The organism is Acidovorax sp. CF316 (genome assembly GCF_000276605.1).
Taxonomy (GTDB): domain Bacteria; phylum Pseudomonadota; class Gammaproteobacteria; order Burkholderiales; family Burkholderiaceae_C; genus Acidovorax.
The window spans coordinates 1-105,105 of the sequence record NZ_AKJX01000164.1; the positions used below are offsets into that span (position 1 = coordinate 1).

The following is a 105,105-nucleotide window of genomic DNA, read 5'->3' on the forward strand; positions in this document are numbered from 1 at the left end:
CGCCACGGCGGCGGCCAGGCCCCAGGCCAGGCCGTTGAGGCGCTGCACGGGAATGCCCATGTAGTAGGCCGCCAGCTGGTTTTGCGACGAGGCCTGCATGGCGATGCCGAGCTTGCTGTAGCGAAACAGTGCGAACAACAGCGCACACAGCACGCCGGTGGCGCCGATCACGGCCAGCTGCTCGGCGTTGAGCACCAGCGCGCCAAGCTTGAACGACAGGTCCTTGTAGGGCACGGGCAGGGTGTGCGTCTCGGTGCCGATGGCGGGGATCATCGTCACCAGGCCGCGCAGTACGTAGCCGATGCCGATGGTCAGCATGACGATGGAGAAGGCCGGCTGGCCCAGGATGGGGCGGATCACCGCGCGCTCGAGCACGGTGCCGAACAGGCCCATGGCTGCGATGCTGGCCAGCACCGCCACCCAGAAGGGGAAGCCGAGCACCGTCATCAGCGCCAGGCCGCAGAAGGCGCCCAGCATCATGAGCTCGCCCTGGGCGAAGCTCACGGTTTCCGTGGCCTTGTAGATGAGAACGAAGCCGAGCGCGATCAGGCCGTAGATGCACCCCTGGGCGATACCGCTGATCAACAGTTGCACGAATTGCACACTGGCCCTCCGGAATATTTATACAAAGCAATTGCTTTGCATAAATAATGGTGCCTGCGTGCGGCCCCTGCCGCACTCGGGGCTAACCCTGAGTGCAGGCACTGCCAGGGCACCGCGCATGTTGTCCCTTTGCCAGGGGGCGCGCAATAAGGGTTGCGTCCTATGCGGCGCGTGGAGGAGTCCATGTCCATCGAGGTAGAAAAGCAAGGCCGTGTCACGCTGGTGACACTCCACCGGCCCGAGGTGCGCAACGCGGTCGATGCGGCGACGGCCCGTGCGCTGCACGCGGCCTTCCTGGCGTTCGAGCGCGACGACACGGCCGACGTGGCCGTGTTCCATGGCGCGGGTGGCCACTTCTGCGCGGGCTGGGACCTGCAGTCGGGGGCGCGGCTGCAGGCCGAGGGTACGTCGCCCAAGGCACTGGCGCAATCGCTCGACTATGCGGCCGGTACACCGGACCCCGCCGCCCCCATGGGCCCGAGCCGGCTGCAGCTGTCCAAGCCCGTGGTGGCCGCCGTCAGCGGTGCGGCCGTGGCCGGCGGCATGGAGCTGGCCCTGTGGTGCGACCTGCGTGTGATGGAGGAGGGCGCCTATTTCGGCGTGTACTGCCGCCGCTTCGGCGTGCCGCTGATCGACGGCGGAACGGTGCGCCTGCCGCGCCTCATCGGGCTGTCGCAGGCGCTCGATCTGATCCTCACGGGCCGCAAGGTCGAGGCCCCCGAGGCCTTGCGCATGGGCCTTTGCAACCGCGTGGTGCCGCCCGGCCAGGCCCTGGCGGCCGCGCTGGCGCTGGCGCACGAGATCACCGCCTTTCCGCAGGCCACGCTGCGGGCCGACCGCGCCAGTGCCTTCGCACAAGAGGGCCTGCCGCTGGCGCAGGCGCTGCTGCAGGAGTGGCAGGGCGGGCGGGCCTGCTTGGCCGATGCGCTGCAGGGCGCGGAGCGCTTCACCGCGGGCCAGGGGCGGCATGGAAAGTTTTGATTGAAAATGGCCTGAAATGCTTACTTGGATGGCATGGCCCGCTATCCATTGCAGAGCGCACGGAGACACCGAACAGGAACACCATGAGCAAGACCAGCACCGCACTGCCGCAGGAATTCGAGCCCGAATTCGTGGCCGGCCTGAAATCCATCTTCGAGGAAAAGATCGTCTTCAACCAGGTGCTGGGCCTGAAGATCACCGCCCTGCACCCCGACCGGGTGGAGGGGCGCATCGAGATGAAGCCCGAGCTGGTGGGCCACTATGCGTACAACCGCGTGCACGGCGGCGTGATCAGCGCCGGGCTCGATGCCATGGGCGGCCTGGCCGTGATGGCGGCCATCGGCGGGCGCCACATGGACGAAGCGCCCGAGCAGCGACTGCACCGCTTTGCCAAACTTGGCACCATCGACCTGCGCATCGACTACCTGCGTCCGGGCATCGGCAGCCACTTCACGCTGCACGCCGAGGTGCTGCGCCTGGGCTCGCGCGTGGCCACCACGCGCATGGAGTTCAAGGGGCCCAACGGGGAGATCATGTCCGCAGGGGCGGCGGCCTACATCGTTTCCTGACGCGGGCTCAAAAAAAGCAGGATATCCCGTCGAGGATGTAATGCGCCGGATGTGAGTGCCCGCAAACATTGCAAGCGCATGCTACGGATGAACCGTTTGGTTACCGTTCTTGCGCAATGCACGCATCCGTCGCGTAGGTGCACTCCTACGATGAAATCTCTTTTCAAGGAGTACCGATGGCCGTGCAAAACCCCTTCTTTGGCAAGCGTGAACCCGAGTCGTTTCAGCCCCGCCACAGTCCTTCCAACTCCACCGGCCTGAGCAGCCCGGTGGCCAGTTCGTCCGCCAGCGGTGCCGCGCCGGCATCGGCACCGGTCAGCCCGGCCCTGGCCAAGCCCTCGTCGGCCGTGGATTCCACCGGCAGCAAGCTCACGGTGGGCCCCAACATCAAGCTCAAGGGCGTGGAAATCACCGATTGCGACACCCTTGTGGTCGAAGGCACGGTAGAGGCCACCATGGACTCGCGCGTGATCCAGATCTCCGAGCACGGGGCCTTCCGCGGCTCGGCCGAGATCGACATCGCCGAAATCCATGGCGAGTTCAACGGCACGCTCACGGTGCGCCAGAAGCTCGTGATCTACAGCACCGGCAAGGTCAACGGCAAGATCCGCTATGGCAAGCTGGTGGTGGAAGAGGGCGGCCAGCTCGCTGGCGAGATCGAATCCGGCATCGGCTCGGGCAGCGCCTCGTCGGCATTGCGCAGCGCGCTGCCTGCGCAGCAGCCGGTGCGTGCCGAACCGACCGCGCTGGCGGCCTGAACGACCGCCCGCTGACGACCGGTGCCCTGCCGGGGCCCGGTCGGTCTTTCTTGTCTGCTGACTACTCGCCTTCCTTCTTCGGGCGCGGCACGGGGCGCGGACGGCCTTCGTCGTCGATGGCCACGTAGGTCAGGCGCGCTTCCGTCACCTTGACGTAGCGCCCCTGGTCGGCAAAGCGCTCGGCATATACCTCCACCTGCACGGTGACCGAGGTGTTGCCCACGCGCGTGATCGACGAGAAGAACGACAGGATGTCGCCCACGCGCACGGGCTGCTTGAAGATGAACTCGTTGACCGCCACGGTGGCCATGCGGCCCTGCATGTAGCGCGCCGGCAGCACGGAGCCGGCCAGGTCGACCTGTGCCATGACCCAGCCGCCGAATATGTCGCCATTGCCATTGGTGTCCGCCGGCATGGGGATGACCTTGAGCACCAGTTCCTTGTCGGTGGGCAATTGGGCGGCGGGTGGGCTGAAATTCTCGGACATGGGCACAATCTCGGTTGGGGCTGGCACGGATGCTGGGGGACACCACGGGTGGACTCCAGGGCACGCCCCGAGAAAACCACCCAGGCGCCAGCCGGGTCGGTAAAAACAACAACCGGAATTGTCCCCCATGCGCCCTGTCGGCGAACCCCACCCTGCCCAGGCACCGGCTTTGGCCGCTGCAACCCCTCCCTCCGACTGGGCCACCATCGGCCGCTTGCTGCCCTACCTGTGGCAGTACAAGTGGCGTGTGGTCGCGGCCATCGTCTTCATGGTGGGCGCCAAGATGGCCAACGTGGGCGTGCCCGTGCTGCTCAAGACCCTGGTGGATGCCATGGACCTGAAGCTGGGCGAGCCGGCCACCTTGCTGGTGGTGCCGGTGGGGCTGTTGCTGGCCTACGGCGCCCTGCGCCTGTCCACCTCTATCTTCAGCGAATTGCGCGAACTGGTGTTCGCCAAGGCCACGCAGGGTGCCGCGCGTTCGATTGCGCTGCAGACCTTCGAGCACCTGCATGCCTTGAGCCTGCGCTTTCACCTGGAGCGGCAGACCGGCGGCATGACGCGCGACATCGAGCGCGGCGTGCGCGGCATCGAGTCGCTGATCTCCTTCACCCTGTTCAACGTGGTGGCCACGCTGGTCGAAGTGGCCCTGGTGCTCACCGTGCTGGCCGTCAAGTTCGACGCGTGGTTTGCCTGGATCACGCTGGCGGCCTTGGCGTTCTACATCCTGTTCACCGTGTTGGTGACCGAGTGGCGCACGCAGTTCCGGCGCGAGGCCAACGAGTTCGACTCGGCCGCGCACACCAAGGCGGTGGATTCGCTGCTCAACTACGAAACCGTCAAGTACTTCAACAACGAAGGCTTCGAGGCGCGCCGCTACGACGAAAGCCTGGAGCGGCTGCGCCATGCGCGCCTGAAGAGCCAGACCACGCTGTCCATGCTCAACGCCGGGCAGCAGTTGATCATCGCCATCGGCCTGGTGGCCATGCTGTGGCGCGCGACGCAGGGTGTGGTCGACGGGCGCATGACGCTCGGTGACCTGGTCATGGTCAACGCCTTCATGATCCAGCTGTACATACCGCTCAACTTCCTCGGGGTGATCTACCGCGAGATCAAGCAGAGCCTGACCGACCTGGACAAGATGTTCGTGCTGATGGACAAGGAGCGCGAGGTGGCCGATGCTCCCGGTGCGCTGCCGCTGTCGGGCCTCGACCAGGCCACAGTGCGTTTCGAGGATGTGCATTTCGCCTACGACACGCGCAAGGGAGAGGGCCTGGCCGCCGGCCGGCCCATCCTGCAGGGCGTGAGCTTCGAAATCCCCGCCGGCAAGACGGTGGCCGTGGTCGGGCCCTCGGGCTCGGGCAAGTCGACCCTGGCGCGGCTGCTGTACCGCTTCTACGACATCCAGCAGGGGCGCATCACCATCGCCGGGCAGGAGATCCGCGCGGTGACCCAGGCCAGCGTGCGCCAGGCCATCGGCATCGTGCCGCAGGACACGGTGCTCTTCAACGACACCATCGCCTACAACATCGCCTACGGCCGCCCAGGCGCCAGCCAGGCCGAGGTGGAAGCGGCCGCCCGCTCGGCGCGCATCCACGACTTCATAGCCGGCACGCCGGCCGGCTATGGGGCCATGGTGGGCGAGCGCGGGCTCAAGCTCTCGGGCGGCGAGAAGCAGCGCGTGGCCATCGCCCGCACGCTGCTCAAGAACCCGCCCATCCTGATCTTCGACGAGGCCACCTCGGCGCTCGACTCGGCCAACGAGCGCGCCATCCAGTCCGAGCTGCAAAGCGCCGCCCAGAACAAGACCACGCTGCTGATCGCGCACCGCCTGTCCACCGTGGTCGATGCGCACGAGATCCTGGTCATGGACGCCGGCCGCATCATCGAGCGCGGCACCCACGCCGAACTGCTGGCCCAGCGCGGGCGCTACGCCAGCATGTGGGCGCTGCAGCAGAGCGACGCCGCGGCATGAACCTTGCCTCCAGCCACGACAACCATCGCTTTTGATTTCCTTTTGATTCCACTGCCATGAAACCTGTCCTGCTTGCCCTCTCATTCCTTGCCGAGGAACATTGCGCCCAGCTGTCGGAAACCTTCGAGCTGGTTTACGCACCCGACGCCGCCCAGCATGCGAAGGCCATTGCCGAGCATGGCAGCCGCGTGCGCGTGGTGCTCACCATCGGCTCCATCGGCATCACGCCGGCGCAGATCGATGCGCTGCCGGCCGCCACGCTGATCTGTGCGCTGGGTGCGGGCTACGAGAACATCGCCGTGGCCCATGCCAAGGCGCACGGCATCGTGCTAGCCAATGGTGCGGGTACCAACGACGACTGCGTGGCCGACCACGCCTTCGGCCTGTTGATCGCCGCCGTGCGCGGCATTCCCCAACTCGACGTCGCCACCCGCCAGGGCGTGTGGCGCACGGCCTTGCCGCTGCCACCCAATGTGTCGCACAAGCGCATCGGCATCGTCGGCCTGGGCACCATCGGCAAGAAGATCGCGCAGCGCGCGCTGGGCTTCGACCTGCAGGTCGGCTACCACAACCGCAGCGAGCGCAGCGATGTGCCTTACCGCTACTTCGGCGACGTGACAGCGCTGGCCGAATGGGCGGATTTCCTGGTCGTGGCCACGCCCGGCGGCCCGGGCACCAAGCACCTGGTCAACGCCTCGGTGCTCGCTGCCCTGGGACCGCGCGGCTATGTGGTCAACATCGCGCGCGGCAGCGTGATCGATACCGCGGCGCTGGCCAGCGCCTTGCGTGACGGCCGCATTGCGGGCGCGGGCCTGGATGTGTACGAGAGCGAGCCCGCGCCACCGGCCGAGCTGCTGGACCTGCCCAGCGTGGTGCTCACCCCCCATGTGGGCGGCTGGTCACCCGAAGCGGTGCAGGCCTCGGTGGACCGCTTTGTCGAGAACGCGCGCCGCCACCTCGCGGGCGAGGCACCGGTATCGCCCATCTGAGTCGGCCCCCACCAGCAATGGGCAGGTCGTCGGGGGCTCAGCCCCCGCCGAGTACCTTGTACAAGGTGATGCGGTTGGTCTGCTCGGCCAGCTGCAGGCTCAGCAAGGTCTGCTGCGCCGCGTACAGCGAGCGCTGGGCGTCGAGCACCGTGAGGTAGTTGTCGGCACCGGCCTTGAAGCGGGCTTCGGACAGGGCGTAGACGCGCTCCGTCGCGGCCAGCAGCGAGGTCTGCGCGGTGATGCGGTCCGTCAGGGTGGCGCGCTCGGCGAGTGCGTCCGCCGCTTCGCGGAAGGCGGTCTGGATGACCTTCTCGTACTGCGTGAGGGCGATGCGCTGGTTGGCCTGGGCGACGTCCAGGTTGGCCTGGTTGCGGCCGCCGTCGAAGATCGGCAGGCGGATCTGCGGCACGAAGCTCCACAGCAGGTTGCCGCTGCCGAACAGGCCCGAGAGCTCGGTGCTCGCCGTGCCCACGCTGGCCGTGAGCGAGATGCTGGGGAAGAAGGCCGCACGCGCAGCGCCGATGTTGGCATAGGTGGCCTGCAGGCTGCGCTCGGCTGCCATCACGTCGGGGCGCGTGAGCAGCACACTCGAGGGGATCTGCGCGGGCACGGCCAGCAGCTGCAAGGCGCTCTCGCGCAGCATGGGCACCGGTGCGGCCGCCTGCGTCACGCGCGCGCTGCGCCGTTCGTCCGGGACCTGTGCGGCCACGGGTACAGGAGGGGCGGGTTGTACGGCGGGCAGCAACGTGGCCGGAACGGGCGAACCCACCAGCAACTGCAGCGCATTGCGGTCGCGCGCCACCTGGCTGGTGAAGGCGGCGACGTCGGCGCGCGCACTGTCCACCGTGGTCTGGTTCTGCGCCAGCACCAGGCCCGAGGTACCGCCCAGGCGGTGCGTGCGCTCGGTCAGAGAGTACGACGCCTCGCGCGAACGCAGTGTTTCTTTCGCCAGCTCCAGGCGCGCCTGGTCGGCGGCGAGGTTGAGCCAGGCGCTGGTGACCTCGGCCACCAGGCTCAGCTGCACGCTGCGCTGGTTGTCGGTGACGCGCAGCACCTCCTGCAGGGCGGCCTCGTTGAGGTTGCGCACACGGCCGAAGAAGTCGAGCTCGTAGCTGGTGATGCCCAGTTGCGCGCTGTACTGCTCGCCGATCTGCGAGCGGCCGGCCGTGGTCAGGTCGGCGGCGGTGCGCGTGCGGTTGCCCTGGGCCGTGCCACCCACGCTGGGCAGCCGGTCGGCGCGACTCACGCCGTACTGGGCCTGGGCGCGCTCGATGGCCAGGGCCGCGGAGCGCAGGTCGCGGTTGTTCTGCAGCGCCAGGGTGATCACGTCGCGCAACTGCCCGGACTGCACCACGGCATCCCAGCCCAGCGGGGCATAGGTGGCCGCGCTGGCGTCCGCGACCGTGGCGGCGTTGTCCAGGGCGGCGGGAACCGGGGCCGCGGGGCGGTCGTAGCCGGGGGCCAGGTTGGTGCAGCCGGCCAGGAGCAGCAGGGCACACAGCGGGGTCAGCAGGGCTTTGTGCATGCCGCCGGAAATAGAAGATCCAGATCGGGTCGCGAGGGTGGTGCGCACGGTCATGCCTGCACCTCCTTCACCTCGGCGGGCAGCTGGGGTGGGACGGGTTTGCGCGAGGCGAACCACGAGCGCACCAGCAGGAAGAACACCGGCACGAAGAACAGCCCCAGGACCGTGGAGGCGACCATGCCGCCCAGCACGCCGGTGCCGATGGCCTGGCGGCCGCCCGCGCCCGCGCCCGTGCCGATGGCCAGGGGCAGCACGCCGAAGCCGAAGGCCAGCGAGGTCATGAGGATGGGGCGCAGGCGCATGCGCACGGCCTCCACCGTGGCGTCGTACAGGCTCTTGCCCTGCTCCTGCAGCTGCACCGCGAACTCCACGATCAGGATGGCGTTCTTGGACGCCAGCCCCACGGTCGTGAGCAGCCCCACCTGGAAGTACACGTCGTTGGTCATGCCGCGCGTGTAGGTGGCCAGCAGGGCGCCGATCACGCCCAGCGGCACGGCCAGCATCACCGAGAACGGCACGCTCCAGCTTTCGTACAGGGCCGCCAGGCACAGGAACACGAAGAGGATGGAGACGGCGTAGAGCAGCGGCGCTTGCGAGCCCGAGCGGCGCTCCTGCAGCGATGCGCCCGTCCACTCCATGCCGATGCCGGGCGGCAGTTTCTTCATGATTTCCTCGATGGCCACCATGGCGTCGCCCGAGCTGGCGCCTGGCGCGGTTTCGGCCTGCAGTTCCAGGGCGGGGCTGCCGTTGTAGCGCATGAGCTGGGGCGGGCCGTTGGTCCACGAGGTGCTGGCAAAGGTCGAGAAGGGCACCATTTCGCCACTGCGGTTGCGCACACTCCAGTGGCCGATGTCCTGCGGCAGCATGCGGTAGGGCGCATCGCCCTGCACATACACGCGCTTGACGCGGCCCTGGTGCACGAAGTCGTTCACATAGGTGCCGCCCATGGCGCTGGAGAGCACGCCGTTGATGTCCGCCGTGGTCAACCCCTGGGCCGCAGCCTTGCGGTCGTCGATGGTGACCTTGAGCTCCGAGGTGTTGTCGAAGTTGGTGGTCCGCACATTGGTGAGGATCGGGTTCTGCCGGGTCAGTTCGATCAACTGGTCCTTGGCAGCGACGAGGGCATCCTGCCCCAGCCCGTTGAGGTCCTTGATCATGAAATTGATGCCCGCGCTCGACCCCAGGCCGCGCACGGCGGGAGGAAGGGTCACGAAGATGCGGGCGTCGCGGATCTTGGCGAGGTCCTTGGTGGCCTGGCTCGCGATGACCTCGGCGGACTGGCTGCGCAGCGGGCGGTCCGCCCAGGGCTTGAGCCGGATGAACATGTTGCCCGAGTTCTGGTTGCCGTTGTTGCCCGCGATCGAGTTCACGCGCAGCACCTCGGGCTTGGCCAGGAAGTAGTCCTTGATCTCATCGAGCACCACACCCAGGCGCTCGTCGGTGGCGCCTGAGGGCAGCGTGATGATCGCCGAGACGAAGCCCTGGTCCTCATTGGGCAGGAAGGAGGTGGGCAGCTTCTTGAACAGGAAGGCCACGGCGAGCAGGATCACCAGGTAGATGACCACCATGCGCAGGCTGCGCTTGAGCAGCCCGCCCACGGCGCGCTGGTAGCGGTTGGCCGTGCTGTCGAAGCTGCGGTTGAACCAGGCGAAGAAGCGGTCGTTCAGGCCCAGCAGGCCGCGCCGCGGCGGGCCGTCGTGCGCTGCGTGGTGGCCTTTCTCGATGGGCTTGAGCAGGGTCGCGCACAGCGCCGGTGTCAGCGTCAGCGCCACGAACACCGACAGCGCCATGGCCGAGACGATGGTGATCGAGAACTGGCGGTAGATCACGCCGGTGGAGCCCGTGAAGAAGGCCATGGGGATGAACACCGCCGACAGCGTGAGGCCGATGCCCACCAGTGCCGGCGTGATCTCCTTCATGGACTTGCGCGTGGCCTCCTTCGGGGGCAGGCCTTCCTCGCTCATCACGCGCTCGACGTTTTCCACCACCACGATGGCATCGTCCACCAGCAGGCCGATGGCCAGCACCATGGCGAACATGGTCAGCATGTTGATCGAGTAGCCCAGCGCAGAGAGCACGCCGAAGGTGCCCAGCAGCACCACGGGCACGGCGATGGCCGGGATCATCGTGGCGCGGAAGTTCTGCAGGAAGATGAACATCACGATCACCACCAGCAGCATGGCCTCGGCCAGCGTCTTGACCACCTCCTCGATGGAGGCGCGCACGAAGGGCGTGGAGTCGGAGCTGACCACGCCGTTGATGCCATCGGGGAAGAAGGGCTCGAGCTCCTTCATCTTGCGCGCCACGGCGTCGGCCACGTCCATGGCGTTGGCGCCGTCGGCCAGCACGATGCCGATACCGGCGCCCGGTTGCCCGTTCAGGCGCGACTTCACGGTGAGGTTGTCCGCCTCCAGCGCCACCCGGGCCACGTCGGCCATGGTGACCACCGAGCCATCGGTGCCGGACTTGAGGACGATGTTCTCGAACTCGGGCACTGTCTGCAGCTTGGTGCGAGCGGTGATCGTGGCGTTGAGCATCTGCCCTGCGGGGGCAGGCTGCTGGCCGAGCTGGCCGGCCGAGACCTGGGCGTTCTGGGCATTGAGCGCATTGATCAGGTCCGACGGCATGAGCGCGAACTTCTCCATCTTGGCCGGGTCGATCCAGATGCGCATGGCATAGGAGGTGCCGAACACGGTCACGTCGCCCACGCCGTCCAGGCGGGCGATCACGTCGACTACGTTGCTGGAGATGTAGTCGCCAATGGCCACCTGGGTCACGGTGGGATCGGGCGAGGTGAACACATAGGTCACCAGGAAGTCCTGGCCGCCCTTGTTCACGAACACGCCGCGGCTCTTGACGGCCTCGGGCAGGCGGTTCATGGCCGCCTGCAGCTTGTTCTGCACCTGCACCTGGGCCACGTCGATGTTGGCGCCGGGGGCGAAGGTCAGGGTGGTGCGCGAGCGGCCTGCGGAGTCGCTGGTCGAGCCCATGTACAGCAGGCTGTCGATGCCCTTGAGCTGCTGCTCGATCACCTGGGTCACCGAGTTGTCGACCGTGCCGGCCGAGGCGCCGGTGTAGGTGGTGTTGATGGTCACGCGCGGTGGCGCGATGTCGGGGTACTGCTCCAGCGGCAGCGTGAAGATGGACATCGCCCCCGCCAGCATGATGACAATGGACAGCACCCAGGCGAAGACCGGGCGGTTGATGAAGAACTGGGCCATGGATCAGCGTCGGGGTGGGGTCGCAGGTCGGTCGGGTGGGGCGGTGCGCGCAGCGCGCGCCTCAGGAACTGGCTGCGGCCGATGAGGCCGTGGCCGCCGCGGGCGCGGCCTTGTCACGTGGCTTGACCACCGTGGGCTTGACCGTCTGGCCCACGCGGGCCTTCTGGAAACCGTCCACCATCACCTTTTCCCCGGCCTTGACGCCCGAGATCACGAGCCAGCGGTTGCCCACGGCCTGGCCGAGTTCCACCGGGCGCTTGGTGAGCTTGTTGTCCTCGCCCACCACCTGCACGCTGGGCTCGCCGGCGGGGTTGCGGATCACGGCCTCCTGGGGCAGCAGCAGCGCCTGCGGTGCCACGCTGGTGGCCAGTTGGGAGCGCACGTACATGCCGGGCATGAGGAGGTGGTCGGGGTTGGGGAAGGTCGCCCGCAGGGTGATCGCGCCGGACGTCGGGTTCACGGCGGTGCCGGTGAACTGCAACGTGCCTTCCTTTTCATAGGTGGACCCGTCTTCCAGAATGAGCTTCACCTTGGCCTGGTTGGAATCCACGCGCGTGAACTTGCCCTCTTGCCACTGTCTGCGCAACTGCAGCAGGTCCGAGCTGGACTGCGTGATGTCCACCTGGATCGGGTCGAGCTGCTGGATGGTGGCCAGGGCATTGGTCTGGTTCGCCGTGACCAGGGCACCGGCCGTCACGGACGATAGCCCGATGCGCCCGGAGATGGGCGCCAGCAGGCGTGTGTAGCGCATGTTGATGCGTGCAGCGTCCAGCGCAGCCTGCGCCACGCCCACGTCGGCCTGCGTCTGTTGCACCGCGGCCTGGCTTTCGTCGAAGACCTGGCGGCTGATGGCATCGATCTCGACCAGCTCCGCATTGCGCTTGGCATTGACCTGGGCCGTGCGCGCGGTGGCCTGCGCCTTGGCCAGGGCCGCCTGGGCACTGGCCTGGGCGGCTTCGTAGGTGGCCGGGTCCACCTGGTACAGCGGCTGGCCGGCCTTGACCAGTGCGCCTTCGGTGAACAGCCGCTTCTGGATGATGCCGTTGATCTGCGGGCGGATATCGGCGTTCTGGAACGCCGCGGTGCGGCCCGGCAGCTCCGTGCTCAGGGTCTGGCTCTCGGTGGCCAACACCACCACGCCCACCGCCGGTTCGCCTGCGGGCTTGTTGCCGGGGCCGGCCTGGGCCGGCTGGTCCTTGCCGGAGCAGGCCACCAGGCCGCCGATGCACAGGGCCACGATGCAGCTTCGCACCCAGGCCGGGTTCAGCCGGGACATGGGACGGGCGGGGCGGGCAGGGGAGGAAGCCAGCGTCAGCGAGCCCGTGGCAGCCGGGCGGACGGCATTCAGAAGGAACGGCATGGGGGACGGTGAGTCAGAGTTGAAGGCATTGTGGGGGCCATATGTGTACGCACGATAAAGTTGGCAAAGCCGGAGCCCGTCGGCGGGTTTTTTCCCAGGCAGATGCGTTCCCCCGCACTGGGGCGGCACTTGCAAGCATCGGGCCAGCAGGCGGCCGCCCACAAAAAAGCGCTCCCTTGTCACAGGGAGCGCCTTGGATTGTGCGGGCCGCCCTTATCGGCTGCCGGTATGTGCTTATGCGCTTATTGCTTGCGCGCGGCAATCGCCTTTTCGGCTTGGGTCACCAGGTCGGCGCCGATCTGGCCCTTCCACTTCTCGAACACGGGGCGCGTGGCCTTCACGAAGGCCTCGCGCTCGGCAGGGGAGAGCTGGGTCACGGTCACGCCGTTGGCGGCAATGTCCTTGAGCAGGGGCTTGTCGGCCTCGACCATGCCCTTGCGGGCGATGGCGATCTCTTCCTTGCCGGCGTCGATGGCGGCCTGCCTGACGATCTCGCGGTCGGCCGGGGTCCAGGAATTCCAGATGTCCTTGTTCACCACGAAGATCAGCGGGTCGTTGATGTAGCCCCACATGGTCACGTGCTTTTGCGCCACGGTGTGCAGCTTGGCCGCCATGTAGACGGCAATCGGGTTCTCCTGGCCGTCCACGGCGCCGCTGGCCATGGCGGGCTGGGCGTCGGCCCAGCTCATCTGCGTGGGGTTGGCGCCCAGGGCGGTGAAGGTGTCCAGGAACAGGGGCGAACCCACCACGCGGATCTTCAGGCCCTTGAGGTCCTCGGGGGTCTTGATGGCCTTCTTGGAGTTGGAGATCTCGCGGTAGCCGTTCTCGCCCCAGGCCAGCGGCACCACGCCGGCCTTGTCCAGCGTGGCGAAGATGCTCTTGCCGACTTCGCCCTGGGTGAGCGCGTCCACGGCCGCATAGTCGGGCATCAGGAAGGGCAGCGAGAACAGGTTCAGCTGCTTGACCTGGGGCGACCAGTTGATGGTCGAGCCCACGGCCATGTCGATCACGCCCTGGCGCAGCGCCGAGAACTCGCGCGTCTGGTCGCCCTGGATCAGCGAGACGCCGGGGTACAGCTTGATGTTGATGCGGCCCTGGGTGCGCTCGCGCACCTTGTTGGCCCACAGCTCGCCGCCCTTGCCCCAGGGGAAGGCGGTGCCCAGCACCAGGGACATGCGGTACTCGCTCTTGTAGGCGGTCTGCGCGATGGCGGCAGGTGCGGTGAAGGCCAGGGCGGCTGCAGCCGCGACGGCAGAGGTCAGGAAGGTGCGCAATTTCATGGTTTCAGTCTCCTTGGGATCGTTGTCGGTACTACGGTAGGGGGCAGATTCGGCCGGGCTCAGTAGCCCAGGCGGGCGGGCAGCCACAGGGCCAGGGGCGGGAAGGCGATCACAAGCACCATCACGAGGAACATGGCGAACAGCATCCAGCCGACCCAGCGCACGGTCGATTCCATGCGCACGCCCGCGATGCGGCACGAGACCATCAGGTTCACGGCCAGCGGCGGGGTGAACTGGCCCAGCGCCACCTTGAGGGTCAGGATCACGCCGAACCAGACGGGGTCCCACTGGTAGTGCTGCATGATGGGCAGCAGCAGCGGCACGAAGATCAGGAAGATGGAGATGCCGTCGAGGAACATGCCCACGGTGATGAGCAGCACGATCAGCAGCGCCAGCACGCCGTACTCGCCCAGGCCCGAGTTCACGATGGCCTTGGCCACCGGGTCGATCACGCCCAGCGTGGACAGCGAGTAGGCAAAAATGCCCGCCAGCGAGACCACGATGAGGATCACCGCCGACAGCTCTCCCGATTCGCGCAGGATGGGGAACAGATCGCGCACCTTGATCGTGCGGTGGATCACCATGCCCACGAAGAGGCCATAGAACACCGCGACCACGGCGGCTTCGGTCGGGGTGAACCAGCCTGCGCGCATGCCGCCCAGGATCAGCACCGGCGCAGCCAGGCCCCACAAGGCTTCGCGCAGGCTCTTCCAGAACGGCGGGCGGGGCATGGTGGATTCGAGCGCGCCCATCTTGTGTTTGCGCGCCATCCACACGGCGGGCACGATCAGCGCGATGCCGGCCAGGATGCCGGGAATCATGCCGGCGGCAAACAGGGCGGGAACAGAGGCGCCGGGCACCAGTACCGAGTAGATGATGAACGCCACCGACGGCGGGATCAGGATGTCGGTGGCGGCCGCGGCCCCCACCACGCTGGCCGAGAACGAGGGCGGGTAGCCCGCGCGCGACATGGCAGCGATCATCACGCCGCCCACGGCGGCGGCATTGGCCGGGCCCGAGCCCGAGATGCCGCCCAAGAACATGGCCACGGCAATCGCCACCAGCGGCAGCATGCCCGGGCCGCGCCCGACGATGGCCACGGCGAAGTTCACGAGGCGCAAGGCCACGCCCGAACGGTCGAAGATGGAGCCCACCAGCACGAACATCGGGATCGCCAGCAGCGGGTACTTGCCCAGGCCGGCATAGAAGTTCTGCGGCACGGCCAGCAGGCCGAACCACTGGCTGTCGGCATTGGCCAGGGCGATGGCGGCAGCACCGGCCAGGCCCAGGGCGGCGCCGATGGGCACGCCCACGAACATCAGGCCCAGGAAGGCCACGAACAGCAGCGTGGCGATCATGGCTGGGCGTCCCTGGCGGGGTCGTCGGACGCCGGTGTTTCGCGGCTTCGGCGCACGAGCAGGCCCACGGCCCGCGCAGCGATCAGCGCGGAGATGAGGGGCAGCCAGATGGAATACCACCACTGCGGTACGCCAATGCCTGGCGAGGTCTCGCCAAAGCGGTAGTCGTCCCAGACCACGCGCACGCTGAGCACGGCGATCAGCCCGAACAGCAGGGCCACGGCCACGGCGCCCAGCTGCGCCAGGCGCTTGCGGCGGGCGGCCGAGCCGCCTTCGGCAAAGTATTCGATGCGGATGTGCTGGTCGCGCGCCACGGCGGCGGAGCCCGCCACCAGGGCCAGCACGATCATCAGGAAGACGGAGATCTCCTCCGTCCAGGCAAAGGAAGAGCTGGTGAAGTAGCGCACCAGCACGTTGGCAAAGGTGATCAGCGCGAGCGCGGCCATCACGATGACGGTGAGCCAGTCCTCGATGCGCAGGGAGCGGGGTTCGTCGGAGTCAGGGGCGGCGACGGGCACGGAGGCGTCGGTCACCGGCCCTTGGGGAGGGGTGGAGGACATCGGAGCGGCGGTACAGGAGAACAAACAGGACGGGGCCGGTCGCTCTGCCCGCCGGTGTTGTGCACCTGGGGCCGTGACGCGGGAGCGCGCTTTGGACGCAACTTTCCCTATTATGCGGTGCGTTGCTATGTGTGCACACCAATGGTGCGCTATGGATAAACCCTTGTACAGGCTTTCCATGACAGCCCGGCACGCTGCGGGGCCGCCACCGATAATGCACCGATGGAAACCAAGTGGCTTGAAGATTTCGTCAGTCTTGCAGAAACGCGCAGCTTCAGCCGGTCTGCCCAGTTGCGGCACGTGACGCAGCCCGCTTTTTCGCGGCGCATCCAGGCCCTGGAGGCCTGGGCCGGCACCGATCTGGTGGACCGCAGCTCTTACCCCACGCGCCTGACCCCGGCCGGCAAGACCCTGTACGACCAGGCGCTGGAGATGCTGCAGGCGCTGCAGAACACCCGGGCCATGCTGCGCGCGCACACCAGTGCGGGCAAGGACATGATCGAGTTCGCCGTGCCGCACACGCTGGCGTTCACCTTCTTCCCGGCCTGGGTGTCGAGCCTGCACGACAAGTTCGGCCCGTTCAAGAGCCGGCTCATCGCGCTGAACGTGCACGACGCCGTGATGCGCCTGGTGGAAGGCGGCTGCGACCTGCTGATCGCCTACCACCATCCCTCGCAGCCGTTCCAGCTCGACTCCGATCGCTACGAGATGGTGAGCCTGGGCCAGGAGGTGCTGTCGCCTTATTCCAAGGCCGATGCCGACGGCCAGCCCCTGTTCCGGCTGCCGGGCCGCGTGGGCCAGCCACTGCCCTACCTGGGCTATGCGCCTGGCGCCTACCTGGGGCGGGTGACGGAGCTGATCCTCAAGGAGTCGGGCACCCCGATCCACCTGGACCGGGTCTATGAAACCGACATGGCCGAAGGCCTCAAGGCCATGGCGCTCGAAGGCCACGGCGTGGCCTTCCTGCCCCACAGCGCGGTCAAGAAGGAGCTGCGCACGCGCAAGCTGGTCAGTGCCGCCCCGGCGGACACGGAAGGCCTGCAGATGACCATGGACGTGCGTGCCTACCGCGAAAAGCCCTCGGGCAAGGAGGCGCCCAAGGGCACGGCCCAGGCCCTGTGGACCTATCTGCAGGCGCAGGTCGGCTGAGCAGGGCCATGCCTAGGGTAAATACGGATATAAACAGTTTGCATAGTTGTCCGCGCAAACGGCATTGGAGTTTCATGGTAACGACACGTACAGTCGCCCCCATTGCTGGATCAGCGATGGCGATGTAGTCTCTTTGGAGCCAGGGTGGCACGAAGATTGCAGATCTGATTCCACTTCCTACTTACCGAGACACCGCATGAAAGTTCAGCATTGGGGATTGGCGTGGGGCCTTGCGGCCCTGTGCTGTGCATCCGCGGCGTCTGCCCAGGGGGTGCTCGAGCGCATCAGCGGCGGTGGCAAGCTGGTGATTGCGCACCGGGAGTCTTCGGTGCCGTTTTCCTACATCGACAGCAAGACCGGCAAGCCGGTCGGCTATGCCGTGGACCTGTGCCTGCGCCTAGCCGAGGTGGTGAAGAAGAAGACCGGCAAGAAGGACATGCAGGTCGAGTTCCTGGCCGTCACGCCGGCCAACCGCATTGCCGTGATCGAGCAGGGCAAGGCCGACATGGAGTGTGGCTCCACCACCAACAATGCCGAGCGGCGCCAGAAGGTGGCCTTCACCGTGCCGCATTTCATCACCGGTGCCCGCCTGCTGGTGAAATCGGGCAGCACCATCGACAAGGTGGAAGACCTCAACGGCAAGAAGCTGGTGTCCACCAAGGGCACGACGCCGCTGAAGGCGGCCGACCAGGCCAACCGCGAGCGCCTGATGGGCATCACCATCCTGGAGGCGCCCGACCACGCCAAGGCCGTGGAGATGGTGGAGAAGGGCGAGGCCGATGCCTTCGTCATGGACGACGTGCTGCTCTACGGCCTGGCCGCAGGCCGGCCGAACCCGGGTGCCCTGAAGGTGGTGGGTCGCTTCATGACCACCGAGCCGCTGGCCATCATGCTGCCCAAGAACGATCCCGAATTCAAGAAGCTGGTGGACGAGGAGATGCGTCGCCTCATCAACAGCCGGGATATCTACCCCATATATGAGAAGTGGTTTGCCAAACCGATTCCCCCCAACAGCACCACGCTGAACCTTCCGGTCAGCTATCTGTTGCGGGACTTCTGGAAATACCCTACCGACCAGGTCCCGTTCTGACTAATATCGCTGGTCGCGTGGTTCCCTTTTTGGTTTTTTGCCCACCGGCCCTTGCGGGCCGGGTAAATCTCTAAAATCCCCCCCTTTTCGTTTCACACAAGGAGATCCCAATGAAGAAGCATTTGCTCGCGGTTGCCGTGACCGCCCTGGCTGCAGGCAGCGCATTCGCCCAAGCCACCGACACCCTGGCCAAAATCAAGGCCTCGGGCAGCGTGACGCTGGGTGTGCGCGAGTCTTCGGGTCTTTCCTACACCCTGGGCAATGGCAAGTACGTGGGTTTCCACACCGAAATGGGTGAAATCATCCTGGCCGACATCCAGAAGCAACTGGGCCTGGCCAAGCTGGAAACCAAGTACCAGCCCGTGACCTCGCAAAACCGCATTCCCCTGGTGACCAATGGCACCGTGGACCTGGAGTGCGGCTCCACCACGAACAATGCCGCGCGCCAGAAGGACGTGGCCTTTGCCGTGACCACCTACGTGGAAGAAGTTCGCACGGTCGTGAAGGCCAACTCCAACATCACCTCCATCAAGGACCTGAACGGCAAGACCGTGGCCACGACCACGGGCACCACCTCGGTGCAGACCCTGCGCAAGCACGAGCGCGCTGGCGGCATCGACTTCAAGGAAGTCTTCGGCAAGGACCACGCCGACAGCTTCCTGATGCTGGAAACCGGCCGTGCCGACGCCTTCGTGATGGACGGCTCGATCCTGGCCGCCAACGTCTCCAAGTCCAAGAACCCTGCCGACTACAAGATCGTCGGCGAAGTGCTGTCGGTGGAGCCTATCGCCTGCATGCTGCGCAAGGATGACGCCGGCTTCAAGAAGGCCGTGGACGACAGCATCAAGCGCCAGATCGCCGACGGCTCGCTGGCCAAGCTGTACGACAAGTGGTTCATGCAACCCGTGCCTCCGACCAACACCAAGATCGGCCTGCCCATGTCCGACGCCACCAAGGCGGCTTGGGCCAGCCCGAACGACAAGCCCATGGAAGACTACGCCAAGAAGTAATCTTCGGGATGCTTGCGCCCCTTCGGCCGCCATGGTTTGAAGGGGCTTTTTTGTTGGGTCCGCAAAGGATTGCGCCCAATTCAATACCAAACAATAAAGGGGTGATCCTATGAGTTGGGATTGGCAGGTGTTCTGCCAGGACACCATGGACAGGGAAGTCGTGCAAAGCTGCTTTGGCAAGGGCGGCGACATCACTTACCTGGACTGGATGCTGTCGGCCTGGGGCTGGACGGTGTCTGTTTCGTTGCTGGCCCTGGTGCTGGCGCTCGTGTTGGGCTCCGTGATCGGCACCCTGCGTACCTTGCAGGACCGGCCGATGATCGTGCGCCTGGGCAATGCCTGGGTCGAGCTGTTTCGCAATATTCCGCTGCTGGTACAGATTTTCCTGTGGTACCACGTCATCCCCAGCCTCTTTCCAGTCATGAAGGGCGTTCCCGGCTTCACGCTGGTGGTGCTGGCGCTGGGCTTCTTCACGTCGGCGCGGATTGCCGAGCAGGTGCGCTCGGGTATCAATACCCTGCCCCGTGGCCAGCGCTATGCAGGGATGGCCGTGGGCTTCACCACCTTCCAGACCTACCGCTACGTGCTGCTGCCGATGGCGTTTCGCATCATCATCCCGCCGCTGACCAGCGAGACGATGAACATCTTCAAGAACTCCTCCGTGGCGTTTGCCGTGTCGGTGGCTGAGCTCACGATGTTCGCCATGCAGGCGCAGGAAGAAACCTCGCGCGGCATCGAGGTCTATCTGGCCGTGACGGCGCTCTACGTCATCTCCGCGTTTGCGATCAACCGCATCATGGCGTTCATCGAGAAGCGTGCACGCATCCCCGGGGTGGTTGTGCCCAGCGGCGCAGGTGGAGGGCACTGACAAATGAATCTCGACTTTGGCTTTTACAACTGGGACCTGATCTCCAACTTCGTGCTCAAGGGGCTGTATTTCAGCCTGATCCTCACGTTCGTGGCCACCATCGGTGGCGTGATCTTCGGGACCGTGCTCGCGCTCATGCGGCTGTCGGGCAAGAAGTGGCTGGACGTGCCAGCCACCATCTACGTCAACGGCATGCGCAGCATTCCGCTGGTGATGGTGATCCTGTGGTTCTTCCTGCTGGTGCCGGCCATCATCGGGCGGCCCATCGGCGCGGAAGTCTCGGCGGTGGTGACCTTCATCGCCTTCGAGGCCGCCTACTTCAGCGAGATCATGCGCGCCGGCATCCAGTCCATCGCGCGTGGGCAGGTCCATGCGGGCCAGGCCCTGGGCATGACCTATGGCCAGAACATGAAGCTGGTGGTGCTGCCCCAGGCGTTCCGCAACATGCTGCCGGTGCTGCTCACGCAGACCATCATCCTGTTCCAGGACACCTCGCTGGTCTACGCCATCGGCGCCTACGACATGCTCAAGGGCTTTGAAGTGGCGGGCAAGAACTTTGGCCGCCCCATCGAGGCCTACCTGGCCGCAGCGGTTCTGTACTTTGTGATGTGCTATGCGCTGTCCTGGATGGTCAAACGCCTGCACCAGAAGATCGCGATCATTCGCTGATGCAAAAGAGATTGGATTGAGGAACAAGAAATGATCGAACTCAAGAACGTATCCAAGTGGTATGGCCCCGTGCAGGTGCTCAACGAGTGCTCGGCCGTCATCAACAAGGGTGAAGTGGTGGTGGTGTGCGGGCCCTCGGGCTCGGGCAAGTCCACGCTGATCAAGACCATCAACGCGCTCGAGCCCTTCCAGAAGGGTGAGATCACAGTGGACGGCGTGAAGCTGCACGACCCCAAGACCGACCTGCCCAAGCTGCGCAGCCGCGTGGGCATGGTGTTCCAGCACTTCGAGCTGTTTCCCCACCTGTCGGTGACGGAGAACCTGACGATTGCCCAGATCAAGGTGCTGGGCCGCACCCCGGACGATGCCAAGAAGCGCGGCTTGAAGATGCTCGAGCGCGTGGGCCTGATCGCCCACAAGGACAAGTTCCCGGGCCAGCTCTCGGGCGGCCAGCAGCAGCGCGTGGCGATTGCCCGTGCCCTGAGCATGGACCCCATCGTGATGCTGTTCGACGAACCCACCTCGGCGCTCGACCCCGAAATGGTCGGCGAAGTGCTGGACGTGATGGTGGGCCTGGCCAACGAAGGCATGACCATGATGTGCGTGACCCACGAAATGGGCTTCGCCCGCAAGGTGAGCAACCGCGTGATCTTCATGGACGTGGGCGGCAAGATCCTGGAGGACTGCTCCAAGGACGACTTCTTCAACCACCCCGAAGCCCGCCAGCCGCGCACCAAAGACTTCCTCAACAAGATCCTGCAGCACTGAGCTGCACACACTGTGCTCTGCCCGGGCGCAGTGTGCAGGAAGTCACACAAGGCGCCTTCGGGCGCCTTTTTTGTTCGTGTGGGCCATCGGCGTAGAAGGTGTGCCGTGCTACGTTCGCTGCTTGTCCATTTTTCGGTGCATTCGCCATGCGTCCCACGCACCCCTCTTCCCCCTGCCTTCCTGTGCCGACCCGCCGCGGGGGGCGCTGCATTGCAGGGAGTGCCTGGCTGCTCCTGGTGCTGGCACCGGTTGTCGCCATGGCGCAGGACAAGGCCGCACCACCACCGGGGTGCGCGCGGCTGGCCCAGGTGGCCCAGGCCCTCCACCTGGCGGGGCCTGGCACAGCCGGCCGCTACCAGTGCGATCTGCAGCAGCGCACGCCTGTGGGCCAGGTGTTTGCCCTGCGCTACCAGGGCCCCGAAGTGCGCGATGGCAGCAGCAACCTGGTGGGCTACTACGAGGTGGACCGCCGCACCCAAGCCGTGCACCCCTGGGACCTGGCCACCGGCAAGCGTGCAGCCGAGCCACTGCCCGCCGATGCCATGCCCCCGCCCACCGTGATGGCCTGCGGCCTGGCTTTCGAACTGCCCGTGCACTACCGCGTCACCAAGCCGCGCCGCACGGAGGGGGTGGACGGTATGCGCCTGTGCGCTTTCGATGTGGTGCCTGCGAAAATGCCGCCCAGAGAACTGGAATGCAAGGACAAGGACGAGGGCGGTTCGTCGCCCTACAAGGTGTGCGACTGGGCCATTGACGGTGCCAAGGCCTGGCCTACCGTGCAGGTGGCGCGCACCCGGATCGACATCGACCACAAGCAGGTGGATCCCTTTCAGTTCGAGAACGGAGCCTGGCGCTTGCCCAATGCCCAGGCCGATGCGGAGGCCGCGGAGCGCTTTCGTTTCTTTGGCAAGCGGGCCTATCGAGGTGAGACGGTGACCCGCATGTCCTGGTACCGGACCCGCATCAAATCCTCCGAGTCGATCTATGCCGGCACAGGCACCACGCAGGCCGTGCTGATGCAGCTCACGCCCCAACTGGCCGTGGTGCTGGTGGATCCCCCCGCGGACGATTCCGCTGGCGGTGTGACGGAATGCCGGATTTTCTGCAAAAGTTTGCGCGCCGCCGGGCGTTCCGGCGACGAGCCCTGATACAACGCCGGATGACTTGCCTGCGCCGGGGTATCGCGGTGATGCATGCGGGGCGGTGGACTGAGAGGAGAGCGCACGGCCATGAGCAGCACCCCAGAGAGCGACGAATTCGAATTTCCGGCGGGCCTGCCGGTACCGCAACCCCTGCGTGACCTGCTGCGCGCCTTCCCGCAGTTGCGCCAGCCCTCCGCGCCGGTGAGCGGCTCCTTTGCCTTCCATGCCCAGCCGCCCGGTGCGGTGGCGCGCTATTTCGGCGAGGCAGGCCATGCCGGTGGGCAGGCAGCTGCGCAGCACCTGGGCGTGTTCGGTGTGGAGCCCGATGGCTCGGCCATTGCCATCTGGCGTGCACCGCAGGGCGGCCTGCCGGTGGTCTATCTCGGCTCTGAAGGAGGTGGGCGAGTGCTGGCCAGCGATGCGCTGCAGTTCCTGCGTCTGCTGGGCGTGGGCTATGGCGAATTCGCGCTGTATGGCAACCTGGACGAGCCGCCCGAGGAAGACGGCGAGGTGGCCCCGGAGCTGCTGGCGTGGCTTGCGGCGCAAGGGCTGTCGGTGCCCGCAACGGGGGAAGACATCCTGGCCGAGGCTGAGCAGCGCTGGCCCGATTTCGATGGCTGGGTGGAGGATGCGATCGCCGGGCGGGTGGTGACGCCGGTGCCTGCGGGGCCATCCCCGGCCGCGGCGCCTGTGGCCGCAGCCGCCGGGGGCAATCTCTGGGACCAGATGCTGGCCTGCATCGGCCGGCGCATCGACGATCCGCTGGTGCTGCAGTGGCTGGCTGCCGTGGGGGCCAAGCCCCTCAAGCCCGCCACACCGCACAACGACAGCACCTACGTCAGCGTGCGCGCCACGGGCATCGAGGTCAGTGCCGAGATGGCACCCAAGCACCGCGGCTTCTGGCCGCCGCGCAAGGACGGGCGCATCTGGCGCACCTATGTCACGCGCATCATCGTGCCCGTGAAGGCGGCGGGGCTCATCCCCTTGCCCGATGGCCTGTCCTGGGCGCATTTCCCCGGCACCGTGGATGGCCATGGCTTCATGGACCAGGCGGTCAGCGACACGCTGGAGCTGGCCTTCCTGCGCGCGGACAAGGGCGGCAGCATCGCCCGCATCGACGCCCGGCTGCCCACGGAGCGCGACTTCATGGAGGCCAGTGCCGACTACGAGCAGACCAAGCCCCTGGTCTATGTCGAGGACGCATTCTTCGTGACCTGGTGCGCGCTGCAGGGACTGCTCGATCCGGCGCGCTACCCGGCCGACCTGCTTGCGCCCTGGCGCGCCCGCAGCGCCACGCCGCTGCAACTGCTGCACGGCCCCTGCGGGCGCATCGTCTGGACCGACGACCTGGCGCCGGGCGCCTCGGACTTCTGGGACCGCTACTACCGGGGCTTCGGCACGCCCGATGCCGAGCGCTGGGTGAGCGACGTCAAGACCGTGTTCGGGTCGTCCAACCACTTCCGCGAGCCGGAAGAGGCCATGACGCCCGACAGCTGGGAGGCCTTCGACCGCATTGCGCCGAAGATCGCACGCCGTTTCGAGGCATGGCGCCGCAAGGCGCCGCAGGGGTGACGGCATGCCGCAGCGCCGCTCCGTTCTGGCATGGGGCTCCGTGTGCGCATGCGCGGGCATGGCGGCCTTTTCTACCCCCACCCAGGCTGCTCCCATGGAAAAGACCCTGCTGTTCGAAAGCGCCGTGCACCCCTGGAAGGTCTACTACGTGCGCGAGAAGCCCACCTGGCAGACGCGAGAGCACTACTACCAGGTCACGCACCAGGGCCAGCCCTTCGTGCTGCCCAAGGAGCTGTTTCGCGGCGTGCGCGACGTGGACCGTTTCATCGCCGCCTCGGGCTTCGAGACACAGGAGACGCACGCCGACTCGGTGTTGCTGGTGTTCGAGAACCGCACGCTCAAACCCGACGGCTTCGAGGAGCGTGCCATGGTCTCCGTGATGGCTCAGTCGGTGCGCGCGGGCAAGGGCTACCAGGTGCGCATTGCCAACCTGCAGGGCCAGGTGCTGGCGGTGATCGAGCGGGAGCCGGCACGCTGAGTGGCCGGCAGCGGCTGGCTTATTTCCGGGCAGGTTTGCGCCCCGGCATGCCCTCCACGATGAGCTGCTGGTCCTCCACATCCTTCCACAGCGTGTCGCGGCGCTTGAGCGCCTCCGACACCGCTGCGTGGCGCAGTTGCGCCACGGCCGACACCAGCGCATTGCACAGGAAGAAGGCCGCCGTGTAGGAGTCGAACGGCGAGGCGTTGGAGGTGCGCACCAGGATGCGCTCGTGCGCCAGCGTGGCCAGGGGCGCCGAGGCGCTGTCGGTCAGGGCCAGCACCTGGCCACCGGCCTCGCGAAAGCGCTGCGCCACCTTCACCGGCCCGCTCGCGTAGCGGCGGATGCTGAAAGCCAGCAGCACATCGTCGGGCTGCACCCAGAGCAACTGGTCGGTGGCGGCCACGGCACCCGCGCCCAGTTCGTGCACGCCGGGGCGGCACATGTTCAGGTGCAATGCCAGCCAGGCGGCCACGGGCGCGCTGTTGATCTGCGCCAGCACGAAGACCCGGCCCTTCTCCTGGGCCAGCCGGTTGGCAATCGCCTCGAAGGCCGCCATGTCCAGGCCGTCGCGCGTGGCGCCGATGTTGTGCTGGTCGTGCAGCAAGGCGTCGTCCACGCACTGCTGCAGGCTGCGCCGGGTGCCGATGGTCACCGGCGCGCGCTGGCCGGCGGTCTGCAGCAGCGCCGTGACCTCGGCGCGGGCCTCGCGCTGGGCCTCGGCGTAGCTGCCGTAGCCGAGCTTGGCGAACAGCCGCACCACGGTGGAGGCGCTGGTGCCCGTGCGGGTGGCCAGCGAGGTGGCCGATTCGAGCAGCGCATGCGGATAGTCGCGCTCCAGTGCTTCGGCCAGCGCGCGTTCGCTGGCGGTCAGGCCCGCGCCCTGGCGGGCCAGGCGCTCAGGCAACAGGCCGTCGGCTGATTGCAATGTTGATTTCATTGATGTCCATTTTATGAAAAATGTATTGCAAACAGCGGCGGTGCGTGCAACACTTTCGTCCCATCACCCTGCCGTTTCCGGGCGGGGGCGCAAAGGACAACATGCAGGATACCCTTGAAGAGAGCCGCGCACAGGTGCGCGAACGCATCCTGGCCTGGCTGGCAGACCAGCAGCAGGCGATGCAAGACCTGTTGCAGAAAGTGGTCGACATCGACAGCGGCAGCCGCGACGAGGCCGGCGTGACGGCGGTGGCCAGTGTGCTGCGCGAGCGGCTCGTGGCCGCCGGGGTGGCGGTGGAACTCGTGCCCGTGCCTGGCTATGGCGTGCTGCTGCAGGCCCAGGTGCCCGGGCCCACCGAGGGCGCGCCCATTCTGCTCATGGGCCACATGGACACCGTCTACCCCGCGGGCACCGTGGCCCGCCGCCCCTTCCGCGTGGCGGATGGCCGGGCCTACGGCCCCGGCGTGGCCGACATGAAGTCGGGCCTGGTGATGAACGCCTTCGTGGCCGAGGCCTTTGCGCGCTGCGGCGGGCTCACGGCGCCGCTGCGGCTGTTCTTCTCGTGCGACGAGGAGATCGGTTCGCCCGCCACGCGCGAGCAGATCATGGCCGCGGCCCGTGGTGCCCGCGCCGTGCTCAATGCCGAGCCCGGCCGCGTGAGCGGCAACCTGGTCACCAGCCGCAAGGGCTCCATGGCCGTGGAGTTCGAGGTGGACGGCGTGGCCGCGCACGCGGGCATCAACCCCGCAGCGGGCGCCAGCGCCATCGGCGCCCTGGCGCACAAGATCCTGGCCCTGCACGCGCTGACCGATCCGGACGTCGGCACCACCACCAACGTGGGCGTGGTACAGGGCGGCATCGTGCCCAACATGGTGGCGCCGCTGGCCAAGGCCGAGCTCGATGTGCGCTACACCGCCGAGACCGATCCCGACGAACTCTTCGAGCGCGTTCGCGCCATCGTCGAATCCGAGAGCCTGCCGCGCACCATGGGCCGCATCACCGGCATGCGCCGCACCTTGCCCATGAAGCCCACGCCCGGCGAGTTGCTCGCGCTGTACCAGCGGGGTGCCGAATCCCTGGGCTTTTCGGTGCAGGGCGAATTCACCGGCGGTGCGGCCGACAGCGGCCTCACGGCCTCGGTGGGCGCCCCCACGCTGTGCGGCACCGGCCCCGTGGGCGGCCACCCGCACACCGAGCGCGAGTACTGCGAGCTGTCCACCCTGGTGCCGCGCGCCCAGGCCGTGGCGCTGGCCATCCTCGACCATCCCTGATGTCCGTTTCCTGCAAGACCTTGAGAGAAGACCCCGTGAACTCCTTCATGCAACCCAATCGCCGCCACATCCTCAACGCCGGCCTCGGGCTGGGCCTGGCGGGCCTTGCGCCGCTGGCGGCCCGCGCCGACGACAAGTTTCCATCGCGCCCCATCACGCTGGTCGTGCCCTTCCCGCCCGGCGGCTCGGTGGACATCATGGCGCGCCAGTATTCGGAGCCGCTGTCGCGCATCCTGGGTGTGCCCATCGTGGTCGAAAACCGCGCCGGTGCGGGCGGATCGGTCGCCTCGCTGGCCGTGGCACGCGCCAAGCCCGATGGCTACACCCTGGTCGTGTCCTCGCAGAGCAGCCACCTGGCCAACCCGCTGACACAGCCCAAGGTGGGCTACGACCCGATCAAGGATTTCGAGAACATCGCCATCCTGGGCCGCCAGCCCAATGCGCTGGTGGTGCATTCCAGCCTGCCCATCAAGTCCGTCAAGGAGTTCGTCGACTACGCCAAGAAGAACCCGGGCAAGCTCAACTACGGCAGCGGCGGCATCGGCAGCATGGGCCAGCTCAACGTGGAGATGTTCAAGGCCGTCACGGGCGTCTTCACCACGCACATCCCCTACCGCGGCGGCACGCCGCTGATCACCGCCGTGCTGGCCAACGAGGTGCAGTTCATCCTGGACAACCTGGTCATCATGCTGCCGCACGTGCAGTCGGGCAAGGTGCGCGCCCTGGCCGTGGCCTCCGACCAGCGCCTTCCGCAGCTGCCCGACGTGCCCACGATGGCCGAGGCCGGCTACCCCGAGCTCAACCTCACCTCCTGGACGGGTCTGGCCGCGCCGGGCGGTACGCCCGACGCCATCGTGCAGACCCTGTACAAGGCCGTGCGCCAGGCGGCCACGGCGCCGGCCATGGTGGCCAATCTCAAGGAGCGCGGCGTGATCGTGCCCGAGGAGATGGGCCCCGCGGCCTTCGAGAAGATGATGGCCGAGCGCATGGTGAAGTTCGGCGACGTGGTGCGCAAGGCCGGCATCACCGCCGAGTGACCTGCGCAGGGCAGGGGGCGGTGGCCGGGAATGGGACAATAGCGCCCATGACCGCAGCAGCCCCCACCAACACCCTCACCATCACCCGCCCCGACGACTGGCACCTGCACGTGCGCGACGGGGAGCCCCTGCGCACCGTGGTGCCGCACACGGCCGCCCAGTTCGGCCGCGCCATCATCATGCCCAACCTGCGCCCGCCCGTGACCACGGCCGAGCAGGCCCTGGCCTACAAGCAGCGCATCCTGGCCGCCGTGCCCGCGGGCGTGCAGTTCGAGCCGCTGATGACGCTGTACCTCACCGACAACCTGCCGCCCGAGGAAATCGTGCGCGCACGCGAAGCCGGCGTGGTCGCGGCCAAGCTCTACCCGGCCGGCGCCACCACCAACAGCGATGCCGGCGTGACCGACCTGCGCAAGACCTACAAGACCCTCGAAGCCATGCAGAAGAGCGGCATGCTGCTCTTGGTGCACGGCGAGGTGACCAGCAGCGACATCGACCTGTTCGACCGCGAAGCGGTGTTCATCGAGCAGCAACTGATCCCGCTGCGCCGCGATTTCCCTGAGCTGAAGATCGTCTTCGAGCACATCACCACCAAGGATGCGGCCGACTACGTCAATGCCTCCGACCGCTTCACGGCCGCCACCATCACGGCGCACCACCTGCTGTACAACCGCAACGCCATCTTCATCGGCGGCGTGCGCCCGCACTACTACTGCCTGCCCGTGCTCAAGCGCGAAACCCACCGCGTGGCCCTGGTGCAGGCCGCCGCCAGCGGCAGCGTCAAGTTCTTCCTGGGCACCGACAGCGCCCCGCACCCCGCGCACCTCAAGGAGCATGCCAGCGGTTGTGCCGGCTGCTACACCGCCCATGCAGCGATGGAGATGTACGCCGAGGCCTTCGACAACGCGGGTGCCCTGGACAAGCTGGAGGCTTTCGCCAGCTTCAACGGCGCCGACTTCTACGGCCTGCCGCGCAACACCGGCACCATCACGCTGCGCCGCGAATCCTGGACGCCACCGGACAGCTTCGCTTTCGGCGAGGCCGAGCTCAAGCCTTTGCGCGCGGGTGAAGCGCTGCCGTGGCGGCTGGTCTAGAAGGCATCGACTGGGCAGCCGCCTGGCTGGCCCCGTACCGCGCCACTGGAGAGGCAGTGGCGCAGCAGGTGCTGTCACAAGGTGCGCCCGTGCACCAGGCACTGCAATGCACTGCGGCGCCCGTGCAGTTCGTTCCCCAGGATGACCTGCCCGAGGGCGCGGCCTACGAGCAGCACATCTTCGACACCCGCCGCGTGCCCACGCGCGAGAACCTGCACGACTTCTTCAACGGCCTGGTGTGGCTGCATTTCCCGCGGGCCAAGCGGCGGCTGAACGGGTTGCAGGCCGGCGCCATCGCCGCGCACGGGATTGGTGCGGTGCGCGGCCCGCTGCGCGACGCGCTCACCGTGTTCGACGAGAACGGCGCCTTGCTCGATGCGCCCGCGCCGATCTGGCAGGCGCTGCAGGCGCGCGAGTGGACGCGCTTGTTCGTGGACCTGCGCCCACTGTGGCGCGAGGCGCGGTTGCTGTTGTTCGGCCATGCGCTGCTGGAAAAGCTGGTGGCGCCCCGCAAACCCATCGTGGCCCATGTCTACCGAACCCAGTGCGCTATGGATTCGACAACTGATGCCGACGCCTGGCTGGCGCAGCAGATGGAGCCGGGGCACTGGGCCGGCAAACCCTTCACCCCGCTGCCGGTGCTGGGTGTACCGGGTTGGTGGCCGGCGAATGAAGATCCGCAGTTCTACGCGGACCCGCAGGTGTTCCGCCCCCCTCGCAGCGCCTAATTCCCGTCGGCGACTGTGTGATAAGGGCCTTTTCTCGATTCGCCCTACCATACCGCGACGGGAAACTGCGGCGTGCGGTCCCTGGGAGGCTGGCGCTTGAATCGCGCCGGCCCACCCCCCATCTAGGCCGCAGTTCCTTGTCTACCCACGGAGAGAACAGAACATGAAGCGGATTATTTTGTTTGTACTGACCAACCTGGCCGTCGTCGTCGTGCTGGGGGTGGTGGCGAGCTTGCTGGGCGTGAACCGCTACCTCACGGCCAACGGGCTGAACCTGGGCGCGCTGCTCGGCTTTGCGCTCATCATGGGCTTTGGCGGCGCGATCATCTCGCTGCTGATCAGCAAGCCCATGGCCAAGTGGACCTCGGGCGTGCGCGTGATCGACGGCTCCGGTTCGGCCGATGAGCGCTGGATCGTTGAGACCGTGCGCAAGTTCGCCGACCAGGCGAAGATCGGCATGCCCGAAGTCGGCATCTTCGAAGGCGACCCGAACGCCTTCGCCACGGGTGCCTTCAAGAACTCGGCGCTGGTCGCCGTGTCCACCGGCCTGCTGCAGGGCATGACGCGCGAAGAGGTCGAGGCGGTGATCGGCCACGAGGTGGCCCACATCGCCAACGGCGACATGGTCACCATGACGCTGATCCAGGGCGTGATGAACACCTTCGTGGTGTTCCTGTCGCGTGTCATCGGCTACGCGGTCGACAGCTTCCTGCGCAAGAACGACGAGAACAGCTCGGGCCCCGGCATTGGCTACTACGTGACCACCATCGTGCTCGACATCGTGCTGGGCTTTGCCGCGGCCATCATCGTGGCCTGGTTCAGCCGCCAGCGCGAGTTCCGTGCCGACGCAGGCGCCGCCCAGCTGATGGGCCGCCGCCAGCCCATGATCAACGCCCTGGCCCGCCTGGGCGGCATGCACCCGGGTGAGCTGCCCAAGAGCGTGGCCGCCATGGGCATCGCCGGCGGTATCGGCAAGCTGTTCAGCACCCACCCGCCCATCGAGGAGCGCATTGCGGCGCTGCAGAACAAGCAGGGGTGATGCAACGCACGGCCCGGGCCGTGCTGCTTGAGCGGAACCGAAAAAAGCCGCCGGGTGCAAGCCCGGCGGCTTTTTCTTTTTCGGATCGGCCGGCTTCAGCCTGCGTAGGCGGGGGTGGCGCTGGACAGTGATTGCTTCACATGCCGCGTGGTGTCGTCCGCCAGCACTTCGGCGAGGCCTGCCTCCACGCCCTGCAGCGCCAGGCGCGCGACGTCGAGCGGTGCGGCCTTGGGGGCATCCAGGCCGCGCGCCATGTCGGTGTCCATGTAGGCCACATGCAGGCTGGTCACCTGCGTGCCCTGGTCGCGCAGTTCACTGCGCAGGCCGTTGCTCAGCGACCAGGCGGCCGCCTTGGACGCGCTGTAGGTGGCTGCGCCGGGAATCGTGAGCCAGCTCAGCACCGACAGCACGTTGAGCACCGCGCCGCCGCCGTTGGCCTGGAGCACCGGAGCAAAGGCCTGCGCCACGGCCCAGAGGCCGAAGAAGTTGGTCTCGAACTCGGCGCGTGCCGCCGCCATGGCATCGGGCGTGCCCAGGAAGCTCGATCCGCGCGAGATGCCGCTGTTGTTCACCAGCAGCGTCACATCGGGACAGGCGGTCACGGCTGCGGCGATCTGGGCGGGGTTGGTGACATCGAGCTGCACGGGGATGACGCCGGGCAAGGTCACGGTGGCGGGGTCGCGAGCGGCCGCGTAGACCTTGCGGGCACCCGCGGCGAGGGCCGCCTGGGCAAAGGCCAGGCCCAGGCCGCGGTTGGCACCGGTGATGAAGACGACGGAGTTCTGAAGGTTCATGGAAGCAGTCCTTGGAGGAAAAGGGAGGGGGAGAAGGTGGGCGCGGCGGTCACAGTGCCTGCAGCACCGTGGCAATGCCCTGGCCGCCGCCGATGCACTGCGTGGCCAGCGCGTAGCGCCCGCCCTGGCGCTGCAGCAGGGCGGCGGCCTTGCCGGTGATGCGCGCGCCCGTGGCGCCCAGCGGGTGGCCGATGGCCATGCCGCCGCCGTCGAGGTTGATGGCCTCGGGCTTGAGGCCCAGTTCGCGGATGCAGGCCAGGGCCTGGGAGGCAAAGGCCTCGTTGATCTCGACCACGTCCATGTCGGCCGCGGTCAGGCCGGCGCGGGCCAAGGCCTTGCGCGATGCGGGAATGGGGCCCAGGCCCATGAAGGCCGGGTCCACACCTGCCGTGGCCATGGCCACGATGCGGGCCAGCGGGGCGAGGCCGTGGCGCGCGGCATAGGCCTCGCTGGTCACCAGCACGGCGGCAGCGCCATCGGTCAGCGGCGACGAGGTGCCGGCCGTCACCGAGCCGGTTTCACGGAAGGCGGGCTTGAGTCCGGCCAGGGCTTCGAGCGAAGTGCCGGGGCGGATGCAGCCGTCCTCGGCCACCACCTGGCCGTCGGGCAGTGCGATGGGCACGATCTCGCTGCGCAGCAGGCCGGCCTCGCGCGCGGCGGCGGCCTTGCGGTGTGACTCGAAGGCCAGTTGTTCCTGGTCGGTGCGCGACACCGCATGGCGCTCGGCCACGTTCTCGGCCGTCTCGCCCATGGAGATATAGGCATCGGTCTCTTCGTACAGCACCGGGTGGGGCGAGAAGCTCAGGCCGCCCTGCGGCACCATGGTCATCGACTCGATGCCTAGGCACAGGTAGGCATCGCCGAGGCCGGCCTCGATCTGTGCGGCGGCGATGTGCACCGCCGACATGGACGAGCCGCAAAAGCGGTTCACCGTCATGCCGCCGACCTCGTGCGGCAGCCCGGCCAGCAGCGATGCGATGCGCGCGATGTTGTTGCCCTGCGCGCCCTCGGGGTAGGCGCAGCCGGCGATCACGTCGTCCAGCGTGGCCGGGTCGATGCCGGTGCGCTGCACCAGCTCCTTGATGAGTTCGGCGGCCAGGGTGTCGGGCCGCACTGGGGCCAATGCGCCCTTGCGGGCGAAGTGGAAGGGGGTGCGGGCGTACGCGGAGATCAAGGCTTTCATGGGCAAGTCCCGGTTGGTTAGATGTCAATCGACATGAATAAATATAAATGTCAATCAACATGTAAAATAAGTCAAGCACCAGGAGGCAACCATGAAAGTGACAAGGGCGCAGGCCGAGGCCAACCGCGAACGCATCGTCGATGTGGCAGGCGAGTTGTTCCGCGAAAAAGGTTTCGATGGCATCGGCCTGAACGAGTTGATGCAGGCCGCCGGGCTGACGCGGGGCGGCTTCTATGGGCATTTCGAGTCCAAGGACGAACTGGCCAGCCTAGCATGTGAGCGCGCACTCTCGGCCAACAACCATTACTGGGAGGAGCTGTCTGCCAAGCCGCCGGCCGAGGCGTTGCAGGCGCTGGTGGGCTTCTACCTTTCGGACCTGCACTGCCAGCGCCTGGCCAATGGCTGTGCGATGGCCGCGCTGGCCGGCGATGTGGCCCGTGCCGGTCCTTCGCTGCAGGGTCCCTTCGAGGCGGGTGTCGAGAATTTTCTGCGGGTGCTGGAGCCGCTGATGCAGGCCGATGGCCCGGAAGAGCGCAGGGAGCAGGCCCTGTCCACCTTGTCGCAGCTGGTCGGATCCCTGGTGCTGGCGCGGGCCGTCCGCAGCCCGGAACTGTCGAGGGACCTGCGTGCCGCGGCGGGTGCTGCGGTGATGAGGGAGCACGCGGCTGGATGATTTTGGGGCTTTTGCCAGCCACAGGGATGGTCGGGAGCAGATGGTGCTCAAGTCGGTGCTATGGATTGACGATATAAGGGAAAACCCGGGTCATTGGCTGTGCGCTGCCCCGGACCTCTTTGATTGAACGAACAGATGCCCACCATGTCCCTCTCCCAGACGCGTGTCGCGTTCCGCCTGGCCCTGGCCTTTGGCGTCGTCTGCCTTGTCATGTCCCTGTCGGCCGCCGTGGGCATCTGGCGCTTGGCGGAGCTGCAGGACATCGCCGATGACCTGGGCGGCAACTCCTCCGAGCGTGCCCTGCTGGCGCGCGAGCTGCATGCCATCGTGGTGCTCAGCTCGGTGCGCGCCGAGACGCTGCTGGAGATCGACAACCCGGCCTATGCGGCACGCATCGATGCCGACCGCAAAGTCACCTCCGCCCGTTCCAGTGAGGTGCGCAAGCGGCTCGACGAACTGGCCGAAGACCCGCAGTCTCAGCGCCTCTTCGATGCCATCGACAAGGCGGGCAACCAGTTCCGCAGCGTGCGCGACGACCTGGTCAAGCGCCGCAAGGCGGGCGAGGCCCTGCCCGCCGACGCCATATCCGGCAGCCTGCGCCCTGCCGCCGACGCCTATGCGAAGGCGGTGGACGAACTGGCCGAGTACCAGCGCCAGCGCGTGGCCGATGCGCGCGAGGCCGCCCTGCGCAGCGAACGGCAGGGCAAGCTGCTGCTGGCCGCGGGCTCGGCGGTGGGGCTGCTGCTGAGCCTGGTGTGTGCCTGGCTGCTGTCACGCTCTATCCTGCGGCCGCTGGCCCTGGCGTCGGGTGTGACCGACCGTATCGCCGAGGGCGACCTGACCTCGCACATCCCTGCCGTGGATGCTGGCAACCGCGATGAGCTGCAAGCCCTGATGGCCCGCCTGGGGGGCATGCAGGCGCGCCTGGCGACACTGGTCGTGGGCATGCGCGGGGCCAGCAGCTCGGTGGCCGATGCCAGCGGCGAGATTGCGGCGGGCAACAGCGACCTGTCGGCCCGCACGGAGCAGACGGCCTCCAACCTCGAGGAAATCGCGGCCAGCATGGAAGAGCTGCTGGCCACCGTGCGCCACAGCGCCGATGCCGCCGCGCAGGCCAGCAGCCTGGCGACCGGTGCCAGCGGCGTGGCCCAGCGCGGGCGCGAGGCGGTGGACCGCGTGGTGGGCACCATGGACGGCATCGCCCAGTCCTCGCGCCGCATTGCCGACATCACCAGCGTGATCGACGGCATTGCCTTCCAGACCAACATCCTGGCGCTCAATGCCGCTGTGGAGGCTGCGCGGGCCGGCGAGCAGGGCCGCGGCTTTGCCGTGGTGGCCAGCGAGGTGCGCAGCCTGGCCCAGCGCTCGGCCACGGCCGCCAAGGAGATCGGTGGTCTGATCAGCGACAGCGTGCGCCAGGTGGACGAGGGCTCGGCCCTGGTGCACGCGGCCGGCGGCACCATGGGCGAGATCGTCGATTCGGTGAAGCAGGTGGCGACCATCATTGGCGAGATCAGCACGGCGGCGCGCGAGCAGACCACGGGCCTGAGCCAGGTGGGCGAGGCCGTCTCGCAGCTGGACCAGATGACGCAGCAGAACGCAGCGCTGGTGGAGGAATCGTCCGCCGCCGCCCAGGGCCTGCGCATGCAGGCACAGCAACTGGCCGAGCTGGTGGAAGCCTTCCGCCTGCCGGCCAGCACCATCGGGCTGCGCTGAGCCGGATTGCTCCCTTAGAACCTGTTCAGCCGCCCGCCACTTCCACCCGCCAGCGCCGGCGCGGCGCGCGCAAGGCGTGGCGCTTGCGGTACTCGGCCGGCGGCGTGCCGACATGGCGTACGAAGATGCGCCGAAAGGCGGCAGGGTCTGCGTAGCCGCAGGCCACGGCGATGCTGCTCACGCTCTCCAGCGTCACCTCGAGCATCACCTTTGCGCGTGCGCAGCGCAGGGCATGCAGGTAGTCGAGCGGCGACTGGGCCAGCTCGGCCTGGAAATGCCGCAGCAGGGTGCGCGTGCTCACCGAAGCGGCCTGCGCAAGGCGTTCCAGCGAATAGGGTTCCTCCAGATGGGCTTCCATCCAGGCGATCGCGCGGGCCAGGGTGCTGTCGCGCGTGGCGGGGATGTGCTGCTGGGCATTGGCCTGCAGCGCCGCCTGCGCGCGCTGGTGGTCGGGTGCCATCACGGTGGCGAAGGCCCGGGCCAGTTCCTCGCCGAAGGCATGGCGCACCAGCGCGATGGCCAGGTCCACCAGGTTGTGGGGCAGGGCGCCGCTGAGCCAGGGGCCATCGTCGGTCCAGTCCCGGCCCGGCACCAGCGCGATGCCGGGAAAGTCGCGCGCAAAGCCGGCCATGTAGAACCAGGGCAGGCTGGCCGTGCGCCCCTGCAGGCGACCGCTGGCCGCAGCCAGCCAAGCCCCGTCCCCCATGGTCAGCAGTTTCTGCCCGGCATCCACCGCAATGCCGACCTGGCGCACCAGCGCGGGGTGGCGCGCGACCACCTGGCGGATGGCCGGGATGTCGGCCGCGAGGAACGAGGGAATGAACACCGCCTGTGCCGAGCCCGGGGGGCCTTCGGTGGAAGGCATGGCCGTGGTGTAGTGGGACCAGGGCGCGGGAGCAGTGGGCAGGGGCCGGCCATCGGCATCGAGGAGCCGCCAGTCCATGCGTGGAGCCTGGTTGCCCAAGCGCAGCCGGGCCAGCAGATTGGCGCTGCGCAGCAGGTCGATGAAGTGCAGTGCATTGCCCAGGGCGGACTCGGGTACCAGCGGAATGTCGATGCGGAAGGGAATGGTGGGCATGGCGATATTGGCTTTGCAGATGGCGATTTTCGCTTGTCATGAAACATCTGGCCACCCGTAGCATGAACGCTCGTTCTTTTTCTATCCCTCTGCACGGACCCCGCCTCATGCACAAAACCCTCTCGTCGATCGCCATCGCTGCCGGCCTCGTGGCCGGCAGCCTGACCCTGGTTTCTTCCGCCCATGCCCAGGCCCTGGATGCCGCCGGCCTGCAGGCCATCGATGCCGCCGTGAACGGCGTGGCGGGCAAGATGGTCAGCTGGCGCCGCGACATCCATGCCCACCCGGAGCTGTCGGGCCAGGAAGTGCGCACCGCCAAGCTCGTGGCCGAGCACCTCAAGCGCCTGGGCATGGAAGTGCAGACCGGCGTGGGCGGCACCGGCGTGGTGGGCACACTGCGCGGCGGCCTGCCAGGCAAGGTGGTGGCCCTGCGCGCCGACATGGATGCGCTGCCCGTGCCCGAGAACACCAAGCTGCCGTTTGCCTCCAAGGTCAAGGCCAACTACCTGGGCAAGGAAGTGCCCGTGATGCACGCCTGCGGGCACGATGCCCACGTGGCCATGCTCATGGGCGCGGCCGAGGCGCTGGCCAGCATGCGGGCCACGCTGCCGGGCACCATCAAGTTCATCTTCCAGCCGGCCGAAGAAGGCGCGCCTGTGGAACCCGATGCCAATGGCAAGGTGCCCAGTTTCGGCGCCAAGGCCATGGTGGAAGAGGGCGCATTGAAGGACGTGCAGGCCATCTATGGCCTGCACGTCACGGCCAACCTGCCGTCCGGCGTGGTGGGCTACCGCAGCGGTCCGCTGATGGCGGGCTCGGACAACATCAGCATCCAGGTCGAAGGGCGCGGCGGCCATGGCTCGTCGCCCTGGAACGCGGTGGACCCGGTGGTGGCTGCCAGCCAGGTCGTGCTGGGCCTGCAGACGGTGGTGAGCCGCCAGCTCAATATCAGCCAGGAGCCGGCCGTGATCACCATCGGCTCCATCCATGGCGGCACGCGCTACAACATCATTCCCGACAACGTGGAGCTGCTGGGTACCTTGCGCACCTTCGACGAAAGCATGCGCCAGGAGGCGATCAAGCGCATCACCACCACGGCCGAGTCGATTGCGGCGTCGAGCGGTGCCAAGGCCAAGGTGCGTTTCGGCCCCGTGGCCTATCCCGTGACGTCCAACCCCGCGGCGCTGACCGAGGCCTCGTTGCCCGCGCTCAAGCTGGCCACGGGTGGCAAGACCATGATCATTCCCAAGGTCAGCGGCTCGGAAGACTTCTCGGAGTTCCAGAAGGTGGCGCCGGGCTTCTTCTACTTCCTGGGCGCGCCGCCGAAGGGGGCGGACTTCACCAAGGCCCCGTCCAACCATTCGCCGCTGTTCGACATCGATGAAGACCAGTTGCCCGTGGGCGCACGCACCCTGGCGGCGCTGGCGGTCGACTTCCTGCAGCGCAAGTAGGTAGGCGCGTCAGCGCAGCGCTGCTGCCCGGTTGCCGATGAACAGGCGAAACGGCAGCAGCAGCGCCACGCCCAGAGTGAGCTTCACAGCCAGGTCGCCCAGGGCCCAGGTGATCCACGGGTCGCTGGTGCCCGCGAATGCGATGCTCCAGAAAACGGCCGTGTCCAGCACGGCCGCCAGCAGGGTGGCGACCAGCGGCGCGCGCCACCAGCTGCCGTGGCGCAGGCGATCGAAGACACCGATATCGAGCCACTGCGACAGCAGGAAGGCGGTGCCCGAGGCCACGGCAATGCGCGCTGGCGCCAGCACCAGCGAGGCCGCCACGGCCACCGCAAACCCCACCCAGGCCACACGCCGCGCCTGCTGCGGGCCATGGCGGCGGTTCACCAGCTCGCTGACCAGGAAGGCCACCGGGTAGGTGATGGCGCCCCAGGTGAGCCAGTCGTTGATCGGAAATTGAACCAGGATGTTGGAGGCCAGCACCACGCCGGCCATGGCCAGTGCAGCGATAGTGAACTGCGCGCGCGTGGGGGCGGTGAACGGCATGGCCACCCGCCTCAGGCAATGCCCAGCATGGCGCGGGCCACGGCCTCGCCGACCTTGATGCCGTCGACCCCTGCGGACAGGATGCCGCCCGCGTAGCTCGCGCCTTCCCCGGCCGGATAGAGCCCGCCGGTGTTCAGGCTCTGCAGGTTCTCGCCACGCCCGATCTTGAGCGGCGACGAGGTGCGCGTCTCCACGCCTGTGAGCACCGCATCGTGCATGTCGAAGCCCTTGATCTTGCGGCCGAAGGCCGGCAGGGCCTCGCGCAGCGCCTCGATGGCATAGCCGGGCAGGGCCGCGTGCAGGTCGCCCAGTGCCACGCCGGGCTTGTAGGACGGTTCCACGTCGCCCAGTTGTTTCGAGTCGCGCCCGGCGATGAAGTCACCCACCAGCTGCCCGGGTGCGCTGTAGTCGCGCCCACCCAGCACATAGGCATTGGATTCGAGCTGGCGTTGCAGCACGATGCCCGCCAGTGGGTGGTGCTGACCGGCCGGCTGCGCTTCGGCTCCGTAAGTGCCGCCCAGGTGCAGCGCGAAGGCTTCGGCGTCCGTGGGGTAGTCCGTGGGGTCGATGCCCACCACCATGCCGGCGTTGGCATTGCGCTCGTTGCGCGAGTACTGGCTCATGCCGTTGGTCACCACCCGGCCGGGTTCGCTGGTGGCGGCCACCACCGTGCCGCCCGGGCACATGCAGAAGCTGTAGACCGCCCGCCCGTTGGCTGCGTGGTGCACCAGCTTGTAGTCGGCCGCGCCCAGCAGCGGGTGGCCGGCATGGCGGCCCCAGCGCGCGCGGTCGATCACGCCCTGTGGGTGTTCCACCCGGAAGCCGATGGAAAAGGGTTTGGATTCCATGGCCACGCCGCGTTCGTAGAGCATGGCAAAGGTGTCGCGCGAGCTGTGGCCCAGCGCCATCACCACGTGGTCGGCACGCAGCTCGGTGGTCTCGCCCGTGGCCTGGTTCAGCACCTGCAGGCCGCGCAGGTGGCGGCGCTCGCCCGTGCCCTCGACGATCACGTCGGTCACGCGCTGCTCGAAGCGGATCTCGCCGCCCAGGGCGATGATCTGCTCGCGCAGGTTCTCCACCACTTTCACGAGCTTGAAGGTGCCGATGTGCGGGTGCGCCACGTAGAGGATCTCCTCGGGCGCGCCGGCCTTGACGAATTCGCCCATGACCTTGCGGCCCAGGTGGCGCGGGTCCTTGATCTGGCTGTAGAGCTTGCCGTCGCTGAAGGTACCGGCGCCGCCTTCGCCGAACTGCACATTGCTCTCGGCATGCAGTTCACGCTTGCGCCACAGGCCCCAGGTGTCCCGGGTGCGTTCGCGCACCGGCTTGCCGCGTTCCAGCACGATGGGCTTGAAGCCCATCTGCGCCAGCACCAGCGCGGCGAAGATGCCGCAGGGCCCGAAGCCCACCACCACCGGGCGCAGCGGCAGGTCGGCGGGCGCCTGGCCCACCGGCTGCCAGGCCATGTCGGGTGTGGGCTGGATGTGCGGGCGACCGGCATGCCGGGCCAGCAGTGCGCCCTCGCCCGAAGGATCGGCCAGAGTCAGGTCGATGATGTAGACCGCCAACAGGTCGGCCTTGCGCGCATCGAAGCTGCGCTTGTGCACCTGCACGGCGGCGATGTCGGTCGGGGCGATGCCCAGGATCTGGACGGCCTGGGCGCGCAGCGCGTCCAGCGGGTGCTCGGCGGCTTCGGCCGGCACGGCTGCCAGCGGCAGCTTGAGTTCGGAAAGGCGGATCATGGTCTTGCAGGCCCGTGTCGATCGGGCGGTGGCAATGTCGTGGGGCTGGTATTTTAAAGGAGGCGGTCCTGCCAGGTGCTAGTCGCCGTTCAACAGGTCTTCGCGCTGGGCCTTGAGCCACTGCTTGAGGTAGTCGTTGTCGTCCATCGCCTGCACCTCCCGCCGCAGCAACGGAATGTCATGCTCCAGCGCCTGGATCTGGCTGCGCAGCTGGGCCATCAGCTGACCGGGCTGCAGCTTGCGCCGCGAGGTGCTGCCGAGTTGTTCGCGCATGCTGGCCTCCAGCGTGGCCACCTCCTGCTGCAGCTCGGCTAACTGGTCGGTGAGCACCTGGTTGTAGCGCTGCAGGTGTGTGTCACCCACGGTGGCCATGTGCTGTGCGTCGATCTGCTCCACCTCGAGCTGCAATTGCAGCAGGTCGAGCAGGCTGCCTGCGGCGTAGGCCAGGTTCACGCGCTGCATGAGCGCGGTCTTGCGCAGGCGCTCGGCCTCGTCGGGCTCGCGGTCGGGGTGCAGGGCGCTGGCCAGTTTGCGGTACACCGAGCGCACCGACTGGCTGGCCTCCTGCGCAGCTTCCTGCTGCTGGCGCTGCTGCGCGCTGGGTTTGCGGGCCCGGCTGGCATGGTGGAGCTCGCGCTCCTGCTGCGCGCGCGCCTGACGCGCCTGCATTTCCTCCTCCACGCGGCGCACGATGTCCTCGGGCGATTCCGGCCCGCCGGGCGGCGCAATCTGCAATGCGTCCGGGGTGTCGGGCACATCCGCAAGCTGCTCCTGCGCATACTGGGCCTGCAGCGCCTGCATCGCAGCGCGGGTGGCCGGGTCGCGCACGTTGTCGGCCAGGTCCCGGGCCAGCCGGGCGATCACGGCATGCAGATCGCGCAGCAGCGTGCGGCCCAGGCCCTTGCGCGCCGAAGCTTCGACCAGGGCGTTGACCAGGGCGGCGTGCGCGGCGTAGTACCTCTCGAGCAGGGGTGCCACGTCCTTGGCGTAGCGCTGGTGGTAGGCGTCGATGGCCTGGTTCCAGGCGGCGAGGATGGCGCGCTGGTCGGCGATCTGGGCCAGCAGCGCATTGAACGACTGCTGCGCGGGGGTGAGCGATGGGTCACCAGGCTGGCGGCCGATGCGCAGCGGCGTGGCGGCGGGAGAAGGGGGCATTGGAGGTGCAAAGGGGAGGCGAAGGCCCCCGGATTTTGCCTGCACGGCCCAGGCGGGTCAGACCGTGCGGCTGCCGCCCTGGTGGTGGCGCCAGCGCAGCTCCACCAGGCCAAAGGCCAGGGCGGCCAGGACCAGCGGCGCAAAGAAGTACAGGCTGCGGTAGGCCAGGATGGCGGCCAGTGCCTGCGGCGCCGGCATGTAGGCCGACAGCACGGCCGTGCCCACGGCCTCCAGAACACCGAGGCCGGCGGGAATGCGCGAGATCAACCCCGCAACGGCCCCGAGCAGCACGGTGGCCAGGGCCGCCACATAGGGCACCTGCTGCTGCGTGAGCAGCCAGATGGCGCCGGCCATGACCATCCAGTTCACCGCCGACAGCACCAGCTGCAGCAGCCCGACGGACCAGTGCGGCATGGGAAAGGCATGCCCGCGCAGCGTGATCGGTTCCCCCCGGCGCAGCACGCAGACCACGAGGTACAGCCCGGTCACCGCGGCCATGGCGCTGCCGATCCAGCGCAGCTGGTGGCCGGCCATGTCCCAGCCTTCGGGCAGCTGGGGTGTCCAGAGCCAGAATACGGCGCCCGCGAGCACGAAGTAGCCGAGCCAGTTGGTGATGATGCTGATGGCCACCACCTGGCCGATGTCGCCCACCGACAGCCCCTGGCGCGAGTACAGCCGGTAGCGCACGGTGACACCGCCGATGAGCGAGCCCAGGTTGAGGGTGAACGGGTAGGCGATCAGCGTGGTGCCCACCGTGCGCGCCACCGGCAGGCCGTGCCGGGTGTAGTAGCGCCCGAACAGGTCGAAGGTGCTGTAGATGCCATGGCTGGCGAAGGCCAGCGCGGCGCCGCCCAGCAGCGCGGCGCTGGGCAACTCGACCAGCGCATTCCATACGGCGCCCCAGTCCACGGTGCGTGCCTGCCGGAACAGCAGGGCCCCGATCAGCAGCACGAATGCGCCCGTGACCAGCGTGATGGCCCAGGGCCACCAGCGGCTGTTGCGCAGGGTGTTCCAGCGGCTGGGGGCTGCCGGGGCTTCCTTGCGCGCGCCCGGCCTGTGGGCCGGGGCCGTGGGCGCTGGCGTGGCGGTCCCGCGCAGTGAATGGGTGGCGGGCGCGCTCATGGCCGGTACCCTAGGTGGCCGACGCCGCCTGGGGGTTGTCCGTGCGCAAGGCCTCGGCCTGCTCCTGGGCCTTGACCAGCGAGATGGTGGGCTCGTGGCGCGGCAGCCAGCCGGCCCATGCCGGAAACCAGCGCATCAGGTGGAACACGCAGTAACTGCGCACCAGGCGCAGCCCTTCCCACGGCCCCTTGGGCGAGGGCTCGACCTGCTTGCAGCAGTTGTCCATGAGGTGGGCCATGCGGCTGTACAGCGTGGCGTTGAACGTGCGGTCGCGGATGATCACGTTGGCTTCCAGGTTCAGCGACAGGCTCAGTGGATCGAGATTGCTCGATCCCACGGTGGACCATTCGTCGTCCACCAGCGCCACCTTGCCGTGCAGCGGGCGGTCGCAGTACTCATAGATGCGCACACCGGCGCGCAGCAGATGGTCGTAGAGCAGGCCGGCGGCCGTCTTCACGATGGGCATGTCGGGCTGGCCCTGCAGGATCAGGCGCACGTCCACACCCCGCCGCGCGGCCCGCCGCATCTCGCGGATGAAGCGGTAGCCCGGGAAGAAGTAGGCATTGGCGATCACCACGCGCTTGCGCGCCGAGCGCAGGGCAATGCGGTAGTGGCGCTCGATGTCGTTGGTGTGGTCGTGGTTGTCGCGGGTGACGAAGATGGCATGTGCGGTGCCCGCATACGGCTGGCCGCGCGCCGGCAGCGCCTTGGCGCGGCTGCGGCGGCGCTCAGCGGGGCTGAGAACGGCCTCGTGCGTGTACTGGTGCATCTGCGCGACGATGGGGCCGCGCACTTCCACGGCATAGTCCTGCTTGGCTTCCGGGCCGAAGTCGGCCACATGGTCGGCCGAGTAGTTGATGCCACCGATGAAACCATGCTCGCCATCGACCACCACGATCTTGCGGTGCATGCGGCGCAGCATGTTCAGGCGCTGGCCCAGCACCCGCTTGCCAGGATCGAAGATGCGAAAGTGCACGCCGGCCTGCACCAGTGCATCCAGGTATTGGTCCGACAGGTCGGGCGAGCCGAAACCGTCCACCAGCACATGCACCTGCACGCCACGTTGCGCCGCAGCGAGCAGCACGGCATGCAGCTCCTGGCCGATCTTGTCGTCGAACAGGATGAAGGTTTCGAGCATGACCTCGCGGCGTGCCTTGGCTATGGCCTCGAACACCCGGGGGAAGAAGTCCTCCCCGTTTTCGAGCAGCTCGAACTGGTTGCCCGGTACCCAGCGCGATGACTGCGAGGCCCGGCTCATAGCGAAATCTCCGCGGCCAGGGGGGCGTGGTCCGAGAGCTTGTCCCAGGGCTTCTTGGGCAGGTGCAGCGGCGCATGCACAGCGGCATTGCGCACATAGATGCGGTCCAGCGCCAGCAGGGGCATGGAGGCCGGAAAGGTGCGCACAGCGCGCCCTGTGGATTGCACGAACACCTCGTGCAGGCCGGCGCGGTCGCGCAGGATCTCGTGCGCGCGGCCACGCCAGTCGTTGAAGTCGCCGGCCACGACCACGGGCTCCTCGGGATCGAAGGTGTTCACCAGATCGCACACGCTGCGCAACTGGCGCTGGCGGTGCGCCTCCTGAAGACCCAGGTGCACGCAGATCGCATGCACGGGGCTGTGGTGGTTGGGCGGCTGCAGGATGCAATGCAGCATGCCGCGCCGCTCCGGCCCGCTCACCGAGATGTCATGGTTCTCGTAGTGGGTGATGGGAAACTTGGACAAAAGGGCATTGCCGTGGTGGCCGTTGTCGTACACCGCATTGCGGCCATAGGCGAATTGGGTCCAGATGGTGTCCGCCAGGAACTCGTAGTGGGGCTCCTGCGGAAAGTTCTCGACCCGGCCTGCATGGCGGTGGTGCGTGCCGAGCACTTCCTGCAGAAACACGAGGTCCGCAGACACGTGGCGCACGGCATCGCGCAACTCGTGCAGCATGAAGCGCCGGTTGAAGGTGGTGAAGCCCTTGTGCACATTCACGGTCAATACCTTGAAGGCAATGGGCTGGGATGCGGAGGTGTGCGCCATGGAAACAATCTGAAAAGGGTGCCGCACCGTGCTGGTGCGTGCCCCCTCGGGCATGCGCCGTCAGGGGTTGTGCCTTGATTGTTCCGGCCCGTGGCCGGGGCTTCTGTAGGACGGCTTGCCGTCAGCGCGTGCAGCGGCGGCCCAAAGCGCGGGCCCAGGTCAGGCGGGCAGGAAGCCTTCGACCGACAGGTAGCGCTCGCCCGTGTCGTAGTTGAAGCCCAGCACGCGGGCGCCCACGGGCAGCTCGGGCAGCTTCTGGGCAATGGCGGCCAGCGTGGCACCCGAGGAGATGCCCACGAGCATGCCTTCCTCGCGTGCGCAGCGGCGCGCGTATTCGCGTGCGGGCTCGGCATCGACCTGGATCACGCCGTCGAGCAGGGTGGTATCGAGGTTCTTGGGCACGAAGCCCGCGCCGATGCCCTGGATGGGGTGGGGCGAGGGCGCGCCGCCCGAGATCACCGGCGAGGCCGAGGGCTCCACCGCGAACACCTTGAGCTGTGGAAATTTCGCCTTGAGCACGCGCGCCACGCCGGTGATGTGGCCACCCGTGCCCACGCCGGTGATGAGGGCGTCCAGGCCATCGGGGAAGTCCTGGAGGATCTCCTGCGCCGTGGTGCGCTCGTGCACGTCGATGTTGGCGGGGTTCTCGAACTGCTGGGGGATCCAGGCGCCGGGCGTCTGGGCCAGCAGTTCCTGGGCGCGGGCGATCGCGCCCTTCATGCCCTTCTCGCGCGGGGTCAGGTCGAATGTGGCGCCGTAGGCCAGCATCAGGCGGCGGCGCTCGATGCTCATGCTGTCGGGCATCACCAGCACCAGCTTGTAGCCCTTGACGGCGGCCACCAGCGCCAGGCCGATGCCGGTGTTGCCCGAGGTGGGCTCGATGATGGTGCCGCCGGGCTGCAGCGCGCCCGAGCGCTCAGCGTCTTCCACCATGGACAGGGCGATGCGGTCCTTGATCGAGCCGCCGGGGTTGCCGCGCTCGGCCTTGACCCAGACATTGGCCGCGCTGCCGAACAGGCGGTTGATGCGCACGTGCGGCGTGTTGCCGATGGTCTGCAGAATGTTGTCGACTTTCATGGCGTCTCCTGGTCAAGAAAAGGGTGGGTGACAGTGCAAGGCGGCATTGTGGCCCAGTCCGGCCTTCTCCCGCACTGCCGTACCCACTACGCCGGGCTCACCCGGACCAGAACGCTGCCGCCTGCACCCGGCTCTGTCGCCACCCGCACCGGCAGGCAGGCATTGATCACCGCCGAATTCGTGCGCGTGTGGTCCGTGAGCTCGCTCGCCGTGTAGCGGGCCTCCTGGCCCGTGCGCCATACGGCCAGGGCCAGCGGCAGCATCCACTGGTCGGCCAGGTGGGGGCCGGTGGCTGCGGTGCTGCGCTCGTAGGCCTGTACCTCCTCGGCCAGCTTGCGCGCCACGGTCTCGGCCGACAGGCCGCGTTCGCCGAACTGGCAGAACACCTCGGTCACCTGCGCGTATTCCAGCGTGGCCATCAGCACATTGCCCGGTCCTTCGTGCTGGCGTACGCCGGGCGCGCGCAGCTGGCCGGCCTCCAGCGTCCAGCCCAGGCGCCGGCCCAGCTCCTCCAGCTCGCGTGTGGCCACGCTGCGCGCCAGGCCGGGTGCCAGGGCCTCGGCCCAGGCGGCCACGGGCGCCCCGCGTTCCACCAGATCGAACAGAGTGAGGGCCTGCGTTGCCGGCGTGATCTGCGCGTGCAGCAGCCCGCCACCGGCCGGGTAGAAGCCGCGCCGCTCCAGCGCCAGTTCCAGTCCCACGCCCAGCCGCGCAAGCAGCGGCGCATACGCGCGCTGCAGAAAGTCGAACGGCGGCGCCATCGGGTTGTGCGTGCCGCCCGCCAGCTGGATGCGGCTGGGCCCGTCGGCCAGCATCAGCGCGGGCAGCACGGTCTGCAGCACCAGCAGGCAGCTGCCTGCGCCGGCGATGCGGAAGGTGTAGTCCCCCGCGCGCACCGCACCGGGCGTGAACTGCAGCGACTGCGAGCCCAGCTCCGCCCCTTCGGCCTGCCCGCCGCTGACCTGCACCGCTGCCTGCACGCAGGCCAGGTGCTGGCGCATCAGCCCGGGCTTGGCACGCCCGGCGCGGATGCGCTCGATGTGCAGCGGCCGGCCCGTCACCATGGACAGCGCCAGGCCGGTGCGCAGGATCTGGCCGCCGCCTTCGCCCTGGGAGCCGTCGAGCTTCAGCATGGCGCCTCCTGCGATGGGGGTGCGTTGAAGCGCAGCACGGTGTCGTGCAGCAGGGTGTCGAGCGCGCCATGGCCCGGCACGGGCAGGGGCTGCACCGGCTCGGCGGCGTTGCGCGCCAGTTCGGCTTCGATGAAGGCGTGGATGCCGGGCCAGCGCGGGCTGGTCGCGGACTCTCCCGCGCGCACCTTCACCTCCAGCAAGGCGTTGATCTCGGCGATCAGCGCGGCGTCGGCCACCGGGTCCAGCGTGTGCTGGGCCAGTTCGGCAAAGCGCATGGGCGGCACGCCAGGGCGCGCACGTATCCAGCGCGCGGCCAGCAGCGGGCGCAGCACGTAGAGGTATTTCTTGTAGCGCACCTCGTCGGCCTGCAGGTGCTCGCGGAAGTTCTTCTTGGCCATGGAGGCGTAGTGGTGCCAGCCTTTGGCGTTGGAGAACACGGTCTCGGCCAGCGCACGAAAACGCTCCATGGTGCCGGCGTCCTCGCGGTAGACCACGGGCGAACGCAGCCATTCGAGCAGCGTGGGGTTGGACTCGCGCATCAGACCCAGCGCCTTGCGCAGGTCCCAGCCGTTGATGTCCAGGTCGCCACTGATCGGCACCTCGATCACGTCGCGCCCCGGGGCCACGGTGAGGTACCAGGGCAGCCGGTTCACGTAGATGAAGCGCACGTCGTAGTCGCTGTCGGGCGAGGCAAAGCCCCAGCCCCGGCTGCCCGACTCGCAGGCGAAGAGGATGGTGACCTGGTGCTGTGCTTCGATGGCGCAAAGGTTCTCCATGATCTGCACGCGCATGGCGGGATCGATGGGGTGGGCCGATTGGAGGAATTCTTCCAGTTGCTGTTCTTTGTGCATGTGCTGATGCCGGCGCTGGTCTGGCCAGCGCCGGCTCCGTTCAATGGTTGCCGTGGAGGTGCAAAGGGGCCTACCCCTTCACGCACACCACCTGCTTGAGCGTGTAGACCACCTCCACCAGGTCCTGCTGGGCGGCCATCACGGCGTCGATGTCCTTGTAGGCCATCGGGATCTCGTCGATCACGTCGGCGTCCTTGCGGCATTCCACGCCCTCGGTGGCAGCGATCTGGTCGGCGATGGTGTACATCTTCTTGGCCTTGGTGCGGCTCATCTTGCGGCCCGCACCGTGGCTGCAGCTCATGAAGCTCTCGGGGTTGCCCTTGCCGCGCACGATGAAGCTCTTGGCGCCCATGCTGCCCGGGATGATGCCCAGCTCGCCGGCCTTGGCGCTCACGGCACCCTTGCGGGTGACGAGCACGTCCTCGCCGAAGTGGGTCTCGCGGCTCACGTAGTTGTGGTGGCAGTTCACCGCCTCCACATGCGCCTCGAAGGGCTTGGTGATCACCTTGCGGGCGGCCGCGATCACGCGCTGCATCATCACCTCGCGGTTGGCGCGCGCGAACTTCTGCGCCCAGCCCACCGCACGCACGTAGTCGCCGAAGTACTTGGCGCCTTCCTCGAAGTAGGCCAGGTCCTGGTCGGGCAGGTTGCGCTGGTGCAGCTCGGCATCCTTCTTGGCCAGCTCGATGAAGTGCGTGCCGATGGCATTGCCCACGCCGCGCGAACCCGAGTGCAGCATGAACCACACGCTGCCGTGCTCGTCCAGGCAGACCTCGATGAAGTGGTTGCCGGTGCCCAGAGTTCCCAGGTGCTTGTGGTTGTTGGTGTTGCGAAAGCGCGGGTAGTCCTCGCAGATCGCGTCGAACTCGCCCTTGAGCGCGGACCAGGCCACATCGGTCTCGTCGGGCGGCGTTTCCCACGCACCCTTGTCGCGGCCCACGCGGCGCGGGTTGCTGCCGTGCGGCACGGCCTTCTCGATCGCCGAGCGCAGCGGGCCCAGGTTGTCGGGCAGGTCGTTGGCGTGCAGCGTGGTCTTGCAGGCCATCATGCCGCAGCCGATGTCCACGCCCACCGCGGCCGGGATGATGGCCTTGAAGGTCGGGATCACCGAGCCCACCGTGGCGCCGATGCCGTAGTGCACGTCGGGCATGGCTGCCACGTGCTTGAACACGATGGGCAGGCGTGCCGCGTTCTCCAGTTGCTTCTGGGCCTCGTCTTCGACGGGGACGCCCTGGGTCCACATCTTGATGGGGACGCCGTTTTCCACATTGCGTTGCAGGTAGTTCATTTCTCTTTCCTTGTTCTTGGTTCTGTTTCGGTGGTTCTGCTATTCGCTGGCCAGGTCGAACACCGCTTCGAGGATTTGCTTCTCGCCCATGCACCCGCCACAGGTGCAGTGCGCGGGCGGACCCATGGCGCTCGTGTCCATCGCCAGGATCTGCTGTGCGAATCGCTGGCGGTTGCCTTCATCGAGCAGCCAGGCCTTCATGGTTTCGCGAAACTCCGGCTGGTCTTCGGAAAAAGCGTTCTGGATCTCGTGTTGGCCCCAGAAATCCCAGTAGCTGGCATTCGCATAGTGCTGCACGGCGCTTTCCCGCTCGTCCGCCAGCCAGTGGGCCAGCAGCGGGGCGATGGACACGCCGCCCTTGTGGAACATCAGCAGGATATCGAACGCATTCGCGCCGTCGAACGGGCTGGCCTCGCGCCCGGTAGAGCCCAGGCCCTCGCGGAAGAAGGCCAGTGCGAAGGCGTCCACGGCGGCACGTTCCTTGGGCGACAGTGCATCTGCGGGGCATTTGCCCAGCCGGTCCAGGTACAGCTCGGTCGAATGGTGCAACTCCTTGCCCTGGGCCAGCAGCTCCAGCATGCGGGGCAGGAAGTACAGCAGCTCATCCGCAGGTTGCTCGCTGCTCTTGGCCGAGCCGTTGTACTCGTAGAAATGCCGGTTGGTGACCTGGCGCAGCGGCAGGCGGCGCATCTCGCGCTCCATGGCCTCGTCCATGCAGCAGGCGATGCACACATCCAGCATCTGCGTCGGCGCGCGGTGGTGCTGGAAGGCGGCATACGCGGCATCCACCGCCTCGCGCAGGGCGGGTGGCAGGGTCGTGGCTTCCTCTTCAGCGATTTGACGGGCTTCCATCGTCGTACTCTCCATGGCGTCTTGTGCGCCGTGCTGTCATCCATCGCATCTACTGCACCATTCCCAGGGCGGCAGCGCGTGCATAGTTCTTCAGTTCCTCGTCGTGCGCCGGCACGCTGCGGATGAATAGCTCCACCCGTTCCTGCAATTCCCTCGGGCGCTGCAGATAGCGGCCCTCGTGGCCGATGCCATGCAGGGCAGAGACCTGTACCTCGCGGCAGGGCACCTCCAGCATGTGGCAGAAAACAGCCCACATCGCATCGCGCCATTCAGGAACTTCTTTGACATTCCAGAACGTCGGCCACACGTCGAACCACATGTAGCAGGCAAAGTGCAGCCGGTCGCTGCCGCTGCCGATGGCCGCTTGCACGTGGGCCATGCGCGGTGCGAAGCATTCGCTCCACAGGCGCGGGAAGGCCTGCATCATGCGCATCGCATCCGCCAGCGGAACCGATGGGTCTAGCACCATGGCCGGTATGTCGCCGGCGTTGTTGCTCATCACATGCGTGAGGCCCATGCCCACCTGCTCGTCGCTGTAGGGCGCGAGATCGGTGCCCGCGTTGGCGAACAACACGGTCTGGATATGCGTCCACTGCAAGGGCGTGGCCTGAAAATCCGGCCCATCGTTGTCCCAGTACCACTCCTGCTCCTTCTTGCCCGGCACGGGCCGGTCGAAGAGGTAGCGGACGGCGTCGGCATACAGCGTGGCATCGAGTCCCAGGGACCCGGGTGTCACTGGCAACGGCGCCTGCCTTGCCAGTCGTTTTTCACGTGCAGTCTGTTTCATGGCGTTCCTCTTTTACTTCTTTCTCTGTTTGGTGGACGCGACGGGATTCGAACCCGCATCTTTGCAGCGACCAGGGTGCTTTACTCCGCTGGCCCAGTGAACGGTTGGAAACGCGCGCCAGTGGCAGACCCGTCATCGGAGCCAGCACCTGCATCCTCAACCTTGCCCGTTCACCGACTCTCCCGCTGCACTCGGTGTTACCCGACCTGCCGGCAATAACAACATTTTTGGCAGTGGCGCTCCCTTCTGTGCCAGCGCGCCCGTATTCCTCTTGGCTCTTTGCTCAGCGCAGCTTCACCAGGCCGTTGAGCACCTGGTCCAGGCCGCCGAACACCGAGATCTTGTCGATGCGCTCGGCCACGCGCTCCAGCGTTTCCAGCTCCTTCATGCGCAGGGCGACGGGGTTGTCCTCCATCACCTTGGCGGTGTTGAGGAGCGAGCGCGTGGCGGCCGTTTCCTCGCGGCGGCGGATCACGTTGGCCTGGGCCTGCTTCTCCGCCTGCACCACCTGGGTCAGGATGGCCTTCATGTCTCCAGGCAGCACGATGTCCTTCACGCCGGCGCTCTCCAGCGCAATGCCGTAGGGCGCGAGCTTGGCGGCCATGTGGGCACCCACCACCTCGTCGATCACCGTCTTGTTCTCCAGCAGCTCATCGAGCGTGCGGGTGCCCACGGCGGCGCGCAGCGCGAACTGCAGCTCGCGGTACAGGTGCTCCGCAGGCTTTTGCAACTGGCTCCAGGCGCGCAGCACGTCGGTGTAGCGAAAAGTGGCGCTCAGGTTGATGCGCAGGCCCACCTTGTCGCGGGTCATGATGTCCTGGCCCGAGACTTCCACCGACTGCAGGCGCAGGTCCACCTGCTCCACCGCCACCGTGCGGCCGTACTTCCAGAAGGCGTACGCACCTGCGGCGAGCAGGCGCTCCACCTTGCCGTCCACCGTCAGCAGCGCGCAGGACGACTCGGGCACCTGCACCTGCAGCAGGCCGGCCAGGCCGGTCACCGTGCGGTGGCGCAGCTGGGGCTGCGTCAGGCGCGCCACCAGTGCAGCAGGCAGTTCGGGGCCGGCGTTCAGGTCGATCACCTGCACGGATACCTCCACCTGCCCCTTCCAGTACAGGCGGCGGGTGCCGGGGGGCAGGATCTCGACCAGCACGCCGTTCTCGCAGCGCAGGCCCACTTCGTTCTCGGCCAGTTCTACGCGCACGAACTCGGCGGCCACCACCTCGGGCTCACGGGCCATCAGGTAGTCGGCCAGGGCGTGGGTGAAGGCGGGTTGCTCCAGTGCGAAGGTTTCCACGCGCAGCTGGTCCAGGCTGGTAAACAGCCAGTGCGTGCCGCTGTGCAGGACACGGTCGAAATCGCCATTGCGCAGCAGCAGGGCGCGTTCGTTCTTCTTGACGGTGGTGCGTTGGATCTTCAGCATGTGTCTACCCTCGTTCTTTCTTTTTTCAATGTCGTTGGTCGCCGCATCAAACTTCTTGCAAAGGGGCCGTTACAGCGGGGCAGTGGTCCCAGGGGGCGCGGCTCGGGCCCTGCAGTGCGCCGTGGCGGCGGCCTCGAGGGGCCTTCGCTTGGGCTGGCTGCGGGCGCGGGCCGTGCCGGGTGCTGGCACAAACCGCCACCGCTGACGGGGCAATGGCTTCCAGGCTGCGGCGCAACCCTTGGTCCTTCACCCCGCGTCCGGCGGGTGGTCTTTCGACCGTCTTCGATAGCCGGCCCGAAGGCCGGAAGAATGGGCAGGAGTCGAACCTGCGACAGTCCCTTTTCAGGGGTGCTCTACCGGACTGAGCTACCAGTGGTGCAGGCCGGGAGTCGAACCCGACAGCCCCTTTCGGGGCTGGCTTCCACAGCCCTGCCGTCACCCGGCGCTCGCAGCGTGCGGCATGCGGGGAATCCAAAAAGCCTGAAGCCCCGGACTCCCGGCACCGGCAGGGCGGGCCTGTGCCCCAACCCTGGCCTGTGAGCGTTCACTGTTTGCGCCGAGTGCTTTTCTATTCGCGAATTGCGTGCCAGGCAGCTGTCGAAGCGCAAAATTTTCTGCAAGCTGTTGATTGGAAATGGATTTTTCGTTTTCAAGAAGATCTGGATTTGCACCAGGATCTTGATTAACTAGAATGGGGGATAGCTTTATAGAAATTTAGAGATGCGCAAGAATAGGGTGGTCGTCGGTTTCATCGGTACCCAGCTCGATTCCGGCAAGGGCGCAGGCCGCTGGGAGAAGTGGCGGCCCACCGTGTCGCTGGTGCAGCACGAGGACATGGTGGTGCACCGCATGGAGCTGCTGTACACGCCGGCCCACCAGGAGTTGGCGCACCAGGTGCGCAACGACATCGCCATCGCCTCGCCCGAGACCACGGTGCAGTTGGTGCCCATGCAGATCGCTGACCCTTGGGACTTCGGCGAGGTCTACGCCAAACTGTTTGACTGGACCCAGGCCTACCGCTTCGACACCGAACGCGAGGAGTACTGGACCCACATCACCACCGGCACGCACGTGGCGCAGATCTGCCTGTTCCTGCTGGTGGAATCGCGGCGCATTCCGGGCGTGCTGGCGCAGACCTCGCCGCCCAAGCGCCAGCAGATGGGTGATCCGGGCAGCTATGCGCTGATCGACCTGGACCTGTCGCGCTACGACGTGATCGCCCAGCGCTTCGGTGCCGAGCAGCGCGATGCGGTCGACTTCCTCAAGAGCGGTATCGCCACGCGCAATGCGCGCTTCAACGCGCTGATCGACGAGGTGGAACGTGTGGCGGTGCGCTCGCGCGCACCCATCCTGTTCACAGGGCCCACGGGGGCGGGCAAGTCGCACCTGGCGCGGCGCATGTACGAGCTCAAGAAGGCCCGCCACCAGGTGGAGGGCGAATTCGTCGAAGTGAACTGCGCCACCCTGCATGGCGACGGGGCCGCCTCCACCCTGTTTGGGCACAAGAAAGGCGCCTTCACGGGCGCCGCGGCCGACCGCGCGGGCCTGCTGCGCACGGCGCACAAGGGTGTGCTGTTCCTTGACGAGATCGGCGAGTTGGGCCTGGACGAGCAGGCCATGCTGCTCAAGGCGGTGGAGGAAAAGCGCTTTTACCCCATGGGCAGCGACCGCGAGGTGGCCAGCGATTTCGAGTTGATCGCCGGCACCAACCGCGACCTGCGCACCGAGGTGGCGGCCGGGCGCTTCCGCGAAGATCTGTATGCGCGCATCAACCTCTGGAGCTACCAGCTGCCAGGCCTGGCCCAGCGCCCCGAGGACATCGAGCCCAACCTGGATCACCTGCTGGCCCGCACCGGCACGGAACTGGGCCGCACGGTGCGCCTCTCGGCCGAGGCGCGCACGGCCTACCTGCGCTATGCCCAGTCGCCCGATGCGCTGTGGAGCGGCAACTTCCGCGACCTATCGGCCAGCGCCACGCGCCTGGCCACCCTGGCCGACAGCGGCCGCATCGGCCTGCCCCTGGTGGAGGCCGAGATTGCGCGCCTGCAGTGGCTGTGGCAGCCGGCCAAGGATGCACGCGATGGCCTTTTGGGTGCCCGGGCTGCCGATGCCATCGATCTGCGCGTCCTGTTGGGCGAAGACGCCTTGGACGCGATGGACCTGTTCGACCAGTTGCAACTGGCCGCCGTGCTGCGCGTGTGCCGCCAGGCTCGCACCCTGTCCGAGGCGGGGCGCCAGCTGTTCCAGGCCTCGCGCGCGCAGCGCGCGGTGGTCAACGATGCCGACCGCCTGCGCAAATACCTGGCGCGCTTTGACCTTACATGGGAACGCGCCAGCTCCGGTGAACGATAATCCACCCTGTGAAGCGCGCCAGACCGCCGCTGGTGCAATCTGGGAAACCAGGCACTGGAGGAACGTCCGGACTGCACAGGACAGCGTAGCAGCTAACGGCTGCCCACCGTGAGGTGAGGATCAGAGCAACAGAGACGAGTTCGGACACGGGACCACCAGGGGTGTTCTGTGGGACGCCAGCGCAAGCTGGCTGCGGATGGCGCAAGCCAGACGGTTCCCGGCGCAAGCCGGGAAATCCCACAGCCACCTCGGGCGCGTTCCGCGCCCGAGGTGAAACGGGCAATCTCTACGCGCAGCAATACCAAGTAGGCCAACGTTGATGTGGTTCCGCAGAGTTGGCGGGTAGGTAGCATCGAGCCGGTGTGGCGACACCCGGCCCAGAGTAATGGCGGTCACGCCGCGGGCAACCGCGGTGCACAGAATCCGGCTTATCGGCGCGCTTCACACTTATCAATTCCATCGCCGGTCTCACCGGCGCATCCCGGCACCTCAGGCAGGCTTGGGGCAGTGCAGCGCGTGCCCTTGCTCCAGCTCCTTGGCGCGCTCCACGGTATCGGGGTGGCTGCTGAGCAGGGACCATACCGGGCCCAGCGCCTCCGAATCCTTCCTGGGTGCCGTTGTTTCGGCCGGGGCGCTGGCACCTTCCTTGGCTGCAGTGGCGGTTTTTTTCTTTTCTGCCTTCTCTTCGCCGTCCTCGTCCTTGGCAATCGCCAGCAGCAGCTTGCCCATGGGGGCCGTGGGCAGTTTGGCGTGGCCCATGAGGGCGATGGCAAAGCAGTCGGCTTCGCGCTCGTGGTTGCGGCTGTAGGCCAGGCCCGTGAGCACCGAAGCGCCGGTGGCGACGATGCCCGACACATCGCCCAGCGCCAGGCCCATGCCCATCTGCAGCACGCCCTGCTGCACGATCATGCGCGTGGTGTGGCGCTGCGCCACATGGCCAATCTCGTGGGCCAGTACGCCTATCAGGGCATCGTCATCGAGCCCCTGTTTCTCGGCCGCCTTGGCCAGGCCATCGGTCATCACCACCGTGCCGCCAGGCAGGGCAAAGGCATTGGCCCCCATGCCTGAGCGGAACGACAGGGTGTAGGTCGGCCGATAACCCGGGTAGCGCTGCAGGCCGGTGGGCACCTGCTGCACCAGGGTGTCGAAGCGTGCCTGCAGCTGGGCCTGGCGTTCCTTGGACAGTTTGCTGGGCTTGAGCGTGCCCTTGTCCATCTGCGTGAGCACATTGCTGGCCACGCTGGCTTCCCAGGAGACGGGCACGAAGCGCGTGAGCTCGGTGGCGGCCCAGGGGGTGCCGTAGCGGTAGAACAGGGTCAGGCCGACGATGGCGACTGCGGTCACCCCCAGCAGCACCGGCCAGCGCGTCTGCATGCGCCCCGCCAGGCTGGGGCGTCCACCCGCAGCTGCCAGGGCCGCATGCCATTGGGCCACGGCATCGATTTCCAGGCTGCCATGGTCGCGCAGGTCCACGACCACGCGCTGCTGCGGGCGGCGCTCGCTCCAGGCCTCGGGCCAACCCACCTCGCCCCAGGTGAACACCGTCGGGGTCGCGCCGGGTTGTGACAGCGGGTGCAGGGCCAGCGATGGGCCCTTGGGCGTGGGCTGCAGGCCCACGAGCACCGGCTTGGCCTGGCTGCTCAGGCCGTCGAACCAGCGCCCGGGCACCAGCTTGCCGCCGGGTTCTGCCACAGGGGATGTCGCTGCGGCCATCAGCCGATCAGGTCGAGCCCGGCGGCATCGGCCAGCGCGTCTCCGATGCCCCCCTGCTGCTGCTGGCGCACCATGGCGCCGGTCACCTGGTCCACGCCACCCTTGACGTGCAGCGTGACGGATTCGGCCTTCATGCGGTACTCGCTCACCCGGGCGAACGGACGGTACAGGCCCAGCGTGAGCAGGGTCAGGAACAGGTTCTTGACGCGCAGGAGCACAAAGCTGTGCGTACGCAAACCGCACTTGAAGCGCGCCACCTGGCTCAGGCCGATGTTGTCCCACATCAGCTGGAACATGCGCGCTTCGCGGTAGGCGCGTGCCGGCGCGGAAGTCAGCAGCAGCATGAAGATACCGCCGAAGATGCCCACGATGATGGCCACCATGATCAAGGCGAACGAGCGGGTTTTGGCATCGTCGATGAACAGGGCCATAGTCCCGCCGGCCAGCACGCCCAGCACCACCACAACACCCAGCACGAACAGCAGGAAAACGGCCACCGTGGCCAGCCAGACCTTGATGAAATCCATGTACACCGGCTTCCAGCGGCCGGCCTCGGCGCCCACCTGGGCGCGCAGCACCAGCAGGCTCTTGTAGTTGTATTCGAGGCGGATAACGCACATGATCGACAGCAGTAGGCCCATGGCCAGCAATCCCCAGATGCCGGCCGTCATGCTGGGCAGGCCGGGATCGCTGCTGTCTTCGGCTGCCAGCTCCTGCAGGGCGTTGGCCGACTCGGGGGCCAGGTACTGGATGCCGAAGAACACGCCGAACCACACCAGGGCAATGGCGAACACGGGCCAACTGGCTTTGTAGACTTCACCCCAGGAGGCCGTGAACTGCAGGCGCAGGCCACGCCAGCGCGTGGAACCCAGGCGAAAGCGCATGGCGCTGCCCCAGATGAAGGGCGAGAGAAGGGCGCCCACCAGCAGGAACACGCCGACCGCCGTGTCCTGCCCGGTGTTGACGGCGATCTGGTAGGCGATGGTGAGCATCACCAGGATGATGAAGCCCTTCACCATGCGGCTTTGCGGGGCCGTGAATTCGAGCGGGCTGCCGGCCACCAGGGTATGGCCATAGAAATACTGCGCAGTACGCCGCCGCGCCCAGGGGGTGTAGATGCCCAGGGTGAGGATGGTCAGCAGCACGTTGACGATCCAGACCCGGAAGTATTCGCCGCCGCTGCCGGTGAATTCGAGCGGATGCGCGTCGATCTCCTGTGCCGCGAAGCCCGAGACGGGCGCCGCTGCGGCCCCTGATTGCTGATGGTCCATGGACTCCCTCCTGTTATGGCGGGCAGTGTATCAGCGGCCTGTGGTGGATCGCCATCCCTCGAAATGGTGATTGCTCACCTTTTGATAGCTGACGAGTGCCGATCAGAATCGCTCCCAGGGCTGCAGGTAGCGCCACTGGCCCTCGGGCACCTTGGCCAGGGGCACGCGGCCGATGCGCAGGCGCTTGATGGCCACCACGCGCAGGCCCACGGCCTCACACATGGCCGGAATCTGCCCCGGGCGGATGCCCTTGAGCGCAAAGCGCAGCCGGGTCTCGTTCTGCCAGCTCACCTTGATGGGCGGCAGCGCGCGGCCGTTGAACGACAGGCCGTGGCACAGCCGCTGCAGCCCGTTGGGCGCGATCTCGCCGGCCACCTCCACGAGGCATTCCTGCTCCAGCGATTCGATGTCCTCGGCCAGCTTGCGTGCAATGCGCTTGTCCTGCGTGTAGACCACGAGGCCGCTGGCCTCGGTGGGCAGAGGGGTGAAGCATTCGAGCTGGCGGAAATGGCGCTGCAGCACGCGGATGCCCGAGGCGTCCTCGGGCAGGTGCGAGGCGAGGGACAGCAGAGTCACTGCGGGCGTCGCGCCCTGGCTGCGGCTCGCGTGGGCGGCGCCAGCCTGGCCCGGGGCACCCAGGCCCGCCTCGAAACCGGCGGGCTTGTGCAGCAGCAGGGTGACGGGGGTGAGCTCCAGCAGGCTCGCGTCCGGGTCCACAGCCACGCTCTGGTGCGGCGCCACGCGCGCGCCGGGCGCCTCGACCACGGCGCCCTCGACGCTCACGAAGCCGCCCTCGATGAATTGTTCGGCCGTGCTGCGCGAGCAGTTGAGCTGCTCGGCCACGCGCTTGGCCAGGCGCACATGGCCGGCTTCAGGATTTTTTTCAGTCATTACCGGGTTCCATGGCGCGGATGCGCTCTACGTGGGCGAGCAGCGAGCGCTGGGCGACGGGCCACATGCGCGGGGGCACATCGTCGTAGGCATGGCGCACCCAGTCGTCCATGCTGCCCTGGGGCAGGGCCTGCATGGCAGCCAGCACCTTGGCCTCGCGTGCCAGGCGGTGGGCCCTCAGGCGGGCGATCGCGCCGCGCGCTTCGCCCAGCACGTAGCCGTGCGCGGGCAGGATGAAGTGCACGCCATGCTGCTCGCAGGCGGCATCCAGCGCGTCCAGCGAATCGAGGTAGTCGGCCATGTTGCCGTCCGGCGGGTCGATCACCGTGGTGCTGCCGTTGAGGATGTGGTCGCCGCTGAACAGCAGGCCGTCTTCCTCGAGCAGCAGGCACAGGTGGTTGGCCGCATGGCCGGGGGTGTGGATCACCAGCAGGGTGTGGTGGGTGGTGGCATCGGCTGCCTCGTTGGACAGCACCAGGCGCTCGCCATGGGCCAGTTCGCGTTCGGGTGTGAAGGTGCTGGCCACGCGGGCCGTGGGGGCCGAGCGCAGGCCCAGGATGGGTGGGGCGCTCTGGCCGGCCCGCGCGCACAGGGCCTGCAGCGGAGCGGCTCCCGGGGAATGGTCGGGATGCGAATGCGTGCACACGATGGCGCGGATATCGCCACCGGCGGCGCGCCAGAGTTTTTCCAGGTGTTCCAGGTCGGCCGGGCCCGGGTCGATGGCGATGAAGCCCGTGGTCGGGTCGCCCACCAGGTAGCTGTTGGTGCCTGGGCCGGTCATCACCCCCGAGTTGGGCGCCGTGAGGCGCTGCACGTTCTTGAGCAAGGGCACGGGGTGGTCGGTCTGCCAGTCCAGCGGGTGCACGATCTGCCCGTCGGGGCAGACCAGCGCCAGCTCGCCGAAGGGCATCTCGTCTTCCATGTAGCGCGACTCCTTGCCGGCCAGCAGGCCGGCGCGCGGGCAGCTCACCCACAGGGGCTGTTCGCTGGCCAGGGCGTCCAGCACAGCCTGGGTGTTCTTGAACTTGGCCAGCCGCTGCAGCGTGCGGATGGTCGGGAAGATCATGAAGAACTGGCCTGCCTCGTGCCGCGCCAGCGCATCGGCGGGGCGCACCCACACCGGCTCGAACTGCTCGGCCTCGTCGGCCACCGGGGTCTGGCCTTCGGGCATGCGCGCCGCCAGGAAGGGCACCTCGAAGCGGCGCGGCAGGTCGCGGTCGGCCGTCCAGTAGGCCAGCAGGTACACGCTGTCGGCCGCCAGGCGCAGGCCACGGGCCTCGCACTGCGCGGCAAACGGCGCGCTGCGGTCCAGTGCGGCAATGTCGGCGGCATCGGCCATGCGGCCGTCGGGGTGGCGCGCGAGCAGCACGCCCAGTTCCTCGAAGCTCTCGCGGATGGCGGCGATGGCCTGGGTCAGGTGCAGGTCGGTCTGGGCCGGGCGGCGGTCCGCCACCGGGTGCGACTGGGCGTCGAGCGCATCGATACCGCCGCCCGGGAAGACGTAGGCGCCCGGGGCAAAGCTCGCGTTGGGCGAGCGCCGCGTCATCAGCACCTCCAGCGTCCCGTCGCCCTCGGCATCGCGCAGCAGCAGCACGGTGGCGGCCAGGCGGGTGGGTACGGGTTCGCGGTGGGGGTGGAGTTGCTGGCTGAGGCGGGGCATGGGGCCATTATCGGGTGTTGCCCGGCCACCTGCCGGCCGCCCGCTGCTGGAACATGCGGGGCTTTGCCCTGGGGATCAATACCTGCCGGAGAGCAGGGCGCCTGCGTTGGGCACCCGGGTTTCGAGGCCCAGGCGCTTGAGCATGGCCCAGGTGGTGCACGCGGCAGCGGACACCACGGGGATGCCCAGCCGGTCCTGCGCTACCTGCACCGAGGCCAGCGAGGGCATCTGCACGCAAGCGGAGATCACCACCACGTCCACGCCGCGGGTGTCCAGGCGCTGCACGATCTGCGCCGGGGCGGCGGGGTCCTGTGCGCCCACCTCCAGGTTGTCCGCGATCTCCAGCGACAGGCTGTCGTGCACGGCAATACCCTCGTGCTCGATGTAGTCCACCACCAGCTGGGTGAGCGGCTTCATGTAGGGGGTGAGCACCGAGACCCTCTTGGCACCCATGGCCTTCAGGCCCTCGACCAGCGCGCCCGCGCTCGATACCACGGGCGCGGGCTTGCCGTTGGCCACGGTGATCTCGTGCAGCCGCTTTTCGGACGTGCGGTGGTAGCCCAGGCCCATGCTCATGATGGCCACCAGGCAGGCATAGCCCATCACGTCCATCTTCCCATCGGACAGTTCCAGCGCGCAGCGGTCGGAGTCGCGGTCCATGGCGGCCAGCTCTTCCTTGGTGACCTTCTGCATGCGCATGCGACTGGCATGGAAGCTGAAGCGCTCGGGCAGGATCTGCTCCCGGGCGCGCAGCATGGCGGGGATCTCGGTCTCCATGGTGGTGTTGGAGCTGGGCACGATCTGCCCGATGCGGTAGGTGCGTTGCATGGTGGTCTTTCAGGAAAAATGGCAAAGCGCTGCCTGCCGGCGCTGGAGGCGCCGGGGACGGGATCACGCAGGGAGAAACCTTGGCGGGTCAGTCGGCCTTGATGCCCGCGCCCTTGATGGTCTTGGCCCAGTAGGCGGTTTCAGTTTTCACGAGATCGCCCAGCGCCTCGGGCGGCAGGTAGCGCAGCTCGATGCCGGCGGCGTCGGCGCGCTGGCGCGTCTCGGGCATCTCCAGCGCCTTCTTCACGTCGGCCGTGAGCTTGGTGACCACGGCAGGCGGCGTGGCCGCCGGGGCGAACAGGCCCACCCAGGCTTCGAGCTTGAAGTCGGGCATGCCGGCCTCGGCCACCGTGGGCACGTTGGGCAAGCCGGGGTGGCGCTTGGTACCGGTCACGGCAAAGGCCTTGAGCTTGCCGCTGACCACATGCTGCATGACCGACGGCGGGGTGGTGATGAAAACCTGCACCTGGCCGGCCAGCACGTCGGCCACGGCCGGGCCCGAACCGCGGTAGGGGATGTGGGTCATGAAGGTGCCGCTCTGCTGCTTGAAGATCTCGGTGCCGATGTGCGAGAGCGAGCCATTGCCCTGCGATGCGTAGTTCACCTTGCCCGGGTTGGCCTTGAGGTAGGCGATGAATTCCTTGAGGGTGTTGGCCGGCACCGAAGGGTGGGCCGCAATCACATTGGTGGCCACGGTGAGCAGGGCCACCGGGGTGAAGTCCTTGGCCTCCCAGGGCAGGTTCGGGGTGAGCGCCGGGTTACCCACGTGGTAGGCCGAGTACGAGATCAGCAGGTTGTAGCCGTCGGCCTTGGCGCGGGCCACGGCGCCGTAGGCCACGTTGCCGCTGCCGCCGGCCTTGTTGTCGATCACCACGGGCTGGCCCAGCACGCGCGCCAGCGGCTCGTTGAGCAGCCGGGCCGAGGTGTCCACCACCCCGCCGGGCGGGTTGGGCACGGTGAGCGTGATGGCTTTGCTGGGGTAGTTGTCCTGCGCCGAGGCCAGGCCCGAAAGGGCCAGCGTGGCAGCCAGCAGGCTGTGCTTGATCGTCATGTTTGTCTCCACCTGGTGTTGTTGTCAGGGGGTATTGTGGAAACAAGCGAACCCGCAGTCCAATATATTGTTGGTCTTGATCAAGACTTTTGGGGTATCAATGGAACTGCGGCACCTGCGCTACTTCATCGCCCTGGCAGAAGAGCTGAGCTTCACGCGCGCCGCGCAGCGCCTGCATGTCTCGCAGCCGCCGCTGAGCCTGCAGATCGCCCAGCTGGAGACCGAACTGGGCGCCCAGCTGTTCGTGCGCACCAGCCGGCGCGTGGAGCTGACGCTGGCCGGACAGGCCTACCTGGTCGATGCACGCGCCGTGCTGGAGCGGCTGGACACGGCGCGCCAGCGGGTGGCGGCCATCGGCCAGGGGCAGGCCGGGCGCATCGAGGTGGGGCTCTCGGGCTCGCACTTTCTGGGGCCGTTTCCTGCGGCCTTGGCGCGCTACCGGCAAAGCCACCCCGGCGTGGACGTGGTGCTGCACGAGATGCAGCCCTCGCTGCAGCAGGCGGCCCTGCGCGACAAGCGCATCGACGTGGGCATCTCGCGCACGGCGGTCAACGACGACCAGCTCGCCAGCACCCTGCTGTGGCCCGACCCCGTGGTCGCGGCCCTGCCGCCCGGCCACCCGCTGGCGGCCCGCAAGGCGCTGGCCTTGAGGGACCTGCGCAGCGAAGCCTTCGTGATGCTGCGCCGCGACTCGTCGGCCCATGCCGAGCACATGGTGCAGTGCTGCGTGCAGGCCGGCTTTGCGCCCCGGGTGGCGCAGACCACGGTGGAGCTGGCGGCTCTGCTGAGCCTGGTGGCTGCAGGGTTGGGCGTGGCCCTGGTGCCATCGTCGCTTGGCAACTTGTTCGGCGCCCGCGTGGTGCTCAAAACCCTGGGCGCAAAGGCACCCAGGGCAGATGTGCATGCCGTGCAGCGACGCGACGACCATCTGGGCGTGGTGCCGGCCTTCGTGCGCGTGGTAGCAGGCGTCTGAGGCAAGCTTTCCTTGCAGCGTCACGACGTCATGTGTCGCTTGCTCACAGGCCGAGAAATTGGCGCTGCCCATGCCGGGACTGCCGCGCAAGGGCCGCCCCGCCGCGCTGGCAGTGTCCCCCTTCCCGAATTGCGCAGCAATTCGAGAGAAGGGGGAAGGCGCGAAGCGACTCAGGGGGATGTACCGAATCAATCCCAGGCGGGAGCCAGGCCGTCAGGATTCACGAGGCGGCCGCCGCGGTCCAGCGCGGCGATCTGCGCCATCTCGGCATCGGCGAGGCGCAACTGCTGTGCCAGGAGATTGCTGGCCAGGTTCTCGCGCCGGGTGGACGAAGGGATCACCGCGTAGCCCTGTTGCAGCGCCCAGGCCAGCGCCACCTGGGCCGTGGTGGAGCCGTGCGCGCGGGCAATGGCTTCGATCACCGGGTCGTTCAGCACCTTGCCGTAGGCCAGCGTCATGTACGAGGTGACGTGGATGCCCTGGCTGCGGGCGAAGTCGACCACGGCGCGGTTCTGCAGGTAGGGGTGCAGCTCGACCTGGTTGGTGGCGATGGCGCCTGCGCCCACGGCGGCAATGGCCTGCTGCAGCAGCGCCACGGTGAAGTTGGAGACGCCGATCTGCGCGGCCAGGCCCTGGGCCCTGGCTTCGGCCAGGGCGCCCATGAACTCGGTCACGGGGACGGCACCGCCGGGCGAGGGCCAGTGGATCAGCGCCAAGTCCACCTGCTCGGTGCGCAGCTTGGCGAGGCTGTCTTTGAGGCTGGGGATGAGCTTGTCCGCGGCCAGGTTCTCGGTCCAGACCTTGGTGGTGATGAACAGTTCGCCGCGCGGCACGCCGCTTTCGGCGATGGCCTGGCCGACGGCCGCCTCGTTGCCATAGATCTGGGCCGTGTCGACCAGGCGGTAGCCCAGGTCGAGAGCGTTGCGCACCGAGTCGATGGCGACCTGGTCCTGCAGCCGGAAGGTGCCCAGGCCGAATGCGGGAATGGAAGAAGAATGCATGGGAAGGCTCCGTGTCAAAGGGATTGGGAAAAGAAGGGTTCAATGGCCCACGGGCACCGGTCCGCTGGCGCGCACCGGGATGCCGGCACGGCGGTCCAGTACGCCGCTGTAGTGCGCCAGGGCCAGGGAGCCCAGCACCACCACGGCGCCGATCCAGGGCGTGTGCATGAGGCCCAGGTGCGTCACGATCAGGCCACCGGCCCAGGCGGCGCCGGCAATGCCCAGGTTGAAGGCGGCGATGTTCAGGCCCGAGGCCACGTCCACCGCCTGGGGCGTGAAGCGCTCGGCCTGCTTGACCACGTAGACCTGCAGCCCGGGCACATTGCCGAAGGCCACGGCGCCCCAGAGCAGCACGGTCACCAGCGCCAGCCAGGGGTGCGGCGCGGTGAACTGCAACAGCAGCAGTACGGCGGCCAGCAGCGCGAACACGATGCGCAGCGCAGGGATCGGGCCCAGCCGGTCGGCCAGCCGGCCGCCCCAGATGTTGCCCACCGCGACCGACACGCCATACACCAGCATCACCCAGCCGACCGCGCCGGCGCTGAAGCCCGAGATGTCGGTGAGGATGGGCGCGAGGAAGGTGAAGGGGATGAAGCTGCCGCCGTAGCCGATGGCCGTCTTGGCATACACCAGCAGCAGGCGTGGCTCGGCCAGCACCCGGGCCTGCTGCAGCAGCGAGGCCGGAGGGGTGTGGGCGATGTTGCGTGGCACGAAGAGCGCGCTGCCGGTGAAGGCGACCACACCCAGCGCCGAGACGGCCAGGAAAGTCTCGCGCCAGCCGAAGTGCTGGCCGATGAAGGTGCCCAGCGGCACGCCGGTGACCAGGGCCACGGTGAGGCCGGTGAACATGATGGCAATGGCACTGGCGGCCTTCTCGCGCGGCACCAGCCCGGTGGCGATGGTCGAGCCGATCGAGAAGAACACTCCGTGCGCCAGGCCGGTGAGGATGCGCGCGGCCACCAGCGATTCGTAGCTCGGTGCCTGCCAGGCGAGCAGGTTGCCGGCAGTGAACAGGGCCATCAGCGACAGCAGCAGCGCCTTGCGCGGCAGCTTGCCGGTCAGCGCGGTGAGCACCGGGGCGCCCACGGCGACCCCCAGCGCATACAGGCTCACCAGCAGGCCCGCCGAGGGGATGCTGATGGACAGGTCGGCCGCCACGGTGGGCAGCAGGCCGACGATCACGAAATCCGTCGTGCCGATGGCGAATGCGCTGAGCGTCAGCGCGAGCAAGGCAATGGGCATGGAAACACTCCTGTGGGAATGGACAGGAGTGTGGGTTTTTCAGTCGTGCAGAAAAAGACGGTTGCGCTCGATAGATACTTGACTGTGAATCAACAATCGAGGCTGGAAAAATCCATGAAAACCACCCTGGAAGAGTTGCAGGCCTTTGTCGCCGTGGTCGATGGCGGGTCGATCACCGCTGCCGCCGACCAGCAGGGGCAGACGGTCTCGGGCATCAGCCGGGCCCTGGCGCGGCTGGAAAAGAAGCTCGAGACCACGCTGCTGCGCCGCACCACGCGGCGCATCGAGCTGACCGAGGAGGGGCAGGGCTTTTTGCAGCGCACGCGCGCCATCCTGGCGTCCATCGACGATGCAGAGGAGCACATGGCGGCGCGGCGCCAGCAGCCCGCTGGACGGCTGCGCGTGAATGCGGCCACGCCCTTCATGCTGCACGCCGTGGTGCCGCTGGTACCGGCGTTCCGCGCGGCCTACCCGCAGATCACGCTGGAGCTCAACACGGATGAGATGAACATCGACCTGCTGGAGCAGCGCACGGACGTGGCCATCCGCATCGGCCGGCTGCAGGACTCGACGCTGCATGCGCGGCCGCTGTGCACCAGCCGCCTGCGCGTGCTGGCCAGTCCCGGCTACCTGGCGCGCATGGGCAAGCCCAAGGGCGTGGCCGACCTGGCCGGCCACACGCTGCTGGGCTTCAACCAGCCCGAGTCACTCAACCGCTGGCCGCTGCGCGGCGTGCACGGGGATGAATGGCCCATCGTGCCCAGCCTCACCGCGTCGAGCGGCGAAACCCTGCGCCAACTGGCGCTGCAGGACGTGGGGCTGGTGTGCCTGTCGGATTTCATGAGCGCGGGCGACCGCGAGGCCGGCCGCCTGGTGCAGGTGCTGGCGCGCGACACGGTGGACGTGCGCCAGCCCATCAACGCGGTCTACTACCGCAACACGCCGCTGGCCGCGCGCATTGCGTGCTTCCTGGATTTTCTCCAGGAACGAATGGGCTGAGCTCGACCGCTCAGCCGCGTGCGGGAATGTTCAACCCTTTGGCCACGGCCGGGCGCGCCACGAAGGCGTCCAGCACGCGTTTGATTTCCTTGAACTGGTCGAACTCCACCAGTTCGCCCGCGCCATAGAAGCCCACCAGGTTGCGCACCCAGGGCAGGATGGCGATGTCGGCAATGGTGTAGGTGTCGCCCATCACCCACTGGCGGCCGGCCAGGCGCTGGTCCAGCACGCCCAGCAGGCGCTTGGACTCGGCCACGTAGCGGTCGCGCGGGCGCTTGTCCTCGAAGTCCTTGCCGGCGAACTTGTGGAAGAAGCCGAGCTGCCCGAACATCGGGCCCACGCCGCCCATCTGCCACATCACCCACTGCAGGGTTTCATAGCGGGCCGCTGCGTCCTGGGGCACCAGCCGGCCGGTCTTGTCGGCCAGGTAGACCAGGATGGCGCCGGACTCGAACAGCGCCAGCGGCTTGCCGCCCGGGCCATCGGGGTCGAGGATGGCGGGGATCTTGTTGTTGGGGTTGAGCGACAGGAACTCGGGCGAGGTCTGGTCGTTGGTCTCGAAACTCACCAGGTGCGGCTCGTAGGGCAGGCCCAGCTCTTCGAGCGCGATCGAGGCCTTCACGCCATTGGGCGTGGGCAGCGAGTACAGCTGGATGCGGTCCGGGTGCTGGGCGGGCCACTTGCGGGTGATGGGGAAAGCGGAAATGTCTGCCATGGGCTCCTCGTTCGTTGTGTCGCAAGAGAATGAAGCCGCTAGCCTAAACGCCTTGGCCGATCCGTGCCCGATGGGGGTATTGCCATTGCCACGGTCTCTGGCAGGGCCGGCCTTGCACCGACGATAATCCGGGCATGAAGATCCACTTCACCAAAATGCAGGGCGCGGGCAACGACTTTGTCGTGCTCGACGAGACCCGCGCGCGCCTGAATCTCACGGCCGGCCAGTACCGCTACCTGGCAGACCGCCATTTCGGCGTGGGCGCCGACCAGATCCTCACCGTGCGGCCCTCGCCCGCTGAGGGCATCGACTTCGAATACCTGATCCACAACGCCGATGGCGGCGAGGTGGGCCAGTGCGGCAACGGCTCGCGCTGCTTTGCGCGCTATGTGCGCGACAAGGGCCTGACGGACAAGGACACGATCCGCGTGCAGACGCTCAGCGGCGTGCTTTCGCCCCAACTCAATGCCGACGGTCGGGTCACGGTGGACATGGGCGTGCCGGTGCTCGAGGAGCCCCGCGTGCCCTTCGATGCGACAGCCCTCACTCCCACGGCGCAGGGCAAGGGCCGCACCTGGCCGCTGTCGTTCGACGTGCAGGGCATCCCGGTGACCGTGCCGGTGGCCGTGGTCTCCATGGGCAACCCGCATGCGGTGCAGCTGGTGGACAGCGTGGATACGGCGCCCGTGGGCCTGTGGGGCCCGCTGATCGAGAGCCACGCGCGCTTTCCGGAGCGCGTGAATGCCGGCTTCATGCAGATCGTGGACCGGGGCCATGTGCGCCTGCGCGTGTTCGAGCGCGGCACGGGCGAGACCCTGGCCTGCGGCTCGGGCGCCTGTGCGGCCGTGGCCGCCGGCATCCGCCTCGGGCTGCTCGACCAGGAGGTGCATGTGGACATGCACGGCGGGCGCCTGACCATCGCCTGGAGCGGGCAGGATTCCGACTCCCTTTTCATGACCGGCCCGGCCACCACCGTATTCGAAGGCCAGATCGACATTCCGGACGCAGCATGACCAACCCCAGCACCCACATCCCGCCCATCACCGAAGACGATATTGCCCGCTTCCTGGAGAACACGCCCGGCTTCTTCGAGCGCCACGCCGAAGTGCTGGCCAGCGTGCAGATCACCAGCCCCCATGGTGCCCGCGCCGTGAGCCTGCAGGAGCGCCAGGCCGAGATGCTGCGCGAGAAGATCAAGGGCCTGGAGCACCGCGTGATGGACATGGTGCGCAACAGCGGCGAGAACACCGCCATTGCGGCCAAGGTGCACCAGTGGACCAGCGCGCTGCTGCAGGTCAAGGAGCCCTTCGACCTGCCCGAGGCGGTGGTGGAGGGCATCCGCACCCTGTTCGACGTGCCCCAGGCCACCGTGCGCGTCTGGGACGTGGCCGGCCCCTACGTGGACGCCGACTTCGCCCAGGGAGCGAGCGAGGACGCGCGGGCGTTTGCCTCGTCGCTGACCATGCCCTTCTGCGGCCCGAACCTGGGCTTCGAGCCTGCCGGCTGGCTCGAAACGTCCGACGGCGTGCAGGCCCAGTCCCTGGCCCTGCTGCCGCTGCGCCAGGGCGCGATCGACAGCGCCACCCCGGCCTTCGGTCTGCTGGTGCTGGGCTCGCACGACCCCCAGCGCTTCGATGCCACCATGGGCACGGACTTCCTCTCGCGCATTGCCGAGCTGGCCAGCTCGGCGCTGGTGCGCCTGCGCTGAGCTGTCAGGCGGACGGACGGCTGTGCACGTGACCTCCGCCGCATCCGCCACCCCTGGCGCCGGCACCCCGGCGACAGACCCGCAGGTGCTGCGCTACCTGGAGCACGTGCGCGTGGAAAAGCGCCTGGCCGCACGCACGCTCACGCTCTACACGCTGGACCTGGAAAAGCTGGCGCAGTTTGCGGCCGGCGTGGGCCTGCCCCTGCTGCAGCTGCAGACGGCGCACATCCGCCGCTTCGTCGCGCAGATGCACAGCGGCGGGCGCAGCGGGCGCGGCATTGCGCTCATCCTCTCGGGCTGGTGCGGCTTTTTCGTCTGGGCCGGGCGCCAGGGCCTGGTGCCGCACAACCCGGTGCAGGACGTGCGCGCGCCCAAGGCGCCCAAGCCCCTGCCCAAGGCCCTGGGCGTGGACGACGCCGTGCGCCTGGCCGAATTCGACAACACCGGGGCCGACCCCTGGCTGGAGGCGCGCGACGCGGCCATGGTGGAGCTGCTCTACGGCTGCGGCCTGCGCGTGGGCGAACTCGCGGGGCTCGATGCCGTGGCCAGCGCCGACACCGAGCGCCAGGGCCGCGGCTGGATCGACCTGCAGGCCGGTGAGGCCCATGTCTTTGGCAAGGGCAGCAAGCGGCGCAGCGTGCCCGTCGGCAAGTCTGCCATCGAGGCGCTCCAGGCCTGGCTGGCGCTGCGCGCCGGGCCGTTCGGCGGCGAGGGCGCGGCGCGCCTGGATGCCGCGCTGTTCCTGGGCCAGCGCGGCGCGCGGCTCACGGCGCAGTCCATCTGGCTGCGGCTGCGCCAGCGCAGCCAGCAGGCGGGGCTGACCACGCCGGTGCACCCGCACATGCTGCGCCATTCGTTCGCCAGCCACCTGCTGCAGTCCAGCGGCGACCTGCGTGCCGTGCAGGAGCTGCTCGGCCACGCCAACATCACCACCACCCAGGTCTATACGCGCCTGGATTTCCAGCACCTGGCCAAGGTGTACGACGCGGCGCATCCGAGGGCGCGGCGCAAGCCTGGCTCCGAATAGTCCGAGGTCAGTTCGCTGTCACCGGCTGCGCGGCGATGAAGGCCGTCACCGCCGCCAGGTCCAGTGGCCGGGCAAAGTAGAAGCCCTGGCCCGTCACACAGCCCAGGCCCTGCAGCAGGTGGGCCTGCTCGGCGGTTTCGATGCCCTCGGCCGTGGTCTCCATGTGCAGCGCCTGCGCCAGTTCGATCACCGAATGCACGATGGCCTCCGACTCGGGGCTGCCCTCGATGGGGGCGATGAAGGAGCGGTCGATCTTGAGCCGATCGAACGGAAAACTGCGCAGGTAGGCCAGCGAGGAGTAGCCCGTGCCGAAGTCGTCCAGCGCAATGCGCACGCCCGCGTGGCGCAGCCGGTGCAGCGTGGTCATCACGTCGTCCGTGTCCTGCAGGAAGACCGATTCGGTGATCTCCAGCTCCAGCCGCCCAGGGGGCAGGCCGCAACGCTCCACCACCGCGAGGATCTTGTCGGCCAACAGGGCATCGTCGAACTGGCATACCGACAGGTTGACCGACATCACCAGGTCCCCCGGCAACTGGCGCGCGGCCTGGCAGGCGCGCTCGAGCACCCACAGGCCGATGTCGCGGATCAGGCCCGCTTCCTCGGCCACGGGGATGAACTCCACGGGCGACACGCTGCCAAAGCGAGCGCTGTTCCAGCGCAGCAGGGCCTCCAGTCCCGCGATGCGGCCCGAGGCCAGGTGCCATTGCGGCTGGAAGGCCAGGTGCAGCTCGCCCTGGGCCAATGCAGTACGCAGGCCGTCTTCCAGGGCAATGCGCCGGTGGGCACGCTGGTCCATCTCGATGGAAAAGAACTGCACCTGCCCACGCCCGCGCTGCTTGGCCTCGTACAGCGCCAGGTCGGCATGGTGCAGCAGGGCGTCCACGTGGTTGCCGTCGTGCGGCAGGAAGGCGATGCCGATGCTCAGGTGCGGCGTGACGGCCAGGCCCGAGAGATCGCAGGGCTGCTCGATGGCGCGCACCAGGCGGTCGCAGAACACCTGCACCTCGGCGCGCGTGCTGGCGCCGTCGAGCAGGATGGCGAACTCGTCGCCGCCCAGGCGGGCCACCAGATCGCGGCTGCGCACCTGCTGCGCCATGCGCTGCGCCACGGTCTTGAGCAGCAGGTCGCCGTTGCCGTGGCCGTAGGCGTCGTTGACGCGCTTGAAGTTGTCCATGTCCAGGCACAGCAGGGCTGCAGCACCGGCCCCTGCGCTGTCCAGCGCGCAATGCTGCTGCAGGCGGTGCTGGAAGTGGCGCCGGTTGGCCAGCCCGGTCAGCACGTCGAAATGCGCCAGGCGGTGCATCTCGTCCTCGGCATGCTTCTTGTGGGTGATGTCCACGCCCACGCCACGCCAGTCCTGCAGCGTCTGGTCCAGCCGCCAGATGGGCTTGGCCGTGAGCGCCCACCAGCGCAGCTGGCCGCCGATCACCAGGGGGACCAGCAGATCGCGGAACGGCTGCGGTCCCTGCAGTGCGGCCTGCAATGCCTGCAGGTGGCTGCTTGGGTCCACGCCATGGCTTGCGCCCTGGTGGGTGCGGGCGATCAGCTCCACCAGGCCCAGGTCGGGATCGTCCTGGCGGCTGTAGCGCAGGGCCTGGTCCAGGCGGTTGGAGGAATGGCGCAGCGTGCCTTCGCTGGACACCTCCCAGAGGAAGTCGCTGGTGTTTTCCTCGAAATCGCGCAGCAGCAGGCCCACGATCTGCTGCTGGTGGGCGGCATCGGCCTCGGCCGCCAGGCGCGAGCCATAGGACCGCGCCATCACGCGCACCGATGCGATCACCACCAGGCCATAGGTCACCAGCAGCACCAGCAGGGTCACCGTGCCCGGCTGGTCCATCGCCCTGAGCAGGCCCACGGCCGAGCCACCCGCGAGCAGCAGCACATAGCTCAGGGCGGCCTCGGGCACCGTCACCAGCGCGAAGCCGCCAGCGCAGATCATTCCGCAGCTGATTGCCAGGATCATCATCTGGTCCGGCGCCGGGGACGTGGCGAAGAGCGCCGCCGGTATGGCGCCCCACAGCAGCCCCAGCACGCCGGCGTGCTGGGCAGCGCGCTGGATGGCCTTGCGGGAGGCCAGCAGGCGCGGTGGGCGCTGGCGTGCGCGTTGCCAGGCGAGCAGCCCCTGCGCCGCCACGAACAGCAGGGCCAGCATCCAGGCCCAGAGCCAGGACGGCACCGTCGCCAGGCGCCAGGCAATGAAACACCCATTGAAGACGTTGACAGCCATGGCCAGCGGGGTCAGGCGCAGCATGGCCTGCAGCTGCTGGGCGCGAAAGCTCGCGGCCAGCGGTTCATCCGCCTCGTAAGGGGCCAGCCATTGCTGCACGCGCGCGGGCAGCAGCGATAGGGCGTGGGGTTCTGCCATGCAAGCGGGTTGGTTGGGGGCAGCGGCCGCCGGCACCGGGGGCTCGGCGGGCTGCGTCATCACACATCCAAGGGGTTGGCGGAACACACTTTCTTGCCAGGTCCATTGTGCACCTGTCGGACAACGCGTGCGCACGGGTAACACCTGAGGGCATGCCGCAAGGGAACCTTTGGCGCCGCCCGGGCTCCGATGGTTGCGGCAGCGCCATCGCGCTGGCGCGACCCAAGAACCACTGGAGAGGAGCAGAGCGATGGGACGCTGGATCAAGGCCAACAAGGGATTTCTCGTGCTGCTGATGTGCTTCGGCCTGTTCCGCACGGCGGTGGCGGACTGGAACCCCATTCCCTCGGGCTCCATGCGGCCCAACCTGGTCGAAGGCGATGTGGTGTTCGTCAACCGCCTGGCCTACAACGTGAAAATCCCGCTGACCGACGTGGTGCTGGCCCCGATGGGCGAGCCCAGGCGCGGCGACGTGGTGACCTTCTCGTCGCCGCTGGACGGCACGCGCCTCATCAAGCGGCTGGTGGCGGTGCCCGGCGATACGGTGGAGATGCGCGACGAAGTGCTCATCATCAACGGCGAAGCCGCCCACTACGACGCACCGCAGGCGTTGCAGGAGGCCGTCGGCCTGGGTCGCACCGTCGATGCCACGCGCATGACGGAGCAGGTGCAGGGCCACGAGCGCCGTGTGCAGTGGCTGCATGGCGTGACGGCGCGCAGCAGCTTCGCTCCGGTGACGGTTCCCGTGGGCGAGTACCTGGTGCTGGGCGACAACCGGGACAACAGCGCCGATTCGCGCTACATCGGCCTGGTGCCGCGCCACCTGCTGATCGGCCGGGCGCTGGGCGTGCTGGTGTCGGCCGATACCGAGCGCTACTTCCTGCCGCGCTTCGAGCGCTTCGGCAAGGCGCTTTGACCCGCCACCGGATTGGAGGCCGCGGTCTGCGTTTCAGCCGCCGGCCAGGAGGGCGGGGTGGGCCTTGCGTCCTGGCAAGGCCAAAGCCGGGTAGTGCCTTCCTGGCAGCTTGAAGGCCGCCACTGTCTCCACCAGCCCATGGGCCTGGTGGCTCAAGCCGGCTGCGGCCGCGGCCATCTCTTCGACCAAGGCAGCGTTCTGTTGGGTGCCCTGGTCCATCTGCGTCACGGCCTCGTTGATCTGGTCCACCCCTGTGCTTTGCTCGCTGCTGGCCGCATTGATTTCTCCCATGATCTGGGTCACCTGCCGGATGGAGTCGACCACCTGGTGCATCGTCTGGCCTGCACGGTCGACCAGTGCCGTTCCCGCTTCGACGCGCTCCACACTGGCGCCGATCAGGGTCCTGATTTCGTGCGCCGCCGCAGCAGCACGGCCCGCAAGGGTGCGCACCTCGGTGGCCACCACGGCAAAGCCCCGACCCTGATCGCCGGCGCGGGCCGCCTCCACCGCCGCGTTGAGTGCCAGGATATTGGTCTGGAAGGCAATCGAGTCAATCACGCCGATGATCTCGGTGATCTGCGCCGAGCTTTCGTGGATGCGCTTCATGGTATCGACCACCTCGGCCACCACGGCGCCCCCCTGCTGTGCCACCGTGGAGGCGCAGAGTGCCAATTCATTGGCCTGGCGGGCGCTGTCGGCGTTCTGGCGCACAGCGGAGTTCAACTGCTCCATGGATGCGGCCGTCTCTTCCAGGGCGCTGGCCTGTTCTTCCGTGCGCAGGGAAAGCTCGGTGTTGCCCTGGGCTATCTGCCCTGCGGCACTGGCAACGCTCTCAGAGCTTTGGTGTACCAGGGCGATCATGGTCACCAGGCTGTCCTGCATGCGTTTGAGCTGGGCCATCAGGCTGGTGGTGTCTCCCGTCTTGAGCGCGATGGACACCGTGAGGTCGCCGTGCGCCACTTTGTGCGCCAGATGGGCGGCGGTGCTCGGCTCGGCCCCCAGCTGGTGGATGATGCTGCGTGTCACCACCGACCCGAACACCAGCGTAAAGGCCAGGCCCACGGCAAGCGCACTGGCGACAAAAAGCAGCGTCTCGCGGCAGGAGTCCACGGCGCGGTCGTATTCGGCGCGCGCGGTATCGAGTTGCACCTGCACCAGGCCTCCCAGCACATCCTGCAGCGGGTCGAGTGCGGGGTACATGTCCTTGGCGGCAAATGTGGTGAGGGCCGCCACATCATTGCGCTGGAGATGGGTTTCCAGGGCTGCGACGGCAGCATCGGCACCCGGCTGCAGCTGTTGAAACTGTCCGACCAGGCGCGTTTCCTCGGGCACTAGGCTGGTGGCAAGGTAGGCACCCCATTGGTCGCGGATGTCCTTTTTGGCCTTGCCAATGAAGTCGAGTCCCTGTCGGGCCGTCAGTGCCCCGTCACGCACCTTGTGTGCCGTATCCACGATGTTGACCGCGTAGGCGTCTGACACGATCTTGATCTGCTGGAGTGGAACCACGCGATCCTGGTAGACCGTGTTGAGGCCCGCATTGGATCGCTGCATTCCCATCAAGCCTGCAGCGCCGATCACCACGGTCAGCGCGCACAGCACCAAGAGCAGCAGTGACAGGCGGGTGGAAACTTTCAGCTGGTTGAAGTGCATGGCATCAGCTCGCTTGGTTGGAGTTCGTGGGTCTGCCCGGCGCATGCGGCACGAAAACGGATGTCGCGATGGCGCTGGCCGCCAGAAAATCCGATGGAAACGGCGGGGTTTTGTATCACTTAAATCCAGCCATGGCGAAATGAATTTGACACACTGGCCGGGCGGGGGCGCCTGTGGCCGCAGGGCTGCTTCCAGCGGCGGTTCGGGCTGCGCAGGAGGGAGCCGCCTCGTTCTCTGAAAGAATCGCCGGGCAACGCAAACCGCAGCGCCCAGCCGGCACAATCGAGGGCATGAAAACCCTTCGCCTTCGCCCTGGCAAGGAGCGCTCGCTCCTGCGCCGCCACCCCTGGATCTTCGAGTCGGCCATCGCCAAGGGCGGTGGCGACAGCGGCGAGACGGTGCGCGTCGAGTCGCACGAAGGCCAGTTCCTGGCCTGGGCCGCATTCAGCCCCAGTTCGCGCATCCGCGCACGGGTGTGGAGCTTCGACGAGGCGCAGCGCATCGACGAACCCTTCTTCATCGCCGCCTGCGCGCGCGCCATCATTGCCCGCGCCCGGTTCGACGTGCAAAGCGATGGCATCCGCCTGGTGCACGGCGAGTCCGACGGTCTGCCGGGCCTGATCGTGGACCGCTACGGCGACACCCTGGTGGCACAGTTCACCAGTGCCGGCACCGAGCGCTGGAAGAATGTGCTGGCCGACGCCCTGCTGCGCGAGACCGGCCTTGCCCGGTTGTACGAGCGCTCCGATGCGAGCGTGCGCGCCCTGGAGGGCCTGGAGCCCGCCACCGGCTGGCTGCGTGGCGGCCCGGTGGCCGGCGCAGAGGCGCCGCCCGTGGAGCTGACCATCCACGAACACCAGTGGCGGCTCACGCTCAACATTGCCGAAGGCCACAAGACCGGCTTCTACCTCGACCAGCGCGACAGCCGCAAGCGCTTTGCCGACTATGCGCGCCGCCTGGGCTTCCAGCATGTGCTCAACTGCTTTTGCTACACCGGCGGCTTCAGCGTCGCGGCGCTGGCCGGCATGCGTGCGGCCGAGGCGGCCGGCGGCCCGGGGGGCGGGCAGGTGACCTCGATCGATTCCTCGGGCCCGGCGCTGGAGCGGGCACGGGCCCACGTGGTGCTCAATGGCTTCGACGTGAACCGGGCGAGTTTTCTCGATGCGGACGTGAACGCCTCGCTGCGCCAGTTCCTCAAGGAGGGCCAGCGCTTCGACGCCATCGTCCTCGATCCGCCCAAGTTCGCGCCCACCGCAGCGCATGCCGAGCGCGCCGCGCGCGCCTACAAGGACATCAACCGCCTGGCGCTGCAGCTGCTCACGCCGGGCGGCGTGCTGTTCACCTTCTCCTGCTCGGGGGGCATCAGCGCCGACCTGTTCCACAAGATCGTGGCCTCGGCCGGGGCCGATGCCGGGGTGGACGGCTACATCGTCGAGCGCCTGGCGGGGGCTCCCGACCATCCGATGACGCTGGAGTTTCCCGAGGGCGAGTACCTCAAAGGGCTGGTGGTGATGCGCAAATCCTGACGCTCTGGGCCCCTGTGTTCGGGTGTTAACGCAACTTCATTACATCAAGGGATGCGTTTTTGCTCCTGTATCCATAGCTGAAAAGTTATGACTGGTATTTTGTAAGGCGAAAAAGTAGGTGCACTCAGCGGAATGGGTGTCCGGTGTGGTCTTGATTTCGTGGCTAAACTTCCACAACTTGTCTCCCTGGCATCCGCATCCTTTTCTAGGCTTTTTCCATGTCCCTCATTCCTGCCACCATCCTCACCGGCTTCCTGGGCTCGGGCAAGACCACCTTGCTCAAGCGCCTGCTCAGCGAAGCCCACGGCCAGAAGATCGCCGTGATCGAAAACGAGTTCGGCGAAGAGAACATCGACAACGACATCCTGGTGACCGAGTCCAAGGAGCAGATCGTGCAGATGAGCAACGGCTGCATCTGTTGCACCATCCGCGAAGACCTGCGAGAGACGCTGCAGCTCCTGGCTGCCAAGAAGCGCAAGGGCCTGCTCGATTTTGACCGCATCGTGATCGAGACCACCGGCCTGGCCGACCCCGGCCCCGTGGCGCAGACCTTCTTCATGGACGAGGAGATCGCCGAAACCTACCTCATCGACTCCATCGTCACCCTGGTGGATGCCAAGCACGCGCCCCAGCAGCTCAACGACCGCCAGGAGGCGCGCCGCCAGGTGGGCTTTGCCGACCAGATCTTCCTGTCCAAGACCGACCTGGTGAGTGCCGAAGAGACCGATGCCCTGATCCACCGCTTGAAGCACATGAACCCGCGGGCGCCGATCAAGGCCGTGCACTTCGGAGAAGTGCCGCTCAAGGAGGTGCTGGACCTGCGCGGCTTCAACCTCAACGCCAAGCTCGACATCGACCCCGATTTCCTCAAGGAAGAGGGCGCCCACGATCACCATGACCATGGCCATGACCACCATGACCATGAACACGGCGAGCACTGCGACCACCCCTCCCACCAGCATGGCGGCCATGGCCACCACCATCACCACGATGACGACGTCAAGAGCTTCGTCTTTCGCTCGACGCGTCCGTTCGATCCGGCCAAGCTCGAGGACTTCCTGGGCGCCATCGTCAATATCTACGGCCCGCGCATGCTGCGCTACAAGGGCGTGCTGTACATGAAGGGTACCGAGCGCAAGGTGATCTTCCAGGGCGTGCACCAGCTCATGGGCAGCGACCTGGGGCCACAGTGGGCCGAAGGCGAGGAACGGCTGAGCAAGATGGTCTTCATCGGCATCGACCTGCCCAAGGACATCCTCCTGCAAGGGCTGGAACAGAGCCTGGCCTGACCGGCCGGGGTGGTGGGTGCGGGATTGTCAAAGACTGTCCCGGAGCCCCGATTCCCCCGGATTGCCCTGTGGATGGGGTGATATGGGTGGCAAGATGTGTCGTATCTGCAACGTTTTCGTTTGCGCCAGCCCAGGTCGATACAATCGCGCCCCGGTAAAACCCCGGAAGGCTTGCCATCCACCCTTGGCTGCCAGCGCAGCCTGGGTCCGCCCGTACTGCGAGGAGACCAGGAAGTGAAAGCCGAAACCAGCAAATCCAAGGCAGCTGCGAAAGCAGCTCCGAACGCGGGTAAAAGCACTGCCGTACCAGTGGCAGCCAAAGCTGCTGCAAAGGCCTCTGCCAAGACTGCTCCCAAGGTGGTAGCCGCCCCGGCTCCTGTCGCCCCCGCCCCTGCCCCGCAGGCGGGATCCCATGTACCCGTGCGCACGACCCGGCCTTCTTCCCGATTGGCCCAATTGACCGTACCATCCATGGCACAGGCAACGGCTTCCACCGCTGCCAAAGCCAGCTACCAACAGACCATGCCCACGACCGCGCAAGTGCATCCCACTTTCACTGCTGCCAAAAAAGACCCCAAGCTGGCCAACAACTGGAAAGCCAAGACGGCCCAGGAGCTGACCGACGCGGAGGTCCTGGCCATGCCTGACAGCGAATACATGAACGACAAGCAGATGGCGTTCTTTCGCCTGAAGCTGGTCCAGCTCAAGCAGGACATCCACAACAGTGCCGGTGAAACCACCGAGCACCTGCGTGAAGACACCGTGGTGGTGCCGGACCCTGCCGACCGCGCCACCATCGAGGAAGAGCACGCCCTGGAGCTGCGCACGCGTGACCGCGAGCGCAAGCTGCTCAAGAAGATCGAGCAGTCCATCGCCCGCATCGACGCAGGCGACTATGGTTACTGCGACGAGACCGGCGAGCCCATCGGCGTCGGCCGCCTGATCGCCCGTCCCACGGCCACGCTGTCGCTCGAAGCACAGCAGCGCCGCGAACTCAAGCAGAAGATGTTTGGTGACTGAAGTCTGCCCGGCCTGAACACACTCCTGCGCACGCACCCTCTCTCGCCTATCCCATGAGCAAGGAAGAAACCACGCCCGGCGGCCTGCTGTCCAAAATGGTGCGGTTTGTGCGCAACCCGACGACGAACTGGACCGAGCTCGACTCGCTCCAGGAGGACCGGGAAAGCCAGTACAGCAAGCAGATGCTCAAGGAGATGATCGAGCGCAAGCGCCGCAACGATTTCGTGCGCCGCCGTGAGTTCGATCAGCTGCGCAAGCTGCGCCAGCGCGAGGTGCTGCAAGGCCAGCGCACCGAGGACCCTACCGCACGTCCTTCGTTCTTCCAGAGCAGCATGGCCTCGCCCGACGAGCGCGCGGTGACGCTCAAGAAGATCGACGAGATCGAAGCGCAGATGTCGCAGCAGTGGTGGAAGAGCAAGGCCAATGGCGACGCGCCCACCGTGCCGGCGGATTTCCGCGGGGAGGACGAGGCCGCGGCGCGCGCCTTCGCGCCCACGGCCCCCGTCAGCCTGGCAGCACCTATTGCCGCCGCACCGGCTGCGGTGAAGCCACTTTTTGACGACGACAGCATGGCGATCGGCCAGTTTGGCGGCTCGGATGCGACCATGCGGGGAGAGCAGCAGCCCACCGAACTGGCGTCGTTTGACCCGAGTCCGGCACCAACGCCCGAAACCGCATCCGCACCGGAGGAATTCGTGCACGAACCCGACCTTGAAGAAGCCGCCATCCGCTTCGCCAACGGCGATCACGCGGGAGCGGAGTCCGGCTTGCTCGATGTGCTGGCCCAGCACCAGCAGGACGACCCGGCACAGCAGCTGGAAATCTGGATGACGCTGTTCGACCTGTACCGCGCCACAGGCCAGCACGACCGCTTCGACACCCTGGCCATCGACTTTGCCGCCGGCTTCAGCCGCTCGGCGCCCCTGTGGTTCTCCATGCCCGAGCAGCTCGGCCTGGTGCAGGAGCAGGAGCCGAAGGCGGGCATGGCCCGCCGCGATTTCAGCTGGAACGCGCCCGCGCGCCTCACGGTGTCGTCCGTGGCGGCACTGCAGGCGTCCATCGAGCGCTCTGCCGCCCCCTGGACCCTGGCGTGGACACGCATCGCCGGCATCGACGATGCCGCCGTGCCCCTGCTGGCCGACCAGTTCACCAAATGGGCGGACCGGGCGGGGCAGTTCGTGTTCTCGGGGGTGGACCGGCTCACCACCCTGATGGAGATCATGACCCAGTCGGGCGATCGGGCCTCGGGCCCCGAGTGGTGGCGCCTGCGCATGGCCGCGCTGCGCCTGATGGGCCGGCCCGACGAGTTCGAACTGGTGGCGCTCGACTACTGCGTGACCTACGAGGTGTCGCCACCCTCCTGGGTGGCGCCCAAGATGGGCTACTCGGACGACGCCACCGCGGCCAGCAGCCAGGCGGCGGCGCCTGCCGAGCGCGACATGCTGGCGTCGGATTTCGGCTTTGATGCATCCGTCCCGGCCACGCTGGACACCACCCCTGTAGCGTCGCTCAGCGGCCACATCGATGGTGATGCGACCCCGCTGCTGGAACCCTTCCAGGCGCTGATGCGCCCCGGGGTGCCACTGGTGGTGTCCTGCGACAAGCTGATCCGCGTCGATTTTGCCGCTGCCGGCTCGGTGCTCAACTGGGCCGCAGAACAGCAGGGCCAGGGCCACGAGGTGCATTTCCACAACCTGCAGCGCCTGGTGGCCATCTTCTTCAACGTGATCGGCATCAACGAGCACGCCTGGGTCCTCCCCCGCAAGAACTGACGGACAGGCTGCGTGCCCGCGCGGGGCACAGGCCTTGCCCTGGCTTGAAAACGGCACCGGCGCCCGCATCTGCGGCAGCTATGGACTCCTCTCACAACCATCCGGTGTTTCACGGCACCACCATCCTGAGCGTGCGCCGCCAGACCCCTGCCGGCATGCAGGTCGCCATCGGCGGTGACGGCCAGGTCACCCTGGGCAACATCGTCGTCAAGGGCTCGGCGCGCAAGGTGCGCAAGCTCCACCATGGCAAGGTGCTGGCCGGCTTTGCCGGTGCCACGGCCGATGCGTTCACGCTGTTCGAGCGCTTCGAGGCCAAGCTCGACAAGCACCAGGGCCACCTGGTGCGCGCCGCGATCGAGCTGACCAAGGACTGGCGCACCGACCGCGTGCTGCGCCGCCTCGAAGCCATGCTGGCCGTGGCCGACCTGGAGGCCTCGCTCATCATCACCGGCAACGGCGACGTGCTGGAGCCCGAGCAGGGCATCGTGGCCATTGGCTCGGGCGGGGCCTATGCCCACTCGGCGGCCAAGGCGCTGCTCAACCACACCGACCTGCCGGCGCAGGAGATCGTCAAGAAATCCCTCGAAATCGCGGGTGAGCTGTGCATCTACACGAACATGCACCACACGATCGAAACGCTGTAAGCGCCTCGCCCGGCGTACTCGTCCCGGGCTTTCCCTTTCATGGTGCCGGCCGCAGTGTGCTGTGGCGGCCGGTCCCTCCCTTGCTACCAGGTGGATCCCCATGTCGTCCATGACCCCCCAAGAAATCGTCTCCGAACTCGACCACCACATCGTCGGCCAGGCCGGCGCCAAGCGCGCGGTGGCCATCGCGCTGCGCAACCGCTGGCGCCGCCAGCAGGTCGAGGGCACGCTGCGCCACGAGATCACCCCCAAGAACATCCTCATGATCGGCCCCACGGGCGTGGGCAAGACCGAGATCGCGCGGCGCCTGGCGCGCCTGGCCGATGCGCCCTTCATCAAGGTCGAGGCCACCAAGTTCACCGAGGTGGGCTATGTGGGCAAGGACGTGGATTCCATCATCCGCGACCTGGCCGAGATCGCCGTGAAGCAGACACGCGATGCCGAAACCCGCAAGGTGCGCACCCGGGCCGAGGATGCCGCCGAAGAGCGCATCCTGGACGTGCTGATCCCGCCGGCCCGTTCGGCTGCCGGCGCGGAGCCTGCTGCCGCCACCGACAGCACCGCACGCCAGGTGTTCCGCAAGAAGCTGCGCGAGGGTTCGCTGGCCGACAAGGAGGTCGAGATCGAGGTGGCCGAGAGCCGGGCGGCGCTCGAGATCATGGGCCCCTCGGGCATGGAGGAGATGACCGAGCAACTGCGCGGCATGTTCAGCCAGATGGGCCAGGACAAGCGGCGTACGCGCAAGCTCAAGATCGCCGAGGCACTCAAGCTGCTCATCGAGGAGGAGGCCGCCAAGCTCGTCAATGAGGAAGAGATCAAGACCCGCGCGATTGCCAATGCCGAGCAGAACGGCATTGTCTTCATCGACGAGATCGACAAGGTGGCCGCGCGCCAGGAAAGCAGCGGTGCCGATGTCTCGCGCCAGGGCGTGCAGCGCGACCTGCTGCCGCTGGTGGAGGGCACCACGGTGTCCACCAAGTACGGCATGGTCAAGACCGACCACATCCTGTTCATCGCCTCGGGGGCTTTCCACCTGGCCAAGCCCAGCGACCTGATTCCCGAGCTGCAGGGCCGTTTTCCGATCCGGGTGGAACTGGGCTCGCTGTCGGTGCAGGATTTCGAGGCCATCCTCGTGCAGACCCATGCCTCCCTGGTCAAGCAGTACCAGGCGCTGCTGGCCACCGAGGGGGTCACGCTGGAGTTCGCGCCCGAGGGTGTCACGCGCCTGGCGCACATCGCGTTCAAGGTCAACGAGCGCACCGAGAACATCGGCGCCCGGCGCCTGTCCACGGTGATGGAGCGCTTGCTTGACGAAGTCAGTTTCGATGCAACGCGACTATCGGGTCAGACCGTTGTTATTGATGCCGCCTATGTGGATGCGCGGTTGCAAACCCTGAGTCAGAACGAGGATCTTTCGCGCTACATCCTGTGACCACGGGCGCTGCGTTGAGGTATCACTTGCACAGGTCTCCGTAAGTGGTTCTTTCTCAAGGACTTTTGCTTGTTTGGCTTCTTTGGAGTCGCGCCTAAGTCCTTGATTTCATTGCAAAAGTTTGTTGTGCACCCCCTTGCTCGGTGTGCTTTTCCTGCTACAGTGCAAAAAAGTGCAATTAAGTGGTGAAAAGTGCCCTCAGCGCCCGATTCCAGGGCCCGAGTGGATTCCAACCGAGTGGGAAATCTGTCCGTGTTCCAAGGTGCCTCGTCGCTGAGTCTCGATGCGAAGGGTCGGCTGTCCGTGCCGACCCGGCATCGTGACGTCCTCGCGGCGACGGCAGGCGGCCAGCTCACGATCACCAAGCACCCCCACGGCTGCCTCATGGTCTTCCCCCGCCCCGAGTGGGAGAAGTTCCGCGAACGCATTGCCGAGCTGCCCATGTCCGCCCAGTGGTGGAAGCGCATCTTCCTGGGCAATGCCCAGGACGTGGAGATGGATGGCACGGGCCGTGTGTTGGTGTCGCCCGAACTGCGCGAGGCCGCCGGCATCTCGCGCGAGACCATGCTGCTGGGCATGGGCAACCACTTCGAACTCTGGGACAAGGCTACCTATGACGAGCAGGAGGCCAAGGCCATGCAGGGCGAGATGCCGGACGTCTTCAAGGACTTCTCTTTCTAAGGGCGCGCGGTGACCGAGGCTTTGCAACACACGACCGTCCTGCTCGAAGAAGCGGTGGACGCGCTGCTCGGCGGCGCGGGCCCCGAGCCGTCCGGCACCTTTGTGGATGCCACCTTCGGGCGCGGGGGGCACTCGCGCAGGATCCTGCTGCGGCTGGGGCCACAGGGGCGTCTTGTGGCATTCGACAAGGACCCTGAAGCCATCGCCGAAGCAACGCGCATCACCGATGCGCGTTTTTCCATTCGGCATGAAGGATTTCGCCACCTCGGTGAGCTGCCCGCTGGCAGTGCCGCGGGTGTGCTGATGGACCTGGGCGTGAGCTCGCCCCAGATCGACAGCCCCGAGCGGGGTTTCAGTTTCCGTTTCGATGGGCCGCTGGACATGCGCATGGACACCACGCGCGGCGAAAGCGTGGCCCAGTGGTTGGCAACTGCCGAGGTTCAACAGATTGCGGAGGTGATACGTGACTACGGTGAAGAACGGTTTGCTGGCCCCATTGCAAAGGCGATTGTTGCGCGGCGCGAAGAGCGGGGGCCTGTTGCAACCACCGGTGAACTGGCCAGTCTCGTGGCTGGCACGGTCAAAACCCGCGAGCCGGGCCAGAACCCTGCAACGCGCACATTTCAGGCTCTTCGGATTTTCATCAACGCCGAGCTTGAAGAGCTGCAACAGGCGCTAGAGGCCAGCCTCACGGTGCTGCAGCCGGGCGGGCGCCTGGCCGTGATCAGCTTCCACTCGCTCGAGGACCGCATCGTCAAGCAGTTCATCGCCAAGCACTCCAAGGAGGTCTACGACCGCCGCGCGCCGTTCGCCGCACCCCAGGCGATGAAGCTGCTGGCACTGGACCGCGTCAAGCCCAGTGCTGCCGAGGTGGCTGGCAACCCCCGCTCGCGCAGCGCCATCATGCGCGTGGCCGAGCGCACGGAGGTGCCTGCATGACGCGGTTGAACCTGGTGCTGCTGCTGGCGGTACTGGCGAGTGCACTGTTCCTGGTGCACACCCAGTACCAGTCACGCCGCCTGTTCACCGAGCTCGACCGGGCCACGGCCGAGGCGCGCCGCCTGGAGACCGAGCACCAGCGCCTGCAGGTGGAAAAGCGCGCCCAGGCCACGCCGCTGCGCGTGGAAAAACTCGCGCGCGCACAGCTGCAGATGCGCACGGCCACGCCGGCCATCACCCAGTACGTGTCCGATCCGGCCGGTGTCACGGCCACCGCATCATCTTCGCAGGCCGCAGCGCCTGCCGCAGGAACGCAGCCATGAGCCGCAGCGTTCTGTACACCTCCAGCCCGCTGCTGGCGAGCAAGACGCCGGTCTGGCGCAGCAAGTTCATCGTGGCGATGATCGCGCTCGGCTTCCTCGGCCTGGGTGCGCGGGCGGCCTATGTGCAGGTGTTCGGCAACGCGTTCTTCCAGCGCCAGGGCGAGGTGCGCTTTGCACGCACCCTGGAGATGCCCGCCAACCGCGGCAAGATCCTCGACCGCAACGGCCTGATCCTGGCGTCCAGCGTGCCGGCCGCCAGCATCTGGGCCATCCCCGAGGACGTGGAGCAGGACCAGCCCGAGGTCAAGGCCAAGATGAAGCAGTTGGCCAAGCTCTTGGAGATGCCGCTGTCCGAACTCAATGCCAAGCTGGCCGATGAGGACAAGACCTTCGTCTGGATCAAGCGCCAGCTCGACTGGGACGTGGGCCAGCAGATTGCGGCGCTGGGCATCAAGGGCATCTACCAGCGCAAGGAATACAAGCGCCAGTACCCCGAAGGCGAGGCTGCGGCCCACGTGGTGGGTTTCACCAACGTCGAGGACCATGGCCAGGAAGGCATGGAGCTGGCCTTCAACAAGGAGCTGGCCGGCAAGGCGGGCTCGCGCCGCGTGATCAAGGACCGCCTGGGCCGCGTGGTCGAGGGCGTGGGCGAGACCGTGCCGCCCGTGGACGGGCGTGACATGCAGCTGTCCATCGACAGCAAGGTGCAGTTCTTCGCCTACCAGAAGCTGCGCGACCAGGTCACGGCGCACAAGGCCAAGGCCGGCAGCGTGGTGGTGCTCGATGCGCACACCGGCGAGCTGCTGGCCCTGGCCAACTACCCGAGCTATGTGCCCGACAAGCGCCAGAACCTGACCGGCGAGCAGTTGCGCAACCGCGCGCTGACCGACGTGTTCGAGCCGGGCTCGACCATGAAGCCCTTCACCATCGGCCTGGCCCTGGAGAGCGGGCGCGTGCGCCCCGAGACGCCGGTGGACACGAACCCCGGGCGCATCACCATCACCGGCTCCACGATCTCGGACACGCACAACTACGGCCTGCTCACGGTCGAGGGCGTGATCCAGAAGTCGAGCAACGTGGGCACCACCAAGCTCGCCATGCAGATGCCGGCGCGCGAGATGTGGGAGACCTTTTCGGCCGCGGGCTTCGGCCAGAAGCCGCAGATCGGGTTCCCGGGCGTGGTGACCGGGCGGCTGCGCCCCTACAAGACCTGGCGCCCCGTGGAGCAGGCCACCATGTCTTACGGCTATGGCCTGTCGGCCAGCCTGTTCCAGATGGCGCGCTCGTACACCGTGTTCGCCAACGGCGGTCGCGTGATCCCGGCCACCATGCTCAAGACCCAGGAGCCGGCCCTTGGCGTGCCCGTGTTTTCCGAGCGCACGGCCGACCAGGTGCGCAAGATGCTGCAGATGGCCGCTGGCCCGGGCGGTACCGGCCAGAAGGCCCAGACCCTGGGTTACTCGGTGGGTGGCAAGTCCGGCACGGCGCGCAAGCAGGTGGGCAAGAACTACGCTTCGGGCAAGTACCGCGCCTGGTTCACCGGCATGGCCCCCATCGACAAGCCGCGCATCATCGTGGCGGTGATGATCGACGAGCCCAGCAACGGCGTGTTCTACGGCGGTGCCGTGGCCGCACCGGTGTTCAGCGAGGTGGTGCAGCAGACCCTGCGCATGATGGGCGTGCAGCCGGACATGGCCGTCAAGCCCCAGATCGTTGCCAACCCGGTGGAGGAGTCCCTGTGATGCAGGTGCTGACTCTGACTTCCTCCCGCGACGCCGTGCAGTGGCTGCGCAGCTGTGTCACCGGCACGCTGCAGACCGACAGCCGGCTGGTGGCCCCGGGCGACGGCTTCATCGCCTGGCCGGGTGCCGCGACCGACGGGCGCGCCCATGTCGCCGACGCCCTGGTGCGCGGGGCCACGGCCTGCCTGGTGGAACAGGCTGGCGTGGAGGCGTTTGCGTTCGAGGGCGGGCATATCGCCGCACTGCCGGGCCTCAAGGCCGCCACAGGCCCCATCGCGGCCCAGTGGTTCGACCAGCCCACCGAGCGCCTGGACGTGCTCGCCGTGACCGGCACCAACGGCAAGACCAGCACCGCCTGGTGGCTGGCGGATGCACTGAACCTGCTGGCTGGTGCGGGCAGCGGCAAAGGCTGCGCCATCGTCGGCACCCTGGGCATGGGCCAGCCGCCTTCGCTCACTTATACCGGCATGACCACGCCCGACCCGGTGCGTCTGCAGCGCGCCTTCGCGCAGTTCGCGGACGAGGGCCTGTCTGCCTGCGCCATCGAGGCCTCGTCCATCGGCATCGCCGAGCGGCGCCTCGACGGCACGCGCATCCGCACGGCGGTGTTCACCAATTTCACGCAGGACCATCTGGACTACCACGGCAGCATGGCCGGCTACTGGCTGGCCAAGCGCGAGCTGTTCGGCTGGCAAGGCCTGCAGGCCGCCGTGGTCAATGTGGACGACCCGGCCGGCGCCCAGCTGCATGCCGAGCTGGCGGGCTCGGCGCTGGACCTGTGGAGCATTGCGCTCGACGCCGAGGAGGCCCGCCTGGCCGCCCGCGACGTGGCGCTGGGCGAGCAGGGTCTGCGCTTCACGGTGGCGGAGGGGGCCGAGCGGCACCTGCTGCAGACCCGCGTGATCGGCCAGTACAACATCCTGAACCTGCTGGGCGTGCTGGCCACGCTGCGCAGCCTGGGCGTGCCCCTGGCCGATGCGGTCGGTGCCTGCAGCCGCCTGCAGCCCGTGCCCGGGCGCATGCAGCGCCTGGCGGCTGCCGGGCAGCCGCTGGTGGCCGTGGACTATGCCCACACCCCCGATGCGCTGGACAAGGCGCTGCGCGCGCTGCGCCCCCTGGCGGCCGAGCGCGGCGGGCAGCTGTGGTGCGTGTTCGGCTGCGGCGGCGACCGCGATGCCGGCAAGCGCCCGCTGATGGGTGCCGTGGCGCAGCAACAGGCCGACCGCGTGCTCGTGACCAGCGACAACCCGCGCAGCGAAGACCCCGCCGTGATCATCCACCAGATCCTGCAAGGCACGATCGCCGGCGCATCGGTGCAGCCCGAGCCCGACCGCGGCGCCGCCATCGCGGCTGCCATCGGCCAGGCCGATGCGCTGGACGTGGTGCTGATCGCCGGCAAGGGACACGAAGACACCCAGGAGACGGCCGGCGTGCGCCTGCCGTTCTCCGACATGGCCCACGCGCAAGCCGCGCTGCAGGCCCGAGGAGCCCGCACATGGGCATGACGATGATGAACCTGCGCCAGGCGCACGCCCTCATCCAGCAGCGCATCCCATCGGCGCGCCTGGTGGGCGATGGCGGCGTGGCCGTGCAGCGCGTGCACACCGATACCCGCAGCCTGCAGGCCGGCGACCTCTTCGTGGCGCTCAAGGGCGAGCGTTTCGATGCCAATGCCTTCCTGGACCAGGCGCGCACGGGTGGTGCCGCGGCTGCCATCGCGCACGGCGGCCTCGACGCGGCCGGTCTGCCCGGCATCGAGGTGCCCGACAGCCTGGCAGCGCTCGGTGCGCTGGCCACCGGCTGGCGTGCGCAACGGGCGTTGCCGTTGATCGGCGTGACCGGCAGCAACGGCAAGACCACGGTAACGCAGATGATCGCCTCGATCCTGCGCGCCTGGCAGGGCGATGCCGCCTTTGCCACAGAGGGCAATTTCAACAACGACATCGGCGTGCCGCTGATGCTGCTGCGCCTGCGCGAGGCGCACCGCGCCGCCGTGATCGAGATGGGCATGAACCACCCGGGCGAGATCGCCGTGCTGGCCGCCATGGCCCAGCCCACGGTGGCCCTGGTGAACAACGCGCAACGCGAGCACATGGAGTTCATGCACACGGTGGAAGCCGTGGCGCGCGAGAACGGCTCGGTGTTCGCGGCGCTGCCCGCCGATGGTGTGGCCGTGTTCCCGGCCGGTGACGCCTTCACGCCCTTGTGGCGTGAACTGGCCGGGCCCCGCCGCTGCCTCGCGTTCGGCGAGGAGGGCGACGTGGCCTGCACCTCGGCTGAATGGACGCAGGGTGCCTGGGCCGTGCAGGTACGCACCCCCACCGGGCCCCTGGCCTGCCGCCTGCAGATCGCCGGTCGCCACAATGTGACCAACGCCCTGGCCGCCACCGCCTGCGCCCTGGCTGCAGGCGCCCCGCTGGCCGCCATTGCCCAGGGGCTCGATGCGTTCGTGCCGGTCAAGGGCCGCTCGCGCGCCTTCAGCGTGCAGCACGCCGGGCGCGAGATCACCGTGGTGGACGACACCTACAACTCCAACCCCGATTCGCTCCAGGCCGCCATCCAGGTGCTGGCCGCCTTGCCCGGCCCGCACCTGCTGGTGGTGGGCGACATCGGCGAGGTCGGGGAGCAGGGGCCGCAGTTCCACGCCGAGGCAGGCACCCAGGCGCAGGAAGCGGGCATTGCCACGCTGTATGCGCTGGGCACGCTGTCGGCACACACGGCGCGTGCCCATGGCGCCGCCACGCATTTCGAGAGCATGGAGCAATTGCAGGCCGCGGTCTGCTCTGCCCTGCCCAGCGTGGGCAGCGTGCTCGTCAAGGGTTCGCGCTTCATGAAGATGGAGCGGGTGGTACAGGCCATTGCGGCTGCCACCGCTGCGCAAGCAACACAACAAGAACAAGGAAAGTCCGAGGGAAGCCATGACGCAACGCACTGAACCGACGCACGCACGCCAGGCGTTGTGCCTCCAGCAGGGAGGTGCCGCATGCTGCTGATCCTGTCGCAATGGCTGCAGGGGCTGTCGCCCGAGCTCGGCTTCTTCCGCGTGTTCCAGTACCTCACCTTCCGCGCGGTGATGGCGGCGCTCACGGCACTGCTCATCGGCCTGCTGGCCGGCCCCAAGGTGATCCGTGTGCTCACCTCGCTCAAGATCGGCCAGCCCATCCGTGGCTACGCCATGCAGTCGCACCTGTCCAAGAGCGGCACGCCGACCATGGGGGGGGTGCTGATCCTGCTGTCGATCGCGATCTCCACCATCTTGTGGTTCGACCTGTCCAACCGCTTCGTGTGGATCGTGCTCATCGTCACCCTGGGCTTCGGCGCCATCGGCTGGGTCGATGACTGGCGCAAGGTGGTCAACAAGGACCCTGAGGGCATGCGCTCGCGCGAGAAGTATTTCTGGCAGTCCGTCATCGGCCTGATCGCGGCCGTCTACCTGGTGTTCAGCATTTCGGAAAGCTCCAACGCCAAGGTGTTCGAGCTGTTCCTGACCTGGGTGCAGTCAGGCTTCTCGCTGGACCTGCCGCCCAAGGCCGGCCTGCAGCTGCCCTTCTTCAAGGAGGTGAGCTACCCGCTCGGCGTGCTCGGCTTCGTGATCCTCACCTACCTGGTCATCGTGGGTTCGAGCAATGCCGTGAACCTGACCGACGGGCTCGACGGGCTGGCCATCATGCCGGTGGTGATGGTCGGCTCGGCCCTCGGTGTGTTCGCCTACGTCACCGGCAGCTCGGTCTATTCCAAGTACCTGTTCTTCCCGAACATCCCGGGGGCCGGCGAGCTGCTGATCTTCTGCGCCGCCATGGCCGGTGCGGGCCTGGCCTTCCTGTGGTTCAACGCCCACCCCGCGCAGGTGTTCATGGGCGACGTGGGCGCGCTGGCGCTGGGCGCGGCCCTGGGCACCATCGCCGTCATCGTGCGCCAGGAGATCGTGCTGGCCATCATGGGCGGCATCTTCGTGGTCGAGGCCCTGTCGGTGATGCTGCAGGTGACCTGGTTCAAGTACACCAAGAAGCGCTATGGCGAGGGCCGCCGCCTGCTCAAGATGGCACCCCTGCACCACCACTTCGAGAAGAGCGGCTGGAAGGAGACCCAGGTGGTCGTGCGCTTCTGGATCATCACCATGCTGCTGTGCCTGATCGGCCTGTCCACGCTCAAGCTGCGCTGAACATGAAGACCACGCCCCACGATCCCCACGCCCCCGGCTCCGAGCCAGGCGATCACCTGCCCGAGACGGCCGGGCGGGAGGAGGTGCGTGTGCCCGAGGCCGTGCACACCCCGAAGGCGACCGATCCGGATCCTGCAGAATCCGCCACGCCCGAGAGCGTGGCGGCCGAGCCCGAGGCCGGCGAGGGGACACCCGCCGACGATGGCGCGCAGGATACCGATGCCACGCAGGAGTCCGCATCGGAATCGGCTTCTCCGGAGCCTGCAGCCCCTGTCGCCGCGCCAGCATCCCCGCCTGCCGATGGCTATGTGGCCCCTGCCATCTCCGCCGCCAAGGCGGCCGCCGACTTCGTGGCCCAGATCTTTGCCGAGGTGAATGCGCCCGACACGACCGAGCCCGCGCCGCTGCTGGCTACGCCGACGGACGAGCCCGAGGGCGAGGCCGAGGCGGTGCAGCCCCAGGGCCGTCCGGGCGAGGGCATGCGACCCTACGAGGGCCGGCATTTCCTGGTGCTGGGCCTGGGCGCCTCGGGCCTGGCCATGGCGCGCTGGTGCGTGCGCTGCGGTGCCAGCGTCACGGTGGCCGACACGCGCGAGGCCCCGCCCCAGCTGGCAGTGCTGCAGCACGAGCTGCCCGGCGTGCGCTTTGTCTCCGGCCCCTTCGACGCCAGCCTGGTCGAAGGTGGTGCAGGTGTACACGCTGTCTACCGCTCGCCCGGCCTGAGCCCGGCCACCGTGGCGCCGGTGTGGGCCGCGGCGCAGGCCATCGGCCTGGCCACCGGGGGCGAGCTGGGCCTGTATGCCGCGGCGCTGCAGTACCTGCGCGCCTCGCACGGCTATGCACCGGCCGTGCTGGCCATCACCGGCACCAACGGCAAGACCACCGTCACCTCGCTCACCGGGCAACTGGTGGAGCGCGCAGGCAAGAGCGTGGCCGTGGCCGGCAACATCGGCCCCACGCTGCTCGACACCCTGGCCGGGCACATCGACGCCGAGACCCTGCCCGAAGTCTGGGTGCTCGAACTCTCGAGCTTCCAGCTCGATGGCGCGACCGGTTTCGAGCCCACGGCGGCCACGGTGCTCAACATCACCCAGGACCACCTGGACTGGCATGGCGACATCGGTGCCTATGCAGCGGCCAAGGCGCGCATCTTCGGCGACACGGCCCTGATGGTGCTCAACCGCGAAGACCCCACGGTCATGGACATGCTGGGCACGGCGTCAGCCGCCACGGCGCAGGCAGCGCAACTGGCCTCCGGCAAGCCCGCCCCGACCTCGCGCAGCAAGCAGCCCGTGAAGGTGCCGCTGCGTGACCACCTGACCTTCGGCATCGACATGCCGCGTCGCCCTGGCGACTTCGGCATCGAGACCGTGGGCAGCATCCCCTGGCTGGTGCGCGCGCACGAAGCGGACGAAACCCGCAAGCGCAGTACCCGCCGCCGTGCGGCCCCTGCGGGGCAAGGCGGCGAAGCCGCCGCTGCGCCTGAAGACGAAGAAGATCTGCACATCCAGCGCCTGATGCCTGCCGACGCGTTGCGCATCCGCGGGCGCCACAACGCCTCCAACGCGCTCGCCGCCCTGGCCCTGGCGTCGTCGGCCGGCTGCACGCTGTCGGCCATGCTGTTCGGCCTGCGCGAGTACCGGGGCGAGCCGCACCGCGTGGAGCCCGTGGCCTTGATCGATGGTGTGGAATTCTTCGACGACAGCAAGGGCACCAACGTGGGCGCCACCGTGGCCGCCCTCAACGGCCTGGGGGCCGACCGGCGCATCGTGCTGATCCTGGGCGGCGATGGCAAGGGGCAGGACTTCGCGCCGCTGGCCACGCCCGTGGCGCGCTATGCGCGCGCCGTGGTGCTCATCGGGCGCGATGCGCCGCTGATCCGCACTGCGCTGCAGGAGAGCGGGGTCGCGCTGATCGATGCCGCCACGCTGCCCGAGGCCGTGCACCTGGCACGCGAGCGCGCGCGCTCGGGCGATGCCGTGCTGATGTCGCCTGCCTGCGCGAGCTTCGACATGTTCACCGGCTACGAACACCGCGCGCGCGTGTTCTGCGACACCGTTCTGGCCATGGCGCAGGACGCCGGCCAATCCCTGGAGGGCATGTGATGGCTGCCACCACCGCCAACGCCCCCGCCAGCTTCGCTGAGCGCCTGTCCGGCTGGCTCGGCCGCCTCACCGGCAAGGCCGGCGAGGTGCTGCCGGTGCGCGTGGGCGGCACCGAGTACCGCCAGTCCACCACCACGCCTGCCAGCGTGCTCGGCTTCGACCAGGCCCTGCTGTGGGTGGTGGTGGCGCTGCTGGCCTGGGGCCTGGTGATGGTGTATTCGGCCTCCATCGCCATGCCGGACAACCCGCGCTTTGCCAACTACGCGCCCACGCACTTCCTCACCCGCCACATGATGTACCTGGTGGTGGGCTTCGTCGCGGCGCTGCTGGCCTTCCAGGTCCCCATGAAGCTCTGGGAGCGCGCGGCGCCCTGGCTCTTCGTGGCCGCGCTGCTGCTGCTGGTGGCGGTGCTGATCCCGGGTGTTGGCAAGGTGGTCAACGGGGCGCGGCGCTGGCTGTCCATCGGTCCGGTGGGCTTCCAGCCCTCCGAGGTCGCCAAGTTCGCCGTGCTCATCTATGCCGCCGACTACATGGTGCGCAAGATGGAAGTCAAGGAACGTTTCTTCCGCGCCGTGCTGCCCATGGGGGCCGCCGTGGCCATCGTCGGCGTGCTGTTGCTGGCCGAGCCGGACATGGGTGCCTTCATGGTGGTGGCGGTGATCGCCATGGGCATCCTGTTCCTGGGCGGCGTCAACGCGCGCATGTTCTTCCTGATCGCGGGCGTGCTGGTGGCCGCATTCGCCCTGATGATCGCCAGCTCGCCCTGGCGGCGCGAGCGCGTGTTCGCCTACCTCGATCCGTTCAGCGAGCAGCATGCGCTGGGCAAGGGCTACCAGCTGTCGCACTCGCTGATCGCCATCGGCCGCGGCGAGATCTTCGGCGTGGGCCTGGGTGGCAGCGTCGAGAAGCTGCACTGGCTGCCCGAGGCACACACCGACTTCCTGCTGGCCGTGATCGGCGAGGAGTTCGGCCTCATGGGCGTGCTCGCGCTGATCGTGCTCTTCCTGTGGATGACCCGTCGCATCATGCACATCGGCCGCCAGGCGATTGCCCTGGACCGCGTGTTTGCGGGCCTGGTCGCCCAGGGCGTGGCGATCTGGCTGGGCTTCCAGGCCTTCATCAACATGGGCGTGAACCTGGGGGCTCTGCCGACCAAGGGGCTCACGCTGCCGCTGATGAGCTTCGGCGGATCGGCCATCCTGATGAATCTGGTGGCGATTGCGGTGGTGCTCCGCGTCGATTACGAAAACAAGCACATGATGCGCGGAGGCCGCGTATGACGGCGCCCAAGACTGCCCTCATCATGGCCGGCGGCACCGGCGGCCACATCTTCCCGGGCCTGGCCGTGGCCGAGGAGCTGCGTGCGCGCGGCTGGCGCGTGCACTGGCTGGGCGCGCCCGGCAGCATGGAGTCGCGCATCGTGCCCGCGCAAGGCTTTGCGCTGGAGGCCATCGACTTCTCGGGCGTGCGCGGCAAGGGCCCGGTCACGCTGGCCCTGCTGCCGCTGCGCCTCTTGCGCGCCTTCTGGCAGGCGCTGCAGGTGGTGCGCCGCGTCAAGCCCGACGTGGTGGTGGGCCTGGGCGGCTACATCACCTTCCCGGGCGGCATGATGGGTGTGCTGTGCGGCAAGCCGCTGGTGCTGCACGAGCAGAATTCGGTGGCCGGCATGGCCAACAAGGTGCTGGCCGGCGTGGCCGACCGGGTGTTCACCGCCTTCCCCCATGCGTTCAGGAAGGGCCAGTGGGTGGGCAACCCGCTGCGCGCCCCGTTCACGCGCCAGCCCGATCCGGCCGAGCGCTTTGCCGGCCGCAGCGGCCCGCTGCGCCTTTTGGTCGTCGGCGGCAGCCTGGGCGCACGCGCGCTCAACGAGATCGTGCCCCAGGCGCTGGCGCTGATTCCGGCCGGGCAGCGCCCCGTGGTGCTGCACCAGAGCGGAGCCACCCAGATCGACGCGCTGCGCGCCAACTATGCCGCCGCCGGGGTCGAGGCCGAGCTGACCCCCTTCATCGACGACACCGCCACCGCGTTTGCGCAGGCCGATCTCATCGTCTGCCGCGCGGGCGCGAGCACCGTGACCGAAATCGCCGCCGTGGGCGCTGCCGCCCTGTTCGTGCCCTTCCCCTCGGCGGTGGACGACCACCAGACCACCAATGCCCGCTTCCTCGTGGACGCCGGGGGCGGCTGGCTGGTGCCGCAGCGCGAGCTCACTGTCCAGGGCTTGGCCGCGGTGCTGAGCAACACAGAGCGACCGGAGCTGCTGCGCCGGGCCACAGAAGCCAAGAAGATGCAAAAAACCAACGCCACCCATGAGGTGGTGACTGCCTGCGAGGAGCTTGCAACACCATGAAGCACGCCATTCGCCACATCCATTTCGTAGGCCTCGGAGGCGCGGGCATGAGCGGCATCGCCGAGGTGCTCTTCAACCTGGGCTACCGCATCTCCGGTTCGGACCTGGCCGACAGCGCCACCTTGCGCCGCCTGCAGGGCCTGGGCATCAAGACCTGCCTGGGCCATGCGGCCGCGCACATCGACGGGGCCGATGCGGTGGTCACCTCCACTGCCGTCACGGCCGACAACCCCGAGGTATTGGCCGCGCGCGACAAGCGCATCCCCGTGGTGCCGCGTGCGCTGATGCTGGCCGAGCTGATGCGCCTCAAGCAGGGCATCGCCATTGCCGGCACGCATGGCAAGACCACCACCACGAGCCTGGTGACCAGCGTGCTGGCCGAGGCCGGCCTGGACCCCACCTTCGTGATCGGCGGGCGCCTGAACAGCGCGGGCGCCAACGCCAAGCTGGGCAGCGGCGACTACATCGTGGTCGAGGCCGACGAGTCGGACGCCTCGTTCCTGAACCTGCTGCCCGTGATGGCGGTGGTGACCAACATCGATGCCGACCACATGGAGACCTACGGGCACGACTTCGGCCGGCTCAAGGGCGCCTTCGTCGACTTCTTGCACCGCATGCCGTTCTACGGCACGGCCATCCTGTGCGTGGACAGCCCGGCGGTGCGCGACATCCTGCAGAGCGTGACCTGCCCGATCACCAGCTACGGTTTCTCCGAAGACGCCCAGGTGCGCGCCGTCAACGTGCGTGCCGAGGCCGGCCAGATGCGCTTCACGGTGCAGCGGCGCAACGGCGTCACCCTGCCCGACCTGGAGATCGTGCTCAACCTCGCGGGCGAGCACAACGTGCTCAACGCGCTCTCGGCGATTGCCGTGGCGGTGGAGCTGAACATCCCCGATGAGGCCGTGCAGCGTGCGCTGGCCGGCTTCAAGGGCGTGGGCCGGCGTTTCCAGAGCTATGGCGACCTGCCTGCGAAGGACGGCGGCCGCTTTACCGTCATCGACGACTACGGCCACCACCCGGTGGAAATGGCGGCGACGCTGGCCGCGGCGCGCGGCGCCTTCCCCGGGCGGCGCCTGGTGCTGGCCTTCCAGCCGCACCGCTACAGCCGCACGCGCGACTGCTTCGAGGACTTTGTGAAGGTCATCGGCAACGCCGACGCGGTGCTGCTGACCGAGGTCTATGCCGCGGGCGAAGCCCCCGTGGTGGCGGCCGACGGCCGTTCGCTCGCGCGCGCACTGCGCGTGGCCGGGCGCGTGGAGCCGGTCTTCGTGGACGACGTGGCCGAGCTGCCCCAGGCCATTGCAGACAACGCGCGCAATGGCGACGTGGTGATGTGCATGGGCGCGGGTTCCATCGGGGCGGTGCCGGCCAAGGTGGTGGACCTGCTGCAAGGCAACGACGACAAGCAAACCAAGGACAAGGCGCTGGCGGGGAGCGCGACATGACGACGATGATGACGACGAAACTGGGTTCCAACGTGGATGTGAAGGCTCTGGGCAAGGTGGCCGTGCTGATGGGCGGCGCGTCCGCCGAGCGCGAGGTGTCGCTGATGTCCGGCACCGGCGTGCTGCAGGCGCTGCGCTCGCGCGGCGTGGATGCCCATGCCTTCGACCCCTCGCAGAACGAGCTGGGCGAGCTGCGCCGCGATGGCTATGCACGCTGCTTCATCGCACTGCACGGCCGCCATGGCGAGGACGGCACGGTGCAGGGCGCGCTGGAGCTGCTGCGCATTCCCTACACCGGCCCGGGCGTGATGGCCTCGAGCATCGCGGTGGACAAGATCATGACCAAGCGCATCTGGCGCGCCGAGGGCCTGCCCACGCCGGACTGGCGCCTGGTGGGCAGCGTGGCCGAGACCACCGACGCGCTGGCGGCCCTGGGCGCACCGATGATCGTCAAGCCCTCGCGCGAGGGCTCCACCATCGGCTTGACCAAGGTCACTTCGCCCGAGCAATGTGCCCAGGCCTATGCACTGGCCTCGCGCTACGACCCCGAGGTACTGTGCGAGCAGTTCATCGAGGGCGAGGAAACCACCTGCCCGATCCTGGGAGAAGGCACCAGTGCCTATGCGCTGCCGGTGATCCGCATCGTCGCCCCCGAGGGCAACTACGACTACCAGAACAAGTACTTCACCGACGTCACGCAGTACCACTGCCCGAGCGGTCTGCCCGAGGCCGAGGAGCGCGAGATCCAGCGCCTGGTGGTGGCGGCCTTCCGCTCGCTGGGCTGCCGCGGCTGGGCGCGCGCGGACATCATGATCCGCGCCAGCGACCGCCAGCCCTTCCTGCTGGAGATCAACACCTCGCCGGGCATGACGGGCCACTCGCTCGTGCCCATGTCGGCACGTGCATCGGGCATCAGCTATGAAGACCTGTGCGTGGGGGTGCTGGCCAGCGCCACCATGGACACGCCCGCCGGCAGCACCCTGGGGACCTGATGAACAACGCGCTGCCCGCACCGCTGGACGTCAAGCTCATGAACATGACCGCATCGGTCCTGTTCGTGGGCTGCGCCATGCTCGTGCTGGCGGCGGGGGCCTGGTGGGTGCTGCGCTACCCGGGCTTTGCGATCGCGCGCATCGTCGTGCAGGGCGAGCTGGTGCACAACAACGCCGTCACCTTGCGCGCCAACGTGGCGCCGCACCTGGTGGGCAACTTCTTCACGGTGGACCTGCGCAAGGCGCGCGAGGCCTTCGAGCAGGTGCCCTGGGTGCGCAAGGCCTCGGTGCGGCGCGAATTCCCGGGCAGTCTGCACGTGGTGCTCGAAGAACACGACGCCGTGGCGTACTGGGGCCCCGATTCGGGGTCGGCCATGGTCAACACCCAGGGCGAGGTGTTCGAGGCCAATGTCGGTGACGTGGAGCAGGACGGCCTGCCGCGCCTGCAGGGGCCGGGCGGCACTTCGGGCGAGGTGCTGCAGATGTACGGCCTGATGCAGCCGGTGTTCGAGCCGCTGGGCATGGACGTGGAAGAACTCGCGCTGACCGGCCGCGGTGGCTGGCGCGCCACGCTGGACACCGGGGCCGTGGTGGAACTCGGGGGCGGCACGCCGGCGGAGGTGGTGGCGCGCGCCAAGCGCTTTGCGCGCACCCTGACCCAGGTGGCGGCCCAGTACAAGCGCCGGGTGGATGCGCTCGAGTCGGCGGACCTGCGGCACACGGGGGGCTATGCCTTGCGGCTCAAGGGGGTGACCACCACGAGCCCGGAGGCGGCCGCGGGTGCCGCCACACGGAGGTAGCAGCATGCAGGCAAGGTACAGACGACGCGGCGGGCAGGGCAGAACAACGAAGGGCAGTGACTGAATATGGCAAGAGAATACAAAGACGTGGTGGTCGGCCTGGACATCGGCACGGCGAAGATCATGGCCGTGGTTGCCGAAGTCCTGTCCAATGGCGAACTCAAGCTCGCAGGACTGGGCGTGGCCCCGAGCAATGGCTTGAAGCGCGGCGTGGTGGTCAACATCGACGCCACGGTGCAGAGCATCCAGCAGGCGCTGAAAGAAGCCGAGCTGATGGCCGACTGCAAGATCCAGCGGGTGTACACCGGCATCACCGGCAGCCACATCCGTGGCCTCAACTCCAGCGGCATGGTGGCCGTGAAGGACAAGGAGGTCACCTCGGCCGACGTGGCGCGCGTGGTGGAGACGGCCAAGGCCATCAACATCTCGTCCGACCAGCGCCTGCTGCTGGTGGAGCCGCAGGAGTTCGTGATCGACGGGCAGGATGTCAAGGAGCCCATCGGCATGAGCGGCATCCGCCTGGAGGCCAAGATCCACATCGTGACCGGAGCGCAGAGCGCGGCCGAGAACATCATCAAGTGCGTGCGCCGCTGCGGACTGGAAGTCGAGCAGTTGCTGCTCAACCCGCTCGCATCGAGCCAGGCCGTGCTGACCGACGACGAGCGCGAACTCGGCGTGGTGGTGGTGGACATCGGTGCCGGAACGACCGACGTGGCCATCTTCACCGGCGGGGCCATTCGCCACACGGCCGTGATCCCGATCGCGGGCGATCTGATCACCAGCGACATTGCCATGGCGCTGCGCACGCCGACCAAGGACGCCGAGGACATCAAGGTCGAGAGCGGCTACGCCAAGCAACTGCTGGCCGACCCCGAGAGCCAGGTCGAGGTGCCAGGCCTTGGTGACCGCAGCCCGCGCATGCTGAGCAAGCAGGCCCTGGCCGGAGTGATCGAGCCACGCGTGGAGGAGATCTTCTCGCTGGTGCAGCAGGTGATCCGCGAGTCGGGCTACGAGGAAGTTCTGTCTTCGGGCATCGTGCTCACGGGCGGCAGTGCCGTCATGCCCGGCATGATCGAGCTCGGCGAGGACATCTTCCTCAAGCCCGTGCGCCGCGGTATCCCCAAGTATGCGAGCGCGCTGTCGGACATGGTGGCCCAGCCCCGGGCATCGACCGTGATGGGCCTGCTCGAGGAGGCGCGCCTGGCGCGCCTGCGTGGTTTCAAGGTGGCGCAGAAGAGCGGCTCCATGAAGACGGCGTTCGGCCGCTTCAAGGACTTCATCGTGGGGAACTTCTGATGCGCTACTTCCACCACCACAGTCCTGCCCGTGCCGGTCCCCGAATGCCCGGCGGGCGATGGCGATGTACAGGACCGCCATGCCGCTGCCCGCACCCAGAGACAGTTTTTCACATTTGGCCAATGCATACGAAGACAGAATCAGGAGTTCCAACATGACCATCGAAATGATCGAAGCCGAAACTTTCAACCAGGGCACCCAGATCAAGGTGATCGGCGTGGGCGGTGGCGGCAGCAATGCCGTCGAGCACATGATTGCCCGCAGCGTGCAGGGCGTGGAATTCGTCTGTGCCAACACCGACGCGCAGGCGCTCACCCGTAGCTCCGCGCACAGCGTGATCCAGCTCGGTGCCAGCGGCCTGGGTGCCGGCAGCAAGCCCGACAAGGGCCGTGATGCCGCCGAAGCGGCCGTGGAGGACATCCGCGCCGCCATCGATGGCGCGCACATGCTGTTCATCACCGCCGGCATGGGCGGGGGCACGGGTACGGGCGCCGCGCCGGTCATCGCGCGCATCGCCAAGGAGATGGGCATCCTCACCGTGGGCGTGGTCACCAAGCCTTTCGAGTGGGAAGGCGGGCGCCGCATGACCAACGCCGACAACGGCCTGGCCGAGCTCGAAGCCAATGTCGATTCGCTGATCGTCGTGCTCAACGAGAAGCTGCTCGAAGTGCTGGGCGATGACATCACTCAGGACGAGGCCTTCGCGCATGCCAACGATGTGCTCAAGAACGCCGTGGGCGGCATTGCCGAGATCATCAACGAGTACGGCCAGGTGAACGTCGACTTCGAAGACGTGCGCACCGTGATGGGCGAGCCCGGCAAGGCCATGATGGGCACGGCCACGGCCAGCGGCCCCGACCGCGCCCGCATCGCAGCCGAGCAGGCCATCGCCTGCCCGCTGCTCGAAGGCATCGACCTGTCGGGCGCCAAGGGCGTGCTGGTGCTGGTCACGGCCAGCAAGGGCAGCCTGAAGCTGTCCGAGTCGCGCCTGGCGATGAACACCATCAACGCCTACGCCTCCAAGGACGCGCACGTGATCTTCGGTGCCGCCTACGACGACACCCTGGGCGACGAGATCCGCGTGACCGTGGTCGCCACCGGCCTGTCGCGCCACAACGCCCGCCGCCAGCCGATCTCGGTGGTGCAGGGCGGCCTGCGCACCGGTACCGACAACATGGCTTACCAGATCCCTGTGGCCGGTGCCGCGGGTGCGATGGGCAACGCCATGGGCGTGGTTCCTGGCCAGACCGGCCATGGCGGCGGCAGTTCGCAGGCCGACTACGGCAGCATGTCGGTGCCCAGCGTCTGGCGCACCAACCGCACGCAGGCCGCCGCCCGCGTGGACGCGCTGTCCTCGGGCGGCATGGACGACCTCGAGATCCCGGCCTTCTTGCGCAAGCAAGCCGACTGATCGCGTGGGTGAGCCGGGACCGTCCTGCGGTTCCTGACTCCTCCAAAGGGGCCTTCGGGCCCCTTTTTCATGGGCCGCCCGCCATGGTCCTGTTGCAAGCGGGGTTGGGCGTCGCCTTTTACAATCGGGGGATGCTCCAGCAACGCACCCTCAAGACCTTGACCCGCGCCGTCGGCGTGGGGCTGCACAGCGGCCAGCGGGTCGAGCTGACCCTGCGGCCGGCCCAGCCGGATACCGGCATCGTGTTCCGCCGGGTGGACCTGCCGCAGCCCGTGGACATCCCGATCCGGGCCGACGCGGTGACGGACACGCGCCTGGCGTCGACCATCGGCGTCGGCAGCGCCAAGGTGCATACCGTGGAGCACCTGATGTCGGCCTGCGCGGGCCTGGGGCTGGACAACCTCTATGTGGACATCACGGCCGAAGAGGTGCCCATCCTGGATGGGTCCTCGTCGTCCTTCGTGTTCCTGCTGCAGAGCGCGGGCATCGAGCTGCAGAACGCGCCCAAGCGCTTCATCCGCATCAAGCGGCCTGTGGAGGTGCGCGAGGGCAGCGGCGCCCAGGCCAAGTGGGCGCGCCTCGTGCCCTACCATGGCTACAAGCTGAGCTTCGAGATCGATTTCGACCACCCGGCGGTGGATTCCACCGGCCAGCGCGTGGAGTTCGACCTGGGGTCGGGCAACTACAGCCGCGACATCGCGCGCGCGCGCACCTTCGGCTTCACGCGCGACGTGGAGATGATGCGCTCCAACGGCCTGGCCCTGGGCGGCGGGCTGGACAACGCCATCGTGATGGACGACTACAAGGTGCTCAACAGCGACGGCTTGCGCTACGACGACGAATTCGTCAAGCACAAGATCCTCGATGCCATGGGCGACCTGTACATCATCGGCCGGCCCCTGCTGGCCGCCTACAGCGCCTTCCGCTCGGGCCATGCGATGAACAACCTGCTGCTGCGCGAGCTGCTGTCGCAGCCCGATGCCTGGGAAGAGGTCACCTTCGAGGACGAGCGCCAGGCACCGCAGGGCTTTGCACGGCCCGCGCGCGCCTGGTAGGCGCGCCCCCATGCTGCTCTTTCGCTGGGTGGTCATGGCGCTGCTGCTGGCAGCGGCGGTGTCCTTCGCGTTCTATGCGGGCACGGGCCAGGCGCACTACAAGCGCTGGGGCCTGGTGGTGCTCAAGTGGACCGTCATCGCTGCGGTGTTCTTCTTTGCGGTGGTGCTGATCGGGCGGCTGTAGTTTCCCCGCACACAGGTGTGGCTATACTGGCCGCTGCTCCGGGGTGTGCGAAAGCGCTGAGATGCAAAGGGCCTGATGGTTGATCCATCAGGCGGCCTGCGAACCCGACGAACTTGATCCGGTTCATACCGGCGGAAGAAGAGCCGACCTTCATGCCTGCGCGCGCACGCCTTTTTTGGGGAGTGCCACTGCGGGGAATGCCGTCCATGCGCCAGCACTGGCGCGTGCGCGGGGCGCCAGGTCCATTCCGGAGCAAATATTCCTTTTGCCACCGGAACCTGGAGACCCGCCCCATGAATGCACCCGATCCCCTTGCCCGCGAAAAATTCGCCGAGCTGCTGGCCGCCGCGCGCGAACCCTTCCCGGCCTCGCGCAAGGCCTACCTGCCTGGCCACCTGCACACAGACCTGCGCGTGCCCGTGCGCGACATCGCGCTGACCAATGGCGAGCAGGTCAGTGTCTACGACACCTCGGGGCCCTACACCGATCCCGGTGCCGTGATCGACGTGCGCCGCGGCCTGGCCAGCGTGCGCGGCGGCTGGATCGCCGGCCGGGGCGACACCGAGGCTTACGAGGGCCGCGCGCCCCTGGCGCTGGACGACGGCCAAAAGAGCGAGGATGCCGTGCGCCTGGCCCAGCTGCGCGCCGAGGCGGCCGCCCTGCAGCGCAAGCCGCTGCGCGCACGCAGCGGCGCCAACGTGACGCAGATGCACTACGCCAGGAAAGGCATCGTCACGCCCGAGATGGAGTATGTGGCCATCCGTGAGAACGGCAAGCGCGAATGGATGGCACAGTACCAGGCAGACACCGGCCGCGAGCGCCGCCTGGCCGGCAACCCCATGGGGGCGAGCATTCCGCGGATCATCACGCCCGAGTTCGTGCGCGACGAAGTGGCGCGCGGGCGCGCCATCATCCCGGCCAACATCAACCACCCCGAGGTGGAACCCATGGCCATCGGGCGCAACTTCCTCGTGAAGATCAACGCCAACATCGGCAACTCGGCCGTCACCTCCAGCATCGAGGAAGAGGTCGAAAAGCTGGTCTGGGCCATCCGCTGGGGGGCCGACAACGTGATGGACCTGTCCACCGGCAAGAACATCCACACCACGCGCGACTGGATCGTGCGCAACAGCCCGGTGCCCATCGGCACCGTGCCCATCTACCAGGCCCTGGAGAAGGTCGGCGGTGTGGCCGAGGATCTGACCTGGGCGATCTTCCGTGACACGCTGGTCGAGCAGGCCGAGCAGGGCGTGGACTACTTCACCATCCACGCCGGGGTTCGCCTGGCCTACATCCACCTCACGGCGGCGCGGCGCACGGGCATCGTCTCGCGCGGCGGCTCCATCATGGCCAAGTGGTGCATGGCCCACCACCGCGAGAGCTTCCTGTACGAGCACTTCGAGGACATCTGCGACATCATGAAGGCCTATGACGTGTCCTTCAGCCTGGGCGATGGCCTGCGCCCCGGCTGCGCTTCGGACGCCAACGACGAGGCGCAGTTCGCCGAACTGCACACCCTGGGCGAGTTGACCCAGGTGGCCTGGAAGCACGACGTGCAGACCATGATCGAAGGCCCCGGCCACGTGCCCATGCACATGATCCAGGCCAACATGACCGAGCAGCTCCGAACCTGCCACGAGGCGCCGTTCTACACCCTGGGCCCGCTGACCATCGACATCGCGCCGGGCTACGACCACATCGCCTCGGCCATCGGCGCGGCCATGATCGGCTGGATGGGCACGGCCATGCTGTGCTATGTGACGCCCAAGGAGCACCTGGGACTGCCCGACCGCGACGATGTCAAGCAGGGCATCATTGCCTACAAGATCGCCGCGCATGCGGCCGACGTGGCCAAGGGGCACCCGGGTGCCCGGGCGCGGGATGACGCGTTGAGCCAGGCGCGCTTCGACTTCCGCTGGCAGGACCAGTTCAACCTTGGCCTGGACCCCGAGACGGCCCAGGAGTACCACGACGAGACCCTGCCCAAGGACAGTGCCAAGGTGGCGCATTTCTGCTCCATGTGCGGGCCCAAGTTCTGCTCCATGAAGATCACCCAGGAAGTGCGCGAGTTCGCGGCCCAGAAGGGCGTTGCGGAGGGGCAGGCCCTGACAGCCGGCATGCAGGACAAGGCGGCGGAGTTCCAGCGCACCGGGGGCCAGCTGTACGTGCCCCTCACGCCGGTGCGATAAGCACGGCTACTGCCCCCGCAGTTCCGCTGCTGGGGGATGCAAGGCGGTACATACCCTCTGCGGTAGAGCCTGTGGGCGCGCATACAGTCGCGCGCACACCAGCGCCATAGGGATAACTGGTCCTGTGGCACCAAAGTTGCTATGCTGTAGTTGTCAATAAATGTAAGGAAGAGCGATGAACCTGCTCAGCCGTCTTTCCATCCGTGCGCGTCTTTATTTCGGCACGATCTTTTCGCTGGTTCTGCTCGTCGTGATCGGTGCCATGGGCTATCTGGCCCTGGAGCGCACCCGCAGCACCCTGGACCAGCTGTTCTCCCAGCGGGTGCAGACATTGACCGATGTGGCCGAGCTGCGCACCACCCTGGGGGACCTGCGCCGCCTCGAAAAAGACATCATCATCAGCTTCAACAACTCCGTCGAAGTCGCAGCCCTGCGCGAGGGCTGGAAGAAATCGCTGACCGCGCTCAACAAGGGCATGGCCGACGTGCGCCAGGTGCAGTCGGGCGACGCGGCCTTCGTGGCGGCCATCGACAAGTCGCTGGCCGAGGTCAAGGAGTACGAGGCCGGCATCTCGCCCGTGTTCGAGCAGATCGAGCGTGCCCAGATCGATGGCGCCGTGGGCGGTGCCTACGCCGACCGCCTCAAGAAGCACATGGAGGCCACGGACAAGCTGCTGTCTGATCTTTCCGTGACCGCACGCACCAAGATGGACGAGGCGCGCGAAGGCGTCAACACCCTGACCACCACCATGTCCGGGCTGATCGGCATCGTGCTGGTGCTGGCACTGGCCGTGCTGATCCCGCTGACCTTCTTCAGCGTGCGCTCGATCACCCGCTCGATCTCGCAGGCCAGCGCCCTGGCTGAGCGCATCGCCGGCGGCGACCTGTCGCGCGATGTGGAGGTGACCTCGCAGGACGAGGTGGGCCAGCTCGTGGCTTCCATGGCGCGCATGCAGGATGCCCTGCGTGGCCTGGTGCAGCAGGTGCAGGAGGCGGCCGGCAACATCTCCACGGCCAGCACCGAGATTGCGTCGGGCAACCACGACCTGAGCCACCGCACCGAGCAGACCGCGGCCAACCTCGAAGAGGCCGCCTCGTCGATGGAACTGCTCACCAGCACCATCGGCCAGAGCGCCCAGTCCTCGCGCCAGGCCAGCGATTTCGCCTCCTCGGCCGCCGAAGTGGCCGGGCGTGGCGGCGTGGTGGTCTCGCAGGTGGTGACCACCATGGACCAGATCACCACCAGCTCGCGCAAGATCGCCGACATCACCGGCGTGATCGATGGCATCGCCTTCCAGACCAACATCCTGGCGCTCAATGCCGCCGTGGAAGCCGCGCGCGCCGGCGAGCAGGGTCGGGGCTTTGCCGTGGTGGCCAGCGAGGTGCGCAACCTGGCCCAGCGCTCGGCTGCCGCCGCCAAGGAGATCAAGGGCCTGATCGGTTCCTCGGTGGAGCGCGTGGAAGACGGCTCGCGCCTGGTGAGCCAGGCTGGCGCCACCATGAACGAGATCGTGGGCAGCGTGCGCCGGGTGTCGGACATCATCAGCGAGATCACGGCCTCGTCGGCCGAGCAGCGCGACAACGTGGGCCACATCAGCCAGTCGGTGAGCCAGCTGGACAACATGACGCAGCAGAACGCCGCGCTGGTCGAGCAGTCCACCGCGGCTTCCGAATCCCTGCGCGAGCAGGCCCTGCAGCTGACCCAGGCCGTGAGCCAGTTCAAGCTGCAGCCCGGTGCTGGGACCCGAGCGGTGGGCACTGCGGGAATGGGTGGCGATAGCGCTGCACCGCCGCGCGGCATTCCAGCCCCGGCGCATACACCCCTGCCACTGATGAAGAAGGTCGCCAGCACCGGCCGCCCGGCGCTGCAGATCCGCTGATTTCTCCAGCCGCAGACCCTAAGAACCTGTTCAAGATCTTTTTGCAGCCGCGTTGGAGTGCAATCGGGATGAGTGGATGCTTCGGATGCGCCGCATGGG

General features: G+C 67.7%; 90 protein-coding genes, 1 other RNA gene and 1 riboswitch. Of the genes, 55 read left to right on the plus strand and 36 right to left on the minus strand.

The genetic code is table 11. The features are described from left to right. Positions 1–603, minus strand: a 603-nt coding sequence (locus PMI14_RS20660; RefSeq protein ID WP_007857302.1) for a branched-chain amino acid ABC transporter permease, incomplete at its 3' end; no start/stop codon positions are given. Between the two features lie 183 nt (positions 604–786). Between PMI14_RS20660 and PMI14_RS20665 the strand changes: the two genes are divergently transcribed. From PMI14_RS20665 to PMI14_RS20675, 3 genes are all read left to right on the plus strand, one after another. Continuing rightward, positions 787–1,584 carry a crotonase/enoyl-CoA hydratase family protein gene (locus tag PMI14_RS20665; RefSeq protein WP_007857304.1) on the plus strand — a complete coding sequence of 266 codons (798 nt, stop codon included), beginning with the start codon at positions 787–789 and terminating at the stop codon, positions 1,582–1,584. Between the two features lie 83 nt (positions 1,585–1,667). After that, entirely contained in the window at positions 1,668–2,153 is a 486-nt protein-coding gene (locus PMI14_RS20670) for a thioesterase family protein (RefSeq protein WP_007857305.1), read from the plus strand. Positions 2,154–2,329: 176 nt separating this feature from the next. Then, positions 2,330–2,911: a polymer-forming cytoskeletal protein gene (locus PMI14_RS20675; RefSeq protein WP_007857306.1), complete on the plus strand. Its 582-nt coding sequence runs from the start codon at positions 2,330–2,332 to the stop codon at positions 2,909–2,911. Between the two features lie 61 nt (positions 2,912–2,972). On the opposite strand, the gene PMI14_RS20680 is transcribed toward PMI14_RS20675, so the two are convergent. Then, positions 2,973–3,398 carry an acyl-CoA thioesterase gene (locus PMI14_RS20680; RefSeq protein WP_007857307.1) on the minus strand — a complete coding sequence of 142 codons (426 nt, stop codon included), beginning with the start codon at positions 3,396–3,398 and terminating at the stop codon, positions 2,973–2,975. Positions 3,399–3,525: 127 nt separating this feature from the next. On the opposite strand from PMI14_RS20680, the gene PMI14_RS20685 reads away from it, so the two are divergent. Both PMI14_RS20685 and PMI14_RS20690 read left to right on the plus strand, forming a co-directional pair. Then, the gene (locus tag PMI14_RS20685) at positions 3,526–5,370 is read left to right on the plus strand and encodes an ABC transporter ATP-binding protein/permease (protein ID WP_007857308.1); all 1,845 of its coding nucleotides are present in this window, start codon (positions 3,526–3,528) and stop codon (positions 5,368–5,370) included. A gap of 56 nt (positions 5,371–5,426) precedes the next feature. Beyond that, positions 5,427–6,359, plus strand: coding sequence for a 2-hydroxyacid dehydrogenase (locus tag PMI14_RS20690; RefSeq protein WP_007857309.1), 933 nt, complete (start codon positions 5,427–5,429; stop codon positions 6,357–6,359). Positions 6,360–6,396: 37 nt separating this feature from the next. Here the strand turns inward: PMI14_RS20690 and PMI14_RS20695 are convergent, their stop codons facing one another. From PMI14_RS20695 to PMI14_RS20720, 6 genes are all read right to left on the minus strand, one after another. Beyond that, positions 6,397–7,884: a TolC family protein gene (locus PMI14_RS20695; RefSeq protein ID WP_035204877.1), complete on the minus strand. Its 1,488-nt coding sequence runs from the start codon at positions 7,882–7,884 to the stop codon at positions 6,397–6,399. 50 nt (positions 7,885–7,934) lie between these two features. Further along, positions 7,935–11,105: an efflux RND transporter permease subunit gene (locus PMI14_RS20700; protein WP_007857311.1), complete on the minus strand. Its 3,171-nt coding sequence runs from the start codon at positions 11,103–11,105 to the stop codon at positions 7,935–7,937. A 61-nt stretch (positions 11,106–11,166) separates the two neighbouring features. After that, complete coding sequence (locus PMI14_RS20705) at positions 11,167–12,465, minus strand: efflux RND transporter periplasmic adaptor subunit (protein ID WP_007857312.1); 1,299 nt, start codon at positions 12,463–12,465, stop codon at positions 11,167–11,169. Positions 12,466–12,707: 242 nt separating this feature from the next. Further along, complete coding sequence (locus PMI14_RS20710; protein WP_007857313.1) at positions 12,708–13,745, minus strand: DctP family TRAP transporter solute-binding subunit; 1,038 nt, start codon at positions 13,743–13,745, stop codon at positions 12,708–12,710. Positions 13,746–13,804: 59 nt separating this feature from the next. Beyond that, positions 13,805–15,103: a TRAP transporter large permease gene (locus PMI14_RS20715; RefSeq protein WP_007857314.1), complete on the minus strand. Its 1,299-nt coding sequence runs from the start codon at positions 15,101–15,103 to the stop codon at positions 13,805–13,807. Then, entirely contained in the window at positions 15,100–15,663 is a 564-nt protein-coding gene (locus tag PMI14_RS20720) for a TRAP transporter small permease (protein ID WP_007857315.1), read from the minus strand. The genes PMI14_RS20715 and PMI14_RS20720 overlap by 4 nt, the downstream gene beginning before the upstream one ends. A gap of 222 nt (positions 15,664–15,885) precedes the next feature. Here PMI14_RS20720 and PMI14_RS20725 point away from each other — a divergent pair, with 222 nt between their 5' ends. From PMI14_RS20725 to PMI14_RS20765, 9 genes are all read left to right on the plus strand, one after another. Further along, positions 15,886–16,812: a LysR family transcriptional regulator gene (locus PMI14_RS20725; protein WP_007857316.1), complete on the plus strand. Its 927-nt coding sequence runs from the start codon at positions 15,886–15,888 to the stop codon at positions 16,810–16,812. A 196-nt stretch (positions 16,813–17,008) separates the two neighbouring features. Further along, on the plus strand, positions 17,009–17,902 hold the full coding sequence (locus PMI14_RS20730; RefSeq protein ID WP_007857317.1) for an amino acid ABC transporter substrate-binding protein: 894 nt from the start codon (positions 17,009–17,011) through the stop codon (positions 17,900–17,902). Positions 17,903–18,012: 110 nt separating this feature from the next. Beyond that, a complete protein-coding gene (locus PMI14_RS20735; protein ID WP_007857318.1) occupies positions 18,013–18,912 on the plus strand; it encodes an amino acid ABC transporter substrate-binding protein in 900 nt (299 codons plus the stop codon). Positions 18,913–19,021: 109 nt separating this feature from the next. Continuing rightward, positions 19,022–19,780 carry an amino acid ABC transporter permease gene (locus PMI14_RS20740; RefSeq protein WP_007857319.1) on the plus strand — a complete coding sequence of 253 codons (759 nt, stop codon included), beginning with the start codon at positions 19,022–19,024 and terminating at the stop codon, positions 19,778–19,780. A 3-nt stretch (positions 19,781–19,783) separates the two neighbouring features. Then, entirely contained in the window at positions 19,784–20,449 is a 666-nt protein-coding gene (locus PMI14_RS20745) for an amino acid ABC transporter permease (protein ID WP_007857320.1), read from the plus strand. Positions 20,450–20,479: 30 nt separating this feature from the next. After that, the gene (locus tag PMI14_RS20750) at positions 20,480–21,217 is read left to right on the plus strand and encodes an amino acid ABC transporter ATP-binding protein (RefSeq protein WP_007857321.1); all 738 of its coding nucleotides are present in this window, start codon (positions 20,480–20,482) and stop codon (positions 21,215–21,217) included. 182 nt (positions 21,218–21,399) lie between these two features. Then, complete coding sequence (locus PMI14_RS20755; protein WP_146187882.1) at positions 21,400–22,365, plus strand: hypothetical protein; 966 nt, start codon at positions 21,400–21,402, stop codon at positions 22,363–22,365. An 81-nt stretch (positions 22,366–22,446) separates the two neighbouring features. Continuing rightward, positions 22,447–23,931: a hypothetical protein gene (locus PMI14_RS33660; protein ID WP_007857323.1), complete on the plus strand. Its 1,485-nt coding sequence runs from the start codon at positions 22,447–22,449 to the stop codon at positions 23,929–23,931. A 94-nt stretch (positions 23,932–24,025) separates the two neighbouring features. Further along, a complete protein-coding gene (locus PMI14_RS20765; protein ID WP_007857324.1) occupies positions 24,026–24,409 on the plus strand; it encodes a hypothetical protein in 384 nt (127 codons plus the stop codon). Between the two features lie 19 nt (positions 24,410–24,428). Here PMI14_RS20765 and PMI14_RS20770 read toward each other — a convergent pair whose 3' ends face one another. Continuing rightward, positions 24,429–25,349 (minus strand): MurR/RpiR family transcriptional regulator, encoded by a 921-nt coding sequence (locus tag PMI14_RS20770; RefSeq protein ID WP_007857325.1) that lies wholly within the window; start codon positions 25,347–25,349, stop codon positions 24,429–24,431. Positions 25,350–25,450: 101 nt separating this feature from the next. Here PMI14_RS20770 and PMI14_RS20775 point away from each other — a divergent pair, with 101 nt between their 5' ends. From PMI14_RS20775 to htpX, 5 genes are all read left to right on the plus strand, one after another. Then, on the plus strand, positions 25,451–26,620 hold the full coding sequence (locus PMI14_RS20775; protein ID WP_035204902.1) for a M20 family metallopeptidase: 1,170 nt from the start codon (positions 25,451–25,453) through the stop codon (positions 26,618–26,620). Between the two features lie 47 nt (positions 26,621–26,667). Next, the gene (locus tag PMI14_RS20780; RefSeq protein WP_035204905.1) at positions 26,668–27,657 is read left to right on the plus strand and encodes a tripartite tricarboxylate transporter substrate binding protein; all 990 of its coding nucleotides are present in this window, start codon (positions 26,668–26,670) and stop codon (positions 27,655–27,657) included. 47 nt (positions 27,658–27,704) lie between these two features. Then, entirely contained in the window at positions 27,705–28,751 is a 1,047-nt protein-coding gene (gene pyrC / locus PMI14_RS20785; RefSeq protein WP_007857328.1) for a dihydroorotase, read from the plus strand. Next, on the plus strand, positions 28,736–29,479 hold the full coding sequence (locus PMI14_RS20790) for a DUF3025 domain-containing protein (RefSeq protein WP_035204882.1): 744 nt from the start codon (positions 28,736–28,738) through the stop codon (positions 29,477–29,479). Before pyrC ends, PMI14_RS20790 begins: the two co-directional genes overlap by 16 nt. A gap of 163 nt (positions 29,480–29,642) precedes the next feature. Continuing rightward, on the plus strand, positions 29,643–30,518 hold the full coding sequence (htpX, locus tag PMI14_RS20795; protein ID WP_007857330.1) for a protease HtpX: 876 nt from the start codon (positions 29,643–29,645) through the stop codon (positions 30,516–30,518). Between the two features lie 95 nt (positions 30,519–30,613). Here the strand turns inward: htpX and PMI14_RS20800 are convergent, their stop codons facing one another. Both PMI14_RS20800 and PMI14_RS20805 read right to left on the minus strand, forming a co-directional pair. Next, entirely contained in the window at positions 30,614–31,312 is a 699-nt protein-coding gene (locus PMI14_RS20800; protein ID WP_007857331.1) for an SDR family oxidoreductase, read from the minus strand. Positions 31,313–31,361: 49 nt separating this feature from the next. Continuing rightward, positions 31,362–32,495: a thiolase family protein gene (locus PMI14_RS20805; RefSeq protein ID WP_007857332.1), complete on the minus strand. Its 1,134-nt coding sequence runs from the start codon at positions 32,493–32,495 to the stop codon at positions 31,362–31,364. Positions 32,496–32,586: 91 nt separating this feature from the next. Between PMI14_RS20805 and PMI14_RS20810 the strand changes: the two genes are divergently transcribed. Together PMI14_RS20810 and PMI14_RS20815 are read left to right on the plus strand one after the other, a co-directional pair. After that, entirely contained in the window at positions 32,587–33,168 is a 582-nt protein-coding gene (locus PMI14_RS20810) for a TetR/AcrR family transcriptional regulator (RefSeq protein ID WP_007857333.1), read from the plus strand. Between the two features lie 144 nt (positions 33,169–33,312). Next, positions 33,313–34,884: a methyl-accepting chemotaxis protein gene (locus PMI14_RS20815; RefSeq protein WP_007857334.1), complete on the plus strand. Its 1,572-nt coding sequence runs from the start codon at positions 33,313–33,315 to the stop codon at positions 34,882–34,884. Between the two features lie 25 nt (positions 34,885–34,909). On the opposite strand, the gene PMI14_RS20820 is transcribed toward PMI14_RS20815, so the two are convergent. Continuing rightward, entirely contained in the window at positions 34,910–35,962 is a 1,053-nt protein-coding gene (locus PMI14_RS20820; protein ID WP_007857335.1) for a GlxA family transcriptional regulator, read from the minus strand. Positions 35,963–36,069: 107 nt separating this feature from the next. On the opposite strand from PMI14_RS20820, the gene PMI14_RS20825 reads away from it, so the two are divergent. Beyond that, positions 36,070–37,413 carry an amidohydrolase gene (locus tag PMI14_RS20825; protein ID WP_007857336.1) on the plus strand — a complete coding sequence of 448 codons (1,344 nt, stop codon included), beginning with the start codon at positions 36,070–36,072 and terminating at the stop codon, positions 37,411–37,413. Positions 37,414–37,422: 9 nt separating this feature from the next. On the opposite strand, the gene PMI14_RS20830 is transcribed toward PMI14_RS20825, so the two are convergent. From PMI14_RS20830 to PMI14_RS20890, 13 genes are all read right to left on the minus strand, one after another. Beyond that, a complete protein-coding gene (locus tag PMI14_RS20830) occupies positions 37,423–37,959 on the minus strand; it encodes a VUT family protein (RefSeq protein ID WP_007857337.1) in 537 nt (178 codons plus the stop codon). An 11-nt stretch (positions 37,960–37,970) separates the two neighbouring features. Next, entirely contained in the window at positions 37,971–39,701 is a 1,731-nt protein-coding gene (locus PMI14_RS20835; protein WP_007857338.1) for an NAD(P)/FAD-dependent oxidoreductase, read from the minus strand. 78 nt (positions 39,702–39,779) lie between these two features. Continuing rightward, on the minus strand, positions 39,780–40,856 hold the full coding sequence (locus PMI14_RS20840) for a hypothetical protein (protein ID WP_007857339.1): 1,077 nt from the start codon (positions 40,854–40,856) through the stop codon (positions 39,780–39,782). A 57-nt stretch (positions 40,857–40,913) separates the two neighbouring features. Further along, positions 40,914–41,978 (minus strand): YbhN family protein, encoded by a 1,065-nt coding sequence (locus tag PMI14_RS20845; protein ID WP_007857340.1) that lies wholly within the window; start codon positions 41,976–41,978, stop codon positions 40,914–40,916. Between the two features lie 10 nt (positions 41,979–41,988). Beyond that, positions 41,989–43,236, minus strand: a complete 1,248-nt coding sequence (gene clsB, locus PMI14_RS20850; RefSeq protein WP_007857341.1) for a cardiolipin synthase ClsB — start codon at positions 43,234–43,236, stop codon at positions 41,989–41,991. Beyond that, the gene (locus PMI14_RS20855; RefSeq protein ID WP_186457762.1) at positions 43,233–44,000 is read right to left on the minus strand and encodes an endonuclease/exonuclease/phosphatase family protein; all 768 of its coding nucleotides are present in this window, start codon (positions 43,998–44,000) and stop codon (positions 43,233–43,235) included. The genes clsB and PMI14_RS20855 overlap by 4 nt, the downstream gene beginning before the upstream one ends. 159 nt (positions 44,001–44,159) lie before the next feature. Beyond that, positions 44,160–45,077 (minus strand): cysteine synthase A, encoded by a 918-nt coding sequence (gene cysK / locus PMI14_RS20860; RefSeq protein ID WP_007857343.1) that lies wholly within the window; start codon positions 45,075–45,077, stop codon positions 44,160–44,162. 86 nt (positions 45,078–45,163) lie between these two features. Then, positions 45,164–46,210, minus strand: coding sequence for an RNA 3'-terminal phosphate cyclase (gene rtcA, locus PMI14_RS20865; RefSeq protein ID WP_007857344.1), 1,047 nt, complete (start codon positions 46,208–46,210; stop codon positions 45,164–45,166). Beyond that, on the minus strand, positions 46,204–47,061 hold the full coding sequence (locus tag PMI14_RS20870) for a nucleotidyltransferase domain-containing protein (protein WP_007857345.1): 858 nt from the start codon (positions 47,059–47,061) through the stop codon (positions 46,204–46,206). The genes rtcA and PMI14_RS20870 overlap by 7 nt, the downstream gene beginning before the upstream one ends. Positions 47,062–47,131: 70 nt before the next feature. Then, on the minus strand, positions 47,132–48,349 hold the full coding sequence (locus tag PMI14_RS20875; RefSeq protein ID WP_007857346.1) for an RtcB family protein: 1,218 nt from the start codon (positions 48,347–48,349) through the stop codon (positions 47,132–47,134). A gap of 39 nt (positions 48,350–48,388) precedes the next feature. Further along, positions 48,389–49,201, minus strand: coding sequence for a hypothetical protein (locus tag PMI14_RS20880; protein ID WP_007857347.1), 813 nt, complete (start codon positions 49,199–49,201; stop codon positions 48,389–48,391). 49 nt (positions 49,202–49,250) lie between these two features. Continuing rightward, positions 49,251–49,988 carry a hypothetical protein gene (locus PMI14_RS20885; protein WP_007857348.1) on the minus strand — a complete coding sequence of 246 codons (738 nt, stop codon included), beginning with the start codon at positions 49,986–49,988 and terminating at the stop codon, positions 49,251–49,253. Between the two features lie 283 nt (positions 49,989–50,271). Beyond that, positions 50,272–51,411 carry a slipin family protein gene (locus tag PMI14_RS20890; protein ID WP_007857350.1) on the minus strand — a complete coding sequence of 380 codons (1,140 nt, stop codon included), beginning with the start codon at positions 51,409–51,411 and terminating at the stop codon, positions 50,272–50,274. Between the two features lie 720 nt (positions 51,412–52,131). Between PMI14_RS20890 and rtcR the strand changes: the two genes are divergently transcribed. Both rtcR and rnpB read left to right on the plus strand, forming a co-directional pair. Further along, complete coding sequence (gene rtcR, locus PMI14_RS20900; RefSeq protein ID WP_007857351.1) at positions 52,132–53,763, plus strand: RNA repair transcriptional activator RtcR; 1,632 nt, start codon at positions 52,132–52,134, stop codon at positions 53,761–53,763. 10 nt (positions 53,764–53,773) lie between these two features. Then, an RNA gene (gene rnpB, locus PMI14_RS33665) (RNase P RNA component class A) lies at positions 53,774–54,210 on the plus strand. A 42-nt stretch (positions 54,211–54,252) separates the two neighbouring features. Here the strand turns inward: rnpB and PMI14_RS20905 are convergent. The 6 genes from PMI14_RS20905 to PMI14_RS20930 form a co-directional block, all read right to left on the minus strand. After that, on the minus strand, positions 54,253–55,476 hold the full coding sequence (locus PMI14_RS20905; protein ID WP_007857352.1) for a M48 family metallopeptidase: 1,224 nt from the start codon (positions 55,474–55,476) through the stop codon (positions 54,253–54,255). Next, positions 55,476–56,747, minus strand: a complete 1,272-nt coding sequence (locus PMI14_RS20910; RefSeq protein WP_007857353.1) for a YjgN family protein — start codon at positions 56,745–56,747, stop codon at positions 55,476–55,478. Before PMI14_RS20910 ends, PMI14_RS20905 begins: the two co-directional genes overlap by 1 nt. A 102-nt stretch (positions 56,748–56,849) precedes the next feature. Then, the gene (locus tag PMI14_RS20915) at positions 56,850–57,638 is read right to left on the minus strand and encodes an rRNA pseudouridine synthase (protein ID WP_007857355.1); all 789 of its coding nucleotides are present in this window, start codon (positions 57,636–57,638) and stop codon (positions 56,850–56,852) included. Then, positions 57,631–59,298: an MBL fold metallo-hydrolase gene (locus PMI14_RS20920; protein ID WP_007857356.1), complete on the minus strand. Its 1,668-nt coding sequence runs from the start codon at positions 59,296–59,298 to the stop codon at positions 57,631–57,633. The genes PMI14_RS20915 and PMI14_RS20920 overlap by 8 nt, the downstream gene beginning before the upstream one ends. Before the next feature lie 75 nt (positions 59,299–59,373). Continuing rightward, on the minus strand, positions 59,374–60,126 hold the full coding sequence (locus tag PMI14_RS20925) for a hypothetical protein (protein ID WP_007857357.1): 753 nt from the start codon (positions 60,124–60,126) through the stop codon (positions 59,374–59,376). Between the two features lie 88 nt (positions 60,127–60,214). After that, positions 60,215–61,177: a tripartite tricarboxylate transporter substrate binding protein gene (locus tag PMI14_RS20930; protein ID WP_007857358.1), complete on the minus strand. Its 963-nt coding sequence runs from the start codon at positions 61,175–61,177 to the stop codon at positions 60,215–60,217. A 100-nt stretch (positions 61,178–61,277) separates the two neighbouring features. Between PMI14_RS20930 and PMI14_RS20935 the strand changes: the two genes are divergently transcribed. After that, a complete protein-coding gene (locus tag PMI14_RS20935) occupies positions 61,278–62,150 on the plus strand; it encodes a LysR substrate-binding domain-containing protein (protein WP_007857360.1) in 873 nt (290 codons plus the stop codon). Between the two features lie 188 nt (positions 62,151–62,338). On the opposite strand, the gene dkgB is transcribed toward PMI14_RS20935, so the two are convergent. Together dkgB and PMI14_RS20945 are read right to left on the minus strand one after the other, a co-directional pair. Further along, positions 62,339–63,151, minus strand: coding sequence for a 2,5-didehydrogluconate reductase DkgB (gene dkgB, locus PMI14_RS20940; RefSeq protein ID WP_007857361.1), 813 nt, complete (start codon positions 63,149–63,151; stop codon positions 62,339–62,341). 39 nt (positions 63,152–63,190) lie between these two features. Continuing rightward, on the minus strand, positions 63,191–64,393 hold the full coding sequence (locus PMI14_RS20945; RefSeq protein ID WP_007857362.1) for an MFS transporter: 1,203 nt from the start codon (positions 64,391–64,393) through the stop codon (positions 63,191–63,193). A gap of 114 nt (positions 64,394–64,507) precedes the next feature. On the opposite strand from PMI14_RS20945, the gene PMI14_RS20950 reads away from it, so the two are divergent. After that, entirely contained in the window at positions 64,508–65,392 is an 885-nt protein-coding gene (locus tag PMI14_RS20950) for a LysR family transcriptional regulator (RefSeq protein WP_007857363.1), read from the plus strand. A gap of 10 nt (positions 65,393–65,402) precedes the next feature. Here the strand turns inward: PMI14_RS20950 and PMI14_RS20955 are convergent, their stop codons facing one another. After that, on the minus strand, positions 65,403–66,107 hold the full coding sequence (locus PMI14_RS20955; protein WP_007857364.1) for a glutathione S-transferase N-terminal domain-containing protein: 705 nt from the start codon (positions 66,105–66,107) through the stop codon (positions 65,403–65,405). 134 nt (positions 66,108–66,241) lie between these two features. On the opposite strand from PMI14_RS20955, the gene dapF reads away from it, so the two are divergent. From dapF to PMI14_RS20970, 3 genes are read left to right on the plus strand one after another with little or no spacing between them, the layout of a single operon-like run. Beyond that, entirely contained in the window at positions 66,242–67,120 is an 879-nt protein-coding gene (gene dapF / locus PMI14_RS20960; RefSeq protein WP_007857365.1) for a diaminopimelate epimerase, read from the plus strand. After that, on the plus strand, positions 67,117–67,815 hold the full coding sequence (locus PMI14_RS20965) for a DUF484 family protein (protein WP_007857366.1): 699 nt from the start codon (positions 67,117–67,119) through the stop codon (positions 67,813–67,815). Before dapF ends, PMI14_RS20965 begins: the two co-directional genes overlap by 4 nt. Before the next feature lie 28 nt (positions 67,816–67,843). Further along, positions 67,844–68,842 carry a tyrosine recombinase XerC gene (locus PMI14_RS20970; RefSeq protein ID WP_052024449.1) on the plus strand — a complete coding sequence of 333 codons (999 nt, stop codon included), beginning with the start codon at positions 67,844–67,846 and terminating at the stop codon, positions 68,840–68,842. 7 nt (positions 68,843–68,849) lie between these two features. Here PMI14_RS20970 and PMI14_RS20975 read toward each other — a convergent pair whose 3' ends face one another. After that, positions 68,850–71,207 carry a bifunctional diguanylate cyclase/phosphodiesterase gene (locus PMI14_RS20975; RefSeq protein WP_157405904.1) on the minus strand — a complete coding sequence of 786 codons (2,358 nt, stop codon included), beginning with the start codon at positions 71,205–71,207 and terminating at the stop codon, positions 68,850–68,852. A gap of 250 nt (positions 71,208–71,457) precedes the next feature. Between PMI14_RS20975 and lepB the strand changes: the two genes are divergently transcribed. Then, positions 71,458–72,123 (plus strand): signal peptidase I, encoded by a 666-nt coding sequence (gene lepB, locus PMI14_RS20980; RefSeq protein ID WP_007857369.1) that lies wholly within the window; start codon positions 71,458–71,460, stop codon positions 72,121–72,123. A gap of 33 nt (positions 72,124–72,156) precedes the next feature. Here the strand turns inward: lepB and PMI14_RS20985 are convergent, their stop codons facing one another. After that, positions 72,157–73,773, minus strand: a complete 1,617-nt coding sequence (locus PMI14_RS20985; RefSeq protein ID WP_007857370.1) for a methyl-accepting chemotaxis protein — start codon at positions 73,771–73,773, stop codon at positions 72,157–72,159. A 290-nt stretch (positions 73,774–74,063) separates the two neighbouring features. On the opposite strand from PMI14_RS20985, the gene PMI14_RS20990 reads away from it, so the two are divergent. The 25 genes from PMI14_RS20990 (at position 74,064) to PMI14_RS21105 (ending at position 105,006) form a co-directional block, all read left to right on the plus strand. Then, positions 74,064–75,299, plus strand: coding sequence for a class I SAM-dependent rRNA methyltransferase (locus tag PMI14_RS20990; protein ID WP_007857371.1), 1,236 nt, complete (start codon positions 74,064–74,066; stop codon positions 75,297–75,299). Positions 75,300–75,517: 218 nt separating this feature from the next. Beyond that, on the plus strand, positions 75,518–76,588 hold the full coding sequence (locus PMI14_RS20995) for a GTP-binding protein (RefSeq protein ID WP_007857372.1): 1,071 nt from the start codon (positions 75,518–75,520) through the stop codon (positions 76,586–76,588). Between the two features lie 234 nt (positions 76,589–76,822). Continuing rightward, entirely contained in the window at positions 76,823–77,608 is a 786-nt protein-coding gene (dksA, locus tag PMI14_RS34315) for an RNA polymerase-binding protein DksA (protein WP_081497363.1), read from the plus strand. Positions 77,609–77,661: 53 nt separating this feature from the next. After that, positions 77,662–79,380, plus strand: coding sequence for an STAS domain-containing protein (locus PMI14_RS21005; RefSeq protein ID WP_007857376.1), 1,719 nt, complete (start codon positions 77,662–77,664; stop codon positions 79,378–79,380). An 80-nt stretch (positions 79,381–79,460) separates the two neighbouring features. Further along, the gene (gene hslV / locus PMI14_RS21010) at positions 79,461–80,024 is read left to right on the plus strand and encodes an ATP-dependent protease subunit HslV (RefSeq protein ID WP_007857377.1); all 564 of its coding nucleotides are present in this window, start codon (positions 79,461–79,463) and stop codon (positions 80,022–80,024) included. A 100-nt stretch (positions 80,025–80,124) separates the two neighbouring features. After that, entirely contained in the window at positions 80,125–81,456 is a 1,332-nt protein-coding gene (gene hslU / locus PMI14_RS21015) for an ATP-dependent protease ATPase subunit HslU (RefSeq protein WP_007857380.1), read from the plus strand. Positions 81,457–81,708: 252 nt separating this feature from the next. Next, on the plus strand, positions 81,709–82,137 hold the full coding sequence (mraZ, locus tag PMI14_RS21020; RefSeq protein ID WP_007857381.1) for a division/cell wall cluster transcriptional repressor MraZ: 429 nt from the start codon (positions 81,709–81,711) through the stop codon (positions 82,135–82,137). 9 nt (positions 82,138–82,146) lie between these two features. Continuing rightward, positions 82,147–83,076 (plus strand): 16S rRNA (cytosine(1402)-N(4))-methyltransferase RsmH, encoded by a 930-nt coding sequence (gene rsmH / locus PMI14_RS21025; protein WP_007857382.1) that lies wholly within the window; start codon positions 82,147–82,149, stop codon positions 83,074–83,076. Then, the gene (gene ftsL, locus PMI14_RS21030; RefSeq protein WP_007857383.1) at positions 83,073–83,399 is read left to right on the plus strand and encodes a cell division protein FtsL; all 327 of its coding nucleotides are present in this window, start codon (positions 83,073–83,075) and stop codon (positions 83,397–83,399) included. Before rsmH ends, ftsL begins: the two co-directional genes overlap by 4 nt. After that, positions 83,396–85,141 carry a penicillin-binding protein 2 gene (locus PMI14_RS21035; RefSeq protein ID WP_007857384.1) on the plus strand — a complete coding sequence of 582 codons (1,746 nt, stop codon included), beginning with the start codon at positions 83,396–83,398 and terminating at the stop codon, positions 85,139–85,141. Before ftsL ends, PMI14_RS21035 begins: the two co-directional genes overlap by 4 nt. Then, complete coding sequence (locus PMI14_RS21040) at positions 85,141–86,646, plus strand: UDP-N-acetylmuramoyl-L-alanyl-D-glutamate--2,6-diaminopimelate ligase (protein ID WP_007857385.1); 1,506 nt, start codon at positions 85,141–85,143, stop codon at positions 86,644–86,646. The genes PMI14_RS21035 and PMI14_RS21040 overlap by 1 nt, the downstream gene beginning before the upstream one ends. After that, the gene (gene murF / locus PMI14_RS21045; RefSeq protein WP_007857386.1) at positions 86,637–88,076 is read left to right on the plus strand and encodes a UDP-N-acetylmuramoyl-tripeptide--D-alanyl-D-alanine ligase; all 1,440 of its coding nucleotides are present in this window, start codon (positions 86,637–86,639) and stop codon (positions 88,074–88,076) included. The genes PMI14_RS21040 and murF overlap by 10 nt, the downstream gene beginning before the upstream one ends. Positions 88,077–88,124: 48 nt before the next feature. Further along, entirely contained in the window at positions 88,125–89,303 is a 1,179-nt protein-coding gene (gene mraY, locus PMI14_RS21050; protein ID WP_007857387.1) for a phospho-N-acetylmuramoyl-pentapeptide-transferase, read from the plus strand. Between the two features lie 2 nt (positions 89,304–89,305). Further along, entirely contained in the window at positions 89,306–91,408 is a 2,103-nt protein-coding gene (gene murD / locus PMI14_RS21055) for a UDP-N-acetylmuramoyl-L-alanine--D-glutamate ligase (RefSeq protein ID WP_007857388.1), read from the plus strand. Further along, a complete protein-coding gene (gene ftsW / locus PMI14_RS21060; protein WP_007857389.1) occupies positions 91,408–92,688 on the plus strand; it encodes a putative lipid II flippase FtsW in 1,281 nt (426 codons plus the stop codon). The genes murD and ftsW overlap by 1 nt, the downstream gene beginning before the upstream one ends. Continuing rightward, positions 92,685–93,755, plus strand: coding sequence for an undecaprenyldiphospho-muramoylpentapeptide beta-N-acetylglucosaminyltransferase (gene murG, locus PMI14_RS21065; RefSeq protein WP_007857390.1), 1,071 nt, complete (start codon positions 92,685–92,687; stop codon positions 93,753–93,755). Before ftsW ends, murG begins: the two co-directional genes overlap by 4 nt. Further along, complete coding sequence (murC, locus tag PMI14_RS21070; RefSeq protein ID WP_035204890.1) at positions 93,752–95,200, plus strand: UDP-N-acetylmuramate--L-alanine ligase; 1,449 nt, start codon at positions 93,752–93,754, stop codon at positions 95,198–95,200. The genes murG and murC overlap by 4 nt, the downstream gene beginning before the upstream one ends. Then, positions 95,197–96,192 (plus strand): D-alanine--D-alanine ligase, encoded by a 996-nt coding sequence (locus PMI14_RS21075; protein ID WP_007857392.1) that lies wholly within the window; start codon positions 95,197–95,199, stop codon positions 96,190–96,192. The genes murC and PMI14_RS21075 overlap by 4 nt, the downstream gene beginning before the upstream one ends. Further along, entirely contained in the window at positions 96,192–96,992 is an 801-nt protein-coding gene (locus tag PMI14_RS21080; protein ID WP_007857393.1) for a cell division protein FtsQ/DivIB, read from the plus strand. The genes PMI14_RS21075 and PMI14_RS21080 overlap by 1 nt, the downstream gene beginning before the upstream one ends. Before the next feature lie 66 nt (positions 96,993–97,058). After that, the gene (gene ftsA, locus PMI14_RS21085) at positions 97,059–98,288 is read left to right on the plus strand and encodes a cell division protein FtsA (protein ID WP_007857394.1); all 1,230 of its coding nucleotides are present in this window, start codon (positions 97,059–97,061) and stop codon (positions 98,286–98,288) included. A 154-nt stretch (positions 98,289–98,442) separates the two neighbouring features. Next, entirely contained in the window at positions 98,443–99,699 is a 1,257-nt protein-coding gene (gene ftsZ, locus PMI14_RS21090; RefSeq protein WP_007857395.1) for a cell division protein FtsZ, read from the plus strand. Between the two features lie 131 nt (positions 99,700–99,830). After that, positions 99,831–100,754 carry a UDP-3-O-acyl-N-acetylglucosamine deacetylase gene (gene lpxC / locus PMI14_RS21095; RefSeq protein WP_035204894.1) on the plus strand — a complete coding sequence of 308 codons (924 nt, stop codon included), beginning with the start codon at positions 99,831–99,833 and terminating at the stop codon, positions 100,752–100,754. A gap of 10 nt (positions 100,755–100,764) precedes the next feature. Further along, a complete protein-coding gene (locus PMI14_RS35340) occupies positions 100,765–100,938 on the plus strand; it encodes a hypothetical protein (RefSeq protein ID WP_007857397.1) in 174 nt (57 codons plus the stop codon). Between the two features lie 29 nt (positions 100,939–100,967). Further along, positions 100,968–101,095: riboswitch (TPP riboswitch) on the plus strand. 136 nt (positions 101,096–101,231) lie between these two features. Next, complete coding sequence (gene thiC, locus PMI14_RS21100; RefSeq protein WP_007857398.1) at positions 101,232–103,127, plus strand: phosphomethylpyrimidine synthase ThiC; 1,896 nt, start codon at positions 101,232–101,234, stop codon at positions 103,125–103,127. 175 nt (positions 103,128–103,302) lie between these two features. Continuing rightward, complete coding sequence (locus PMI14_RS21105; RefSeq protein WP_007857399.1) at positions 103,303–105,006, plus strand: methyl-accepting chemotaxis protein; 1,704 nt, start codon at positions 103,303–103,305, stop codon at positions 105,004–105,006. Positions 105,007–105,105 lie beyond the last annotated feature (99 nt).

Coding starts and splice junctions, on each gene's coding strand:
- PMI14_RS33660 (WP_007857323.1), top strand. CDS start 22,447: ATGAGCAGCACCCCAGAGAGCGACGAATTCGAATTTCCGGCGGGCCTG.
- htpX (WP_007857330.1), top strand. CDS start 29,643: ATGAAGCGGATTATTTTGTTTGTACTGACCAACCTGGCCGTCGTCGTC.
- PMI14_RS20730 (WP_007857317.1), top strand. CDS start 17,009: ATGAAAGTTCAGCATTGGGGATTGGCGTGGGGCCTTGCGGCCCTGTGC.
- hslU (WP_007857380.1), top strand. CDS start 80,125: ATGTCGTCCATGACCCCCCAAGAAATCGTCTCCGAACTCGACCACCAC.
- PMI14_RS20875 (WP_007857346.1), bottom strand. CDS start 48,349: ATGAACTACCTGCAACGCAATGTGGAAAACGGCGTCCCCATCAAGATG.
- ftsW (WP_007857389.1), top strand. CDS start 91,408: ATGGCTGCCACCACCGCCAACGCCCCCGCCAGCTTCGCTGAGCGCCTG.
- PMI14_RS20885 (WP_007857348.1), bottom strand. CDS start 49,988: ATGAAACAGACTGCACGTGAAAAACGACTGGCAAGGCAGGCGCCGTTG.
- PMI14_RS20695 (WP_035204877.1), bottom strand. CDS start 7,884: ATGCACAAAGCCCTGCTGACCCCGCTGTGTGCCCTGCTGCTCCTGGCC.
- PMI14_RS20765 (WP_007857324.1), top strand. CDS start 24,026: ATGGAAAAGACCCTGCTGTTCGAAAGCGCCGTGCACCCCTGGAAGGTC.
- ftsZ (WP_007857395.1), top strand. CDS start 98,443: ATGACCATCGAAATGATCGAAGCCGAAACTTTCAACCAGGGCACCCAG.
- PMI14_RS20705 (WP_007857312.1), bottom strand. CDS start 12,465: ATGCCGTTCCTTCTGAATGCCGTCCGCCCGGCTGCCACGGGCTCGCTG.
- PMI14_RS21040 (WP_007857385.1), top strand. CDS start 85,141: ATGCAGGTGCTGACTCTGACTTCCTCCCGCGACGCCGTGCAGTGGCTG.
- PMI14_RS20745 (WP_007857320.1), top strand. CDS start 19,784: ATGAATCTCGACTTTGGCTTTTACAACTGGGACCTGATCTCCAACTTC.
- thiC (WP_007857398.1), top strand. CDS start 101,232: ATGAATGCACCCGATCCCCTTGCCCGCGAAAAATTCGCCGAGCTGCTG.
- rtcR (WP_007857351.1), top strand. CDS start 52,132: ATGCGCAAGAATAGGGTGGTCGTCGGTTTCATCGGTACCCAGCTCGAT.
- PMI14_RS20670 (WP_007857305.1), top strand. CDS start 1,668: ATGAGCAAGACCAGCACCGCACTGCCGCAGGAATTCGAGCCCGAATTC.
- pyrC (WP_007857328.1), top strand. CDS start 27,705: ATGACCGCAGCAGCCCCCACCAACACCCTCACCATCACCCGCCCCGAC.
- ftsA (WP_007857394.1), top strand. CDS start 97,059: ATGGCAAGAGAATACAAAGACGTGGTGGTCGGCCTGGACATCGGCACG.
- PMI14_RS21005 (WP_007857376.1), top strand. CDS start 77,662: ATGAGCAAGGAAGAAACCACGCCCGGCGGCCTGCTGTCCAAAATGGTG.
- PMI14_RS20710 (WP_007857313.1), bottom strand. CDS start 13,745: ATGAAATTGCGCACCTTCCTGACCTCTGCCGTCGCGGCTGCAGCCGCC.
- PMI14_RS20740 (WP_007857319.1), top strand. CDS start 19,022: ATGAGTTGGGATTGGCAGGTGTTCTGCCAGGACACCATGGACAGGGAA.
- hslV (WP_007857377.1), top strand. CDS start 79,461: ATGGACTCCTCTCACAACCATCCGGTGTTTCACGGCACCACCATCCTG.
- PMI14_RS35340 (WP_007857397.1), top strand. CDS start 100,765: ATGCTGCTCTTTCGCTGGGTGGTCATGGCGCTGCTGCTGGCAGCGGCG.
- PMI14_RS20965 (WP_007857366.1), top strand. CDS start 67,117: ATGACCAACCCCAGCACCCACATCCCGCCCATCACCGAAGACGATATT.
- PMI14_RS20945 (WP_007857362.1), bottom strand. CDS start 64,393: ATGCCCATTGCCTTGCTCGCGCTGACGCTCAGCGCATTCGCCATCGGC.
- PMI14_RS20685 (WP_007857308.1), top strand. CDS start 3,526: ATGCGCCCTGTCGGCGAACCCCACCCTGCCCAGGCACCGGCTTTGGCC.
- PMI14_RS20735 (WP_007857318.1), top strand. CDS start 18,013: ATGAAGAAGCATTTGCTCGCGGTTGCCGTGACCGCCCTGGCTGCAGGC.
- lpxC (WP_035204894.1), top strand. CDS start 99,831: ATGCTCCAGCAACGCACCCTCAAGACCTTGACCCGCGCCGTCGGCGTG.
- PMI14_RS20855 (WP_186457762.1), bottom strand. CDS start 44,000: ATGGCGCACACCTCCGCATCCCAGCCCATTGCCTTCAAGGTATTGACC.
- PMI14_RS20770 (WP_007857325.1), bottom strand. CDS start 25,349: ATGAAATCAACATTGCAATCAGCCGACGGCCTGTTGCCTGAGCGCCTG.
- PMI14_RS20720 (WP_007857315.1), bottom strand. CDS start 15,663: ATGTCCTCCACCCCTCCCCAAGGGCCGGTGACCGACGCCTCCGTGCCC.
- PMI14_RS20995 (WP_007857372.1), top strand. CDS start 75,518: ATGTCCCTCATTCCTGCCACCATCCTCACCGGCTTCCTGGGCTCGGGC.
- dapF (WP_007857365.1), top strand. CDS start 66,242: ATGAAGATCCACTTCACCAAAATGCAGGGCGCGGGCAACGACTTTGTC.
- PMI14_RS20925 (WP_007857357.1), bottom strand. CDS start 60,126: ATGCAACGCACCTACCGCATCGGGCAGATCGTGCCCAGCTCCAACACC.
- PMI14_RS20775 (WP_035204902.1), top strand. CDS start 25,451: ATGCAGGATACCCTTGAAGAGAGCCGCGCACAGGTGCGCGAACGCATC.
- PMI14_RS20880 (WP_007857347.1), bottom strand. CDS start 49,201: ATGGAAGCCCGTCAAATCGCTGAAGAGGAAGCCACGACCCTGCCACCC.
- dkgB (WP_007857361.1), bottom strand. CDS start 63,151: ATGCATTCTTCTTCCATTCCCGCATTCGGCCTGGGCACCTTCCGGCTG.
- PMI14_RS20890 (WP_007857350.1), bottom strand. CDS start 51,411: ATGCTGAAGATCCAACGCACCACCGTCAAGAAGAACGAACGCGCCCTG.
- PMI14_RS20985 (WP_007857370.1), bottom strand. CDS start 73,773: ATGCACTTCAACCAGCTGAAAGTTTCCACCCGCCTGTCACTGCTGCTC.
- PMI14_RS20990 (WP_007857371.1), top strand. CDS start 74,064: ATGAAAACCCTTCGCCTTCGCCCTGGCAAGGAGCGCTCGCTCCTGCGC.
- PMI14_RS20920 (WP_007857356.1), bottom strand. CDS start 59,298: ATGCCCCGCCTCAGCCAGCAACTCCACCCCCACCGCGAACCCGTACCC.
- PMI14_RS20910 (WP_007857353.1), bottom strand. CDS start 56,747: ATGGACCATCAGCAATCAGGGGCCGCAGCGGCGCCCGTCTCGGGCTTC.
- PMI14_RS20805 (WP_007857332.1), bottom strand. CDS start 32,495: ATGAAAGCCTTGATCTCCGCGTACGCCCGCACCCCCTTCCACTTCGCC.
- PMI14_RS20840 (WP_007857339.1), bottom strand. CDS start 40,856: ATGCCCCCTTCTCCCGCCGCCACGCCGCTGCGCATCGGCCGCCAGCCT.
- PMI14_RS20665 (WP_007857304.1), top strand. CDS start 787: ATGTCCATCGAGGTAGAAAAGCAAGGCCGTGTCACGCTGGTGACACTC.
- PMI14_RS20950 (WP_007857363.1), top strand. CDS start 64,508: ATGAAAACCACCCTGGAAGAGTTGCAGGCCTTTGTCGCCGTGGTCGAT.
- ftsL (WP_007857383.1), top strand. CDS start 83,073: ATGACGCGGTTGAACCTGGTGCTGCTGCTGGCGGTACTGGCGAGTGCA.
- PMI14_RS20750 (WP_007857321.1), top strand. CDS start 20,480: ATGATCGAACTCAAGAACGTATCCAAGTGGTATGGCCCCGTGCAGGTG.
- PMI14_RS20915 (WP_007857355.1), bottom strand. CDS start 57,638: ATGACTGAAAAAAATCCTGAAGCCGGCCATGTGCGCCTGGCCAAGCGC.
- lepB (WP_007857369.1), top strand. CDS start 71,458: ATGGGACGCTGGATCAAGGCCAACAAGGGATTTCTCGTGCTGCTGATG.
- PMI14_RS20845 (WP_007857340.1), bottom strand. CDS start 41,978: ATGAGCGCGCCCGCCACCCATTCACTGCGCGGGACCGCCACGCCAGCG.
- PMI14_RS20680 (WP_007857307.1), bottom strand. CDS start 3,398: ATGTCCGAGAATTTCAGCCCACCCGCCGCCCAATTGCCCACCGACAAG.
- PMI14_RS20820 (WP_007857335.1), bottom strand. CDS start 35,962: ATGCCCACCATTCCCTTCCGCATCGACATTCCGCTGGTACCCGAGTCC.
- murD (WP_007857388.1), top strand. CDS start 89,306: ATGAAGACCACGCCCCACGATCCCCACGCCCCCGGCTCCGAGCCAGGC.
- PMI14_RS20675 (WP_007857306.1), top strand. CDS start 2,330: ATGGCCGTGCAAAACCCCTTCTTTGGCAAGCGTGAACCCGAGTCGTTT.
- PMI14_RS20975 (WP_157405904.1), bottom strand. CDS start 71,207: ATGGCAGAACCCCACGCCCTATCGCTGCTGCCCGCGCGCGTGCAGCAA.
- clsB (WP_007857341.1), bottom strand. CDS start 43,236: ATGAGCCGGGCCTCGCAGTCATCGCGCTGGGTACCGGGCAACCAGTTC.
- PMI14_RS20715 (WP_007857314.1), bottom strand. CDS start 15,103: ATGATCGCCACGCTGCTGTTCGTGGCCTTCCTGGGCCTGATGTTCGTG.
- PMI14_RS20830 (WP_007857337.1), bottom strand. CDS start 37,959: ATGCCGTTCACCGCCCCCACGCGCGCGCAGTTCACTATCGCTGCACTG.
- rtcA (WP_007857344.1), bottom strand. CDS start 46,210: ATGCTGAAGCTCGACGGCTCCCAGGGCGAAGGCGGCGGCCAGATCCTG.
- PMI14_RS20870 (WP_007857345.1), bottom strand. CDS start 47,061: ATGCACAAAGAACAGCAACTGGAAGAATTCCTCCAATCGGCCCACCCC.
- PMI14_RS20825 (WP_007857336.1), top strand. CDS start 36,070: ATGCACAAAACCCTCTCGTCGATCGCCATCGCTGCCGGCCTCGTGGCC.
- PMI14_RS20930 (WP_007857358.1), bottom strand. CDS start 61,177: ATGACGATCAAGCACAGCCTGCTGGCTGCCACGCTGGCCCTTTCGGGC.
- PMI14_RS20905 (WP_007857352.1), bottom strand. CDS start 55,476: ATGGCCGCAGCGACATCCCCTGTGGCAGAACCCGGCGGCAAGCTGGTG.
- PMI14_RS21080 (WP_007857393.1), top strand. CDS start 96,192: ATGAACAACGCGCTGCCCGCACCGCTGGACGTCAAGCTCATGAACATG.
- PMI14_RS21035 (WP_007857384.1), top strand. CDS start 83,396: ATGAGCCGCAGCGTTCTGTACACCTCCAGCCCGCTGCTGGCGAGCAAG.
- cysK (WP_007857343.1), bottom strand. CDS start 45,077: ATGAAAGTCGACAACATTCTGCAGACCATCGGCAACACGCCGCACGTG.
- PMI14_RS20955 (WP_007857364.1), bottom strand. CDS start 66,107: ATGGCAGACATTTCCGCTTTCCCCATCACCCGCAAGTGGCCCGCCCAG.
- murF (WP_007857386.1), top strand. CDS start 86,637: ATGGGCATGACGATGATGAACCTGCGCCAGGCGCACGCCCTCATCCAG.
- PMI14_RS20725 (WP_007857316.1), top strand. CDS start 15,886: ATGGAAACCAAGTGGCTTGAAGATTTCGTCAGTCTTGCAGAAACGCGC.
- murC (WP_035204890.1), top strand. CDS start 93,752: ATGAAGCACGCCATTCGCCACATCCATTTCGTAGGCCTCGGAGGCGCG.
- PMI14_RS21105 (WP_007857399.1), top strand. CDS start 103,303: ATGAACCTGCTCAGCCGTCTTTCCATCCGTGCGCGTCTTTATTTCGGC.
- PMI14_RS20935 (WP_007857360.1), top strand. CDS start 61,278: ATGGAACTGCGGCACCTGCGCTACTTCATCGCCCTGGCAGAAGAGCTG.
- PMI14_RS20690 (WP_007857309.1), top strand. CDS start 5,427: ATGAAACCTGTCCTGCTTGCCCTCTCATTCCTTGCCGAGGAACATTGC.
- PMI14_RS20780 (WP_035204905.1), top strand. CDS start 26,668: ATGCAACCCAATCGCCGCCACATCCTCAACGCCGGCCTCGGGCTGGGC.
- PMI14_RS20700 (WP_007857311.1), bottom strand. CDS start 11,105: ATGGCCCAGTTCTTCATCAACCGCCCGGTCTTCGCCTGGGTGCTGTCC.
- PMI14_RS21075 (WP_007857392.1), top strand. CDS start 95,197: ATGACGACGATGATGACGACGAAACTGGGTTCCAACGTGGATGTGAAG.
- PMI14_RS20815 (WP_007857334.1), top strand. CDS start 33,313: ATGTCCCTCTCCCAGACGCGTGTCGCGTTCCGCCTGGCCCTGGCCTTT.
- murG (WP_007857390.1), top strand. CDS start 92,685: ATGACGGCGCCCAAGACTGCCCTCATCATGGCCGGCGGCACCGGCGGC.
- mraY (WP_007857387.1), top strand. CDS start 88,125: ATGCTGCTGATCCTGTCGCAATGGCTGCAGGGGCTGTCGCCCGAGCTC.
- PMI14_RS20810 (WP_007857333.1), top strand. CDS start 32,587: ATGAAAGTGACAAGGGCGCAGGCCGAGGCCAACCGCGAACGCATCGTC.
- PMI14_RS20835 (WP_007857338.1), bottom strand. CDS start 39,701: ATGATCCGCCTTTCCGAACTCAAGCTGCCGCTGGCAGCCGTGCCGGCC.
- PMI14_RS20800 (WP_007857331.1), bottom strand. CDS start 31,312: ATGAACCTTCAGAACTCCGTCGTCTTCATCACCGGTGCCAACCGCGGC.